This window comes from Couchioplanes azureus (assembly GCF_014648355.1).
Lineage (GTDB): Bacteria > Actinomycetota > Actinomycetes > Mycobacteriales > Micromonosporaceae > Actinoplanes > Actinoplanes azureus.
On record NZ_BMQY01000003.1, the window covers coordinates 714,670 to 828,896 of the forward strand.

General features: G+C 72.3%; 96 protein-coding genes and 3 pseudogenes (1 of these 99 running past the window's edge). 32 read left to right on the forward strand and 67 right to left on the reverse strand.

Annotated features, from left to right (window positions below):
• Both IEY99_RS14475 and leuE read left to right on the forward strand, forming a co-directional pair.
• Positions 1-495, forward strand: the 3' portion of a protein-coding gene (locus IEY99_RS14475; protein WP_189203636.1) for a bifunctional pyridoxamine 5'-phosphate oxidase family protein/GNAT family N-acetyltransferase. It extends 690 nt beyond the left edge of the window; only the last 495 of its 1,185 coding nucleotides appear in the window; its start codon lies off the left edge, out of view; the stop codon is at positions 493-495.
• An 825-nt stretch (positions 496-1,320) separates the two neighbouring features.
• Positions 1,321-2,133 carry a leucine efflux protein LeuE gene (gene leuE, locus IEY99_RS14480; protein WP_189203304.1) on the forward strand — a complete coding sequence of 271 codons (813 nt, stop codon included), beginning with the start codon at positions 1,321-1,323 and terminating at the stop codon, positions 2,131-2,133.
• Positions 2,134-2,403: 270 nt separating this feature from the next.
• Here the strand turns inward: leuE and IEY99_RS14485 are convergent, their stop codons facing one another.
• The 5 genes from IEY99_RS14485 to IEY99_RS14505 form a co-directional block, all read right to left on the reverse strand.
• Positions 2,404-3,216: a sporulation protein gene (locus IEY99_RS14485; RefSeq protein WP_189203306.1), complete on the reverse strand. Its 813-nt coding sequence runs from the start codon at positions 3,214-3,216 to the stop codon at positions 2,404-2,406.
• Positions 3,217-3,254: 38 nt separating this feature from the next.
• Complete coding sequence (locus tag IEY99_RS14490; protein WP_189203308.1) at positions 3,255-4,427, reverse strand: hemolysin family protein; 1,173 nt, start codon at positions 4,425-4,427, stop codon at positions 3,255-3,257.
• Positions 4,424-5,803: a hemolysin family protein gene (locus tag IEY99_RS14495; RefSeq protein WP_189203310.1), complete on the reverse strand. Its 1,380-nt coding sequence runs from the start codon at positions 5,801-5,803 to the stop codon at positions 4,424-4,426. Before IEY99_RS14495 ends, IEY99_RS14490 begins: the two co-directional genes overlap by 4 nt.
• Positions 5,804-5,901: 98 nt before the next feature.
• Entirely contained in the window at positions 5,902-7,413 is a 1,512-nt protein-coding gene (locus tag IEY99_RS14500; protein ID WP_373293347.1) for a M28 family peptidase, read from the reverse strand.
• Between the two features lie 109 nt (positions 7,414-7,522).
• A complete protein-coding gene (locus IEY99_RS14505; protein ID WP_189203314.1) occupies positions 7,523-9,199 on the reverse strand; it encodes a serine/threonine-protein kinase in 1,677 nt (558 codons plus the stop codon).
• 140 nt (positions 9,200-9,339) lie between these two features.
• Between IEY99_RS14505 and IEY99_RS14510 the strand changes: the two genes are divergently transcribed.
• A complete protein-coding gene (locus IEY99_RS14510; protein WP_189203316.1) occupies positions 9,340-13,890 on the forward strand; it encodes an ATP-dependent helicase in 4,551 nt (1,516 codons plus the stop codon).
• A gap of 62 nt (positions 13,891-13,952) precedes the next feature.
• Here IEY99_RS14510 and IEY99_RS14515 read toward each other — a convergent pair whose 3' ends face one another.
• The 3 genes from IEY99_RS14515 to IEY99_RS14525 form a co-directional block, all read right to left on the reverse strand.
• A complete protein-coding gene (locus IEY99_RS14515; protein ID WP_189203318.1) occupies positions 13,953-14,360 on the reverse strand; it encodes a hypothetical protein in 408 nt (135 codons plus the stop codon).
• A gap of 101 nt (positions 14,361-14,461) precedes the next feature.
• Entirely contained in the window at positions 14,462-15,025 is a 564-nt protein-coding gene (locus IEY99_RS14520; RefSeq protein ID WP_189203319.1) for a GNAT family N-acetyltransferase, read from the reverse strand.
• Positions 15,026-15,118: 93 nt separating this feature from the next.
• Positions 15,119-16,048: an LLM class F420-dependent oxidoreductase gene (locus tag IEY99_RS14525; protein WP_189203320.1), complete on the reverse strand. Its 930-nt coding sequence runs from the start codon at positions 16,046-16,048 to the stop codon at positions 15,119-15,121.
• A gap of 81 nt (positions 16,049-16,129) precedes the next feature.
• Between IEY99_RS14525 and IEY99_RS14530 the strand changes: the two genes are divergently transcribed.
• Both IEY99_RS14530 and IEY99_RS14535 read left to right on the forward strand, forming a co-directional pair.
• Entirely contained in the window at positions 16,130-16,915 is a 786-nt protein-coding gene (locus IEY99_RS14530) for an SAM hydrolase/SAM-dependent halogenase family protein (RefSeq protein WP_189203321.1), read from the forward strand.
• Between the two features lie 33 nt (positions 16,916-16,948).
• Positions 16,949-17,734: a DNA-formamidopyrimidine glycosylase family protein gene (locus IEY99_RS14535; RefSeq protein ID WP_189203322.1), complete on the forward strand. Its 786-nt coding sequence runs from the start codon at positions 16,949-16,951 to the stop codon at positions 17,732-17,734.
• 16 nt (positions 17,735-17,750) lie between these two features.
• Here the strand turns inward: IEY99_RS14535 and pspM are convergent, their stop codons facing one another.
• From pspM to IEY99_RS14575, 8 genes and pseudogenes are all read right to left on the reverse strand, one after another.
• Positions 17,751-18,512, reverse strand: a complete 762-nt coding sequence (pspM, locus tag IEY99_RS14540) for a phage shock envelope stress response protein PspM (RefSeq protein WP_189203323.1) — start codon at positions 18,510-18,512, stop codon at positions 17,751-17,753.
• Between the two features lie 159 nt (positions 18,513-18,671).
• Positions 18,672-19,526 carry a PspA/IM30 family protein gene (locus IEY99_RS14545; protein ID WP_189203324.1) on the reverse strand — a complete coding sequence of 285 codons (855 nt, stop codon included), beginning with the start codon at positions 19,524-19,526 and terminating at the stop codon, positions 18,672-18,674.
• Positions 19,527-19,832: 306 nt separating this feature from the next.
• A pseudogene (locus IEY99_RS14550) lies at positions 19,833-19,949 on the reverse strand (helix-turn-helix domain-containing protein); the annotation flags it as partial.
• A 180-nt stretch (positions 19,950-20,129) separates the two neighbouring features.
• Positions 20,130-20,585, reverse strand: a pseudogene (locus tag IEY99_RS14555) (helix-turn-helix domain-containing protein); the annotation flags it as partial.
• Positions 20,586-20,753: 168 nt separating this feature from the next.
• Positions 20,754-21,251, reverse strand: coding sequence for a CinA family protein (locus tag IEY99_RS14560; protein ID WP_189203325.1), 498 nt, complete (start codon positions 21,249-21,251; stop codon positions 20,754-20,756).
• 60 nt (positions 21,252-21,311) lie between these two features.
• Positions 21,312-21,914 carry a CDP-diacylglycerol--glycerol-3-phosphate 3-phosphatidyltransferase gene (pgsA, locus tag IEY99_RS14565; RefSeq protein WP_189203326.1) on the reverse strand — a complete coding sequence of 201 codons (603 nt, stop codon included), beginning with the start codon at positions 21,912-21,914 and terminating at the stop codon, positions 21,312-21,314.
• Positions 21,911-23,422, reverse strand: coding sequence for a 30S ribosomal protein S12 methylthiotransferase RimO (rimO, locus tag IEY99_RS14570; protein WP_189203327.1), 1,512 nt, complete (start codon positions 23,420-23,422; stop codon positions 21,911-21,913). The genes pgsA and rimO overlap by 4 nt, the downstream gene beginning before the upstream one ends.
• Before the next feature lie 26 nt (positions 23,423-23,448).
• On the reverse strand, positions 23,449-26,022 hold the full coding sequence (locus IEY99_RS14575) for an FtsK/SpoIIIE family DNA translocase (RefSeq protein WP_189203329.1): 2,574 nt from the start codon (positions 26,020-26,022) through the stop codon (positions 23,449-23,451).
• Positions 26,023-26,109: 87 nt separating this feature from the next.
• Between IEY99_RS14575 and IEY99_RS14580 the strand changes: the two genes are divergently transcribed.
• Positions 26,110-26,526, forward strand: coding sequence for a type III secretion system chaperone family protein (locus tag IEY99_RS14580; protein ID WP_189203331.1), 417 nt, complete (start codon positions 26,110-26,112; stop codon positions 26,524-26,526).
• Here IEY99_RS14580 and IEY99_RS14585 read toward each other — a convergent pair.
• The 6 genes from IEY99_RS14585 to IEY99_RS14610 all read right to left on the reverse strand — a co-directional run bounded on the left by IEY99_RS14585 (position 26,455) and on the right by IEY99_RS14610 (position 33,001).
• Positions 26,455-26,859, reverse strand: a complete 405-nt coding sequence (locus IEY99_RS14585) for a DUF2784 domain-containing protein (RefSeq protein WP_189203332.1) — start codon at positions 26,857-26,859, stop codon at positions 26,455-26,457. The genes IEY99_RS14580 and IEY99_RS14585 overlap by 72 nt on opposite strands.
• 79 nt (positions 26,860-26,938) lie before the next feature.
• Positions 26,939-28,288 carry a S1 family peptidase gene (locus IEY99_RS14590; protein ID WP_189203334.1) on the reverse strand — a complete coding sequence of 450 codons (1,350 nt, stop codon included), beginning with the start codon at positions 28,286-28,288 and terminating at the stop codon, positions 26,939-26,941.
• A gap of 87 nt (positions 28,289-28,375) precedes the next feature.
• On the reverse strand, positions 28,376-30,064 hold the full coding sequence (locus IEY99_RS14595) for a ribonuclease J (RefSeq protein ID WP_189203336.1): 1,689 nt from the start codon (positions 30,062-30,064) through the stop codon (positions 28,376-28,378).
• 17 nt (positions 30,065-30,081) lie between these two features.
• On the reverse strand, positions 30,082-30,978 hold the full coding sequence (gene dapA / locus IEY99_RS14600) for a 4-hydroxy-tetrahydrodipicolinate synthase (RefSeq protein WP_189203338.1): 897 nt from the start codon (positions 30,976-30,978) through the stop codon (positions 30,082-30,084).
• A gap of 147 nt (positions 30,979-31,125) precedes the next feature.
• Positions 31,126-31,707, reverse strand: coding sequence for a DUF2752 domain-containing protein (locus IEY99_RS14605; protein WP_189203340.1), 582 nt, complete (start codon positions 31,705-31,707; stop codon positions 31,126-31,128).
• A gap of 58 nt (positions 31,708-31,765) precedes the next feature.
• Positions 31,766-33,001, reverse strand: coding sequence for a winged helix-turn-helix domain-containing protein (locus tag IEY99_RS14610; RefSeq protein ID WP_189203342.1), 1,236 nt, complete (start codon positions 32,999-33,001; stop codon positions 31,766-31,768).
• 84 nt (positions 33,002-33,085) lie between these two features.
• On the opposite strand from IEY99_RS14610, the gene IEY99_RS14615 reads away from it, so the two are divergent.
• The gene (locus tag IEY99_RS14615) at positions 33,086-33,646 is read left to right on the forward strand and encodes a GNAT family N-acetyltransferase (RefSeq protein WP_189203344.1); all 561 of its coding nucleotides are present in this window, start codon (positions 33,086-33,088) and stop codon (positions 33,644-33,646) included.
• Positions 33,647-33,671: 25 nt separating this feature from the next.
• Here the strand turns inward: IEY99_RS14615 and dapB are convergent, their stop codons facing one another.
• The 6 genes from dapB to IEY99_RS14645 form a co-directional block, all read right to left on the reverse strand.
• Positions 33,672-34,430 carry a 4-hydroxy-tetrahydrodipicolinate reductase gene (gene dapB, locus IEY99_RS14620; protein WP_189203346.1) on the reverse strand — a complete coding sequence of 253 codons (759 nt, stop codon included), beginning with the start codon at positions 34,428-34,430 and terminating at the stop codon, positions 33,672-33,674.
• A 9-nt stretch (positions 34,431-34,439) separates the two neighbouring features.
• Entirely contained in the window at positions 34,440-35,369 is a 930-nt protein-coding gene (locus IEY99_RS14625) for a phosphatase PAP2 family protein (RefSeq protein ID WP_229798701.1), read from the reverse strand.
• 86 nt (positions 35,370-35,455) lie between these two features.
• Positions 35,456-36,790 (reverse strand): M16 family metallopeptidase, encoded by a 1,335-nt coding sequence (locus tag IEY99_RS14630; protein ID WP_189203350.1) that lies wholly within the window; start codon positions 36,788-36,790, stop codon positions 35,456-35,458.
• Positions 36,791-36,798: 8 nt separating this feature from the next.
• Positions 36,799-39,138 carry a polyribonucleotide nucleotidyltransferase gene (locus IEY99_RS14635; protein ID WP_189203352.1) on the reverse strand — a complete coding sequence of 780 codons (2,340 nt, stop codon included), beginning with the start codon at positions 39,136-39,138 and terminating at the stop codon, positions 36,799-36,801.
• A 191-nt stretch (positions 39,139-39,329) separates the two neighbouring features.
• Positions 39,330-39,599, reverse strand: coding sequence for a 30S ribosomal protein S15 (rpsO, locus tag IEY99_RS14640; protein WP_189203354.1), 270 nt, complete (start codon positions 39,597-39,599; stop codon positions 39,330-39,332).
• Positions 39,600-39,759: 160 nt separating this feature from the next.
• Positions 39,760-40,692 (reverse strand): bifunctional riboflavin kinase/FAD synthetase, encoded by a 933-nt coding sequence (locus tag IEY99_RS14645; RefSeq protein ID WP_189203356.1) that lies wholly within the window; start codon positions 40,690-40,692, stop codon positions 39,760-39,762.
• Between the two features lie 80 nt (positions 40,693-40,772).
• On the opposite strand from IEY99_RS14645, the gene IEY99_RS14650 reads away from it, so the two are divergent.
• Complete coding sequence (locus IEY99_RS14650) at positions 40,773-43,388, forward strand: response regulator (RefSeq protein WP_189203358.1); 2,616 nt, start codon at positions 40,773-40,775, stop codon at positions 43,386-43,388.
• Positions 43,385-43,798 carry a response regulator gene (locus IEY99_RS14655; RefSeq protein WP_189203360.1) on the forward strand — a complete coding sequence of 138 codons (414 nt, stop codon included), beginning with the start codon at positions 43,385-43,387 and terminating at the stop codon, positions 43,796-43,798. Before IEY99_RS14650 ends, IEY99_RS14655 begins: the two co-directional genes overlap by 4 nt.
• A gap of 11 nt (positions 43,799-43,809) precedes the next feature.
• On the opposite strand, the gene truB is transcribed toward IEY99_RS14655, so the two are convergent.
• The 10 genes from truB to rimP all read right to left on the reverse strand — a co-directional run bounded on the left by truB (position 43,810) and on the right by rimP (position 54,838).
• Positions 43,810-44,691 carry a tRNA pseudouridine(55) synthase TruB gene (gene truB, locus IEY99_RS14660; protein WP_189203362.1) on the reverse strand — a complete coding sequence of 294 codons (882 nt, stop codon included), beginning with the start codon at positions 44,689-44,691 and terminating at the stop codon, positions 43,810-43,812.
• A gap of 24 nt (positions 44,692-44,715) precedes the next feature.
• Positions 44,716-46,032: an MATE family efflux transporter gene (locus IEY99_RS14665; RefSeq protein ID WP_189203364.1), complete on the reverse strand. Its 1,317-nt coding sequence runs from the start codon at positions 46,030-46,032 to the stop codon at positions 44,716-44,718.
• Positions 46,033-46,433: 401 nt separating this feature from the next.
• The gene (locus IEY99_RS14670) at positions 46,434-47,471 is read right to left on the reverse strand and encodes a DHH family phosphoesterase (protein ID WP_189203366.1); all 1,038 of its coding nucleotides are present in this window, start codon (positions 47,469-47,471) and stop codon (positions 46,434-46,436) included.
• The gene (gene rbfA / locus IEY99_RS14675) at positions 47,468-47,941 is read right to left on the reverse strand and encodes a 30S ribosome-binding factor RbfA (protein ID WP_189203368.1); all 474 of its coding nucleotides are present in this window, start codon (positions 47,939-47,941) and stop codon (positions 47,468-47,470) included. The genes IEY99_RS14670 and rbfA overlap by 4 nt, the downstream gene beginning before the upstream one ends.
• A 282-nt stretch (positions 47,942-48,223) precedes the next feature.
• Positions 48,224-48,517 carry a DUF503 domain-containing protein gene (locus IEY99_RS14680; protein ID WP_189203370.1) on the reverse strand — a complete coding sequence of 98 codons (294 nt, stop codon included), beginning with the start codon at positions 48,515-48,517 and terminating at the stop codon, positions 48,224-48,226.
• Between the two features lie 33 nt (positions 48,518-48,550).
• Complete coding sequence (locus IEY99_RS14685; protein WP_189203372.1) at positions 48,551-49,576, reverse strand: TRM11 family SAM-dependent methyltransferase; 1,026 nt, start codon at positions 49,574-49,576, stop codon at positions 48,551-48,553.
• Positions 49,577-49,640: 64 nt separating this feature from the next.
• Positions 49,641-52,691 (reverse strand): translation initiation factor IF-2, encoded by a 3,051-nt coding sequence (infB, locus tag IEY99_RS14690; protein WP_189203374.1) that lies wholly within the window; start codon positions 52,689-52,691, stop codon positions 49,641-49,643.
• A gap of 107 nt (positions 52,692-52,798) precedes the next feature.
• Positions 52,799-53,182, reverse strand: a complete 384-nt coding sequence (locus IEY99_RS14695) for a YlxR family protein (protein WP_373293349.1) — start codon at positions 53,180-53,182, stop codon at positions 52,799-52,801.
• The gene (gene nusA, locus IEY99_RS14700; protein ID WP_189203378.1) at positions 53,160-54,176 is read right to left on the reverse strand and encodes a transcription termination factor NusA; all 1,017 of its coding nucleotides are present in this window, start codon (positions 54,174-54,176) and stop codon (positions 53,160-53,162) included. Before nusA ends, IEY99_RS14695 begins: the two co-directional genes overlap by 23 nt.
• The gene (gene rimP, locus IEY99_RS14705; protein ID WP_189203381.1) at positions 54,173-54,838 is read right to left on the reverse strand and encodes a ribosome maturation factor RimP; all 666 of its coding nucleotides are present in this window, start codon (positions 54,836-54,838) and stop codon (positions 54,173-54,175) included. Before rimP ends, nusA begins: the two co-directional genes overlap by 4 nt.
• Positions 54,839-55,077: 239 nt before the next feature.
• Between rimP and IEY99_RS14710 the strand changes: the two genes are divergently transcribed.
• From IEY99_RS14710 to IEY99_RS14720, 3 genes are all read left to right on the forward strand, one after another.
• Positions 55,078-55,524, forward strand: coding sequence for a hypothetical protein (locus IEY99_RS14710; protein ID WP_229798660.1), 447 nt, complete (start codon positions 55,078-55,080; stop codon positions 55,522-55,524).
• Entirely contained in the window at positions 55,521-55,943 is a 423-nt protein-coding gene (locus IEY99_RS14715) for a DUF4439 domain-containing protein (protein WP_189203385.1), read from the forward strand. The genes IEY99_RS14710 and IEY99_RS14715 overlap by 4 nt, the downstream gene beginning before the upstream one ends.
• A 61-nt stretch (positions 55,944-56,004) precedes the next feature.
• A complete protein-coding gene (locus IEY99_RS14720) occupies positions 56,005-56,718 on the forward strand; it encodes a nucleotidyltransferase domain-containing protein (RefSeq protein WP_189203387.1) in 714 nt (237 codons plus the stop codon).
• A 4-nt stretch (positions 56,719-56,722) separates the two neighbouring features.
• Here the strand turns inward: IEY99_RS14720 and map are convergent, their stop codons facing one another.
• The gene (map, locus tag IEY99_RS14725; protein ID WP_189203389.1) at positions 56,723-57,580 is read right to left on the reverse strand and encodes a type I methionyl aminopeptidase; all 858 of its coding nucleotides are present in this window, start codon (positions 57,578-57,580) and stop codon (positions 56,723-56,725) included.
• An 88-nt stretch (positions 57,581-57,668) separates the two neighbouring features.
• Here map and IEY99_RS14730 point away from each other — a divergent pair, with 88 nt between their 5' ends.
• Positions 57,669-57,986 carry an STAS domain-containing protein gene (locus IEY99_RS14730; protein WP_229798662.1) on the forward strand — a complete coding sequence of 106 codons (318 nt, stop codon included), beginning with the start codon at positions 57,669-57,671 and terminating at the stop codon, positions 57,984-57,986.
• Here the strand turns inward: IEY99_RS14730 and IEY99_RS14735 are convergent.
• From IEY99_RS14735 to IEY99_RS14775, 9 genes are all read right to left on the reverse strand, one after another.
• Positions 57,973-61,599: a SpoIIE family protein phosphatase gene (locus IEY99_RS14735; protein ID WP_189203393.1), complete on the reverse strand. Its 3,627-nt coding sequence runs from the start codon at positions 61,597-61,599 to the stop codon at positions 57,973-57,975. The genes IEY99_RS14730 and IEY99_RS14735 overlap by 14 nt on opposite strands.
• Positions 61,600-61,704: 105 nt before the next feature.
• Positions 61,705-62,454, reverse strand: coding sequence for a gamma-glutamyl-gamma-aminobutyrate hydrolase family protein (locus IEY99_RS14740; protein ID WP_189203395.1), 750 nt, complete (start codon positions 62,452-62,454; stop codon positions 61,705-61,707).
• Positions 62,439-62,639, reverse strand: a complete 201-nt coding sequence (locus IEY99_RS14745) for a hypothetical protein (RefSeq protein WP_189203397.1) — start codon at positions 62,637-62,639, stop codon at positions 62,439-62,441. Before IEY99_RS14745 ends, IEY99_RS14740 begins: the two co-directional genes overlap by 16 nt.
• A gap of 38 nt (positions 62,640-62,677) precedes the next feature.
• On the reverse strand, positions 62,678-63,370 hold the full coding sequence (locus IEY99_RS14750) for a gamma-glutamyl-gamma-aminobutyrate hydrolase family protein (RefSeq protein ID WP_189203399.1): 693 nt from the start codon (positions 63,368-63,370) through the stop codon (positions 62,678-62,680).
• Complete coding sequence (locus tag IEY99_RS14755; RefSeq protein ID WP_189203401.1) at positions 63,370-63,768, reverse strand: hypothetical protein; 399 nt, start codon at positions 63,766-63,768, stop codon at positions 63,370-63,372. The genes IEY99_RS14750 and IEY99_RS14755 overlap by 1 nt, the downstream gene beginning before the upstream one ends.
• 110 nt (positions 63,769-63,878) lie before the next feature.
• The gene (locus tag IEY99_RS14760; RefSeq protein WP_189203403.1) at positions 63,879-64,643 is read right to left on the reverse strand and encodes a 3-oxoacyl-ACP reductase; all 765 of its coding nucleotides are present in this window, start codon (positions 64,641-64,643) and stop codon (positions 63,879-63,881) included.
• Positions 64,644-64,653: 10 nt separating this feature from the next.
• On the reverse strand, positions 64,654-66,015 hold the full coding sequence (locus IEY99_RS14765; RefSeq protein WP_189203405.1) for an aldehyde dehydrogenase family protein: 1,362 nt from the start codon (positions 66,013-66,015) through the stop codon (positions 64,654-64,656).
• A gap of 183 nt (positions 66,016-66,198) precedes the next feature.
• Complete coding sequence (locus tag IEY99_RS14770) at positions 66,199-67,545, reverse strand: glutamine synthetase family protein (protein ID WP_189203407.1); 1,347 nt, start codon at positions 67,543-67,545, stop codon at positions 66,199-66,201.
• 72 nt (positions 67,546-67,617) lie between these two features.
• Complete coding sequence (locus IEY99_RS14775) at positions 67,618-69,147, reverse strand: amino acid permease (RefSeq protein ID WP_189203409.1); 1,530 nt, start codon at positions 69,145-69,147, stop codon at positions 67,618-67,620.
• 1,222 nt (positions 69,148-70,369) lie between these two features.
• Between IEY99_RS14775 and IEY99_RS35090 the strand changes: the two genes are divergently transcribed.
• The 7 genes from IEY99_RS35090 to IEY99_RS14810 all read left to right on the forward strand — a co-directional run bounded on the left by IEY99_RS35090 (position 70,370) and on the right by IEY99_RS14810 (position 77,456).
• Positions 70,370-70,801: a MerR family transcriptional regulator gene (locus IEY99_RS35090; RefSeq protein ID WP_189203411.1), complete on the forward strand. Its 432-nt coding sequence runs from the start codon at positions 70,370-70,372 to the stop codon at positions 70,799-70,801.
• A gap of 481 nt (positions 70,802-71,282) precedes the next feature.
• Positions 71,283-71,984: a DUF998 domain-containing protein gene (locus IEY99_RS14785; RefSeq protein ID WP_189203413.1), complete on the forward strand. Its 702-nt coding sequence runs from the start codon at positions 71,283-71,285 to the stop codon at positions 71,982-71,984.
• Complete coding sequence (locus IEY99_RS14790; RefSeq protein ID WP_189203415.1) at positions 71,918-72,442, forward strand: ArsR family transcriptional regulator; 525 nt, start codon at positions 71,918-71,920, stop codon at positions 72,440-72,442. Before IEY99_RS14785 ends, IEY99_RS14790 begins: the two co-directional genes overlap by 67 nt.
• Entirely contained in the window at positions 72,439-73,902 is a 1,464-nt protein-coding gene (locus IEY99_RS14795) for a sensor histidine kinase (protein ID WP_189203417.1), read from the forward strand. Before IEY99_RS14790 ends, IEY99_RS14795 begins: the two co-directional genes overlap by 4 nt.
• A gap of 488 nt (positions 73,903-74,390) precedes the next feature.
• Positions 74,391-75,068 (forward strand): response regulator, encoded by a 678-nt coding sequence (locus IEY99_RS14800; protein ID WP_229798664.1) that lies wholly within the window; start codon positions 74,391-74,393, stop codon positions 75,066-75,068.
• Positions 75,069-75,456: 388 nt separating this feature from the next.
• Entirely contained in the window at positions 75,457-76,350 is an 894-nt protein-coding gene (locus tag IEY99_RS14805) for an ABC transporter ATP-binding protein (RefSeq protein ID WP_189203420.1), read from the forward strand.
• A complete protein-coding gene (locus IEY99_RS14810; protein ID WP_189203422.1) occupies positions 76,347-77,456 on the forward strand; it encodes an ABC transporter permease in 1,110 nt (369 codons plus the stop codon). Before IEY99_RS14805 ends, IEY99_RS14810 begins: the two co-directional genes overlap by 4 nt.
• Positions 77,457-77,842: 386 nt before the next feature.
• Here IEY99_RS14810 and IEY99_RS14815 read toward each other — a convergent pair whose 3' ends face one another.
• Genes IEY99_RS14815 through IEY99_RS34900 form a run of 3 tightly spaced genes read right to left on the reverse strand, consistent with a single transcriptional unit; the run spans position 77,843 to position 81,991 of the window.
• Positions 77,843-78,427 carry a TetR/AcrR family transcriptional regulator gene (locus tag IEY99_RS14815; RefSeq protein ID WP_189203424.1) on the reverse strand — a complete coding sequence of 195 codons (585 nt, stop codon included), beginning with the start codon at positions 78,425-78,427 and terminating at the stop codon, positions 77,843-77,845.
• A gap of 28 nt (positions 78,428-78,455) precedes the next feature.
• Positions 78,456-80,600, reverse strand: coding sequence for a YhgE/Pip domain-containing protein (locus IEY99_RS14820; RefSeq protein ID WP_189203426.1), 2,145 nt, complete (start codon positions 80,598-80,600; stop codon positions 78,456-78,458).
• The gene (locus IEY99_RS34900) at positions 80,597-81,991 is read right to left on the reverse strand and encodes an ATP-binding cassette domain-containing protein (protein WP_268245114.1); all 1,395 of its coding nucleotides are present in this window, start codon (positions 81,989-81,991) and stop codon (positions 80,597-80,599) included. The genes IEY99_RS14820 and IEY99_RS34900 overlap by 4 nt, the downstream gene beginning before the upstream one ends.
• A 220-nt stretch (positions 81,992-82,211) precedes the next feature.
• On the opposite strand from IEY99_RS34900, the gene IEY99_RS14830 reads away from it, so the two are divergent.
• Positions 82,212-83,177, forward strand: a complete 966-nt coding sequence (locus IEY99_RS14830) for an LLM class F420-dependent oxidoreductase (protein WP_189203428.1) — start codon at positions 82,212-82,214, stop codon at positions 83,175-83,177.
• A gap of 26 nt (positions 83,178-83,203) precedes the next feature.
• On the opposite strand, the gene IEY99_RS14835 is transcribed toward IEY99_RS14830, so the two are convergent.
• Positions 83,204-84,043 carry a GNAT family N-acetyltransferase gene (locus tag IEY99_RS14835; protein ID WP_189203430.1) on the reverse strand — a complete coding sequence of 280 codons (840 nt, stop codon included), beginning with the start codon at positions 84,041-84,043 and terminating at the stop codon, positions 83,204-83,206.
• 123 nt (positions 84,044-84,166) lie between these two features.
• Between IEY99_RS14835 and IEY99_RS14840 the strand changes: the two genes are divergently transcribed.
• Positions 84,167-84,754: a PadR family transcriptional regulator gene (locus IEY99_RS14840; RefSeq protein ID WP_229798666.1), complete on the forward strand. Its 588-nt coding sequence runs from the start codon at positions 84,167-84,169 to the stop codon at positions 84,752-84,754.
• Between the two features lie 230 nt (positions 84,755-84,984).
• Here the strand turns inward: IEY99_RS14840 and ispG are convergent, their stop codons facing one another.
• Genes ispG through dxr form a run of 3 tightly spaced genes read right to left on the reverse strand, consistent with a single transcriptional unit; the run spans position 84,985 to position 88,617 of the window.
• Positions 84,985-86,157, reverse strand: coding sequence for a flavodoxin-dependent (E)-4-hydroxy-3-methylbut-2-enyl-diphosphate synthase (ispG, locus tag IEY99_RS14845; RefSeq protein WP_189203433.1), 1,173 nt, complete (start codon positions 86,155-86,157; stop codon positions 84,985-84,987).
• Between the two features lie 7 nt (positions 86,158-86,164).
• On the reverse strand, positions 86,165-87,415 hold the full coding sequence (locus tag IEY99_RS14850) for a M50 family metallopeptidase (RefSeq protein WP_189203435.1): 1,251 nt from the start codon (positions 87,413-87,415) through the stop codon (positions 86,165-86,167).
• Positions 87,415-88,617, reverse strand: coding sequence for a 1-deoxy-D-xylulose-5-phosphate reductoisomerase (dxr, locus tag IEY99_RS14855; protein WP_373293350.1), 1,203 nt, complete (start codon positions 88,615-88,617; stop codon positions 87,415-87,417). The genes IEY99_RS14850 and dxr overlap by 1 nt, the downstream gene beginning before the upstream one ends.
• A gap of 83 nt (positions 88,618-88,700) precedes the next feature.
• Here dxr and IEY99_RS14860 point away from each other — a divergent pair, with 83 nt between their 5' ends.
• Positions 88,701-89,654, forward strand: coding sequence for a YhjD/YihY/BrkB family envelope integrity protein (locus tag IEY99_RS14860; protein WP_189203439.1), 954 nt, complete (start codon positions 88,701-88,703; stop codon positions 89,652-89,654).
• Here the strand turns inward: IEY99_RS14860 and IEY99_RS14865 are convergent.
• Positions 89,596-91,644 (reverse strand): annotated as a pseudogene (locus IEY99_RS14865) (MMPL family transporter); the annotation flags it as partial. The gene IEY99_RS14860 and the pseudogene IEY99_RS14865 sit on opposite strands and share 59 nt — an antisense overlap.
• A gap of 107 nt (positions 91,645-91,751) precedes the next feature.
• Between IEY99_RS14865 and IEY99_RS14870 the strand changes: the two are divergent.
• Both IEY99_RS14870 and IEY99_RS14875 read left to right on the forward strand, forming a co-directional pair.
• Positions 91,752-92,459: a TetR/AcrR family transcriptional regulator gene (locus tag IEY99_RS14870; protein WP_189203441.1), complete on the forward strand. Its 708-nt coding sequence runs from the start codon at positions 91,752-91,754 to the stop codon at positions 92,457-92,459.
• 11 nt (positions 92,460-92,470) lie between these two features.
• The gene (locus tag IEY99_RS14875) at positions 92,471-94,105 is read left to right on the forward strand and encodes a phytoene desaturase family protein (protein ID WP_189203444.1); all 1,635 of its coding nucleotides are present in this window, start codon (positions 92,471-92,473) and stop codon (positions 94,103-94,105) included.
• 145 nt (positions 94,106-94,250) lie between these two features.
• Here IEY99_RS14875 and IEY99_RS14880 read toward each other — a convergent pair whose 3' ends face one another.
• On the reverse strand, positions 94,251-95,795 hold the full coding sequence (locus IEY99_RS14880) for a Rieske 2Fe-2S domain-containing protein (protein ID WP_189203641.1): 1,545 nt from the start codon (positions 95,793-95,795) through the stop codon (positions 94,251-94,253).
• Between the two features lie 133 nt (positions 95,796-95,928).
• On the opposite strand from IEY99_RS14880, the gene IEY99_RS14885 reads away from it, so the two are divergent.
• Entirely contained in the window at positions 95,929-96,156 is a 228-nt protein-coding gene (locus IEY99_RS14885) for a DUF2631 domain-containing protein (protein WP_189203446.1), read from the forward strand.
• 58 nt (positions 96,157-96,214) lie between these two features.
• Here the strand turns inward: IEY99_RS14885 and IEY99_RS14890 are convergent, their stop codons facing one another.
• From IEY99_RS14890 to rpsB, 7 genes are all read right to left on the reverse strand, one after another.
• Entirely contained in the window at positions 96,215-97,303 is a 1,089-nt protein-coding gene (locus IEY99_RS14890; protein WP_189203448.1) for a DivIVA domain-containing protein, read from the reverse strand.
• Between the two features lie 40 nt (positions 97,304-97,343).
• Positions 97,344-98,522, reverse strand: coding sequence for a dual-specificity RNA methyltransferase RlmN (gene rlmN / locus IEY99_RS14895; RefSeq protein ID WP_189203449.1), 1,179 nt, complete (start codon positions 98,520-98,522; stop codon positions 97,344-97,346).
• Between the two features lie 34 nt (positions 98,523-98,556).
• Entirely contained in the window at positions 98,557-99,819 is a 1,263-nt protein-coding gene (locus tag IEY99_RS14900) for a phosphatidate cytidylyltransferase (protein ID WP_189203451.1), read from the reverse strand.
• Positions 99,819-100,376 (reverse strand): ribosome recycling factor, encoded by a 558-nt coding sequence (frr, locus tag IEY99_RS14905; RefSeq protein WP_189203460.1) that lies wholly within the window; start codon positions 100,374-100,376, stop codon positions 99,819-99,821. Before frr ends, IEY99_RS14900 begins: the two co-directional genes overlap by 1 nt.
• 56 nt (positions 100,377-100,432) lie before the next feature.
• On the reverse strand, positions 100,433-101,197 hold the full coding sequence (pyrH, locus tag IEY99_RS14910) for a UMP kinase (RefSeq protein WP_071809031.1): 765 nt from the start codon (positions 101,195-101,197) through the stop codon (positions 100,433-100,435).
• 102 nt (positions 101,198-101,299) lie between these two features.
• Positions 101,300-102,130 (reverse strand): translation elongation factor Ts, encoded by an 831-nt coding sequence (tsf, locus tag IEY99_RS14915; RefSeq protein WP_189203462.1) that lies wholly within the window; start codon positions 102,128-102,130, stop codon positions 101,300-101,302.
• 77 nt (positions 102,131-102,207) lie between these two features.
• The gene (gene rpsB / locus IEY99_RS14920; protein WP_189203464.1) at positions 102,208-103,050 is read right to left on the reverse strand and encodes a 30S ribosomal protein S2; all 843 of its coding nucleotides are present in this window, start codon (positions 103,048-103,050) and stop codon (positions 102,208-102,210) included.
• Between the two features lie 365 nt (positions 103,051-103,415).
• Between rpsB and IEY99_RS14925 the strand changes: the two genes are divergently transcribed.
• The 3 genes from IEY99_RS14925 to dprA all read left to right on the forward strand — a co-directional run bounded on the left by IEY99_RS14925 (position 103,416) and on the right by dprA (position 106,758).
• Entirely contained in the window at positions 103,416-103,775 is a 360-nt protein-coding gene (locus IEY99_RS14925; RefSeq protein WP_189203466.1) for a YraN family protein, read from the forward strand.
• A complete protein-coding gene (locus IEY99_RS14930; RefSeq protein WP_189203468.1) occupies positions 103,776-105,314 on the forward strand; it encodes a YifB family Mg chelatase-like AAA ATPase in 1,539 nt (512 codons plus the stop codon).
• Between the two features lie 220 nt (positions 105,315-105,534).
• The gene (dprA, locus tag IEY99_RS14935) at positions 105,535-106,758 is read left to right on the forward strand and encodes a DNA-processing protein DprA (protein ID WP_373293351.1); all 1,224 of its coding nucleotides are present in this window, start codon (positions 105,535-105,537) and stop codon (positions 106,756-106,758) included.
• A gap of 286 nt (positions 106,759-107,044) precedes the next feature.
• On the opposite strand, the gene IEY99_RS14940 is transcribed toward dprA, so the two are convergent.
• A complete protein-coding gene (locus IEY99_RS14940; RefSeq protein ID WP_071809027.1) occupies positions 107,045-107,230 on the reverse strand; it encodes a DNA-binding protein in 186 nt (61 codons plus the stop codon).
• Between the two features lie 2,541 nt (positions 107,231-109,771).
• On the opposite strand from IEY99_RS14940, the gene IEY99_RS14945 reads away from it, so the two are divergent.
• Complete coding sequence (locus IEY99_RS14945) at positions 109,772-110,176, forward strand: winged helix-turn-helix domain-containing protein (protein WP_189203472.1); 405 nt, start codon at positions 109,772-109,774, stop codon at positions 110,174-110,176.
• Between the two features lie 392 nt (positions 110,177-110,568).
• Here IEY99_RS14945 and IEY99_RS14950 read toward each other — a convergent pair whose 3' ends face one another.
• Complete coding sequence (locus IEY99_RS14950) at positions 110,569-111,030, reverse strand: pyridoxamine 5'-phosphate oxidase family protein (protein WP_189203474.1); 462 nt, start codon at positions 111,028-111,030, stop codon at positions 110,569-110,571.
• Positions 111,031-111,214: 184 nt separating this feature from the next.
• On the opposite strand from IEY99_RS14950, the gene IEY99_RS14955 reads away from it, so the two are divergent.
• Positions 111,215-112,132 carry a tyrosine recombinase XerC gene (locus tag IEY99_RS14955; protein WP_189203476.1) on the forward strand — a complete coding sequence of 306 codons (918 nt, stop codon included), beginning with the start codon at positions 111,215-111,217 and terminating at the stop codon, positions 112,130-112,132.
• A 156-nt stretch (positions 112,133-112,288) separates the two neighbouring features.
• Entirely contained in the window at positions 112,289-113,476 is a 1,188-nt protein-coding gene (locus IEY99_RS14960) for an aminotransferase class V-fold PLP-dependent enzyme (RefSeq protein ID WP_189203478.1), read from the forward strand.
• 125 nt (positions 113,477-113,601) lie between these two features.
• Here IEY99_RS14960 and IEY99_RS14965 read toward each other — a convergent pair whose 3' ends face one another.
• On the reverse strand, positions 113,602-114,066 hold the full coding sequence (locus IEY99_RS14965) for a murein hydrolase activator EnvC family protein (RefSeq protein ID WP_373293352.1): 465 nt from the start codon (positions 114,064-114,066) through the stop codon (positions 113,602-113,604).
• Between the last annotated feature and the right edge of the window lie 161 nt (positions 114,067-114,227).

Below are 114,227 nucleotides of genomic sequence, written 5' to 3' on the forward strand. Positions count from 1 at the left end.
GACGAGGTCTGGCAGTTCCTCCCGACGCCGAGGCCGGGCACCCGCGAGGAGATGGCCGAACACGTCGCGCTCGCCACCCGCGACCAGTGGTCGGGCAAGCGCGTGACGTGGGCGCAATGCGATCCGGCCACCGGCGAGGTGATGGGCATGACGAGCTACCACGACGTGGACGAGAAGGGAGGAGCCCTGGCGATCGGCCACACCATGCTCGGCCGCCGCTGGTGGCGCACCGGCGTGAACACGGAAGCCAAACTGCTGCTGCTCGAGCGCGCGTTCGACGTGCTCGGAGCCGAGCGCGTGTTCTGGTACACCGACATCCGCAACGAACGCTCCCAGCAAGCCATCGCCCGCCTCGGAGCAAGCCGCGACGGACTGATCCGGCGGCACCGCCTGAGACCGGACGGCACCTGGCGGGACACGGTCCTGTTCGCAATGACGGTCGACGAATGGCCGGCAGCCAAGAAGCGCCTCCACGCCCGAGTGACGGCCGGTTGACCGGTGACCCGCCACGTCGAACGGGCGAGGGTCTCCCCAGCGCCCACGTCGACCCGACGAGTTGTCTTCAACGCCCACGTCCACCGGGCAAGGGTCTTCCCGGCGCCCACGTCCACCGGGCAAGGGCCTCCCCGGCGCCCACGTCCACCGGGCAAGGGCCTCCCCGGCGCCCACCTCGACCGGGCAAGGGCCTCCCCGGCGCCCACCTCGACCGGGCGAGGCTGCCCCGGCGCCCACCTCGACCGGAGGAGGTGTCGCCAACGCCCACTTCGACGGGGTGAGGTCGGCCAGGTGCCGATGCCGCCCGGGTGGAATCGGCCGAACGTCCACGTCGACCGGCGAGACCAGCCAGGCACCCACATCCACCGGGTGAGGTCCACCCGGCGTCGGCGTCGACCGGCGAGACCAGCCAGGCACCCATGTCCACCAGGTGAGCTCCACCCGGCGTCGGGCGCCAACTGGGTGAGGCCAGCTGAGCACCCGCGTAGCCCGGTGAAGTCGGTCGGGCGCGGGCATCGCTCGGATGAGGTCAGCCGGGCGTCGGCGCCACCTGAGGTGAAGTGAGCCGGGCACCCGTGACGACCAGGGCTGAGCGCCCGCGACGAGCAGGTGAGGTCGGCCGGGCACTCGCGCAAGCGGCTGAGGTCAGCCAGGCGGCCCCGGCAATCGGGGGGGAGGCCGTCTGGCGGGCCTCAGCGCACGACGGAGTCGACTGGGCAAGGTTTCGCGCACGGTGGGGGCGCCGGGGGGGGGGGTGCATACCGTCGATGGGTCCTTTGTCGGTCCCGGACGGCTCGGCGGATGAGGGGTGGTGGGCAAGGCCACATGTTCTTGTCCCTGCGGAGACTGCCGGACGGAGCTCGGCGAACCGAGGATAAGGCCGTGCTGGGGATCACCGACTTCTGGACCTACGTGCTGGGCACCGTGGCGATCATTCTGCTGCCCGGACCGAACTCGATCTTCGTGCTGTCCGTCGCCGCGCAGCGCGGGGTACGAGCGGGGTACCGTGCCGCGTTCGGGGTCTTTCTCGGTGACACGGTGCTGATGGTCCTGGCCGCCGCCGGAGTGGCTTCGCTGTTGCGGGCGTACCCGCCGATCTTCATGGTCATCAAGTATGCGGGTGGGGCCTATCTGGCGTGGGTCGGATTGGGAATCATCCGGAGTGCCTGGCGCAAGCGTCGGGAGCGCGGGGTGGCCGGCTCGCCGACCACCGGCACGGCGAGCGGGGATTCGCCGGATGCCCTTGCCGTTCGCCGGGCCGATGCGGGCGATGATCCCGCGAGCGCCGTTGCCTCGGCGGGGCGCACTCCGCAGCAGGGGACGCCGGTCGGGATGCGCCGGCCGTTCCGGCGCGCGCTCGTCGTCAGCCTGCTCAACCCCAAGGCGATCCTGTTCATCGTCTCGTTCCTCATCCAGTTCGTCGAACCGGGTTACGCGTATCCGGCCCTGTCGTTCCTCGTGCTCGGAGCGGTCCTCCAGCTCTTCAGCGTGCTGTACCTGAGCGGGTTGATCTTCGGAGGGCAGTTCCTGGCCGGGCAGTTCCGACGCCGGCGCCGGCTGTCGGCTGCCGCCTCGACCGGCGTCGGAATGTTGTTCGTCGGATTCGGCATCAAGTTGGCAACCGCCAGCGCGGGATAACCACACCCGGCTCACCAGAAGGTCCGCCGCGCAGCCACAGGGTGGCGCGGCTCGGTGCGGCCAAAGGCACGGCGCAAGCACAGGCATGCGGAAGACCGCACGGTCACCGGCCAGACGCAGCCACAGGTACGCAGCACGGCACGGCACGCGCGGCACGAGCGGCACGCGCGGCGAACAGCAAGGCAGGGCACCCGCGCCACGCGCGGGAAGAGCGGCGCGGGAAAAGCAGCACGGCGCGCCTCACGCAGAGGCAGCGGCGGGAGCTACGGCTCAGGGTGCGTGCAGGCCGCCCGCATCCGGCAGCTCCGGCGACGAGCTCTCTTCCAGCGCTTCCCGGACGACTTCTTCCACCGCCGCCGTCCAGTCCCGGGTTCCTTCCTCCGCCTCCGAGTGCGTGACCCGCAGTCGCGCGTACCTGTCCCGGGGGCGGCGCAGGAATCCTCCGTGCTTCTCCATCTCGAGGATCACCTCGACCCCCTCGGCGTCCGCCACGAAGGTGAGCTCCAGCTCGTCCATCTCCCGCGCGTAGACCACGGGCGGGATGAACTGGATCTCCTGGTAGAACGGCAGGTCCTGGGTCACCCCGTAGATCGCTCCGCGTTCGACGTCGGCGTGCCGGAACTGGAAGCCCAGCCGCTCGACCGCCTCCAGCACCGCTTCCTGCGCCGGGAGGGGGTGCACGGCGACGATGTCCACGTCGCCGTTGTCGACCGCTTCCTCCAGGGTCACCTCGGTGCGCAGGCCCAGGGACATTCCGCTGAGCTTCCTTCCGTACGCGTGGGTCAGCGGCGTCTCCCAGGGCAGCGTGATCGCGAACGGCAGGTCCTGCCGCTGCCCGGCCGCCAGCGTGAAGCCCGCCGCCACCCAGGCCCGGTGGAACTCGACCAGGGCGTCGCCGTCCTCCGCCTCGACCCGGGTCACCAGCCCCACCGCGACGGTCGCCACGTTCACGTCGTAGTCGCCGCCGGTGAGGCGGACGGCCCCGACGAGCTCGCTTCCCGGGTACGTGTCGGGGCTGGAGAGCACGGTGTCGACGGCCGGGCCTCCCACGCCGAACGCCCGCAGCACCTTCTCGAAGACCATCCCCGCACCCCTCTCGGCGCCGGGCGGGATGTAACCGCTCAGCGCATCCGGCGACCCACCGGTATGGGATCAGTCTCGTCGTCGAACTCGCCGATGACCTGCTCCAGCAGATCTTCCAACGCCACGAAGCCCACTCTTTCCCCGGCTCGGGTGACCATCGCCAGCTGGGCCCGGGCTGCGCGCATCTCGGTCACCGCGGCCGTCACCGTCACCGAGGAGTCCAGGGTGAACGGGCGGTCCATCAGGTCCTCGGCGGTCGCGGGCACCCCGGCGGTCGTCGCCCGCACCGCCTCCCGCACATGAACGACCCCCACGACCGCCCCCGCGGGAGAGTCGGGCGAAACGACCGAAGAGTCCGGCGAATCGGGCCCGGAGGCCGGCGAGACCGGCGGGGAGGCCGGTGGAAGGGAAGCGGGAGCCGACGACGAACCGGCGGCGGAAGCGGATGCCACCACCGCCAGCCGCGAGCGCCCGCTGCGCAGCGAAGCCTCCTCCACCTCCCGGGCCGACGAACCCGCCGCCACCGTGACCAGCTGGTCGTCCGGGATGAGCAGGTCGCCCACCGTCATCTCCTGCAGCTTGAGCATGCTCGTCAGCAGCTCGGTCTGCTCCGCCCCGATCAGCCCCTCCGCCCGCGACCGCTCCAGCAGGATGTGCATCTCCTCCGGCCCGTGCGCCTGGGCGAGCTGATCCTGCGCATGCACGCCGAACGGCTTCAGCGCCGCGTTGGCCAGGCCGTTGAGGCCGACCAGGGCCGGCCGGGCCAGCCGGACGAAGCCCCGGAACGGCAGCGCCAGCAGGGTTGCCGAGCGTTCCGGGTCGGTGATCGCCCAGGATTTCGGCATCATCTCGCCGATCACCAGGTGCAGGAACGTGACGACGACCAGCGCCACCAGGAGGGCGACGATCGCGCTGGGGACGTCCGGGAGTCCCGCCGCGTGCAGTAGCGGGTGGAGCAGGTGCTCGATCGCCGGTTCGGCGAGCGCGCCGAGGCCGAGCGAGCACAGGGTGATGCCGAGTTGGGCGCCCGCCAGCATCAGGGACAGCTCGCGGCTGCCCTCGAGCGCGGCGCGGGCGGCCCGGCTGCCGTCGGCGGCGGCATGCTCGAGGCGGTAGCGCTTGCTCGCCACGAGGGCGAACTCCGCCGCGACGAAGAAGCCGTTGCCGACCAGCAACAGCACCGAGACGATTCCGGCCCACATGGGACTCATCGCCCGGCCTCCGGATCCGGCGAAGAGGACGGCACCGGCGACGGCGAGAGCGAGGCCGGCGACGCCGAAAGGGAAGACGGCGAGGAAGCGGCGACGCGTACGGATTCCGGCACGTGGCGGTCCACGGAGAGCACGGCCAGCTCCGCCCCGGACTCCAGCGACACCTCGTCGCCCACCTCCGGCACCCGGCCGAGATGGGCCATCACCAGGCCGGACACCGTGTCGTAGTCCTCGCCCTCGGGCAACGGGACGCCGGTCGCGTCGGCCACCTCGTCGATGCGCCAGCGGGCCGGGACGATCCAGGAGCCGTCGGTCTGGCGGGCCGGGGCGGGCTCGGGCAGGTCGTCCTCGTCCCGGATCTGGCCCACGAGCTCCTCGGCGATGTCCTCGAGGGTGATGATGCCGGCGAAGCCGCCGTACTCGTCGGCGACGCACGCCAGCTGGCGGTGCCCGGCGCGGAGCCGGTCCAGCACGACCGGCAGGCGCAGCGAGGCCGGCACGAACAGCGGCGGCACGGCGATCTCGGAGATCCGTACGGTGGCTCGCGCGGCCGGCGGCACGGCGAGCAGGTCCGCGATGCCGACGACGCCGACGATCTCGTCCACCCCCGTACCCGAGCGGACCGGGAAGCGGGAGCGACCCGTCTCGAACAGCGCGACCACCTGCGCGACCGGGTCGGACGCCTGCACGGTGTGCACGTCCACCCGCGGGACCATGACCTCGGAGGCCGTCCGGCGGCGGAAGTCGAGGCCGCGGTCGAGCAGGGCGGAGAGCTCCGGGTCGAGGTGGCCCTCGGCGCGCGACTCCGCGATGATCTGCTCCAGGTCCTCCTCGGTGGCGCCCTCCGGCAGCTCCTCGATCGGCTCGATGCCGACGCGGCGCAGCAGCCGGGCCGCGGCCGCGTCGAAGAGCTTGACGACCGGGCCGAAGACGGCCAGGTAGATCAGCGTGGAGCGGCCCAGCGCCTTGGCGACCCGCTCGGCCCGGGCGATCGCGAGGTTCTTCGGGGCGAGCTCGCCGAGGACCATCTGCACCACGGTCGCGACGATCAGGGCCAGCACGACGGACACCGGCATGCTGACCGCGGCCGGTACGCCGGCGACCCCGAGCAGGTCCGCCAGGCCCTCGCCGAGGAACGGCTCGGCGACGTACCCGACGATCAGGGCGGTGACGGTGATGCCGAGCTGGGCGCCGGAGAGCACGAACGAGAGGCGTTCGGTGACGGCGAGGGCGCGCTCGGCGGATTTGTCGCCGCTCTCCGCCTCCTGGCGCAGGCGTTTGCGGTCGACCGCGACATAGCCGAATTCCTGGGCGACGAAGTAGCCGGTCACCGCCGTGACGACGATGACGAGCAGGAGCCCCAACAAGATCAACACAGCCGGGCCGAGCCCGGCCGGATACTGCCACTCATCTACCAAGGCTATCAGCGGGGCCGGACCCGGGCGGAGCGGATCGTCCCGCCCGGGTCACGGACTCAGGACCTGGTGACGACGACGTCGTCCACGGCCGCCTCGACCAGGCTGCCCGTGCTCGCGTCCGCCGCCTCGACCTGCAGCCGGACGGTCTGGCCGGCGTACGCGGAGAGGTTGACCGTGGCCTTCTGCCAGGAGGCCGCGCGGTTGGTGGCCGCGCCCGCCTGGTTGAACACCGTGGTGGCGGTGGTGCCGGAGATCACTCGGACCCGGAAGTAGTCCGCGCTGCTGGCGTTGTTCAGGTGGGCCAGGTACCACGAGAACGACAGGGAGAGCGTGCCACTGGGCAGCGTGATCGCGGGCGACTGGATCGTCGTGGCGCCGCCGTCGACGTCGTACGTGCCCGCGCTGGTGCCCGCTGCGGCGCCGGTGACCAGGTCGTTGCTGCCGCTGACCGTGGTGCCGAGCTGGGTCGCGACGCCCGAGGAGGTGGCGGCCGGGTCGCCGCGCTGCCACGCGCCGGTGGTCGCGGTGTCGGTCCCGGCCGCGTTCGCGGTCCAGCCCTTGGCGGTCTCGAAGTCGTCGCTGAAGACCGTCTCGCCCGGCGGCGTGCCGGTGTCGTCGGCCAGCGTCCAGACCGCGTACGCGATGGCGTCCGAGTTGCGGTCCAGCGCGGTGTCGTCGATGTTCGTGACGGTGTCGCAGGCCCGGTGGTAGCAGGGGTCGAACGCCCCCGTCGTACCGCCCCAGAGCTCCACCTGCGCGGCGGTCTTGCGGCCCTCGGCGCCGGTGAAGATGCCGCCCGCGGGGATGCCGGCGGCGATGAACGGGCCGTAGTCGCTGCGTCCGTCGAAGTCGGTGCCACGGGTGGGCACGTCGATCGACGCGAAGAAGTCCGCCAGCGTGTCCTCGATCTCGGCGGAGCCGGCCGGCCCGGGACCCGAGCCGGTGCCGTCGGAGTTGTCGCCGTCGTAGAGGAAGTAGCCGGGGTTGGGCGAGGCGACCATGTCGAAGTTCAGGTAGCCGCCGATCGCCGCCTTCTGCGACGCGCTGAGCGAGTTCACATAGAACGTGGAGCCGCGCAGCCCCAGCTCCTCGGCGCCCCACCAGCCGAACCGCAGGTGCCGGGCGGGGTGGAAGCCGGCGCGGGCCACGGCCAGCGCGACCTCCAGGCTCGCCGCCGAGCCGCTGCCGTTGTCGTTGATGCCGGGCCCCGCCGTGACGCTGTCCAGGTGCGCACCGATCATCAGGGTGTCGTTGGTGTCGCCGCCGGGCCAGTCCGCGATGAGGTTGTAACCGGTCGCTCCTGCGTACGTGAAGGACTGCTGCTGGGTCTGGAAGCCGGCGGCGTCGAGCAGGCCCTTCACATAGCTGACCGAGGCCAGGTAGCCGGGCCGGCCGTGGGCCCGGTTGCCGCCGTTGGCGTTGGCGATCGACTGCAGTTGGGAGAGGTGGTTCTTCACATTGGCGAGCGGGATGTCGGGCGGCGCCACGGCGGCAGCAACCTGCACCGGGGCCGCGGCGACGGCGCCGAGGACCAGCGCCGCCGCTCCGATCAGGGGGAATACTCTCACGGGAGTCCTCCGCAAGGCTCGGGTTCGCCGTCGCCGGGGGTATAGCGGCGGCTACGCCGAGCATTACAGAGTTAGAGGCCTGTCTATTCATACCGACTGACCTATACCGCTAACCGTCGGTATAGAAGGTGCTGACGATCATCCCCCAGGTGGCGAAGTTCGCCGGCCAGTCCAGGTCCCGGGTCGTCAGGCCGAACGCGTAGCCCTTGCCGCCGGCGGCGATCCAGCGGGTCATCGCGTGCATGCGGACGCCGGAGGGGCCGTCGTAGGCGTACTCCCAGTCCGCGGCGCGGGCCAGGGCGGGGACCCGGTTGATCGCGTACTGCTGGTAGCCCGGCAGGTCGCCCGCGGCCCGCAGCCGGGCCGCCTCGTCCCGGCAGGCCTTCACCGGGTCGCCCTTGGGGTTGCGCGCCGGGTCGATGCTGAGCACGCGCAGGTTGCCCGGGTCGCGGAAGCAGAGCGTCGTGCCGATCCTCTCGTACGTCCACCCGTCGGGCACCGCGATGTGGAAGCCGCGTTCGGTGAAGTAGGACCAGCCCTCGTAGAGCGCCCACCCGTCGCGCAGCTTCTCCGCCCCCGGCTGCGGCGTCCGGCGCTGCGCCGACGGGGCACCGCCGAGGCAGTCGACCGGGCTGAAACCGCCCGTGCCGCCGCCGGTGCCGGACGAGGAGGTGGGCTCCGGAGGCGCGGAGACGGTGCCGGACGCGCCGGACGGCACGGCGCCGTCGTTGTCGCGCAGCGCCAGCCCGGCGGCGACGCTTCCCGCACCGAGCAGCGCCACCGCGGTCACTCCCGCGACGAGCCGCCGCGACCGGGCCCGCACCGGCGTGCTCCGCGGGCTCGGGGCCGGGCGTGCCCGCGGCACCGCGGTGCCGCCGCCGCGGATCCGGCGTCTCGGCGGATGCGGCGCCGGCTCGTCGTCCAGCGACCGGCGCTGCGCCGGTACGACCGGACGGGGACCGCCGTCACCCCCGGCGAGGACGGCGCGCAGCCGGCGGGCCGCCTCCGCGCCGGTGAGGCGCTCCGCCGGCTCGCGCCGCAGCAGTCCCAGCAGCACGGGCGTCAGCGGCCCGGCCCGGGTGGGCGGGTCGGGCTCCTCCGTCGCCAGCGCCAGCAGGGTCGCCATCGCGCTCTCCCGGGCGTACGGCGAGCGGCCCTCCACGGCGGCGTACAGGGTGGCACCGAAGGACCAGAGGTCGGACTCCACGGTGGACGCACCGTCGCGGGCCCGCTCCGGTGACACGTACTGCGGGGAGCCGACGACCATCCCCGGCCCGGTCACCGAGCCGTCGTCGACGAACGTGGCGAGGCCGAAGTCGGTGAGCACCACCCGGCCGTCGGTACCGATGAGAACGTTGTGCGGCTTGACGTCGCGGTGCAGCACGCCCGCGCGATGGGCGGCGGTGATGGCCTCCAGCACGTCGAGGCCGATGCGGGCGGCGCCCCTCGGCGAGTACGGCCCGTCCTGGCGGATCACCTGGTGCAGCGAGCGCGACGGCACGTACTCCATGACGATCCACGGCTGGTCCACCGCGTGCACGACGTCGTAGATCTTGACCACGTGCGGGTGGTTGAGCCGGGCCGCGCTGCGGGCCTCGCGCAGCGTACGGTTGCGCAGCCGGGCCTTCTCGCCGTCGGTCATCCACTCCGGCAGGACGAACTCCTTGACGGCCACGTCCCGGTCGAGCATCTCGTCGCGGGCCAGCCAGACGCGCCCCATGCCGCCGACGCCGACCGGCATGCGCAGGCGATACCGACCGGCGATGAGCATGCGCCTGACCGCCATCGGCCCCCACCCGTCTCTTCCTACCAAGAGTAGTCGCGCCTGAGCCGAGCGCACATCGACGTCACCCGGCCACCGCGTAAACAACCGGGTTGTCCCGGGAAGCGGCAGGTCGCGGATTTCTGTCAGACCCCGGGGGCACCATGGTCACTGTGCCTGACGTCCTGGAGCAGTTCGGCCTCGCCACCCGTGAGTGGTTCAAGGCGGCCTTCGCCGCGCCCACGGCCGCCCAGGCCGGCGCCTGGCGCGCCATCGGCGCCGGGCGGCACGCGCTCGTGGTGGCGCCCACCGGTTCCGGCAAGACCCTGGCGGCGTTCCTGTGGTCGCTCGACCGGCTCGCGCACGAGCCCGCCCCCGAGGACCCCAAGCATCGCTGCCGGGTCCTCTACGTCAGCCCGCTGAAGGCGCTGGCGGTCGACGTCGAGCGCAACCTGCGCGCCCCGCTGACCGGCATCCGCCAGGCCTCGGGCCGCCTGGGCGTCCCTCCGCCGGACATCACGGTCGGCATGCGCACCGGCGACACCCCCGCCGACGAGCGCCGCGCCTTCGCCCGTACCCCGCCCGACATCCTGATCACCACGCCCGAGTCCCTCTTCCTCCTGCTGACCTCCGCCGCGCGCGAGTCCCTGCGCGGCGTGGAGACGGTCATCGTCGACGAGGTGCACGCCGTGGCGGCCACCAAGCGCGGCGCCCACCTGGCCCTGTCGCTGGAGCGCCTCGACGCGCTGCTCGGCCGCCCGGCCCAGCGCGTCGGCCTCTCCGCGACCGTCCGGCCGATCGAGGACACCGCCCGCTTCCTCGGCGGCGCGCAGGACGTGGAGGTCGTCCAGCCGCGCAGCGCGAAGACCATCGAGGTCGCCGTCCAGGTGCCGGTCGAGGACATGACCCGCCTCGACGAGGTGCCGGACACCGATGCGGACGACCCGGGCGCGGGCCGCCACTCCCCCTCCATCTGGCCCGCGGTCGAGGAGCGCGTCCTCGACCTCATCCAGGCGCACCGCTCCACGATCGTCTTCACCAACTCGCGGCGCGGGGCCGAGCGGCTCTGTGCGCGCATCAACGAGCTGGCCCTGGAGCGCACCGGCGGCGAGCTCACCCCGGCGCCGCGGCCACCGGCGCAGGTCATGGCGCAGTCCGGCGAGGCGGGCGGGGCGCCGCCGGTGGTCGCCCGGGCTCACCACGGCAGCGTGTCGCGGGAGGAGCGCAAGCAGATCGAGGAGGCGCTGAAGTCCGGGCAGTTGCCCGCCGTGGTCGCCACCTCCAGCCTCGAGCTCGGCATCGACATGGGCGCCGTCGACCTGGTCGTGCAGATCGAGGCGCCGCCGTCGGTCTCGGCCGGCCTGCAGCGCATCGGCCGCGCCGGTCACCAGGTCGGCGCGGTCTCCCGCGGCGTGGTCTTCCCGAAGCATCGCGGCGACCTCGTCTCCTGCGCCGTCGTCGCCGAGCGCATGGCCGAGGGCGCCATCGAGGAGCTGCGCTATCCCCGCAACCCGCTCGACGTCCTGGCCCAGCAGATCGTGGCCATGGTCTCCCTCGACCAGTGGCACGCCGACGAGCTCGCCGCGCTCGTGCGCCGGGCCGCGCCCTACGCGGAGCTGCCCGACTCGGCCCTGCACGCGGTGCTCGACATGCTCTCCGGCCGCTATCCCTCCACCGCGTTCGCCGAGCTGCGCCCGCGGCTGGTCTGGGACCGGACCACCGACCAGCTCACCGGCCGGCCCGGCGCCCAGCGGCTCGCCGTCACCAGCGGCGGCACCATTCCCGACCGGGGGATGTTCGGCGTCTTCCTGGCCGGGTCGGAGCGCGCCTCCCGGGTCGGCGAGCTCGACGAGGAGATGGTCTACGAGTCGCGGGTCGGCGACGTCTTCCTCCTCGGTTCCACCTCGTGGCGCATCGAGGACATCACGCCCGACCGCGTCCTCGTCTCGCCCGCGCCGGGCGCGCCCGCGCGCATGCCGTTCTGGAAGGGTGACACGCTGGGCCGGCCGGTCGAGCTGGGCCGGGCGATCGGCGCCCGGCTGCGCGGCCTCACCCGGGCGGACGACGAGACCGCCACCGCGTCGCTGCGCGACTCCGGACTGGACGAGTGGGCCGCCGACAACCTCGTCGCCTACCTGCGGGAGCAACGGGAGTCCACCCGCAACCTGCCCGACGACCGGACGGTGGTGGTCGAGCGGTTCCGCGACGAGCTCGGCGACTGGCGGATGACCGTCCATTGCGTCCTCGGCGCCCGGGTCAACGCGCCCTGGGCCCTGGCCATCGCCCGCCGGCTCACCGAGCGCTACGGCGTCGACGGCCAGGTCATGCCCTCCGACGACGGCATCGTGGTGCGCCTGCCGGACACCGCGGAGGAGCCGCCCGGCGCCGACCTCGTCGCGTTCGACCCCGAGGAGATCGCGCAGATCGTCGAGGAGTCGGTCGGCACGTCCGCGCTGTTCGCCGCCCGTTTCCGCGAGTGCGCCGCCCGGTCGCTGCTGCTGCCGCGCCGCGACCCGCGGCGGCGGCAGCCGCTGTGGCAGCAGCGGCAGCGCTCCGCCCAGCTCCTGGACGTGGCGCGCGAGTTCGCCGACTTCCCGGTCACGCTGGAGGCGGCCCGCGAGTGCCTGCAGGACGTGTTCGACGTGCCCGGTCTGGTCGGCCTGATGCGCGAGATCGCCGGGCGCAAGGTGCGCCTCGTCGAGGCGGAGACGCCGCGTCCCTCGCCGTTCGCCCGTTCGCTGCTCTTCGGATACGTGGGCGCGTTCCTCTACGAGGGCGACGCGCCCCTGGCCGAGCGACGCGCCGCCGCCCTGGCGCTCGATTCCACCCTCCTCGGCGAGTTGCTCGGCCGGGTCGACCTGCGCGAGCTGCTCGACCCGGCGGTCGTGGCCGAGAGCGAGAGCCAGTTGCAGTGGCTGACCGCCCAGCGCTCCCCGCGCGACGCCGAGGACGCCGCGGAGCTGCTGCGCCTGCTGGGCGACCTGTCTTCGGAGGAGCTCGCCGCACGCTCGGTCGACCCGGCGTGGGCGGAGCAGCTCGCGGCGTCCCGCCGGGCCATCCGGGTGCGCATCGCCGGCGAGGAACGCTGGATCGGCGTCGAGGACGCCGGCCGCTACCGCGACGCGCTCGGCGTCGCCCTGCCGGTCGGCGTGGCCGAGGCCTATCTGGAGCCGGTCGCCGACCCGCTCGGTGACCTCGTCGCGCGGTATGCCCGCACCCACGGCCCGTTCGCGGCCGCCACCTGCGCCGCCCGCTTCGGCCTCGGCGTCTTCGTGGTGGAGCAGGCCCTCAAGCGGCTCAGCGCGACCGGCCGGGTGGTCTCGGGCGAGTTCTCCCCCGGCGGCGCCGGCAGCGAGTGGTGCGACGCCGAGGTGCTGCGGTTGCTGCGCCGCCGGTCATTGGCCGCCCTGCGCCGCGAGATCGAGCCGGTGCCGCCCCGGGTGCTGGCCGCCTTCCTGCCCCGCTGGCACCAGATCGGCGGCAACGCCCGCGGCGTCGACGCGCTCGCCGCCGCCATCGAGCAGCTCCAGGGCGTGGCGGCTCCGGCCTCGGCGTGGGAACGTCTGATCCTGCCGGCCCGGGTCGCCGACTACGCGCCGCCGCAGCTCGACGAGCTGTGCGCCGGCGGCGAGGTGCTCTGGGCCGGCTCGGGCAGCATCGCCGGTGGCGACGGCTGGGTCACCCTCGCCTACGCCGACAGCGCCCCGCTGCTGTTGCCGCCGCCGGACGACGAGCCGGCCGCGACTCCGTTGCACCAGTCGATCCTCGACGCCCTCGCGGACGGGCAGGCGCTGTTCTTCCGCATGCTCTCCGACCGGGTGGGCGCCACCGACGACACGGCCCTGGCCGCCGCCGTCTGGGATCTCGTCTGGGCGGGTCACCTGACCAACGACACCCTGGCGCCGCTGCGGGCCCTGCTCGGGGGCAGCGGCGCCCACCGCGCCAAGGCGGCACCGGCCCGCACCCGCTACCGGCGCCCGGGACGACCGGTCATGCCCGCGCGCGGCGGCCCGCCGTCGATGGCCGGCCGCTGGTCCCGCCTGCCCGGCCGTGACCTCGACCCGACCCGCCGCGCCGCGGCCCTGGCCGACCTCCTGCTCGAACGCCACGGCGTCGTCACCCGCGGCGCGGTGATGGCCGAGGGCGTCACCGGCGGCTTCGCGGCGGTCTACCCGGTCCTCGGCGCTCTGGAGGAACGCGGGGCGGCCCGCCGCGGCTACTTCGTCGAGGGCCTCGGCGCGGCCCAGTTCGCGGTGCCGGGCGCGGTCGACCGCCTCCGCGCCCTCGCCGAACCGGCCGAGCTCACCCGGCGCGCCGGTGCCGCGGCCGTCGTCCTCGCCGCCACCGACCCGGCCAATCCGTACGGCGCGGCGCTGCCCTGGCCGGAACGGGTGGTCGACAGCGGCAACGGCGACCCGGCCCCGGCCACCGGCCACCGCGCCGGCCGCAAGGCGGGCGCCCTGGTCGTCCTCGTCGGCGGCGACCTCATCCTCTACGTCGAACGAGGCGGCCGCACCCTGCTGTCCTTCGTGGACGATCCCGAGGCGCTGCTGGCGGCCGGCCAGGCCCTGGCGGGGGCGGTGCGCTCCGGAGCCCTGGGAGCCATGTCGGTCGAACGCGCGGACGGCGAGTCGGTGCACTCCTCCCCGCTGCGAGACGCCCTGACGGCCGCGGGTTTCCGAGCCACACCGCGAGGACTCCGCCTCCGCGGCTGACTCCCGACCCGGCCTACGCCGCAGAGCCCGGACTCCTCCGGTCCGGAGACACGGTTACCGCCTCAGGGGTGGGGCTGGACGCCGGGCTCACGCCCGTCGGCGCGAGACCACGTGCCTACGTACGCGAGGTTCCGCAGGTATCGGGCCTGCGGGATCTCGTCGTCGCGGGGCGGCCAGTCGCGGTGCGGCAGATAGGCCAGGCGCCACGCGATGGTGAGGAACAGCCAGCCGCCGCCGACGCCGGTGAGCCACCAGAGCGCGTCGCGGCGGCGGTAGGACACCTTGGGCGCCAGCCATGCGGTCACGCCCATCGCCGCCGCCGTGGAGACCAGGTAGGCCAGCAGGCCGTTGCCGGTGGCGCCGTCGACGGCGACCCGGAGAGCGACGTGACCACCGATGACCGCGACGTCGAGGAGCGCGGCCAGCGAGACACGCGCCGGATGACTCCGGGGCACCGCTTCGTAAGGCACCTGAGCAGCGTAAAGACGGCGCGTGGAGCAAGCAGTCGGCCTGGCATGCGGGAGCCGCCGGCGATCGCCGGCGTGCGGTGCCGGATTACCGGACCGCCGCGTCATCCGGTTGCCCGCTGCCCGCCGATCGGATGATCGGTTCCCGGTTCGAGGGCCGGCCAGCGGATGGCGTACATCCAGTCGGGGCCGTCCTCGCCCGGCTCGTCGAGCGCGGGCGAGCGGATCAGGCCCGCCCGCTGCGCGACGCTCTGGGAGGCGACGTTGCCGGGGCGTACGCGGGCGAGGATCGGCCAGTCCGGCAGGTGCTCGCCCGCCCACCGCACGACCCCGGTCGCGGCCTCGGTGCCCATGCCGCTGCCCCAGGCCGCCGGGGCGAGGCGGTAGAAGAGGTTGAGCACCTCACGGTCGCGGAACCGTACGAACTTCAGGCCGCAGAAGCCCAGCGTCGTGCCGTCCGCGCGGGCGGTCACCACCCAGTAGCCGAAGCCGTGCCGGCGCCAGTGCTCGTCCCAGCGGGCGAACACGTCCTCGGCGCCCGTACGGGTGGCGAGCAGGTCCGACGGATTGTGGTGACACGCCTCGGGATCGCGGTGGACCTCGTAGATCGCGTCGACGTCGGCGGCGACCGGCCGGCGCAAAGCCAGCCGTGCGGTGACAATCTCCACGGTTGGCGACTTTACGATCTAGCGTCGTATCCCCGCCAACCCGACACATACCGGCCCGCGCCTCCCGTGAGAGCTCTCACTCGCGAGAGCGCGTCAGGACAGCTGCGGCGCGACCGCCGTCGCCACCAGTTCGAGGTGGTGCAGGTCGCTGAGATCCAGCATCTGCAGGTAGAGGCGCGAGGCGCCGGCCTGCGCGTACCGGCCCAGGATGTCCACCGCTTGGTCGGGCGTGCCGACGATGCCGCCGTTGCCGCGCATCTCCTCGACCTCGCGGCCGATCGCCGCCGCCCGGCGGGCCACCTCCGCGTCGTCGCGGCCGACGCAGAGCACCGCGGCCGAGGAGAACGCCGGCGGGGTGGCCCGGCCGATCTCCGCCGAGGCGGCCCGGACCCGGTCGAACATGGCGGGCAGGTCCTCGATCTTGGCGAACGGGGTGTTGAACTCGTCGGCGTACCGGGCCGCGAGCGCCGGGGTGCGCTTCTTGCCGGCGCCGCCCACGATGACCGGCGGGCGCGGGGACTGGACCGGCTTCGGCAGCGCCGGCGAGTCCAGGACCTGGTAGTGCTTGCCGTCGAAGCTGTAGCGCTGTCCCTCCGGCGTGGTCCACAGGCCGGTCACGATCTCGAGCTGCTCCTCGAGGCGGTCGAAGCGCTGGCCGAGCGGCGGGAACGGGATTCCGTACCCGGTGTGTTCGGCCTCGAACCAGCCGCCGCCGAGCCCGAGCTCGACCCGCCCGCCGCTCATCGCGTCGACCTGGGCGACGCTGATGGCCAGCGGCCCGGGCAGCCGGAACGTGGCCGAGGTGACCAGCGTGCCCAGCCGGATCCGGGAGGTCTGCACGGCGAGCCCGGCCAGCGTCACCCACGCATCGGTCGGGCCGGGCAGCCCGTCGCCGCCCATCGCGAGGTAGTGGTCGGAGCGGAAGAAGCCGTCGTATCCGGCTTCCTCGGCGAACTGGGCCACCCGGCGCAGGTCGTCGTAGGACGCGCCCTGCTGGGGCTCGGTGAAGATGACGAGACGCATGGTCCCACCCTGCCACGCGGAGCGACGCGCCCGCGGGACCTGTCGCACACAGAGCGTGCCGGGGCAGTAACGTAACTGCCCATGGGCACCTATGGATGGATCAGCCTCACCACCGACTACGGCACCTTCGACGGTTTCGCCGCCGCCTGCCACGGGGTGATCGCGCGTCTCGCTCCCGCCGTACGTGTCATCGACGTCACCCATCACGTGCCGCCGGCCGACGTGGCCCGCGGCGCCGCGGTCCTGGCGCAGACGGCGCCGCACCTGCCGCCGTCGGTCCATGTCGCCGTGGTCGACCCGGGGGTCGGCACCGAGCGGCGCGGCATCGCGGTCGGCACCCCGAACGGTCTGCTCGTCGGTCCGGACAACGGCCTGCTGGTCTGGGCCGCCGAGGCCCTGGGCGGGCTGGACACCGTGGTGGAACTGACCAATCCGGACTGGTTTCTCGGCGACGTCTCGCGCACCTTCCACGGGCGCGACATCTTCTCCCCGGTGGCCGCGCGTCTCGCCCTCGGCGCGCCGCTCACCGACGCCGGATCGCAGGTCGATCCGAAGTCGGTGGTGCGCCTGCCCGACCCCATCGTCGCCCTCGGCGACGGCTGGATCGAGGCCGAGGTCGTCACGGTCGACCGCTTCGGCAACGTGCAGCTCGCCGCCGGCGGCTCGATGCTCACCGGCCTCGGCCCCGACCTGGTCGTCTGCGGGGTCAAGGCCCGCCGGGCCCAGACCTTCGGCGACGCCGGGAAGGGCGAGCTCATCGTGTACGAGGACTCCGCCGGCCGGGTCGCGATCGCGGTCAACGGCGGACGCGCGGTCGTGGTGCTGTCGGTCCGCCCCGGCGACGTGGTCCGGATAGCGGAACGCTGATTGCCTGGCCCGCCTCGGGGCAGGATGGAGAGCATGCCCGAGGGTGACACCGTCTGGAACACCGCCCGCGTCCTGGAACGCGCGCTGACCGGCGACGTCCTGACCGGATCGGACTTCCGGGTGCCCCGGCTGGCGGCTACCGACCTGACCGGCTGGACCGTCGCGGAGTCGGCCAGTCGCGGCAAGCATCTGCTGCTGCGGCTCACCCGCGACGACCGCGCCATGACGCTGCACTCGCACCTGCGCATGGACGGCGCGTGGCGGGCGTACGCCCCGGGCGAACGCTGGACCGGCCGGCCCGCCCACCTGATCCGCGTGGTGTTGCGGACGAAGCGTTCCGTGGCGGTCGGCTACCACCTCCACGAGGTCACGCTCGTCCCGACGGCGCAGGAGGACACCCTCGTCGGTCACCTCGGCCCGGACCTGCTGGGCGCGGACTGGGACCCGGCGGAGGCGGTGCGCCGCATCGCCGAGAAGCCGCAGGCCAGCATCGCGGAGGCGCTCCTCGACCAGCGCAACCTCGCCGGGGTGGGCAACCTCTACAAGGCGGAGACGCTGTTCCTGCGCGGCCTCTGGCCGTGGACCCCGGTGGCCGACGTCCCGGACCTGACCGCGACGGTCACCCTCGCCCAGAAGCTCGTGGCGTCCAACCGCGGCCGCTGGACGCAGACGACGACGGGCTCACTGCACAAAGGCCAGACGAGCTACGTGTACGGCCGCAGAGCGCAACCCTGCCGCCGCTGCGGCACGGCGATCCGGAAGGCGGAACAGGACGACCGGGTGACCTACTGGTGCCCCCGCTGCCAGCCGGAGCCCTGACCGCGCGGCCCCGGGCTCAGACGGCGGGCGTGGAGGGACGTTTGAGCTCCGACAGGCCCTCGGCGAGTCCGCGCAGCCGGTCGGCGGCGTCGATCAGACCGGTCAGGGCCGGGTGCTGCCCGGTGACCGGGTGGCCGTCCTCGGCGACGTAGCTCGCCGCCGCCGCGACCAGCCGTTCGTAGGCGGTCACGCCCTCCGTGAACTGGTCTGCCAGGCCCTCGTGGGACCGTTCCAGGGCCGTGCGCCCGTCGGCCGAGGTCAGCGGGAAGGCTCGCTCGACGCTGGCCACGCGCTGCCCGAGGTCACGCAGCCACTGCTCGGCCACGGCCGCCTCGAGCGCCGCTTGCTCGCCCGGACCGGTCAGGCGGCCGGTCAGCCCGGCGAGCGTGGTGGACGCGCGATCCAGGCGGTCCCAGGCCTGCGCCACCGCGGAGCCGCGGACGGCGTACCGGTTGCGCTGGCGGCGTACCTGCTCGATCACCTGGCGGCCCGCCGGGAAGCGTTCCACCGCGGCGACCAGACGCTGGCCCGGCACGACCGGCGGAGGGGCGGGCGGAGCCGGGGTCGCCGCGAGCTGCCGGTGGTCACTCCACCGCCACCAGGCCAGGGCCACCGACGCCCCCGCGGATGCGGCCCAGGCCGCGTCCGCGATCCCGATTCCCGCGTACGGGGTGAGCACGGCGGTGGCGGCGCTCAGACCACCGCCGATGACGCTCCACCGCCGCGCCGCGCCGCGCAGGCGCCTGAGCCGCCGGAAGTATCTGGCCCTCTCGTCCACCGTGCGCTCCCTCTCTCGCTCCACCGGGCGGCCGCGCCGCCCGGCCCGACCGGGGCTCCACCGAGCGGCCGCGCCGCCCGGCCCGGTTAAGGCTCGGCGCCCGGGCCCGTGCCGACCGGGGACGGGCGGTGGTGCCCGGCGGCTCGGCCGGCGCTGCGGTCAGCCCGCGGCCGTCGTGTCTCCGCGCTTGTTCATGCTGGCCCGGATCTCGTCCAGGCGGGCGACGCCGGCCGGGTCCGCCGTCGGGGCGGCCGGTTCGACCGCCGGCTGGGCCGGGGTGCCGCCGAGCTTCTCGCCCGCCATGCTGGCCCGGATCTGCTCGAGACGCGAGGAGCCGGCCAGGTCGAGGCTCGACTTCTGCACCTCCAGCATGCGTCCCTCGACCGAGTTGGAGGCGAGCTCGGCGCGGCCCATGGCGTTGGCGTAGCGCTGCTCGATCTTGTCGCGGACCTCGTCCAGGGACGGGGTGTTGCCCGGCGCGGCCAGCGAGGACATCGACTCGAGCGACTTGGCGACGGTTTCCTGCATCTTGGCCTGCTCGAGCTGGCTGAGCAGGCGGGAACGCTCGGCGATGCGCTGCTGGAGCACCATCGCGTTGTTCTCGACCGCCTTGCGGGCCTGCCCGGCCGCGGCGAGCGCCTGGTCGTGCAGGGTCTTCAGGTCCTCCATCGACTGCTCGCCGGAGACGAGCTGCGTGGCCAGCGTCTGCGCCGTCGCCTCGTACTTCTGGGCCTCGGCCTCGTCGCCGCCGGCGCGGGCCCGGTCGGCCAGGACCAGCGCCTGGCGGGCCATGCCCTGCAGCTTCTCGACCTCGGACATCTGCCGCGACAGCTTCATCTCGAGCTGACGCTGGTTGCCGATCACGGCCGCGGCCTGCTGCACGAGCGCCTGGTGCTGCCGCTGGGCCTCTTCGATGGCCTGCTGGATCTGCACCTTGGGATCGGCGTACTCGTCGATCTTCGCGCCGAAGAGCGCCATCACGTAACGCCAGCCCTTGACGAACGGGTTCGCCATATCCGCGGTATCCCCTCAATGTCGCTGCATCGGACGCGCCACCGACGCAAGCCCGAGGGGTCTTCACGATGGCGCGGGATCCATCGTGTCAGCTCCTCGCCACCGGCGTCACGTGACCTCGGGGGGATCTCAGGGTGTTCCAGGGGGATCCCCCACGTCCGAGGCTACGCGCCCACGAGCGTTCCGGCGACGCCGTGGCACTCCTCGATGATCACCGTCCGGGGCAGCGCCTGATGCCCGGGAAGCCCCTGGTCACGCCGGACGATCGGCGCGAGCGGGGGCCCGGGAAGCGGGGAGGGAACGCGGTCAGGCCGCGCAGACCACGTCGCGCTCGCGCTTGCGTCGGGTGCGGAGCGTGGCCTTGAGCGGGGTGTCCTGGCGGACGGAGACCGAGACGCCGCCGTCGGTCGTCACCTGACGCACCGGCGCCGCCTCCTTGGCCTGCTGCTTGACCCTGGCACCGGCGGCGACGGCCTGCGCACCGGCGGCGGCTGCCTTGGCTGCGGCGGCGGCCTGCGCTCCCGCGGCCGCGCGCGCGGAGGAGGTGGCCCGCGCGGAAGAAGCGGCCCCCGCGGAGGAGGTGGCCCGCGCGGAAGAAGCGGCCCCCGCGGAGGAGGTGGCCCGCGCGGAAGAAGCGGCCCCCGCGGAGGAGGTGGCCCGCGCGGAAGAAGCGGCTCCCGCTGCGGAGGCGGCCTGCCCCTCGGAGGCGCCCTGAGCCGCGCCCGCGGCCCGGGCTCCGGAGGCGGCCTGGGTGTCCGCCGCGGAGGTGGAGCCGGTGGACTGGGCCGGTGTGTGCTCCACCGGCACGAACACTCCCGTCATGCCCTCCGCGAGCGCCAGCGTGCCGCTCACCTCGCCGAGCACCTCGGAGAGACGGGCGCCGAGCGCCTCACAGATGGCCGCCAGCAGCTCGCTGGAAGCTTCCTTCTGGCCGCGTTCGATCTCGGAGAGATATCCGAGGCTCACGTTGGCGGCGGTCGACACCTCACGCAGCGTGCGGTGCTGTCCCTGCCTGCGCGCCCGAAGTGCGTCACCGATTACCCGGCGTAGCAGGACCATGGCACCTCCTCCTGCGGCGGGGCCGCCGGCAGCCGCCGGAGGCTTCCCGCAACCGTACCCGGTGCGGGCGACGCCGACATCCCGCCCCGCCGAATTCCGGGACGGGCGGGACTCCCGGGACGCCCGCGGGACTCTCGATACGATCATGACGAATGCGGGACGGCACGGTCAGTCCGGGGTCGACGCCCGCGGATCCCGGAGCTCCTCGACGAGCAGCGCGAGGACGGAAGTCATCGTCTCGTGCCGGATGTCGTCCCTCGAGCCGTCGAGCTCGAGCTCCTGGACCTGCGTCCGGGTGGGCCCCGCCACCGCCACGTAGACCAGGCCCACGGGCTTGCCGTCCTGCGGCTCGGGCCCCGCCACGCCGGTCGTGGCCAGACCCCAGTCGGCGCCGCAGCGGCCGCGGACCCCCTCGGCCATGGCCCGCGCCACGTCCGGGTCCACCGGGCCGCGGTCGGCGAGCAGGTCCTCCGGTACGCCCGCCAGCGCGTGCTTGAGATCTGTCGCATACACGACCAAGCCGCCGCGGAAAACGGCGCTGACCCCGGGGATCTCGACGATCGTGGCGGCCAGCAGCCCCCCGGTCAGCGACTCCGCCACCGCCAGCGTCTGACGGCGGTCCACGAGAGCGTGTACGGCTGCCGCCGCGGCCACTCCGGTGTTCATGTCCCCCTCTAACTCGACGGGTCTGCGCCGAGATCTCGCCTATTCCCCGCCAGGCCCCGGTTAGTCCGCCGCGCGGGATACCGCTTCCCGGCGGATGCGCAGCGCCTGCAGGACGTAGTCGGCGCCGGTGACCATGGTGATCAGCAGTGCCGCCACCATCAGCCACGTGCCCACCGCGTCGAACGGCGCCGGCACGGGCCACAGCAGCCAGGCGATGGCCAGGGTCTGCAGGGCCGTCTTGAGCTTCCCGCCACGGCTGGCCGGGATGATGCCGTAGCGGATCACCCAGAACCGCAGCGCCGTGACGCCCCACTCGCGGAGCAGGATCAGCCCGGTCACCCACCAGGACAGCCGGTCGTACGCCGACAGCAGGATCAGCGCGCTGCCGGTGAGCGCCTTGTCGGCGATCGGGTCCGCCACCTTGCCGAAGGAGGTGACCAGCTGGTAACGGCGGGCGATCCAGCCGTCCGCGAAGTCCGTGGCCGACGCCACGCAGAAGGTCAGGCAGGCGGTGATGCGCCAGCCGGTGCCGGCCGTCTCGGAGATCACGGTGAAGACCACGAAGACCGGCACGAGCACGATCCGGACGGCGGTGAGCATGTTCGCCGGATTGTGGAGCGGAACACGCCTGGGAGCGGCCACCGGCACCGGCTCGTCGGTCATGGCGCGGTCGCCACCGTCGGCGACGGGGAAGCCGACCGGGATGCGGAAGCGGCCGAGGCCGGCCGCGCCGCGGAGATCATCTCGAGCGGGACGGCGATCAGGTCGACGCCCTCGGTGGCCGTGACCCGGGCGCGGACGAAGTCGCCCGGGCGCAGCGCCGCCAGGTCGACCCCGGCGTCGCCGGCGACCAGCGTGGTCGAGCCGTCCACCTCCGGGGCCTGGTGCTCGGCACGGCCCTCGATCTCGCCCGCCTCCACGGTGTCGACCATCACCTCGACGATCGAGCCGAGACGGTCCTCCGCGCGCTGGGCGCACAGCTCGTCGGCGAGGTCGCTGATCCGGGCGTACCGGCGCTTGATGGTGTCCTCGCGCACCTTGCCCGGCAGGCCCACGGCCTCCGTGCCGTCCTCGTCGCTGTAGTCGAAGACGCCGATGGCGTCGAGGCGCGCCTCGGTGAGGAAGCGGACCAGCTCGTCGACGTCCTGCCTGGTCTCGCCCGGGAAACCGACGATGAAGTTGCTGCGGGCACCGGCCTCGGGGGCCAGGGCCCGCGCGGAGGCGAGCAGGTCGAGGAAGCGCTCGGTGGACCCGAAGCGTCGCATCCGGCGCAGCACCGGCTCGCTGGAGTGCTGGAACGACAGGTCGTAGTAGGCGGCGACGCCCGGCGTGGTGGCGATGACCTCGACCAGCCCCGGCCGGGTCTCCGCGGGCTGCAGGTAGCTCGCGCGCACCCGCACGATGCCGTCGACGGCCGCGAGCTGCGGGAGCAGCTTCTCCAGGGCCCTCGGGTCGCCGAGGTCCTTGCCGTACGAGGTGCTGTTCTCGCTCACCAGCACCAGCTCGCGCACGCCCGTGCGGGCCAGCCACTCGGCCTCGGCGAGCAGCTCCTGCGGGTCGCGGGAGACGAACGCGCCCCGGAACGCCGGGATCGCGCAGAACGAGCACCGGCGGTCGCATCCGCTGGCGAGCTTCAGGCTGGCGACCGGCCCGGTGTCCAGCCGGCGGCGCAGCACCGTGCGCAGGTGCGCGGGGGTGTGCTCGTCGACGGTGGCGTGGCCGGGGACGACCACCTTCGCGGCCTGCCGGTGCACCGGGGTCAGGGGCAGCAGCTCACGCCGGTCGCGGGGGGTGTGCGCCTCGAACTTCTCCCCCGCCAGCACGCCGTCGAGCCGGGCCGCGATGTCGGTGTAGTCGTCGAAGCCCAGCACCGCCTGCGCCTCGGGCAGACTGTCGGCCAGCTCCCGGCCGTACCGTTCGGCCATGCAGCCGGCGGCGACGACCTTGGCGCCGGTGTCCGCGGCCGCGAGCAGCGTCTCGATCGAGTCCTGCTTGGCCTTCTCGACGAACCCGCAGGTGTTGACGACCACCACGTCGGCGCCCTCGGCGTCCGTGCTGACCTGCCAGCCTCCGGCGTCGAGGCGCGCGGCGAGCTCCTCGGAGTCGACTTCGTTGCGGGCGCAGCCGAGGGTGAGCAGAGCGACGCGGCGGGGCGGAGGAGTCACGGACACCCGCCAAGGTTACCGGCTGTCCCGGCTCAGTCGTCCAGGCGGAGGGTGGCGAGAGTTGCTTCCAGTTCGTCCGGTTTGACCAGCACCTCGCGCGCCTTGGAACCCTCCGAGGGACCGACGATGCCGCGGGTCTCCATCAGGTCCATCAGGCGGCCCGCCTTGGCGAAGCCGACGCGCAGCTTGCGCTGCAGCATCGAGGTCGAGCCGAACTGCGAGGTGACGACGAGCTCGATCGCCTGGAGCAGGACCTCGAGGTCCTCGCCGATCTCCTCGTCGATCTCCTTCTTCTTGTTGGCGACCGGCGCGGTGACGTCCTCGCGGAACTCCGGCTCGCGCTGGTCCTTGCAGAACTTGACGACCTGGGCGATCTCCTTCTCGTCCACCCAGGCGCCCTGGATGCGGATCGGCTTGGAAGCGCCCATCGGCAGGAAGAGGCCGTCGCCGCGGCCCAGGAGCTTCTCCGCGCCCGGCTGGTCGAGGATGACCCGGGAGTCGGCCAGCGAGCTGGTGGCGAACGCCAGCCGGGACGGGACGTTGGCCTTGATCAGGCCGGTCACCACGTCGACCGAGGGCCGCTGGGTGGCCAGGACCAGGTGGATGCCGGCGGCGCGGGCGAGCTGGGTGATGCGGACGACCGAGTCCTCCACGTCGCGCGGCGCGACCATCATCAGGTCGGCCAGCTCGTCGACGATCACCAGCAGGTACGGGTACGGCTTCATCACCCGCTCGCTGCCCGGCGGCGCGGTGATCTCGCCGTTGCGGACCTTGCGGTTGAAGTCGTCGATGTGGCGTACCCCGTTGGCGGCGAGGTCGTCGTAGCGCATGTCCATCTCGCGGACGACCCACTCGAGGGCGTCGGCCGCCTTCTTCGGGTTGGTGACGATCGGCGTGACGAGGTGCGGAATGCCCTCGTACGCGGTCATCTCCACCCGCTTCGGGTCGACCAGCAGCAGCCGCACCTCGTCCGGGGTGGCCCGGGTCAGCAGCGACACCAGCAGCGAGTTCAGGCAGGACGACTTGCCGGCGCCGGTGGCGCCCGCGATGAGGATGTGCGGCATCTTCGCCAGGTTGGCGACGACGAACCCGCCCTCGATGTCCTTGCCGAGGGCGACCAGCATCGGGTGGTGGTCGGCCGTCGCGGCGCGCGACCGCAGGACGTCGCCGAGGGCGACGTTCTCCGGGTCGGTGTTGGGGATCTCGACGCCGACCGCGCTCTTGCCCGGGATCGGCGACAGAATGCGCACGTCGGGCGACTTCACCGCGTACGCGATGTTGCGCGAGAGCTGGGTGATCCGCTCGACCTTCACCCCCGAGCCGACCTCGACCTCGTAGCGGGTGACCGTCGGGCCCCGGGTGAAGCCGGTGACCTGGGCGTCGACGTTGAACTGCTCGAAGACGCCGGTGAGCGCCGCCATGATCTCGTCGTTGGCGCGGCTGCGCGTCTTCGGGGCGGTCCCCTTGCCGAGCAGGTTCGGCGGCGGCAGGCGGTAGTCCCCCGGCACCGACGCGATCTCCAGCTGCTCGGCACGGGTGGGCAGCGGCGAGTGCTCCGGCGGCTCGGGGGCGCGGCTCGCCGGAAGCTTGGCGCCGCGCGGCAGGGCGACCGTGTCGTGCAGGATCTCGTCGCCGGCGCCGTCCTCGTCCTCCGCCGGGCCCAGGCCGATGTCGGCGAGCGAGCCCTGGCGGCGGCGCGCGGGACGGCGGGGCTTGGGTTCCTCCGCCGGTTCCTCCGGCGCGGGCTCGTCGCCGAGGTCCGGCAGCGCCGGGTCGCTCAGCGGCGCCCGGGCGGCCGACCGGCCCAACAGCACGTCGGTGAGCAGCAGCAACCGCTCGGGGATCCGGTTGATCGGCGTCGCGGTGATGACCAGCAGGCCGAAGACGAACAGCAGGATCAGCAGCGGTACGCCGACCCAGGCGGTCACCGCGCGTTCGAGCAGTGCGCCCACCCCGTACCCGAGCAGGCCTCCGGAGCTGGTGAGCTCGACGTCGTCGGCGGGGTGCCGGGCGATGTGCAGCAGGCTCGCCGACGCGATCAGCAGGGCGCTCCAGCCGACCACGGTCCGGCCCCGGTGCTCGGGGTCGGCGGGCTTGCGCATGAAGCGGACGGCGCCGTACAGCAGCAGAAGCGGGAGGAAGACGCCCAGCCCGCCGAGGAACAGCCGTACCGCGTCGGCGAGCCAGGTGCCGACCGGCCCGGCCGCGTCGGCCCAGACCGCGACCCCGACCAGGATGGCCAGGCCCAGCATGAGCAGGCCGGCGCCGTCGCGGCGGTGCTCCGGATCGATCTCCCTGGCGGTGGCCGCCTGCCGGCCGACGCCGCGGGCGACCCAGCCCACGCTGTGCGCCAGGCCCATCCAGAGGGTGCCGACGCCGCGGCCGATGCCGCCGGCGACGGCCGCGCCGACGCTGGGACGCGCCCGGGTGGCGCTGCGGGCCCGGCTGCGTGCCGAGGTCGTCTTGCGCGTGGGCGTGGACTTGCGGGCCGGGGCGGCGGCGGCCTTGCGGACGGGCTGACGCACCGGCTGACGGGCGCGCGCCGACGCGGCGCCGCCCTTGGACGCGGCACGGCCCCGGCTCGCCGGAGGAGTACGGCCCGCCATGTCCCTTACCGTAACCGCGCCGCGCCGGGAAGCCCGCGCGCCGCACCGTGACCAGATTTCGCTTTTTCCGCGGATTAAGATCAGGACATGCCCGCGCCCCTGCAGCCGTTGAGCAATGAGCTGATCATCTCGGCGTTGAACGCCCGCGAGTTCGCCCACTTCGTCGACGAGGACGGCGACGTCGGCGGCAACTGGCAGGGCTGCCTCATCTACTTCTTCCGGCTCGGCAAGAACCACGAGATCTTCCAGGTCAGGTCCATGACCCAGGTCGCGTTCAGCACCGACGACGTGCCTCAGCTGTACGCGTTCTGCAACGCCTGGAACCACGACCGGCTCTGGCCGAAGGCGTACGTGCACACCGGCGACGACGGCGTGGTGCGGGTGGTGGGCGAGGTCGGCGCCGACTTCGAGCACGGCGTGACGCCCGCGCAGCTAGACCAGGTGATGATCTGCGGCATCGCCACGGGCATCGAGCTGGCGGAGGCGGTTGCGGCGCTGAAGTAGCGCGAAACCGGCCCACGAGGTGAGCACCAGCACGGCCACCACGATCTGGGCGACCCGCTCGTAGCCGGACGGATAGAAGATCCCGGCGACGTGGTTGTCGAGGAAGCCGCCCTCGAGCGGCGGCTCGCCGAGGCGTTCCCGGGCCCGGTCCTCGACCCAGGTGAGCGGGCAGTACAGGTTCGTCAGGACGATGACGAACAGCCAGATCGCGTCGGCGGCCTGCCACCAGATCAGCCGGGGCCAGCGCCAGGCGAGGAAGCCGCCGAAGACGCCGAACGCCAGGAACGCGTAGTGCGCGCTCACGGCGGCCACGATCAGCAGGGAATATCCCACTCCTGCACGCTATAAGAACAGTGCTGCCCGCGTAGGACGGAGGATGGCCTACGCGGGCAGCACGTCTATCGGAACTGGCTCAGCCGTGCAGGCCCCCCAGCAGGCCACGGCCGCGGTTCTGCCCGTTGCCGTTGCCCCTGCCGTTGCCGTTGCCCGGCTGGTCGTCCGCCTGCTCGTCGTCACCCTGCTCGTCGTCACCCTGCTGGCCGCCGCCCTGCTGACCGCCGCCCTGCTGACCGCCACCCTGCTGGTCACCGCCGCCGGCGCCGCCGCCGGTGGTGAGCAGCGTCAGGTTGTTGCGCTCCAGGATCTCGTTCACCGGCTGGAAGAACGTCTCGCCGCCGACCGTGCAGTCGCCCGAACCGCCCGAGGTGACACCCTGCGCCTGGTCGCCCGAGAGCCACGGGCCGCCGGAGTCGCCGCCCTCGGCGCAGACGTCCGTACGGGTGAGGCCGGTGACCGCGCCCTCCGGGTAGTTGACCGTCTGGTTCTTCGCCAGGATCGTCCCGCAGAAGGTGCCGGTGGTGGAGCCGGAGCGGCAGACGGCCGCGCCGACGGGTGCCTCGGCGGAGCCGCCGACCGGCAGCGCGTTGCCGTTGAAGTCGTCCACGAACGGCTGCAGCTGCACGTCGGCGTTGGTCTGCACGAAGCCGAGGTCGGAGTTGCCCGGGAAGACCGAGTCGGCGACCTCGCCCTGCGGCTGGCCCTCGAGGTCGGTGGTCGCCGTGCCCTCGGCGCCGCAGTGCCCGGCGGTCACGAAGCCGCCCTGGACCGCGAAGCCGATCGAGCAGCGCGCCTGGCCGATGAAGTACGCCTGCGCGCCGATCACGTCGGCCAGCGGCTTCGGCGCCGACTTCACCGTGGTGACCCGCACCGCGGAGGCCGGGATGCCCGCCTCTTCGGCGAGCGCCCAGGCGCGGTCTCCGTCGCCGCGCAGCGCCTGCAGCACGACCTGGTTGGACGCCACGTCCACGTACCAGCCGGGCAGGGCGCGGTCGGACTTCGTCGCGGCCTGGTCCAGCGCCCGCTTGGCGGCGTCGAGCTGCGCCACGCTGCGCTTCACCAGCTTGGGCTGGGCGCCGGCGGCACGGACGTCGTCGGCCAGGGCCGGGTCGGTGATCGCGATGTTCAGCGTGGTGCCGTCCTTGGCCAGCCAGGCCCCGCCGTACGAGTCACCGGAGGCGCCGCGCAGCTGCGCGCTCACGCCGCTGGCCCACTTCGCCCGCTGCACCCGGGCGGTGGCCTCGTCGGCGCTGAGGCCGAGGTCGCGCTTCATCGCGGCGAGCAGTTGGGGCGCCACCTTGTCCGCGGACTGCGCGGTGGCGCGCCGCGTCGGTTCGGTACCGGCCATCGACGGCAGGGTGAACGCCACCGCCGCTCCCGCCGCCGTCACCGTCGCCGCGATTGCCACGACCGTTCTGCGCTGCATTCGGTACTCCCCTCGCATCGCGGTGCCGTGGGGGCGGCACCGTGCCCATCGATACGAAGGAGAGCCGGAAAGGGTTCAAAAAAGGTTTCAGACCTCCACGACCATGGGGACGATCATCGGCCGGCGGCGGTACGCGTCGTTGACCCAGCGGCCGACCGTCCGGCGCACGACCTGCTGCAGCTGGTGGATGTCGGTGATTCCCTCCTCCGCCGAGCGGTCCAGCGCGGCGGTGAGCAGCGGCAGCACCGGGCTGAACGCCTCCGGGTCCTCGGAGAAGCCCTTCGCCATGACGCTGGGCTCGCCGACCACCTTGCCGGTGACCGAGTCGATCACCACGGTGGCGGAGATGAAGCCGCCGTCGCCGAGGATGCGGCGCTCGGTCAGCAGGGACTCGCTCACGTCGCCCACGGCCAGGCCGTCCACGTACACGTAGCGGCTCTTGACCCGGCCGACGTGCCGGGCGTGCCCCTCGACCAGGTCGACGACGTCACCGTCCTCGCAGAGCACCACCCGGTCGGGAGCCACTCCGGACTCGATGCCGAGCTGCGCGTGGGCGCGCAGGTGCCGCCACTCGCCGTGCACCGGCATCAGGTTGCTCGGGCGTACGACGTTGAGCAGGTAGAGCAGCTCCCCCGCCGGGGCGTGGCCGGAGACGTGCACCTTGGCGGTGTCCTTGTGCACCACGGTGGCGCCGGCCCGGGCGAGCTGGTTGATGACCCGGTAGACGGAGGTCTCGTTCCCCGGGACCAGCGAGCTGGCCAGCACCACGGTGTCGCCGGGTGCGATGGTGATGTGCCGGTGGTCGCCGGTCGACATGCGGCCCAGCGCGCTCATCGGCTCGCCCTGCGAACCCGTCGACATGAACACGATCTCGTCCGGCGGCAGGTTGGTCGCCTCGTCCAGGCCGACGAGCAGGCCCTCGGGGATCCGCAGCAGGCCGAGGTCGCGCGCGATGCCCATGTTGCGGACCATCGAGCGGCCGATCAGGGCCACCTTGCGCTCGTACTCGTAGGCGGCGTCCATGACCTGCTGCACGCGGTGCACGTGCGACGCGAAGCTCGCCACGATGATCCGCCCGCGGGCCTTGCCGAAGATCGAGTTGAGCACCGGGCCGATGTCGCGCTCCGGCGTGACGAAGCCGGGGATCTCGGCGTTGGTGGAGTCGGACAGCAGCAGGTCGACCCCCTCGGCGCCGAGCCGCGCGAACCCGGCCAGGTCGGTGATCCGGCCGTCCAGCGGCACCTGGTCCATCTTGAAGTCGCCGGTGTGCAGGATCAGGCCGGCCGGCGTGCGCACGGCCACGGCCAGCGCGTCCGGGATGGAGTGGTTGACCGCGAAGAACTCGCACTCGAACGGTCCGAGCCGCTCCTTGCCACCCTCGCGGACGGTCAGCGTGTACGGGTCCAGCCGGCGCTCGGCCAGCTTCGCCTCGACGAGCGCGAGCGTGAACTCGGAGCCGACCAGCGGGATGTCCGGCTTGTGCGCCAGCAGGTACGGCACCGCGCCGATGTGGTCCTCGTGCCCGTGGGTGAGCACGATGGCCTGCACGTCCTCGAGCCGGTCCAGGATCGGCGCGAAGTCGGGCAGGATCAGGTCGACACCCGGCTGCTCCACGTCGGGGAACAGCACGCCGCAGTCGATGATCAGCAGCTTGCCGTCGTACTCGAAGACCGTCATGTTGCGGCCGATGGCGCCGAGACCGCCGAGCGGTATGACGCGCAGGGCGCCCTCCGGAAGCGGCGGCGGCGGATCCAGCTCAGCGTGCGCTTGGCTCATGGGTGTCTTTCCGGTTGTCAGAGGTCCACGCCGGCCGCCGTGGCGTCCTGGCGCAGCTGGTTCAGTTCCGCGTCGGTGGCCTCGACCAGCGGCGGTCGCACCGGGCCGGCGGGACGGCCCTGGGCCCGCAGGCCGGCCTTCACCAGGATGGTGCCCTGGGTGCGGAAGATCCCGGTGAGCATCGGCAGCAGCTGCCGGTGCAGGGCGAGGGCACCGGCGTGGTCGCCGCGCTCGAACGCCTCGATCATGTCCTTGCACCGCGCCCCGGTGAAGTGCGTGGAGGTGCCGACGACCCCGACCGCCCCGATCGCGAGCCACGGCAGCAGGCCCGCATCCTCGCCGCAGTAGTACGCGAGGTCGGTCCGGCGCAGCACGTCGGAGGTGGCGGCGACGTCGCCCTTGGCGTCCTTCACGGCGACGATGCGGGGATGCTCGGCGAGCCGGACCATCGTCTCGGTCGCGATCGGGACCCCGGTGCGGTGCGGGACATCGTAGGCCATCACGGGCAGCCCGGTGGCGTCGGCCGCGCAGAGGAAGTGCTTCAGCAGCCCGGCCTGCGGCGGCTTGTTGTAATACGGCGCCACGACCAGCAGGCCGTGCGCACCGGCCTTCTCGGCGGTGCGGGCCAGCTCGACCGTGTGGGCGGTGTTGTTGGTGCCGACGCCCGCGATGATCCGCGCCCGGTCGCCGACCGCCTCGGCGACGGCCCGGATGAGCGTCTCCTTCTCGGCGTCGGTGGTCGTGGGCGACTCGCCGGTGGTGCCGCTGAGGATGAGGGAGTCGTGACGCTGCTCGTCGACCAGGTAGGTGGCGAGAGCGGCGGCCCCTTCCGCGTCGAGCGAGCCGTCGGCGGAGAAGGGGGTCACCATGGCCGTGATCAACCGGCCGAAAGGCCGCGCGGGGTCAGGCGTCATACCGAACAACTTATCGGACGGCGCTACGCGGCGCCGTCGGGCTTCGGTTCGACGTCGCGGCCGGTGACCGGCTCCCGGTGCCCGTCACCGGCGCCGGCCCGTCGGGCTCGGCGGCGCCGGCCGGTCACCCTCGGGAGCGCCGGCCGGTCAGACGTAGAAGGCGGTGAACGGTGCCCAGGGCAGGTTGCGGGCCAGGCTCCAGACTCCCCACACCGCGATGAAGGCGCCGATGACGCCCGGCGACAGGGTGAGCTGCGGGAGCCGCCAGCCGAAGAGGCGCTTGCCGGCCCAGGCGACGTACATGTACAGCAGGAAGGGGACGACGAAGACGAAGAGCGCGTGGTGACGGGCCGCCGCCGGCAGGTCGCCGTGCATCAGGAACCAGGCCGCGCGGGTGCCGCCGCAGCCGGGGCAGATGAACCCGGTCGCGTATTTCAGCAGGCAGCTCGGCGCCGCGCCGGCGCTCGCCTCGGTGGGATGCGTGGCAAAGGTGTAGCCGACCGCGCCCGCCATGCAGACCAGCATGGCGGTGGGGGCGACCCACAGCGGCGACGTGTGCCATTTGCGCTGGATGAAGCGGGTGAGGCGATCCTGCTGCGGCTCCTGGTATGCCGGATGACCCGCCCACGGGTGCGGCCCCTCGGCCGGGGCGGGGTGCGGGCCCTGCCCGGGAACAGCGTGCGACGCGTCCGGCTGCCAGGGAGCCACCGGCTCGGTCGCGCTGCTCATGGCCGCCACGGTACACCGGCGGGGACGCCCGCCGCCGCCCCGGCGACGGCCGCCGGTCTCACCGGCCCTCCGCCTTCAGGGCCGTGGTCAGCGGCCCCGCGAAATCACCCCGCTCCGGCGCCGCGACCGCGCCCAGCCCGAGCCAGGCCGCCAGCCGGCGCAGCTCCGCCGCCAACGCCTCCGCCGTCTCGTCCGGGCCGGTGGACGGGTCGTCGGACGGCTCCAGCCAGGCCGCCGGCACCCGCAGGACCCCCGCCTTGCGGTCGGCCTTCAGGTCGACCCGGGCCGCGAACCTGTCCCCGAGCAGGAACGGCAGCACGTAGTACCCGTAGAGCCGCTGCGCCGCGGGCACGTAGATCTCGATGCGGTAGTTCATCGCGAACAGCCGCTCGGTGCGCCCGCGCTCCCAGATCAGCGGGTCGAAGGGGCTCACCAGCGTCGCCGCCCGCACGCGGCGGGGCAGCCTGGCCTCGTGGTGCAGGTAGGCCGGCTGCCGCCAGCCCTGGACCGCCACCGGTAGCAGCACCTTGTCCTCCACCAGCTCGGCGAGCGCCTGCTTGAAGCCCGCGACCGGCAGCCGGAAGTAGTCGCGCAGCTCCGGCTCGGCGGCCACGCCGAGCGACCGCGCCGACAGCTGCACGAGGGCGCGGAAGGCGTCCTGCGGCGCCGGCGTGGGGGTGTCGAGGACCTGTCGGGGCAGCACCCGCTCGGTGAGGTCGTAGCGGCGGGCGAACGAGGTCGTACGCTCCGCGGCGGTCACCTGGCCGGTGTAGAAGAGCCACTCGAGGGCCTGCTTGACCGCCGACCAGTTCCACCCCCAGTGCTCCTTGCTGCGGGGCACGTCGTGCTCGATCTGCGCGGCGGTGACCGGGCCGCGGTCGCGGACCTCGCGCAGGATCCGGTCGACGAGCTCCGGCTGCTGCCTGGCGACGCGGACCATGCCGCCCCAGGCATACTCCTCCGCCCGCTCCATGCGCCACCGGAACAGCGGCTGGAGATCGACTCTGATCAGCGACGCCTCGTGCCCCCAGAACTCGAAGAGCTCCCGCGGGTTGCGGTAGGCGGCCCGCTCCAGCAGCCCCGGATCGTACGGCCCCAGCCGGCTGTAGAGCGGCATGAAGTGCGCCCGCTGCAGCACGTTGACCGAATCCATCTGGATCAGGTGCAGCCGGCGCAGCACCCGCCGCAGGTGGCGCAGGTCGGCGCTGCCGCCGGGTGCGGGATCGGTGAAGCCCTGCGCGGCCAGCGTGATGCGCCGGGCCTGCGCGGCGGAAAGACTCTCGGGAATCGCCATCGACCGGGACGCTAGCCGAGGGGTACGACAGAAACGGCCCGCGACGCGACGGCCGCCGGTTCACCCCTCTGTAGGCTGCCGGGCATGGCACTCGGCTTCGTCCGCCCGGCCCGTCCCTCCGACGCCGGCGAGATCGCCCGCATCCAGCTCTCCACCTGGCGCACGGCGTACCGGAGGATGTTTCCGGCGCACGTGCTGGCGAACCTCGACGAGGGCTATCTCGCGCGCGGCTGGGCCGAGGCGGTCGAGGCGGCGCCGTCGCCGCGGCACCGGGTGCTGATCGCCGTGGAGCAGAGCGAGGCGGCGCAGACCGTGGTCGGCTTCGCGGCCGCCGGACCGGCCGACGAGCAGGCGCTGGCACCCGACGAGCCGCCGCTGTCGAGCGACGTCGCGGCGGTCACCGACCTGCTCGTCGAGCCGCGCTGGGGCCGGCGCGGGCACGGCAGCCGCCTGCTGGCGGCCACCGTCGACCTGTGGCGCGAGGACGGCTTCGCATCGGCGGTCGCCTGGGCCTACGACGCCGACGCGGCGATGCAGAAGTTCCTGACCTCGACCGGCTGGGAGCCCGACGGCGCGACCCGTGCCCTGGACGTCGACGACATGCTCGTCAACCAGCTTCGCCTGCACGTCTCGCTGCGGTCCTGAGCCACGCGGCCCGGCGCCGCGGCGCTCAGTCCAGGAGCGCGTCGAGGCCCAGCGTCAGACCGGGGCGGCTCTGGATGCTGCGCACGGCGAGCAGCACGCCGGGCATGAAGGAGGCGCGGTCCACGCTGTCGTGGCGGATGGTGAGCGTCTCACCCTTCGCACCGAAGAGCACTTCCTGGTGGGCGACCAGACCCGCCGCCCGGACCGAGTGGATGCGCACCCCGTCGATCTCCGTGCCGCGCGCGCCGGACATCTCCTCCTTGGTCGCGTCGGGCATCGGCGCGAGACCCGCCTCGGCGCGGGCCGCGCCGACCAGCCTGGCGGTGTGCACGGCCGTGCCGCTCGGGGCGTCCAGCTTGCGCGGGTGGTGCTGCTCGATGATCTCCACCGACTCGAAGTAGCGGGCCGCCCGCGCCGCGAACTGCATCATCAGCACCGCACCCAGGCCGAAGTTGGGGGCGATCAGCACGCCGACGCCGGGCTTGTGCGACAGCCAGGAGCGGATCCGGTCCAGCCGCTGGTTGGTGAAGCCGCTGGTACCGACGACCACGCTGATGCCCTGGTCGACGGCCCAGTGCAGGTTGTCCATCACCACGTCGGGGGTGGTGAAGTCGACGAGCACCTGGGCTCCGGCGTCGGAGGCGTTGAACAGCCAGTCGCCCTGGTCGACCATCGCCACGAGTTCGAGGTCGTCGGCGGCGTCGACCGCCTTGCAGACCTCGAGGCCCATGCGGCCACGGGCACCGAGGACGCCGACCCGGATCGGTTCACGCTCGTCAGTCACGCGGACAATTTATCCCACGTCCCGCCGCGTCCCGACGGAAGCACTCTCCCCGGCCGTGACCTTCCCGCGCCGCTGCCGCCACCATCGCTCGCCCGCGCCGACCACCAGGAACACCCCGCCGACGTACGCCCAGCCGACCAGCACGTCGATGATGTAGTGCTCGCCGGAGTAGACCAGGGTGAACGTCATCGCCAGGGGGTAGGCGAGCAGCAGCGGCCACCACCGCTTCGCCACCATCGGCAGGAAGAAGACGACGGCCATCAGCGCGTACGCGGTGTGCAGCGACGGCATGGCCGCGACCGGGTTGGACGCCTCGACCTGCAGGGCGTTGAGGGAGTTGCCCGCGCTGTGCAGTCCGATCGCGTTCCACCCGTTCGTGGAGATCCGCGCGACGTGCTCGTCGAGCTGGCCGTGCACCGACGCCCACCACGGCGGCGCGGCCGGGTAGAGGAAGTAGGTGATCAGACCGGCGATGCTGAGCGTGAACCAGCGGCGCATGAAGCGCCCCCACTGCTCCCGCCACCGCAGCCAGAGGATCACGCCGATGGTCGGTACGGCGAGGAAGTGCGAGACGTACACCAGGGAGACCGCGACCTCCCACCACTGCACCGCGCCGGGCTGGTAGAGCTGCTGCTGGAGCCAGACGGTGGGCACCTGGCCGCCGGTGGCCCAGCCGAACATCGCCTCGTCGGCGCGGATCAGCTCCGTGACGTGGGTGTCGAGCAGCCCGTCGGCGTACCCCCGGGAGATGTTGTAGATGAACAGCAGCAGGACGATCGGCAGCCAGTCGCGCAGGAACAGCAGGTGTTGCCGCCAGGGCAGGTCGCTGCGCCAGGCGATGGTCGCCAACCAGAGCCAGCCGAACGCGATCAGCGGATCGCTGGTCGGCACGCCGATGAAGTACGTGCCGACCGCGAACAGCGCGGCCCAGACGAGCATGCCGATGGTGCGGCGCTTGCGGCGGTCGGCGGGGACCGGCTCGGCGACGGGGGGCGGGGGGCTCAGGGTGGTCACGGCGTCCCAGGCTAGCGGGCGGACGGAAACGCGCCGTCGTCGAACGGGCCGACCACGGCCAGCGACATCGGCCGGGAGAGCAGCTCGGCGGCGAGCGCGTTGACCTCGTCGAGCCGGACGGCGTCGACCCGGGCCAGCAACTCGTCGACGCCCATCATGTCGCCGTAGAGCAGCTCGGACTTGGCCAGCCGGCTCATCCGCGAGCCGGTGTCCTCGAGGCCCAGCACGTAGGTGCCCTTGGCCATGCCCTTGCCCCGGGCCAGCTCGGCGGCGCTGATGCCCTCCGCGGCCACGACGGCCAGCTCGGCACGGATCAGCGCGAGGACCTCCTCGGCCTTGCCCGGGGCGCAGCCGGCGTAGACCGCGAAGACGCCCGCGTCGGCGTACTGGCTGCCGTACGAGTAGACGGAGTACGCCAGTCCGCGCTTCTCGCGGATCTCCTGGAACAGCCGGCTCGACATGCCGCCGCCCAGGACGTTGTTGAGCACGCCGAGGGCGAAGCGGCGGTCGTCGTGGCGCCCGAGCCCCGCGCAGCCCAGCACCAGGTGGGCCTGCTCGGTGTCCCGGTGGCGCACGACCGTCGCCGGCGGCCTGACCTGCTGCCTGCGGGCCACGGCACGGGCACCGGCCGGGCTGCCCGGGGTGTCGAGCGGGGTGCCGGCCAGGGCGGCGCGGACCAGGCGGACGACCCGGCCGTGGTCGAGGTTGCCGGCCGCGGTGATGATGATCTGCGGCGCCCGGTAGCGCGTCCGGTAGAAGCGGTTGATCTGCGTACGGCTCATCGGCGCGATGGTCGCCTCGGTGCCGGAGATCAGCCGGCCGAGCGGCGTGCCGGCGCCGAAGAGCGCCTCGGTGAAGACGTCGTGCACCTCGTCGCCGGGCTCGTCGTCGTGCATGGCGATCTCCTCGAGGATCACCCCGCGCTCGGTCTCCACGTCGGCCGGGTCGAGCACCGAGTTGGCGACGGCGTCACAGAGCACGTCCACGGCCAGCGGCAGGTCGGCGTCGAGCACCCGCGCGTAGTAGCAGGTGTACTCCTTCGTGGTGAAGGCGTTGGTCTCGCCGCCGACGGCCTCGATCTGCGCGGAGATGTCGAGGGCCGACCGCTTCTCGGTGCCCTTGAAGAGCAGGTGCTCGAGGAAGTGGGACGCGCCCGACAGCGCGGGCGTCTCGTCGCGGGAGCCGACCCCGACCCACACGCCGAGCGCGGCGCTGCGGGTCGTCGGGATCGCCTCGGTGAGGATGCGCAGGCCGCTGGGGAGAACCGTGCGGCGTACGCCGTCCTGAAGGGTCCGGGTGACGACGCGGGCCGGCCTTTCGGCCGGCCCGCGGTTACTTGCGGTCATCTGGTGACTTAGCCGCGGTCGCCACCGCGGTCGCCACCGCGGTCACCGCTCGGCCGCGACCGGCGCCGGCGCGGCTGGTCGCCGCCCTCGCCCCGGTCGCCGCGGGGGGCACGCTCCTCGCGAGGCTTGTCGGACGACGCGGCCGGGGCCGCGGCCGGGGCCTCCTCGCCCTCGGGGCGCACCTTGTCGAGGTAGATCTTGCCGCGGTTGTCGATGTCCGCGATCGAGACCTCGACCTTGTCGCCGACGTTGAGGAAGTCCTCGACCTTCTCGACGCGCTTGCCGTCGCCCACCTTGGAGATGTGCAGCAGGCCGTCGCGGCCGGGCAGCAGCGAGATGAACGCGCCGAACGCGGCCGTCTTCACCACCGTGCCGAGGAACTTGTCGCCGACCTTCGGCAGCGTCGGGTTGGCGATGGCGTTGATCCGCTCCACCGCCGCCTCGGCCGACGGGCCGTTGGTCGCGCCGACGTAGATCGTGCCGTCGTCCTCGATCGAGATGTCGGCGCCGGTCTCGTCCTGGATGGCGTTGATCGTCTGGCCCTTGGGGCCGATGACCATGCCGATCTTGTCGACCGGGATCTTGACGCTGGTGACCCGCGGGGCGTACTCGCTCATCTCGGCCGGGCTGTTGATGGCCTGGTCCATGACCTCGAGGATGGTGGCCCGCGCGTCGTGCGCCTGCTGCAGGGCGGACGCCAGCACGTCGGACGGGATGCCGTCGAGCTTGGTGTCGAGCTGCAGCGCGGTGACGAACTCGCTGGTGCCGGCGACCTTGAAGTCCATGTCGCCGAACGCGTCCTCGGCGCCGAGGATGTCGGTCAGCGCCACGTACTGCGTCTTGCCGTCGACCTCGTCGGAGATGAGGCCCATGGCGATGCCGGCGACCGGCGCCTTCAGCGGCACACCCGCGCTCAGCAGCGCGAGCGTCGAGGCGCAGACCGAGCCCATCGAGGTCGAGCCGTTCGAGCCCAGCGCCTCGGAGACCTGGCGGATCGCGTACGGGAACTCCTCGCGCGACGGCAGGACGGGCACCAGGGCCCGCTCGGCCAGCGCGCCGTGACCGATCTCGCGGCGCTTCGGCGAGCCCACCCGGCCGGTCTCACCGGTCGAGTACGGCGGGAAGTTGTAGTTGTGCATGTAGCGCTTGGACTTCTCCGGCGCGAGGGTGTCCAGCGCCTGCTCCATGCGCAGCATGTTCAGCGTGGTGACACCCATGATCTGGGTCTCGCCGCGCTCGAACAGCGCCGAGCCGTGCACCCGCGGGAGGATGCCGACCTCGGCGGTGAGCGGCCGGATGTCGCGCGGACCGCGGCCGTCGATGCGGATCTGCTCGCGCAGCACCCGCTGGCGGACCTCGGACTTGGTGACCGAGCGGAACGCCGCGCTGATCTCCTTCTCCCGGCCCTCGAACCGCTCGTCGAGCAGCTCGTGCGCCTTGGTCTTGACCCGGTCGAGGGCCTCCTCGCGCTCCTGCTTGGCAGCGATCTTGAGGGCCTCGGCGGTCTCCTCGCGGACGGCCTCGGCGACGGCGGCGTAGACGTCGTCGGAGTAGTCGAGGAAGACCGGGAACTCCTGGACCGGCTTCGCGGCGACCTCGGCCAGCTCGCTCTGCGCGCGGCAGAGCTCGCGGAGGGCCGGCTTGGCGGCCTCGAGCCCGCTGGCGACGACCTCCTCGGTCGGCGCGGTGGCGCCGGCCTGGATCAGCTTGATCGCCTGCGGGGTGGCCTCGGCCTCGACCATCATGATCGCGACGTCGCCGTCGGCGGTGACCCGGCCGGCCACGACCATGTCGAAGGTGGCCCGCTCGAGCTCCTCGAGGGTCGGGAAGGCGACCCACTGGCCCTCCACGTGCGCGATCCGGGTCGAACCCACCGGGCCGCTGAACGGCAGGCCGGAGAGCTTGGTGGACATCGAGGCGCCGTTCATGGCGACGACGTCGTACGGGTGCTGCGGGTCGAGCGCGAGGATGGTCTCGACGACCTGGACCTCGTTGCGCAGGCCCTTGGTGAACGACGGGCGCAGCGGCCGGTCGATCAGGCGGCAGGTGAGGACGGCCTCTTCGCTCGGCCGGCCCTCGCGGCGGAAGAACGAGCCGGGGATGCGGCCGACCGCGTACATCCGCTCCTCGACGTCGACCGTGAGCGGGAAGAAGTCGAAGTGCTCCTTGGGAGCCTTGCTGGCCGTCGTGGTCGACAGCACGGTGGTCTCGCCCAGCTGGACGATGACCGAGCCGCCGGCCTGCTTGGCGAGGCGGCCGGTGGAGAAGACGACCTCGCGGGTGCCGAACGACCCGTTGTCGATGACGGCGGTGCGAGATTCGGTGCCGAGAGCTTTCTGCTCTGTCATGTGGTGCGGTACTCCTTCGTCGAGGACCCGGCGGTCTCTACAGCGCGGTTACAGCGTGGCCGGTCTTCGATCGAAGTGCCCGGGAAATCGCCCGGGAACCACTACCGAGGACCGGTGCCGTCTGACTGTGGCCGCGCGGGTCCGTGGGTGTAACTCGGGGGAGCGGCCACCTCGGCCACTCCCCCGTCAGATCAGCGGCGCAGGCCGAGACGCTCGATCAGCGTCCGGTAGCGCGCGATGTCCTTCTTCTGCACGTAGTTGAGCAGACGGCGGCGACGACCCACCAGCAGCAGCAGACCACGACGGCTGTGGTGGTCGTGCTTGTGCACCTTCAGGTGCTCGGTGAGGTCGGCGATCCGCTTGGTGAGCATCGCGACCTGAACCTCGGGAGAGCCGGTGTCGCCCTCCGCGGTCGCGTACTCGCCCATGATCTTGTTCTTGGTCTCTTGATCGAGCGCCATGTTCTCCGTGATTCTGTGTTGCCGGTGATATCGGTATCCCCGCGGCCCGCGGCGTCGGGCAGGCAGGCGGGACCGTGGATCGGATAAGCCGATCCGGTGTCAACCCTACCAGCACCATCCGACCGCCCCGCCCGCCGCCCGAAACCGGACTGAAGGCCTTTCAACCGAGCAGCGCGCGGGTCTGTTCGACGTCCTGCCGGATCTGCGCCACCAGCGGCTCGATGCCGGTGTATACCCGCTGCTCACGCAGGTGGGCGACGAAGTCGAGGCTCACCCGCTCGCCGTACAGGTCACCGTCGAAGTCGAGGACGAACGCCTCGACCCGGCGCTCCCGGCCGGAGAAGGTGGGGTTGGTGCCGACCGACACCGCGGCGCTCAGCGGGCCGCGCTCGTCGCCGCCGCGGATCAGCCGGGCGGCGTAGACGCCGTCGGCCGGGATGGCCGCGTACCGGTGGCACATCAGGTTGGCGGTGGGAAAGCCCAGCTCACGGCCGCGCTGGTCGCCCCGGACCACCACACCGCCGAGGCGGTGCGGGCGGCCGAGCGCCTCGGCCGCGGCTCGGACGTCCCCGGCGTCGACACAGCTGCGGATGTACGTGGACGAGAACACCAGCCCGTCCTCGGTGACGAGCGGCGCTTCCTCGACGGTGAAGCCGAAGGTGCGCCCGAGCCGGGCGAGCAGGGCCATGTCGCCGGCGGCCCGGTGCCCGAAGCGGAAGTTGTCGCCCTCCACGACCACCGCGGCGTGCAGCGCGTCCACCAGCACGTCGTGCACGAACTCCTCGGGCCCCAGGTGCGAGAACGCCGGCGTGAAGGGCACCACGCAGAGCGCGTCCACGCCGAGCCGCTCGATCAGCTCGGCCTTGCGGACCGGCTCGGTGAGCACGGCCGGGTGCGAGCCCGGGCGCACGACCTCGGCCGGGTGCGGGTCGAAGGTCACCACCACCGACTGCAACCCCTGGTCACGGGCCCGCTTCACGGCGTACCCGATGATCGCCTGGTGGCCGCGGTGCACGCCGTCGAAGACGCCGATGGTCACCACCGACCGGCCGAATCCGCCGGGCACCGACTCGTACCCGCGCCACCGCTGCATCTCCCGCGCCTCCCCTGTGCGTTCCCGGCGTAAGAGTATCGGTCGCCACGAGTGCCTGAAACGGTACAGTTGGTACTGATATGCGCATCGGCTGGAGTGCCCTGATCCTGCTGACGACAGAGTTCACCTTTGTCGTCCTCTTCGTCCGCGCGCTGCGTGGTTATCTCCGCGGGCGCGACCCCCTGCAGCGCGACGTCACGCTGGTCTTCGCACCCTGCACGGTGCTGTTCTGCGTCGACGTGGCCCGCCGGCTGTTCGACGGCACGCCGCCCGTCTGGGTGAACTCCGTCTCGGTCGCCTTCCTACTGGCCCAGCCGTACCTGACGGTCCGCCTGGCCGGCCGGCTGCGGCCGGTGCCGCGGTGGCTGCACGTCGTCCTGCCGGTGTTCTTCGTCGCCACCGCCGCACCGCTCTTCTTCCTGCCCCGTCCCCTGCCGCGGGGCTGGTTGCTCGCCGCGGTGACCTACTTCCTCGTCACCGAGGTCATCGCGGCCGGCCTGCTCTACGGCAAGGCCCGGAGCCGGACCGGGGCCAACCGGGCCCGGCTCACCATCGCCGCCGCCGCGACGCTCGTCTTCGGCATCATGATCGTGCTCATCGGGCTGCAGTCGCTGCATCCCGCGTTCGGTGTCGTCAGCCGGGTGCTCGCCCTGGCCTCCGGCATCGGCTACCTCATCGCGTTCGTCCCGCCGCGCTGGATGCGCCGGGCCTTCTCGGCCACCGCCGCCCAATCGGTCACCGAACGCCTGCTGCGGGCCCACGTCAGCAGCCCGGCGGAGGTGTGGCAGACGTACGCCGAGATCATGCGGGTGCAGACCGGCGCCGACGCCGTCGCCGTCCTCATGCCGCGCAGCGACGGGCTCCTCGCGCCCACGGCGTACGCCGGGCCGCCCATCGCCACACTCGACAAGCTCAGCTGCACCGATCTGACCACGCTGATCCGCTCCGGCCAGCCCGCCCGGCTCCGCGAGGGCGACCCCGCGCTGGTCCAGCACTTCGGCGACCTCAGCGACGACTTCGTGACCGTGCTCAGCATGCCGGTGCCGCCCGAGGCCGAGGGCGCGGTGCTGCTCTTCAACCGCCATCGCGGCCTGTTCAGCGACGACGACCTGCGGCTGCTCGCGCTGCTCGGCGGGCAGGCCGGCATCCTGGCCGAACGGCAGGCGGTCCTCGACGCGCAGCGCCGGATGGCCGACGAGCTCAGCGCATCGGTGGACGCGCTGACCCGGGCCAGCCAGGCCAAGAGCGCCTTCCTGGCGAACATGAGCCACGAGTTGCGTACCCCGCTCAACGCGATCATCGGCTTCAGCGACCTCATGCGGATGGAGGAGCCGGACGGCGACCGGCGGCGGGTCCCCGCGGACTGGGTGGACCACATCCACACCAGCGGCCGGCACCTGCTGGGCCTGATCAACGACATCCTCGACCTGGCCAAGGTCGAGGCCGGGCGGCTGGAGCTGCGACTCGCGCCGCTGCGGGTGGACACCGCCGTCGAGGAGCTCCTGACCGGCCTCTCGCCGCTGATCACGAAGAAGGAGCTCACCGTCGCCACCGCGCTGGCCCCGGCGACCGCGAACGCCGACCGGGTGCGCTTCCGGCAGATCGTGGAGAACCTGCTCTCCAACGCGATCAAGTTCACCCCGGAAGGCGGCCGGATCACCGTCACGACCGCGGTCGCCGGCGACGCCGTGACGGTCACCGTGGCGGACACCGGCGTCGGCATCGCCCCCGCCGACCAGCAGAAGGTGTTCGAGGAGTTCCAGCAGGTCGGCGACCCCGACCGGCAACGCGCCGGCACCGGCCTGGGTCTCGCGCTGACCAAGCGGCTGGTCGAGGCGCACGGGGGCGAGATCTCGCTGCTGTCGGCGCCGGGCGAGGGCAGTTCGTTCACCGTACGGCTGCCGTCCGCGCCCGTGGTCAACTCGCAGACCCCGCACCGGCCCGGCGAGGGCGCGCGAGTCCTGCTGGTCGAGGACGACCCGCAGTCCGCCGAGCTGCTGCAGACCCAGCTGGAGAACGCGGGCTACCACGTCGACCTGGCCGGTACCGGCGAGGCCGCCCTCACCGCCGCGGGGGCCCAGCCGCCCGACGCGATCGTGCTGGACGTGGCGCTGCCCGGCATCGACGGCTTCGAGGTGCTCCGGCGGCTCAAGGCCGACGAGCGGCTCGCCGGCATCCCGGTCTTCTTCGCGACGATCATCGACGAGCGGCAGGCCGGCCTCGCCCTCGGCGCCGACGGCTACTTCGTCAAGCCGGTCGACCAGCCCGCCCTGCTCGGGGCGCTGGCCCGCGCGGTCGCCAACCGGCCGGCGCCCCGCGTGCTGGTGGTCGACCACGACGACTCGATCCGCCAGGCCATCGAGGACGGCCTGCGGGCCGGCGGCGCCGACGTGGTCGCCGTCGCCGACGGCCGCGACGGGCTGGCGAAGAGCCGCGAGAGCCACTTCGACCTGATCGTCTGCGACATGCAGGCACGCGAGGTCGACGGCTTCAGCATGCTGGCCGCGATCGAGCGCGACCCGGCGACCCGGCACACCCCGGTGCTCGGCCTCGCCGCGGCCGCGGGCGACGCCTCCCTGGTGGCGACGGCGATGGCGGGCGGCGTGGTGGCCACCGCGATGGCCGGCGGCGCCGGCTCGGACAAGCTCGCCCCGCTGCTGGGCGTGCGCAACGACGTGGACAAGGAGAAGCCGTGACGGCCCACAACCCGCGCATCCTGCTGGTCGAGGACGAGGAGCTGAACCGCACGCTGGTCAAGGCGGTTCTGGCCCGGGCGGACGTGGAAGCCGTACGCGATGCCGAGGTCCTGGACGCGCCGAGCCTGGCGGCCGCCCGCACGCAGCTCGGCCGCGAGGACGTCGATCTGGTGCTGCTCGACATGAACCTGCCGGACGGCAACGGGCTCACGCTCGCCGGCGAGCTGGCCGCCGGGACGGTCGCCGCGGGCCGCCCGCGCCCCTCGGTGGTCGCGGTGACCGCGAGCGTCCTGCCGCAGGACCGGGCGGCGGCGCTGGAGGCGGGCTGCGACGGCTTCCTCGACAAGCCGTACGCGGCGGCCGACCTGGTCGCCGTCGTCGCCGAGCACCTCTCCCGCCGCTCCTCCTAGCGCCGGCTTTTCTAGGCGGGTGCCAGCACGATCTCCGCGCGTGCTTTTCCGCCGCGTTCGCAGACCACGGCCAGCAGCTCGCCGGCCGGGCCGAAGACCGCGTACGGGCCCTCGATGCCCACCGGCGCGAGCGGTCCACCGTGGCTGAGCACCCGCGCCTCCTCCGCCGTGGCCTCGCGCTGCGCGAAGGCCCGCCGCGCCGCCTCGGCCATCGGCAGCGAGATCACGTCCGGCGCGCGCTCCTCCAGCTGTTCGAGCGTCACCGCCTCGTCCAGCGACAGCCCGCCGACGGCCGTACGCCGCAGCGCGGTCAGGTGGCCGCCGACACCGAGGGTGCGGCCGAGGTCGCGGGCGATGGCCCGGATGTAGGTGCCGCTGGAACACGCCACGTCGACGTCGACGTCGACGACCTCGCCGTGCCGGCGGATCTCCCCGACGTCCAGGCGGTGGACGGTGACCCGGCGGGCGGCCAGCTCGACCTGCTCGCCGTCGCGGACCCGCTTGTACGCCCGCTGCCCGTTCACCTTGATCGCGCTGACTGCGCTCGGCACCTGGTCGATCTCGCCGGTCTGCGCGGCCAGCCCGGCGCGGATGCCCTCCTCGGTGACGTCCGTGGCGGAGAAGCTGCCGGTCACCTCGCCCTCGGCGTCGTCGGTGACCGTCGTCTGCCCGAGCCGGATCGTGGCACGGTAGCTCTTACGCGCGCCGATCACGTACGTGAGCAGCCGCGTCGCCCGGTTGACGCCGATCACCAGGACCCCGGTGGCCATCGGGTCGAGGGTGCCGCCGTGCCCGACCCGCCGGGTCCTGGCGAGCCGCCGGATCCGGGCGACGACGTCATGGGAGGTCATCCCGCCCGGCTTGTCCACAACGATGAGACCGTCCGCGTTCACGGCCTCCACCCAACCAGACCGCGGTCAGCGGGTCGCGCCCAGGACCACCCAGCGCGGGCCGCGCCACCGGATCAGCAGGGCGACGAGGCGGACCAGCGTGAACAGCGCGAGGCCCGCCCAGATCCCGGGCAGGCCCCAGCCGAACGCGTACGCGAGCCAGATCAGCGGCAGGAAACCGCCCACCGCGCCGACCAGGGTCATCGAGCGCAGGTAGCCGACGTCACCGGCGCCGATCAGCACCCCGTCGAGGGCGTAGACGACGCCGGCGAACGGGAGCATGCCCACGAACCAGGGCCACACCACCGCCGCCTGGGCGTGCACCGAGCGGTCACCGGTGAAGATCCCGGGGATCACGCCCGCGCCCGCCGCGGCGAGCACCGCGAAGGCCACCCCGGCGACCCCGCCGACGATCGTGACCCGGCGGGCCACCTCGCGGGCGGCCCGCTCGTCGCCGGCGCCGAGCGCCGCGCCCACCAGCGACTGGGCGGCGATCGCCACCGCGTCCAGGGCCAGCGCGGCGAAGAACCACAGCTGCAACGCGATCTGGTGGGCGCCGAGCGCGGCCACCCCGAAGCGGGCCGCCACCGCGGTCGCCGACAACCAGCAGGCCTGGAACGCCGCGCCGCGCAGCAGCAGGTCGCGACCGAGGAGAAGCTGGTTGCCGATGATCGCCGGCACCGGGCGCAGCGGCGCGCGTTCCCGCACGATCGCCCACAGGAAGAGTCCGCCGGAGAGGGACTGGGCGGTGACGTTGGCGACGGCGGAACCGGTGAGCCCCCAGCCCGCCGGATAGACCAGCAGCGGGCAGAGCGCCGCGGACAGCACGTTCGCGCCGAGGACGAAGACGAGCGGGCGGCGGGTGTCCTGCACGCCGCGCATCCAGCCGTTGCCGGCCGCCGCGAGCAGCAGGCCCGGGGCGCCGAACACGGCGACGCGCAGCCAGTCCGCGGCGGCGCCGGCGGCCCGCGGGTCGCTCGCCAGGACCCGGGAGAGCGGGTCGGCGAAGATCTGGACGAACACGATCAGCAGGACGCCGGTCGACAGCGCCAGCCAGGAGGCCTGCACCCCCTCGGCGACGGCGGCGGTCCGGTCACCGGCGCCGAACCGGCGGGCGGCGCGTCCCGTCGTCCCGTACGCCATGAGCGTGCCGAACCAGACGGCCAGCGACATCACCGTGCCGCCGACGGCGACCGCGGCGAGCGGAACCCGGCCGAGGTGGCCCACCACGGCGGTGTCGACCAGGACGTACAGCGGTTCGGCCGCGAGCACGACCAGGGCCGGCAGGGCAAGGGCGGCGATGCGCCGGGTGAGCGTGCGGTCGACGACGGCGGGCGGGCTCATGAACAGTCATGATGCCCGCCGTGCCGTAAGGATCACAATGCGGGCACGCCAGTTACCCGCGGGATGGGTTACTGGCGCGTGTCCATCGACGTCTGCAGGGCCCGGCGGGCCTGCTCGCGGGTGTCTTCGGACGACTGGGGCTTCGGCTTGGCGGCCATGAGCGTGGACCTCCCACAGAATCGGGTCGAGCGGGGCGTCGCGGAAACCGGCCCGGGATCACCGGACGGATGGCGAGCGACGCGGCCCGGATGGGTGCACCCGGGTGGCTCGAGGTCTTCGCGACGGCTCAGGATCGTCGACCGCGCGAAAACCAAATCACCGTTAAACCAAGCTATCGTTCAGTCCCGCTCTGTGCCGCATCCTTCCCGCAGAGCGGGACAACGGCGGCGACATCCGCCCTGCTAGACGATCACGTGGGCGTCGAGCTGCTCGCGGACGGCGACCACGACGTCGCCCGGGGCGCCGTAGCCGGTAAACCCGGCGGCGAGCCGGTGGCCACCTCCGCCGAGGGCGACCGCCACGGCGCTCACGTCGACCGCGCCCTTGCTGCGCAGCGACACCGCCCACTCGCCCGCGGCGACCTCCTTGACCACCACGGACACGTCCACCTCCGCCACGCACCGGACCGGATCGATGAGGGCGTCCAGCACGTACGGGCGCTGCCCGTGGCGGGCCAGATCATCCAGGGTCGCGTACGTCCAGACCATGCCGTGCCCGGCCGCCGCGGTGGGATCCAGCTGCGCGCGGCCCAGCACGTCGGCGAAGAGCTTCATCGCCCCGAACGGCCGGCTGTCGAAGATCCGCCGGGAGATGTCCCCGGGGCGCAGCCCGGTCGCGATCAGCCGGGCCGCCATCTCGTGCACCCGCGGCGTGGTCATGTCGAAGCGGAACGACCCGGTGTCGGTCGCGAGGGCCACGTACAGGCACTCGGCGATCTCCGCGTCGAGCGGCACGTCGAGCCGGTCGAGCAGCTGCTCGGCCACCACGGCGGTCGCGGCCGCGGTGGCGTCGACCAGGTGCACGCCGCCGAAGCGGGTGTTGGAGGCGTGATGGTCCAGCACGACCGTGGCCCGGGCGGCCGCCAGCCGGTCGACCAGGCCGCCGAGCCGGGACTCGGCGGCCACGTCGAAGACCAGGACCAGGTCGGGGTCCGGGTACGCCTGCGACTCCGGCACGAGCAGATCGAGGCCGGGCAGACCGGTGAACGGCTCCGGGATGTCGAACGGGTCCGGGAAGGTGGCCTGCAGGTCCCGTACGCCCAGGCGGCGCAGGCCCAGCGCGAAGCCGAGCATGCTGCCGAGCGCGTCCCCGTCCGGGCTGACGTGGCAGATCAGCAGCACCCGCCCGGCCGGGGCGAGTTCGCGGACCGTCCGTACGGCCTCGGCCCACTCCGCCTCGGAGACGCTCACCGGCACGGTCGCGGTGACCGTCTCCGTCACCGTTTCTCCTCGGCGCCCACCCGCTCGTCGGCCGCCTCGTCGTCGTCCTCGTCCACGTCGTCGGACTTGTACGGGTCGGGATCGCCCGCGTACTGCTTGCCGGCGGCCAGCCGCTGCACCTCGGCGTCCCGGTGCCGCGCCGCGGCGAGCAGGTCGTCGATCTCCTTGGCGTGGTCCTGCACGTTGTCCAGCACGAAGGTGAGGCTCGGCGAGTGCCGCAGCCCGAGCGCGTGCCCGACCCGGCTGCGCAGCATGCCCTTGGCACTCTCCAGCGCGGCGGCGGTCGAGGCCTGCTCGGTCTGGTCACCCAGCACGGTGTAGTACACGTGCGCGTCCCGCAGGTCACCCGTGATCCGGGCGTCGGTCACGGTCACCATGCCGAGCCGGGGATCCTTGATCTCGCGCACCAGCGAAGCCACCAGCTCCCGCACCCGCTCCGCGTGCCGTCGCGTCTTGGCCGGATCCGACATATCGCCCACCTCCGACAACCGTGCCTCCGGGGTAAGACCAACCCCCGCCCAACGCTGAGAGCCTACCCATGACCGCCCCACCCCGAACGTCCCGCCGGTGCGTCGAGCGCTCCCCACCACCGTGTATGTCCCCCACGATCAGGACGCCGGCCACAGCACCCCGACCCACGGAAGATCACCCCAGCGGCGACCGCCCGCAGCAGCCCCGCCCGCAGGCCCCCGCGGCACCCTCGCCCCCGGTGGCACTCACAGAGCCCCTTACCCGCGGCGGCACGAACCGGTTCAGTCGTCCTCGCCGTAGAGGCGGCGGCGGACCGAGAGCAGCTCGATCTCGGGTCGCCCCGCCACCTGGTTCTCGCAGGTGTCGATCACGGCACGGGCCTGGGCGGGCTCGGCCGCCACCACGGCGACCCCGAGCTGGGCGCGCCCGTGCAGGTCGTGCATCCCGACCTCGGCGACGCTGACCTCGAACTTGCGCAGCATCGCGATGATCGGCCGGACGTAGGAACGCTTCTGTTTGAGCGACCGGGAGTCGCCGGGCAGGAGCAGGTCGAAGAGCGCAGTCTCGGTGTACATCAGCCAGCAGACTACGCCCACCCACCGACGTGATCATCCGAGTTTGCGGGCGACCACCACGTCGCGCTCGATGCCCTGGTCGACGCGGTGGCTCAGGTCGTCGTGGGCGACGATCTCCAGGCCGTTGGCGATGAGGATGTCCTCGGCGAGCTCGCGCCTGGCCACCTTGGTGTTCCAGGACAGCCCGATCGCGCCCCCGGTGCGCAGCAGCGTCCGCCACACCGGTACGGCGCGTTCGAGCAGGTCCAGCGGCCGCCGGGACATGCCGCCCTGGTCGTCGTGGCTGCCGTGCGCGACGCCGTACGGGAGGTCGGCGACCAGGACGTCGGCGCAACCGGCGCGCAGCAGGCCGTCGATCTGCGTGGTGTCGGCGTGCAGCACCGTCACCTTGCGCACCTCGCCCGCCTTGTGGTCCTCCTTGCTCGCCGCGAGCGTGATCTCGAGCCTGCGGGCGGCGCGGCGGCCCTGGCGGCGTACGGGAACCAGGTCCGCGGTGTGCTTGAGCCGCTTGCGCTTGAGCCAGGTCTGCAGGAAGAGCTTGTACGCCTCCACGTCCTTGCCGTCGATCTCGATGCCGAGGGCGTCGTAGCCGTACATGAGGGCCTGGTTGAGGGTGGTGCCGCGGCCCGCGAGCGGGTCGCAGACCGTGACCGGGCCGTCGAGCATCCTCGGCGCGGCCGCCGAGGCGAGCAGCGTCAGGTTGAGCAGCAGCTTGGTGAACTGCTCGTTGGTCTTGCCGGCGTACTTCGGGATGGTGATGAGGTCGCTGTCGAAGCGGGCCAGCGGGCTGAGCGTCAGCGGGCGCAGCAGGTCGTCCTCCACCCGCAGGAAGAGGGCGTGGGCCGCCGAAAGGTTCGACAGGTACGCGATGTCCCGCTCGGCGAGCTCGCCGGAGAAGGTCAGGTAGCCGACGCCGCCGATGGTGGTCTCCGCGACGTCGGCGAGCGGGCCGGAGAGCACCGGGGAGAACGCCGCCAACTCCGCCCGGGAGAGGCGGCCGGCCTGGTCGGCGTAGACGCGGTTGGCGGAGGGGGCGAGCAGCAGGGCGTAGCGGGACATCCCAGTAGTAAAGACAACGGCCCCCGGTGCTCCAGCACCGGGGGCCGTGGTCATGCCGGGGCCGTTACGACCGCGGCTTCTCACGCATCTCGAAGGTCTCGATCACGTCGCCGACCTGCGGCGTGCCGAAGCCGGAGAGGGTCAGACCACACTCGAAGCCCTCGCGGACCTCGGTGGCGTCGTCCTTGAAACGCTTCAGCGAGCTGATCGTGACGTTCTCCGCCACCACGACACCCTCGCGCAGGATGCGCGCCTTGGCGTTGCGGCGGATGAGACCGGACCGGACCATACAACCCGAGATGAGACCGATCTTCGACGAGCGGAAGACCTCGCGGATCTCCGCCGTGCCGAGCTCCACCTCTTCGTACTCGGGCTTGAGCAGGCCCTTGAGCGCCGCCTCGATCTCCTCGATGGCCTGGTAGATCACGCTGTAGTAGCGGATCTCCACGCCGGCGCGGTCGGCCATCTCCTTGACCTTGTTCGAGGCCCGGACGTTGAAGCCGATGATCGTCGCGATCTGCTCCGACGAGGCCGACGCCAGGTTGACGTCGCTCTCGGTGATCGCACCGACGCCGCGGTGGATGACCTTGAGCTGGATCTCGTCCGGAATCTCGATCTTGAACAGCGCGTCCTCGAGGGCCTCCACCGAACCGGAGGAGTCGCCCTTGATGAGCAGGGTGAGCGAGGTCTTCTCGCCCTCCTTGAGCTGCTCCATGAGCGTCTCGAGGGTGGCCCGGCCGCGCGAGTTGGCGAAGCTCGCCGCGCGGCGGCGTGCCTGCCGCTGCTCGGCGATCTGCCGCACCGTGCGGTCGTCCTCGGCGGCGAGGAACGTGTCACCCGCACCCGGCACCGAGGTCAGACCCAGCACCAGGACCGGGCGAGCCGGCTCCGCCTCGGCCACGGCCTGGCCGTTCTCGTCGAGCATGGCGCGGACGCGGCCGTGCGCGCCGCCCGCCACGATCGAGTCACCGGCACGCAGCGTGCCCTTCTGCACCAGGACGGTGGCGACCGCACCGCGGCCCTTGTCCAGGTGCGACTCGACCACGACGCCCTGGGCGGGGCCGTCGATCGGAGCGGTCAGCTCCAACGACGCGTCGGCGGTCAGCAGGACGGCCTCGAGCAGGTCGTCGATGCCGATGCCGGGCTTCGCCGCCACGTTGACGAACATCGTGTCGCCGCCGTACTCCTCGGCGAGGAGCCCGTAGTCGGCCAGCTGCTGGCGGACCTTCTCCGGGTTGGCGTCCGGCTTGTCGACCTTGTTGACCGCGACCACGATCGGCACCTCGGCGGCCTTGGCGTGGTTGAGCGCCTCCACCGTCTGCGGCATGACGCCGTCGTCGGCGGCCACCACCAGGATGACGATGTCCGTCGCCTGGGCGCCACGGGCACGCATGGCGGTGAACGCCTCGTGACCCGGGGTGTCCAGGAAGGTGATGGCGCGGTCGGTGCCGTTGTGCTGGTAGCCCACCTGGTAGGCGCCGATGTGCTGGGTGATGCCACCCGCCTCGCCGGCCACCACGTTGGTCTTGCGGATCGCGTCGAGCAGCTTCGTCTTACCGTGGTCGACGTGACCCATGACGGTCACGACCGGCGGCCGGGTGACGAGGCGGTCCTCGGCGACGTCGGCGTCGAGGTCGATGTTGAACTGCGCGAGCAGCTCGCGGTCCTCGTCCTCGGGGCTGACGATCTGCACGTCGAAGCCCAGGTGCTCGCCGAGCAGCAGCAGCGTGTCGTCGGAGCACGACTGCGTCGCCGTCACCATCTCGCCCAGGTTGAACATCTCCTGGACGAGCGAGCCCGGGTTGGCGTTGATCTTGTCAGCGAAGTCGGAGAGCGACGCGCCACGCGACAGCCGGATCTCCTGACCCTGACCGCGCGGGGCACCCGAGCTCATCTGCGGAGCCGACAGGTTGTCGAACTCTTGACGCCGCTGCTTCTTCGACTTGCGACCGCGGGTCGGCCGGCCACCCGGACGCCCGAAGGCACCCGCGGCACCGCCGCCGCGGCCACGGCCGCCACCGCCGGGACGACCCGGGGCACCGGCACCGACCGGTCCGCCGCCGCCACCGCCGGGGCCGCCACGGTAGCCACCGCCACCGCCGCCACCACCGGGGCCACCACGGTAGCCACCGCCACCGCCGCCACCACCGGGGCCGCCACGGAAGCCGCCACCGGCGCCGCCGCCACCGCCGGGACGGAAGCCGCCACCGGCGCCGCCACGGCCGCCGCCACCGCCCGGACCACCGGGACGGCCCGCACCGGGACCGCCCGGACGACCGGGACGCTGCGCGGGCATGGAGGCCGGGCTGGGCCGCGGCGGCATCGAGGCGGGGCTCGGCCGCGGCGGCATGCCCGGCTGGTTGGGACGCGGCATCGCCGAGGGGGTCGGCCGCGGTGCGCCGCCGCCGGAGACGCCGAACGGGTTGTTGCCGGGACCGCGCGCCGGCGGACGCGGCGAGCCACCCGGGCCGGGACGACCCGGCGTGGGCGTGCCCGGCGCGCCGGGACGGGCGGCAGCGGGCGAGCCGGGACGCGGCGGAACCGTGCCCGGGCCCGGGGGACGCGGGCGCGAGGTGCCGTCGGCCGGGGGCTGCTGCGCCCGGCGCTCGGCGTCACGGGTGCGGGCGGCCTGGGCCGCCTTCACCGCGGCCTCCTGCTCGGCCTTGAGTGCCGAGGCGCGCGCCTCGGCGGCCGCGACCTCGATGTCGTGGGCACTCGCCGGCTTGGCGACCGGGCCGGGCGTGGGGCCCAGACGGCCGGGGACCGGCGGCTTGGGCCGGGCCATCGCGCCGGGGCTCGGCGCCGGGGACGAAGGCGCACTGGGTGCGCCCGCGGCCGGGGCGGCGGGCCGGCGGGGCGGCTGCGGCCGGGCGGTCGTGGGGGTGGGACGGGGCGCGCTGGGCGCGGGGGCGCTCGACGCGGGCGCGGCGGGCGCCGCCGGGGCGGCACCGCCCTGGGCGTCGAGGGCACCACGCAGCCGCCGGGCCACCGGGGCCTCGACCGTGCTCGATGCGGACTTGACGAACTCGCCCATCTCCTTGAGCTTGGCGAGAACGGTCTTGCTGTCGACCCCGAGCTCCTTCGCGAGCTCGTGTACGCGGGCCTTACCTGGCACTGCACTCCTCACTTCGAGGTCGTGCGAGCCGAACCCGCAGCGACCTCACTCCTGCACTTGAAGCCTGGTCATTTCAGGGACTTCATCGTGTGCTCATGTCGGTCGTCCTACCTTGCTGGGTCGTGACGGGACTCTGACGCCTCGTCATCGGTCGTTCCGGGCGGCGAGGCCGCGCGGATGTGCTCGGCAAGCAAGCCGGTGTCAGCAACACCGGTGAGACGCAACGCCCGCCCGAAGGCACGGCGCCGCTCCGCCTGCGCGAAGCAGGCCGGATCAGGATGCAGATGCGCTCCCCGACCCGGCAGTCGACGGCCCGGATCGGGCTGCAGCCGGATGTCAACCCCGGCCTTCACCGCGACGAACCGCAGTAACTCGGAAGTCGGCACGCGTGAGCGACAACCGATGCAGGTTCGCATCGGACCGACCTCCGAAAAGTCTACCCCTCGCACGCGGGATCCGCGTATCCGGTCAGCTTCCGGTCTCGGCGGCATCCCGCTCCGCGGCGGACGCCGGCTCGTTGTCGGGACGGATGTCGATGCGCCACCCGGTGAGCCGCGCCGCCAGGCGGGCGTTCTGCCCCTCGCGGCCGATCGCCAGCGAGAGCTGGAAGTCCGGCACGATCACCCGAGCGGTCCGCGCACCGGCGTCCACGACCTCCACACGCAGGGCTTTCGCCGGCGAGAGCGCGTTGCCGACGAACTGCGCGGGATCCTCCGACCAGTCGATGATGTCGATCTTCTCGCCGTGCAGCTCGCTCATCACGGCGCGCACGCGCTGGCCCATCGGCCCGATGCAGGCGCCCTTCGCGTTGACTCCGGGGACCGTCGAACGGACCGCGATCTTCGTACGGTGACCTGCCTCACGCGCAATGGCGGCGATCTCCACCGTACCGTCGGCGATCTCCGGCACCTCGAGCGCGAAAAGCTTCTTGACCAGGGCCGGATGCGAGCGCGACAGGGTGATCTGCGGCCCGCGGAAGCCCTTGGCCACGTGCACGACGATCGCGCGGATCCGCGACCCGTGCTCGTACGTCTCCCCCGGTACCTGCTCGGCCTGCGGCAGCACCGCCTCGAGCTTGCCGAGGTCGACGATGACGATGCCCTTCTCGGCCCGGGCCGCGTCGGCCTGGACGATGCCGGTCACCAGGTCACCGTCGCGGCCGGCGTACTCGCCGAAGTGCGCCTCGTCGGTGGCCTCGCGCAGGCGCTGCAGGATGACCTGCTTGGCCGTCATGGCCGCGATGCGGCCGAAGTCGTGCGGGGTGTCGTCCCATTCCCGGACGACCGTCCCGTCGGGGTCGAGCTCCTGGGCGAACACCAGCGCCGCGCCCGTCTTGCGGTCGATCTCCACCCGGGCGTGGCTCTCCGCCCCGTCCGTGTGCCGGTACGCCGTCAGCAGCGCCGTCTCGATCGCCGCGAGGATCGTCTCGAACGGGATCTCCCGCTCGCGCTCCAGGGCGCGCAGCGCCGCGAGGTCGATGTTCACCTGTCCTCGCCCTCCCCATCCTCGTCGTCTACATCCACGTCGTCATCGTCCTGCTCGTCGTCCTCGTCCTCGTCGGCGAAGACGGCCTCGTCGAGCCGCTTGAACTCGATCTGCACCCGGCCGGGCCCCAGCTCGGCATAGGCGAGTTCGCTGGTCGTCCCGTCGACGTCCAGCACGATGCCGGCGTCGTCGGCCGCCACGACCCGGCCGGTCACCGACCGTCCCGCCACGGTGACCGCCACCAGCCGGCCGGCGTTGCGCCGCCAGTGCCGCGGCAGCGTCAGCGGCCGGTCCACACCGGGCGAGCCGACCTCCAGCTGGTACTCGCCGGCGAGCAGCTCGCCCTCGGCCTCCTCCGCCGCGTCCAGCGTGGCCGAGATCTCCCGGGACACCACGGCGACGTCGTCCAGGCTGATCCCGCCGTCGGCGTCCACCAGCACCCGGACCAGGTGGCGCCGGCCCGCGCGGGACAGGTTCACCTCTTCGAGGTCGTACCCGGCCGCCGCGACGACCGGCTCGATCACCGCGCGGACCCGGGCGCGGGCCGCCACCAGGTCGATCCGGGGAACAGCCGGCGAGCGGTGCTCGTCGGAGGCGTCCCGGCCGCGACCGGAGGAGCGGCGGTTCGCCGGCCGGGCGCCGGCGCGACCACGCTGCGTCATCGGGCCCAACCCTTCTGCTCGCGAACGGCGGCGGTACGCCGTCCGCCGTCCGATCGCCGGAAACACCGGCATGCCACCGGGGCCATGTCCCCGGAGGCTGACGCAGAGCGTAACGCGCCGGGCCCGCGACCCGGCCGCCGCCGCACCGATTCGGCGCCATGCGCAGGTCAGCGGCACACCCGCCCGGAGCGCTCCACCGGCCGAGGGGCGCGGGAGCGCCCATGGTGTTGACTGGCGGCGTGAAAAGACGTCAGCTCCTGGGCGCGGCCGCGGGGGCGGCCGTGGGTGTCTCCGGGGTCGCGGGATGCGGGCTGTTCGACGGCGATCCGGAGCCGGCCCCGCAGCCGGACCCGCTGCAACCCCTGCTGGACGAGGCGGTGCGGCTGGCCGCCTCGTACGACCGCACCATCGCCGCGGAGCCGGGCCTGCGGGAGAGGCTGAGCCCGCTCGCCGGCGACCACCGGGCCCACGCCGCCGAGCTCGCCGCGGTCATCGGCGTCACCGCGCCGTCGGTCGCCCCGTCCGCGGCCGCCGGCGACACCCCGACCCTGGCGTCGCTGCGCAGGTCCGAGCAGGCGGCGCAGAAGACGGCGGCCGCCGCGTGCCGCACGGCCCCGGCCGACCGCGCGGCGCTGACCGGCTCGATCGCCGCCGCGCGGGCCGCCCACGCCGAGGCGCTGCGATGAGCGCCCAGCTGGCGGCCGCCCTGGCGGCTGAGGAGGCGGCGATCTACGCGTACGGGGTGCTCGGCGTCCGGCTCACCCGCGACGGCGACCTGGCGGAGGCCCGCGCGGCGGAGGCGGTGCACCGCAACCGCCGGGACCTGCTGGTCAGCGAGCTCGCGGCGGCGCAGGCCAGCGCGGCACCGGCCCCGGCCGGATACGAGCTGCCGTTCCCGGTGACCGACCGGGAGAGCGCGCTGAGGCTGGCGATCCGGGTGGAGGACGGCGTGGCCCAGGCCTGGCGGGCGGTGCTGCCGGTCACCGAGGGCGGCGACCGGTCGGCCGCGCTGGGCGCCCTGACCGACGCCGCCGTCCGCGCGGCCCGCTGGCGGCGGCTCGGCTCGGTCACCCCGGCGACGCTGGCCTGGCCCGGACGTCCCTGAGGGCGGTACGGAGCGCATCGAGGATCTTCCACTCGGCGGGTCCGTACCCGAGAATCGAGCGGTGGCGCTGGACGAGATCGACCTGGCCGACCCGCGGTGGTATCTGGCCACCCGGCTGCGCGACGTGATCCTGCGGCGGTGGCCGGCGGAGGTGCGGGCCATCGCCGTGCACGGCTCCCTGGCGCACGGCGACGACACCGGCAGCAGCGACGTCAACCTGGTCGTGGTCACGTACCGGACGGGGGCCGGGCCCCGCGCGGCCCTGCGCCGCGTCGACGGCATCCTGGTCGATCTGAGCGTGACGACCGGCGAGGAGGGGCTGCGCCGCTGCCGGGAGCTGACGGCGCGATGGCCGCTGGAGGCGGACCGCTTCCTCACCGCCCGTGACCTGTTCGACCCGGGCGGATGGTTCGCCACGCAGCGCGACGCTCACCTGACGCGGCTGGCCGAGGCGCGGCCGGCGGAGTTCAGCGGGCTCGCCCGGCACAACTGGTGCCTCGCCTCGGCCGCACACGACCGCGCCGTCCGCCTCGCCGAGTGGTACGAGACCGACGCCGCGCTCGTGCTCATGGCGGAGGCCCGCCTGCACGCCGCGCTGGTCACCGGGCTGCTCACCCGCACGTACTTCCGCAACCGGGCCGACGCGGTCAAGCGCACCGGGCTGGCCGGCGCCGACATGACCGAGCTGGGCGCGGTGCTCGAGAAGCAGGCGGAGGAGCTCACGGCACGCGGCCGGCCGGTCGACGGCCCGCTGGGCGCGCTGTTCGAGGGCTAGCGGGTCAGGGCAGCGTCAGGATCTCGTAGCCGTCCTCGGTGACCACGAGGGTGTGCTCGAACTGCGCCGTCCACTTGCGGTCCTTGGTGACGACCGTCCACCCGTCGCTCCACATCTCGTACTCGTGGGTGCCGAGGGTGATCATCGGCTCGATGGTGAACGTCATGCCCGGCTCCATCACCGTGTCGAGCCGCGGGTTGTCGTAGTGCGGGATGTAGAGCCCGCTGTGGAAGGTCTCGCCGATGCCGTGGCCGGTGAAGTCGCGCACCACGCCGTAGCCGAAGCGGCGCGCGTACGCCTCGATGACCCGGCCGATGGCGTTGATCCGGCGCCCCGGCGCCACCGCGCGGATGCCGCGCATCATCGCCTCGTGGGTGCGCTCGACCAGCAGCCGGGCCTCCTCGCTGACGTCGCCGACGCAGAATGTCGCGTCCGTGTCGCCGTGCACACCGCCGATGTACGCGGTGACGTCGACGTTGACGATGTCGCCGTCCTGGAGCACCGTGCTGTCCGGGATGCCGTGGCAGATCACCTCGTTGAGCGAGGTGCAGCACGACTTGGGGAAGCCCTTGTAGCCCAGCGTCGACGGGTACGCCCCGTGATCGGTGAGGAACTCGTGCACCACGCGGTCGATCTCGTCCGTGGTGACGCCCGGCTTGCAGTGCTCACCGGCCAGCTGCGTCGCCTGCGCGGCGAGCCGGCCCGCGATCCGCATCTTCTCGATCGTCTCCGGCGTCTGCACGTGCGAACCGCGCCACTCTTTCGGGCGCTTCTTGCCGACGTACTCGGGACGGACGATCTGCGGTGGCACCGCCCGCCAGGGCGTGAGCTTTCCCGGGGTGAGCGGGGCACGAACGGTCATGGCCCCAGCCTATCGCCGCCCGGATGACCGGCCCCCGGTGCGTACACGGGTTGTTGCCGCTCCTGGGCCCCTGTGTAATCGTGTCAGCGTGGATCAAGACGGGCCCGAGGACATCTTCTCGGCCACCACGTCGGTGGCCGGCGACCGGATCACCGTGGTGGTGACCGGAGAGGTCGACATGTCGACGGCGGACGGGATGTTCCAGGCGGCGACCGGCGACGACGCCCGCGCGCTCACGCTCGACCTGCGCGCGGTCACCTTCTTCGACTCGGCGGCCATCCACACCCTGATCCGCCTCGCCGAGCGCTTCCCCGCCGCCCTCGAGGTCCTGCCCTCCCCGCAGGTGCTGCGGGTGCTCGACATCTCCGGGCTGAGCGACCAGCCCTGGCTGGTCAAGAGCGGCTGAGCGGCCGGCGCAGGGTCACCGCGGTGCCCTCCTGCGAGCGGGTCACCGACAGCTCCGCCAGGGCGCCGATCAGGGCCAGCCCACGGCCGCGGAAGCTGGGACCCGTGGCGGGCCGCCAGCTGCCGGTGTCGCGCACGGTCGCGGTCACCGCGTCCTCGTCGAGCGAGACCCGGACCATGATCACCGGCTCGGCCGGGGCGATCGGGTGCTCGATCGCGTTCGCGGCCGCCTCCGAGACCGCCACCATCAGGTCGAAGATGTCCTTCTCCGGGACCTCGTTGCCGGTGAGGAAGTCCTCCAGCCGCCGGCGCAGCACGCTGAGCCGGGTCGGCTCGGCCGGGAGCCGCAGCTCGAACTCGCGCGGCTCGGTGGCCTGCAGGGCGAGCAGCGCGATGTCGTCGCGACGGGTCTGCCGGGCCGCCTTGGCGAGCAGGTTGTCGAGCAGGTCCTCGACGTGGTCGGCCGGGTTGGCGAGGTCGGCGCGTACCTCGGTGAGCCCGGCGTCGATGCCCTGCCGCCGGTCCTCCACCAGGCCGTCGGTGTAGAGCAGCAGCCGGTCGCCGGGCGCCAGCTCGGTCCGCAGCGTCGGATAGGCCGAGCCCGCCAGGGCACCGATCGGCGGCCCGAGCGCGGTGGTGTAGAGGAACTCGCCCTCCTGCCCGGGCGCGGCCCGCACCGGCGAGGGGTGTCCCGCGGCGGAGTAGTGCAGCTCCCGCGTACGCGGATCGAAGCGCACGCACACCACCGTGGCGAACTGCCGCCGGCCCAGGTTGTCCACCAGCCGGTTGAGGCGGGTCAGGGCCTCACCGCAGTCGAAACCCTCCAAAATGTACGCCCGCAGCGCGTTGCGCAGCTGCCCCATGCCCGCCGCGGCCTGCACCCCCTTGCCGACCACGTCGCCGATGACGAGGAACAGCCGGTCGCCGGGGGCGGCGATGACGTCGTACCAGTCGCCGCCGACCTCGGCCTCGCTGCTGCCGGGCAGGTAGCGGCTCGCCACGATCGCGCCCGGCACCCGGGGCAGCGACTGCGGCAGCAGGCTGTGCTGCAGCGTGCTGGCGATGCGGTGCTCGGCCTCGTAGAGGCGGGCGTTCTCCAGGCGCAGACCGACGAGGCGGGCCAGCTGGGTCAGCAGCACCGGTTCCGGCGGGCCGTCGGCGCCCGACCAGACCTTCAGCTCGCCGAGCGTCGCACCCGTGGTGTCCGGCAACGTCAGGGTCGCGTCGGGTTCCGCGGGGCCGGTGAGGTCGCCGACCACCTCCGCGCGGGCTCCGGTCGCGGTGAGCACGACCCGGCGGGCCGAGGTCATCGCCGCGACGTGCCGCGCGGCCACCTCCAGCACCTCGGCGGTGGTCCGTACGGTGTTGACCGCCGCCGCCGCGTCGACCAGGCCGCGCAGCCGGCTGATGATCTGCCGGCGCAGCTGCCCGAGCTCCAGGTTGGCCCGTACGCGAGCGGTCAGGTCCCGAGCCGAGAAGGGTTTGACCAGGTAGTCGTCGGCGCCGGCGGAGAGACCCTCGACAGAGGACTCCTCGCCGGCCCGGGCGGAGAGCACGACGATCGGGACGTCACGGGTACGCTCGTCGGCCCGCAACGCCTTGATCAGGCCGAACCCGTCCAGCCGCGGCATCATCACGTCGGTGAGGATCAGGTCGAACGGATCCCGGCGGGCGTGATCGAGGGCCTCCAGGCCGTCGACGGCGGTCGTGACCTCCCAGTACGGCCGCAGCAGCCGCGCCACGTGGTCCCGCAGGTCGGCGTTGTCGTCGGCGAGCAGCACCCGGCCCCGCCGCGCGGCCTCGACCTCGCCGGGCACCGACGCGGCGCCCGGCTCCGACCCGGTGTCGCCCAGCCACCAGTGCGCCTCCTCGACGTAGAGGCGGGCCTCGTCGTCGGGCACGGCGACGGCTCCCTCGTCGAGGATGCGGTCGGCGGGCAGGTGGGCCGTGCCCAGCGGGACGGTGACCGTGAACGTGCTCCCGACGCCGAGCTGGCTGCGCGCGCTCGTCGTGCCACCGTGCATCTCGGCCAGCTCGCGGACCAGGGCCAGGCCGATGCCCGTACCCTCGTGGCTGCGCGACCAGGACCCGGTGACCCGGTGAAAGCGGTCGAACAGCAGCTTCTGGTCCTCGGCGGCCACGCCGACCCCGGTGTCCTCGACCTCCAGCACCGCGGAGCCGAGCCGCTCGCAGAGGCGGACCGAGATGCCGCCGGAGCGGGTGAACTTGACGGCGTTGGAGAGCAGGTTGAAGACGATCTTCTCCCACATCTCGCGGTCGACGTGGACCGGACCGCTCAGCGGCCGGCAGTCGACCCGCAGCTCCAGCCCGGCCCGCTCGGCGGCCGACCGGAACGTGCTGGCGAGCCGCGCGGTGTAGTCGGCGAGATCGGTGGGCCGGTACGCCGCGCGCAACCGCCCGGACTCCAGCCGGGAGAAGTCGAGCACGGTGTTGACCAGCTTCAGCAGGCGCAGGCCGTTGCGCTGCATCGGCAGCAGGCGCTCGCGCAGCTCGTCGCCGAGGTCCCGGCTCGCGAGCAGATCCTCCAGCGGCCCGAGGATCAGGGTCAACGGGGTGCGGAACTCGTGGCTGACGTTCGAGAAGAAGTTGGTCTTCGCCGCGTCCAGCGCGGCGAGCTCGGCGGCCCGCCGGCGTTCCTGCTCGTACGTCCGCAGGTTCGTCACGGCCCGGGAGATCTGCGCGGTGACCAGGTCCAGGAAGTCCCGGTAGCCGTCGTCCATGGCCAGGTAGCGGCTGACCCCGACGACCAGCGCGCCGACGTCGCCGCTGCCCATGTCCATCGGCAGCACCAGGGCCCGGTCCGCGGCCGACGGCGGGGCCGCGGCCGTCACCGCCGCGACCGGCACCGCGGCGGGCCGGTTGGTGCGCATGACCTCCGCGACGACCTGCCGGGCCTCGTCGCCCAGCGGCCCGGACGCCGCCTCCGGGACGCCGCAGGCCCCGGTGGCGGCCTCGCCGGAACCGCCCAGGTACAGCAGGGCGAACGGCACGTCGCCGGGATTGTCGCCGAGGACCCGCGCGGCCTGCGCGCCGAGCGCCGCCTCGTCCGGCGAGTCGGCCAGCAGGGAGCCGAGCCGGCTGAGCGTACGGACCCGGCGGTCGGCCAGCACCCGGCCGGTGGTGTCGCTGACGATGCAGAACACGCCGCCCACGGTGCCGTCCTCGAGCCGGATCGGGTCGTAGGAGATGTCGAAGTACGTCTCCTCGAGGAAGCCGTACCGTTCGAGCATGAACGGATGGTCGGCGGCGTAGTACGCCTCGTCGGCCGCGGTCACCCCGTCGAACAGGTCCTGCAGCAGCGACCAGGTCTCGGCCCACATCTCCCGGCCGGGGCGGCCCAGGTGGCCGGGATGCTTGCTGCCCATCGTGGTGATGTACGCGTCGTTGTAGAGCGCGCAGTAGTCCGGCCCCCAGAAGAGCACGATCTGCGCCTTCGAGGCGAGCATCGTGGCGACGGCGTCGGCGAGCTCCGCGGGCCACGAGGCGGGCGCCCCGAGCGGGGTGTCCGTCCAGTCCAGGGCGCGCATCCGGTGGCCCATCTCGCCGCCGCGCCCGAACGCCGTCCGGAGTCGCTCCGGCAGCTCGGCGCCCATGCATTCCTCCAGGACTGGTCCTTCTGAAAATTGCACGGTAACGGTATCCAGACTCCTGCGCCTGCCGACTTCGGCCCCGGACCCCGCGCCGGGCGATGCGCCGGATCAGGCGGCCAGGCTCGGGCGACCCAGGCCCGAGCGGCGGGCGGCGGCCTCCACCAGCGCGGCGAAGACCCGCAGATCGCCGGTGCGTTCCGGATGCCACTGCACGCCCAGGGCGAACGTCCGGTCGCGGCTCTCGATGATCTCGGCGATCCGGTCGTCCGGGCACCAGCCGCTCACGGTGAAGGTGCCGGGGTCGTCGACGGCCTGGTGGTGGAAGGAGTTGACGGTGAGGTGCGACCCGAGCAGGGCCATGGCCCGCGACCCGCGCTGCAGCACGACCTCGTGCCGGCCGAACGACGAGGAGTCCGCGGCGAGCGGGTCGGTTCCCGGCGCGGCGCGGTGACGATCATGGCCGACCAGATCGGGAAGGTGCTGGTGCAGCGAGCCCCCGGTGGCCACCGCCATGAGCTGCATGCCCCGGCACACCCCGAGAACCGGCAGGTCCGCGTCGAGGGCGGCGCGCATCAGCATCAGCTCGGAGCGGTCGCGGACGGGATCGGCGCCGGTCGCCGGATGCGGTTCGGCACCCCAGTGCGCGGGGTCCACGTCGCCGCCTCCCGCGAAGACGATGCCGTCCAGCGACTCGATCACGTCGGTGCCGGGATCATCGGGGGTGATGAGCACCGCGCGCCCGCCCGTGGCGTGCACAGCCTTGACGTAGGACAAAGGGAGCATCCCGGCCAGGACGTCGTTGCCGTTGTACTGCACGTGCTCGGCGTACGAGGTCAGCCCGATCAAAGGCCTGCGCATGCGGTGCGAACCTCCTCCGTCTCCAGATCTTCGATATCGGCCGTCGGCTGCAAGGCCTTGAGGGGAATTCCGGAACGGCGCCGACCTGCCTTCCATAACCCGGGGCCGCACGCGGCAATCTGTTGATCAATGACGTTTTCTTCACGAACGTCGAAATCGTTCGAGCAGGTGACAGCGACACGCACGGTCGGATTCCCACCAATCACCCCGCGGGGCGCGCAAATCACCCGCGCCGGGATGCGGCGGCCACGAGCGCGCCGAACAGCCGCTTGTCCCGCATCACTTCCGGATGCCATTGCACGCCGACCACGAAGGACCGCGCCGGATCCTCGACCGCTTCCACGCTGCCGTCCTCCGTACGCCCGGTGACCAGCAGCGAGCCCGGGTCGGCGACGCCCTGATGGTGGTAGCAGCGCACTTCCCGGTCGTCACCCATCAGCGCGGCGACGCGGCTGCCCGCGGTGAAGAGCACCTCCTGCCGCCCGTAGACGGCGGGAGCGGGCCGGTGCCGGTCGTGTCCCAGCACGTCGGGCAGATGCTGGTGCAGCGCACCGCCGGCCGCGGCGACCAGGAGCTGCATCCCGCGGCAGATGCCGAGCACCGGCAGGTCGAGCGCGAGGGCGGCCCGCGCCAGCAGCAGCTCCGCCGCGTCCCGGTCGGGCCGGGTGACGGTCAGCGGCCCGGGGTCCGCGCCGTACAGGCCGGGATCGATGTCGGCGCCGCCGCTGAGGACCAGGCCGTCGAGGACCCGCAGCACGTCGGCGTCCAGGTCGTCGGGCGGCAGCAGCACCGCCCGGCCGCCCGCGGCGGTCACCGCGGCGACGTAGTCGTGCGGGACCAGCACGGTGGGCAGGTCGTGCCAGACCGCCCAGCTGGCCGGCTCCACGTAGGTGGTTATCCCGATGACCGGACGCATCACGCCCACCCAGCCGTCGCGCCGCCACCCCCGGCCCGCCGAACACCCGGCCACGGCGCTTCGCCGACGCCTCCGGCGCCGCCGGGCCGCCGCGCGGCCGGCAACGGCGTTCCGTCGACGCTGATGCCCCGCCGCGCGGCCGGCAACGGCGTTCCGTCGACGCTGATGCCCCGCCGCGCGCCCGGCAACGGCGTTCCGTCGACGCTGATGCCCCGCCGCGCGGCCGGCAACGGCGTTCCGTCGACGCTGATGCCCCGCCGCGCGCCCGGCAACGGCGTTCCGTCGACGCCGTGGGGCCGACGAAGGCCGGGCAGCACGAGCGCGCGGCGCCGGTCCCTGAGGGCTGGCGCCGCGCTCGGGCCCGTGCCACCCACCGGCGCAGCGATCGAAGCGTCCACCGGCGGGGATGTGACCCCTGCGCCCTGCCGAAGCAGCGCGTGAACGAACCGTGCCCGCGCTCCCCTCGCCTTAAACGATCCCTCGCGAATTCGTCGTGCCAGGTCGGAGCTCACAGCGGCGTCACGTAGGCCCCGGTGATGCCGCCGTCGACGACGAACTGCGCGGCGGTCATGAACGACGCGTCGTCGCTGGCCAGGAAGGCGACCGCCGCCGCGATCTCCTCCGGCTCGGCGAAGCGGCCCATCGGCACGTGCACCAGCCGCCGTGCCGCGCGCTCGGGGTCCTTGGCGAACAGCTCCATGAGCAGCGGCGTCGCCACCGGCCCCGGGCACAGCGCGTTGATCCGGATGCCCTCGCGGGCGAACTGCACCCCGAGCTCACGGGTCATCGCGAGCACGCCACCCTTGCTCGCCGTGTACGCGATCTGCGACGTGGCCGCGCCGAGGAGTGCGACGAACGACGCCGTGTTGATGATCGAGCCCTTGCCCTGCCGCTGCATGTGCGGGATGGCGTACTTGCAGCAGAAGAAGACGCTCGTGGTGTTCACCCTGAGCACCCGCTCCCAGGCCTCGATCCCGGTGACCAGGATGGAGTCGTCGTCGGGCGGGGAGATGCCCGCGTTGTTGAAGGCGATGTCCACCCGGCCGTGCCGCTCGGCCACCCCGTCGAAGAGCGCCCGCACCGACTCCTCGTCGCTGACGTCGCACGCGACGAACTCGCCGCCCACCTCGTCGGCGGCGGCCTTGCCCGCCTCCGGCGAGACGTCGGCGCAGACCACCCTGGCACCCTCGGCGGCGAACCGCCGGGCCGTCGCGAGGCCGATGCCGCTGCCGGCCCCGGTGATGACGGCGACCCGATCCTGCAAACGTTGCATGCCGACCCTCTCAGCTGTCCGTCGAGATGAACACGTTCTTGACGTCGGTGAAGCTCAGCGGCGCGTCGGGACCCAGCTCGCGGCCGAGCCCGGACTGCTTCATCCCGCCGAACGGCGTCCAGTAGCGCACCGACGAGTGCGAGTTGACGCTGAGGTTGCCGGTCTCCACGGCCCGCGACATGCGCAGCGCGCGGCCGAGGTCGCGCGTCCAGATGGAGCCGGAGAGGCCGTACTCGGTGTCGTTGGCCAGCTCGATCGCCTCGGCCTCGTCCCGGAACGGCATGACCGACAGCACCGGCCCGAAGACCTCCTCGCGCCAGTGCGGGTCGCTGGAGGAGCGGGCGAGCAGGACGGTCGGCGGGAACCACCAGCCGTCGCCGGTCGGCGCCTCACCCGTGAAGGCCACCTCGGCCGTCGCGGTGTAGGAGGCGACCTTGTCGCGGTGGGCGGCCGAGATCAGCGGACCCATCTCGGCGGTCGCAAGGCTCGGATCCTGCACCCGGAACGCCTTGACGGCCGGCTCCAGCAGGGACAGGAAGCGCTCGTACACCGACTCCTGCACGAGCAGCCGCGACCGCGCGCAGCAGTCCTGACCGGCGTTGTCGAAGACGCCGCCCGGCGCGGCGGCCGCAGCGCGCTCGAGGTCGGCGTCGGCGAAGACGATGTTGGCGCTCTTGCCGCCCAGCTCGAGGGTCACCCGCTTCACCTGGTCGGCGCAGCCCGCCATGATCGACTTTCCGACCTCGGTGGACCCGGTGAAGCACACCTTGCGCACGGCCGGATGCGTGACGAACCGCTGCCCCACGACGCTGCCCTTGCCCGGCAGCACCGTGAACACGCCCTCGGGCAGCCCCGCCTCCAGCGCCAGCTCCCCCAGACGGATCGCGGTCAGCGGGGTCAGCTCGGCCGGCTTCAGCACCACGGTGTTACCGGCGGCCAGCGCCGGCGCGAACCCCCACCCGGCGATCGGCATGGGAAAGTTCCACGGGACGATGACGCCGACGACGCCCAGCGGCTCGTGGAACGTCACGTCGATGCCGCCGGGCACGGGAATCTGCCGCCCGGACAGCCGCTCCGGCGTGGCGGCGTAGTAGTCCAGCACGTCACGGACGTTGCCCGCCTCCCAGCGCGCGTTGCCGATCGTGTGCCCGGCGTTGCGTACCTCGAGCCCGGCGAGCTCCTCGACATGCTCGTCCACGACGGCGGCGAACCGCCGCAGCAACCGCGCCCGATCCCCCGGCGCCACCTGCCGCCACGCCGCGAACGCCCGCTGCGCCCGCCCGATCGCCGCATCGGTCTCGCCGACCCCGTTGGCCGGCACCGAACTCAGCACCGCCCCGGTCGCCGGATCGATCACATCAGTGCTGTCCACCACACACCCCACCAGTCCTCACAGCCGCCCCGTCAACCCACCCACCGTCGCACTGCGCCCGCCGCGGTGACGAGGGCGCCGAAACGGACAGGGCGCTCTTTGCCGTGGTGCGTTTCGGTGTCCTCGTCACCGGCTCTCAGGGGCGCAGTGCCCGCCGAGCGAAGCGAGGCCATGTCACAGCCCTTACATTCTTTCGAAGCCACGGCGCAGCTCCCAGTCGGTGACCGCCGCGTCGAACGCCCTCAGCTCCACCCGGGCCATGTTCGCGTAGTGCGCGACCACCTCGCCGCCGAAAGCCGCCGACGCCACCGGTCCACGCTCCCACAGCTCCAGCGCCTCGCGCAGCGTCGTCGGCACCCGGGGCGCGGCGTCGTCGCCGTACGCGTTGCCGTGGAACTCCTCCTCGAGCGACAGCTCCTGCTCGATCCCGTGCAAGGCCCCGGCGACCAGCGCGGCGATGGCCAGGTAGGGGTTGACGTCGCCGCCGGGGACCCGGTTCTCCACCCGCATGCCCTGGCCGTGCCCGGCGATGCGCAGGGCGCAGGTCCGGTTGTCGACCCCCCAGCGCAGCGCCGTCGGGGCGAAGGACCCGGGCTGATAGCGCTTGTACGAGTTGATGTTGGGCGCGAAGAGCAGGCTGAACTCCCGCATAGTGGCGAGCAGCCCGGCGAGCACCCGCTGCCCGGTCACCGACAGGTGCGCGGGACCGTCGCCGAGCATCGCCGAGCGCCCGTCCTCTCCCCGCAGCGAGAAGTGGATGTGGCAGGAGTTGCCCTCACGCTCGTTGGGCTTGGCCATGAAGGTCAGCGCCATCCCCTCCTGGGCGGCGATCTCCTTGGCCCCGTTCTTGTAGATCACGTGGTGGTCGGCGCAGGTCAGCGCGTCGGCGTAGCGGAAGGCGATCTCGTGCTGGCCGAAGTTGCACTCGCCCTTGGCGCTCTCGGGAACCAGCCCGGCGCCGGCCATGTCGTTGCGGATGCGGCGCAGCAACGGCTCGACACGGGCGGTGCCGAGCAGCGAATAGTCCACGTTGTATTGGTTAGCGGGCACGAGGTCGCGGTAGTTCTTCGCGAACGCCCGCTCGTAGGTGTCCCGGTAGAGGACGAACTCCAGCTCCGTGCCCGCGTACGCGGTGAGGCCGTGCGCCGCGAGCCGGTCGAGCTGATGGCGCAGGATCTGCCGCGGGGAGGCGTAGACCGGCCGGCCGTCGGTGGTCTCGAGGTCGGCGAGGACCAGGGCGGTGCCGGGTTGCCACGGCACCGGCCGCAGCGTGGCGAAGTCGGGGCGCAGCACGAAGTCGCCGTAGCCGCTGTCCCACGACGACATCGCGTAGCCACCCACGGTGTTCATGTCGACGTCCACCGCCAGCAGGTAGTTGCAGCCCTCGCTGCCGCCGGTGGCGACCTCGTCCATGAAGTAGCGGCCGTGCAGCCGTTTGCCCTGCAGGCGGCCCTGCATGTCGGTGAGCGCGAGCAGCACGGTGTCGATGCTGCCGTTGTCGACGCCGACGGCGAGGTCCTCGAGATCCATGGGTGCAGTCCTATCGCATGGGGCCGACATTTTCCGCGGGCCGGGCCGGGAGTCCGGCCCGGCCTCGGATGATCACTCCGGCGGGGCCGGCATGGTCTGCTCTCCGTGTGCGGCCTTCTCGATGAGGTTCTGCCTGGGCCCGGTGAACCACTTCCGCGCGCTCGCGAACCACCAGACGCCGGCGGCGCCGACCACGACGAGTACGGCGACGATCGTGTAGTTGAAGGTCTTGGCCGTGATCGGGCTGGCCGTGGGCAGCACGAACAGGACGCAGATGATCCCGACCCAGACGATGGCGACCCAGCCGATCGGCGCGCTCCACCTGCCGAGGTGCCACGGCCCCGGCCGGAAGTCCGGGCTGAGCCGGCGCAGCAGCACCGGTCCCACGTAGGCGATGTAGAGGCCGATGACGGCGATGGACGTGGCCGCGAGGTAGGCGGTCGTGTTCCACAACGACGGCAGCACCAGGATGGTGCTCATCGCCACGCAGAGCCAGATGGAGTTGGTCGGCGTACCGGTGCGGGGGTTGACCTGCTTCCACAGCCGCGATCCGGGCAGCGCGCCGTCGCGGGCGAAGGCGAAGGCCATGCGCGAGTTCGCCGTGACCGAAGCCATGCCGCAGAACCACTGCGCCACCATGCAGATGAAGAGCAGGAAGGTCCCCAGATCGTGGCCGACGGCGTCGATGAAGATCTGGGCCGGCGGCAACCCCAGTGCGGTCGTACGCTCCGCCTCGTAGTCCTGGATGGACCAGGTGATGGCGACCAGAAGGACGAAACCGGCGATCACCGAGACGACCACCGACATCACGATGCCTCGCGGCGCTGCGCGCGCCGCGTCGTGGGTCTCCTCCGCCACGTGCGCCGAGGCGTCATATCCGGTGTACGTGTACTGCGCCATCAGCAGCCCCACGAGTACGGCGTAGGCGCCCGCCCCGGCGAACGTGAAGCCGGTCGCGTTCTGGACCTCGAAGAACACCTCGGAGATCGGCTTGTGGTTGTCGGGCACGACGGCGAGCACGACGACGATCACGGCGACGCCGGCGAGATGCCACCACGCGCTCACGTCGGACAGCAACCGGACCAGGTTCACGCCGAACGTGTTGAGCAGGCCGTGCACCACGATGACGACGAGAAAGATCAGGAAGGTCCGCCCCGCGGTGACCTCCATGTCGAAGGCCAGGCCGAGGAAGGCGGAGGTGGTGATCGCCGCCCCGAAGTCGATCGCGGCGGTGACCGCGACCTCGCCGAGGAAGTTGAACCACCCGACGAACCAGGCCCACGCGGCCTTGTTGCGCTTGGCGAGCGCGGCGGCCCACCAGTAGAGGGCGCCGGCGGTCGGATAGGCGGAGCAGACCTCCGCCATCGCCAGCGCCACGAAGGTGACCATGACCCCGACGAAGAGCCAGCCGAGGGTGATGGCGAGCGGCCCGCCGGCGGTCATGGCGATCCCGTACGAGGTGATCGCGCCGGCAAGGATCGAGATGATCGAGAAGGAGACCGCGAAGTTCGAGAAGCCGGACAGTCGGCGGTGCAGTTCCTGCTGGTAGCCGAGCTGGGCGAGCCGTTCTTCGTCGGTGCTGGGGACAGGGTCAGCGCTCATGCAGGCTCCCTAGACCGAGGGTCGGCTGTGACCTGGGCCACCGCCGTTGGGTGATGATCCACCCGAGGCGCGACGGCCGTCAATGAGCGGGGCTAATTGCGTTGCCCGGCGCGAATCGCGGAAGGCACACTCGTACGCATGTCAGGGCTCAGGAAAGCGCGGCACGGCCTCATCCGCCGCACCCGCGCAGCCCTGCCGGTGTTCTGACGCCGCAAACGCGGCGCGCGAGCCCTCGGCAGGCATCGCGAACACCAGAGGAGCAGCCGTCCCCGGCGCTCCCACCCGCGACGACGCGGGGCGCGGTCACCTCTCTCTCGCCACAGCGATGCGCTGTGCCACGCGCCCGCCCCGCGTCGTCGCCCTCTCCCCTTCCCCCCACCTCGCCCCGCTTCCTGGGTTCCCGATCGCCAGCCCGGCCCGGTACGGCCAGACGGTGCGGCCCGGCGCAGCGGCGCAGCAGGGTGCAGTGCGGCCCGACGCGGCCCGGCGCGGTGCGGTGCAGCGCGGCCCGACGCGGCCCGGCGCGGTGCGGTGCAGCGCGGCCCGACGCGGCCCGGCGCGGTGCGGTGCAGCGCAGCCGGCGCAGAACAGGTCAGCGCAGTGCGGTGCGGCCCGGCGGCGCAGCGCGGTGCGGCGGCGGACGCGCACCGGCGAGATCAATGCGCGGTGCCGTCCGGCCCGGTGCGGCCCGGCCCGGTGCGGCCCAGCCCGATGCGGCCCAGCCCGATGCGGCCCAGCCCGATGCGGCCCAGCCCGATGCGGCCCAGCCCGATGCGGCCCAGCCCGATGCGGCCCAGCCCGATGCGGCGCGCACGGCGGCGCGGCCGCGCCGCGGCGAAAAATCTACAGCGGCGAGTCTAGAAATTGACACCTGGCGGGCCTAACATCGTGGTGGTCGGCCACGCACAGCCGACACGCAACTGGCATTGACCCTGAGTTGGTTAAGGAGGACGAGATACCGCAGCAACGCGTAATCGCCACGTCCCCGAATCGACAAGAGGTGATCGCAGCCGATGCCCATCACTCCGGCCATCCGCTAGCGGCACGCAGGCGGAACGGCCTTGCCGGCGACGGTCGGCAGCAGAATTGAAAAGCCAAGGCCCCGGTAACCCGCCGGGGCCTTGGACTATGTCACCCAACAGTCACCCGATCTCCACCGACGACCTCCTGTCGTCCCGACCACCTGCACTACCGAACACGTGTCACTTTTCCGGAAGGCTCGATGACCGCCACGCTCGACGACGCCGACTTCCCGGCGTACACCATGGGCCGCGCCGCCGACATCCTCGGCGTGACGCCCGCGTTCCTGCGCAGCCTCGGCACGGCCGGGCTGATCGAGCCGGAACGCTCACTAGGCGGTCACAGGCGGTACTCGCGGCATCAGCTCCAGCTGGCCGGTCGCGTACGCCAGCTCCTCGACGAGGGAATCCTCCTGACGGCCGCCTGCCGCATCGTCACCCTGGAAGACCGGCTCACGGCGGCCCACCGCCGAATCATCGAACTGGGCGGCACCCTCACCCCCGACGACGACGCCGACCTGCCCACCCCGACACACCCGGACATCGTCACCACGAACTACTACCCGACACCCCGCGCCGACCGCTCCACCTCACCCCCACGAGCCCGTGAGCACCGCCAACCCCCGACGTCCTGAGGACCACCGCCCGCCCGCAGCACCAAGCACGACCCGCAGCACCTGCCCGCAACACCACCCGCCACAGCACCTGCCCGCGACACCACCCGCCACAGCACCTGCCCGCAACACCACCCGCCACAGCACCAAGCACCACCACGGCCCACCAGCCGCGAGGCGGCAATCCGACGGAATCCCGCTCCGACCCTGAGCGGCCAGCACGGCGAGGCCGGCGCGACCCCTGAGCCGCCAGCACGGCCAAGCCCCGCCCGACCCCTGAGCCGCCAGCACGGCCAAGCGCCGCCCGACCCCTCAGCGGCCAGCACGCCGAACACGGCGCACGGCGCGCTGCAATGCTCCCGCGGCCCGTCCGGGCAGGACGAACTTGTCGCTGCCGCGGAGAATCTCGACCGCCGCGGCGACACCGATGCCCGAGCTTGCCCCTGTGATCACCACCATCCCGGCGCACACGGCCATTGGTTCACTTCACTAGCGTGGACCCATGCTGCGGATCATGGAGGGCCAGGCCGTCCGCGTGTGGGGTGCGACCGCTGGGCTGGCGATCCTCGCGGGAGCGGCCGTCATGCTTGGTGCGCTGATCGCCGCGCCGGGCTCCTGGCTGCTGGGGTACGTGAGCGAGGCGGGCACCGCGGCGGCGCCGTGGGCTACCGCGTACCGATGGGGTCTGATCGTTCTCAGTGGCGGTGTGGCGCTGCTCGCGCTGGCGCTGCGGCCGCAGTCCCGACCGGTCGCCGCCCTGCTGGGCGGCACCGCCGTCTTCGCCGCGACCTCGGGCTCGGTGCCCTGCACCGACCGGTGCCCTCTGCCACCTTTCGAACCGACCACCCCGAGCGACGTGATCCATTCCGCCGCCAGCATCGTCGGCATGGTGCTGTTGGCCGGCGCCATGCTTCTCGTCGCCGTATCGGCCGCCTTCCGCCCGGCCGCACGCCGCCTGGCGGGCGTTCATGCCGCCCTCACCATTCCCCTGGGCGGCGCGCTCGGCCTGATCATGCTCTTCGTAGGTCGCGGCCAAGCCGGGGCGATCCTGGAACGGATCATGCTCGCCGTCGCCGCCAGCTGGCTCATCGGCACCTCCATCTTGACGATATTACGTAGTTCCGTAAGACTACCACCATGGATGCCTCAGCCGAACCCCTCGAGCACCGGGTCTCGGAGCTCGAACGCCGCCTCGCGGAGCTGACCAGCACGGTCCACGGCCGCACGCCGCGCTCCGGCGACCGGCATCCGCCGGATGTCTTCTGGGCACTGGAAGGCCTCCGCGAGAGGGTCGGCGACGACAACGGTGGCGCCGTGCTCTTCACCGGCACGGTCAACCTGCCCACGGGCGAGCACTACGACTGGCAGTTCGGCACGGCAGTGGACGACATCTTCGAGTCCGACTGGTCCGACTGGGCCAGCACGCTGGGGGCCCTGGGCCATCCGGTTCGGCTGCTGCTGTTGCGCCGAGTCCTGGCCGGCACACGGAAGGCCACGGAGCTCGCCGACGACGACGCGCTCGGGACCACCGGCCAGATCTACCACCACCTGCGCCAGCTCGTCAGCGCCGGCTGGCTGCACACGGCGGCCCGCGGGCAATATGCCGTGCCCGGCGAGAGAGTCGTGCCGCTGCTCGTCGTCCTCTCAGGAGCGCAGCGATGAGCGCGGTCTCCGCCGGCGGCGCGCTCGCGCTTCCGCAACCCCGCGAACGAGGCACCCCCGCAGCGGCCTCCGACCACTGGCGGCGGCCCGGTCCGACGGCCTCCCAGCGAAGGGCGGACCTGGCGATCGGCCTCGGCGTCGCGGCGCTCGCCGTGCTGAACGTCGTCCTGGCCCGCAGCGCCGGCATCTTCGCCAGTGCAAACCCGCCGTCTCTCGCCGAGCAGATCTGCTGGTCCCTGGCGGGCACCGTTCCGCTGATCTGGCGTCGCGCCCACCCTGAGATCGTCGCGGTGGTTGTCGCCGTCGCCTTCATCTCGGGGCAGTACCGGGGCGTGCAGGAGCAGCAGGTGGCCTCGGGGGCGATCTTCGCCGCGGTCTACGCACTGGGTGCCTGGGGACGAGACCGGCCACGCGCCCGCTGGCTACGGCTGGTCATCATCGCCGCGATGTTCGTGTGGCTCGCCGTGGCCTGGCTGATGGCTCACGACGACCTGCCGGCCGACGGCCTGCCCGGAGCCTCGGGCGAACTGCCGCCGCTGCTGGCCTCGATCATCAACGGCGTACTGATCAACGCGCTCTTCTTCGGGTTCGCCTTCCTGTTCGGCGAGACGGCCTGGCAGGCGGCGCGCCGAAGGCATCAGCTCGAGGAGCAGGCCGCCGAGCTGCGCGCGGCCCAGGCCTTGATCAGCGAGCAGGCCGTGCTGGGCGAGCGGGTACGCATCGCCCGCGAGCTGCACGACGTCGTGGCACACCACGTCTCGGTCATGGGCATCCAAGCGTCGGCGAGCCGGCGGGCGATGGACCGGAACCCGGAGCTTGCCCGCACCGCCCTCTCCGCCATCGAGCAGTGCTCGCGCACCGCAGTGGACGAGCTGCGCCGCATGCTGGGCGCCCTGCGCGCCGCGGATCGCCCGGGTGACGGTAAGGCGCTTCCGCACCAGCGGTCGGTCGACCGTCCGGCCGGGATAGAGCAGGTGGAAGAGCTGGTCGATCGGGCACGCGCGGCCGGCCTGGAGGGGCGGCTCGGCGTGCACGGCACGCCGCGGACGGTGCCGGAGTCCGTCTCGCAGGCGGCGTACCGGATCGTGCAGGAGGCGGTCACCAACACGCTCAAGCATGCGAACGCGACGACGATCGACGTCCGGATCCGCTACCTCGCCCACGAACTGGAGCTGGACATCGCCGACGACGGGCGCGGCGACACATCCGGCACGGCGAGCGGCCTCGGCCTCATCGGCATGCGCGAGCGGGTGGCCGTGCACGACGGCCACCTCGAAACCGGCGCCCGCGCCGGCGGCGGCTTCCGCGTGCGCGCCCGACTGCCGATCGCGCCGGATACCGACACCTCGGCGGCGCCGGATACCGACGCCTCGGCAGTGCCGGACACCGACGCCTCGGCAGTGCCGGATACCGACGCCTCAGCAGTGCCGGGCACCGACACGACAGGAGATCCATCTTGACCAGCCCTCGACGCGCCGTCCCTGCCGGTGCCGTCCCGACCGCCACCAAGCCGACACCCTCACCCGCATCACTCAGCCGGACCACCGAATTCGCAACGCTCAGCCGGACCACCCAAGCCGCGCCACTCAACCGGACCAGCGAACCCGCAACGCTCAGCCGGATCACCCAAGTTGCGCCACTCAGCCGGACCACCGAACCCGCGCCACACAACCGGACCACCCAAGCCATGACACACAACCGGACCACCCAAGCCATGACACACAACCGGACCACCCAAGTCGCGCCACTCAGCCGGACCACCGAAGGTGCACCGATTTCTCAACCCGTCGTGCCCTCGCTCGCCGTCCATCCAGGTGGAGCCGCGCCCGTTGCTCGGCCGCCTGGAGCGGCGCCCGCCACGCAAGCACCCAGGGCTACGGCAGCTTCCCAAGGCGCAGGGTTCGAGGGGGCCCCACACGGGGCGGGACCCGCAGTGGCCGCTCATCCGGTGGAGACTGCAACGGCGGCGAAGATCCGGCTGTTGCTCGCGGACGACCACGACCTGGTGCGGTCCGGACTGCGCGCCATCCTCGAGTGCGAGGACGATCTGGAGGTCGTCGCCGAGGCGTCGGATGGGTTGCGGGCGGTGGAGCTCGCGCGGCTCACCAGCCCCGACGTGGTGCTCATGGACGTGGAGATGCCTGGTCTTGACGGGCTCGCGGCCACCCGGCGGATCACCGCCACGGACGGGCCCTCGGTGCTCATCTTGACCACATTCGACCGTGACGACTACCTCTTCGCCGCTCTCCAGGCCGGCGCCTGCGGGTTCCTGCTGAAGAACAGCACCCCCGAGACACTCGTTGACGCGGTCCGGGTCATCGCCCGCGGTGACGGCCTCCTCGCTCCCGCGGTCACCCGCCGGGTCATCGCCACCTTCGCCAGTCCGGCGGCGGTGCGCTCGCGAGAGGCGACCACCAAGCTGGCCGAGCTCACACCCCGCGAACACGAGGTCTTCGTGCACCTCGCCGGCGGCGCGACGAACGCTGAGATCGCGAGCGCTCTGCACCTCGGCGAGACGACGGTGAAGACGCACGTCAGCCGGGTGCTGATGAAGATCGGCGCGCGAGACCGCACGCAAGCCGTCGTCCTGGCATACGAGCTCGGCGTCGTGCGGCCCGGCGGCTGAGGTCGGGCTTGGTCCCCGTCCGCCGGACCCGTCGGTCGGCCAGGCCCGTCCGTCGGCCGGGCCGCACGGCGGGGCAGGCCGCACGCCCGGGCAAGCTCCACGCCCGAGCAGGCCTCACGCCGGGGCAAGCCCCACGCCCGAGCAAGCCCCACGCCCGAGCAAGCCCCACGCCCGAGCAAGCCCCACGCCCGAGCAAGCCCCACGCCCGACCTGGCCTGCACGCCATCTGCACCGATTGTTCCGCACGCACCAAGCCGCCCGTTCGTCGTCGTGGTTGCGTGGTCGGCCGGGGGACGGGTCGGGCGCGGCCGGGTCCTCCGCGAGGAGGACATCGGTGGTCGTTCGCGGGCCGGACGCCCTCGGGCGCCGCTCCGCCTAGCGTGAAGGAATGACCAAGGTGCTGACCGTTGACGCCGTGAGCCGTAGTTTCGGGGAACGGCAGGTGCTCAAAGATGTCTCGTTCACCGTGGAGCCCGGGCGGATGACCGGATTCGTCGGCGCCAATGGGGCCGGTAAGACGACGACTATGCGGATCATGCTCGGGGTGCTCGCCGCCGACAGTGGTGAAGTCAGGTGGCGTGGTGCGCCGGTTACCCGGCAGGCGCGGCAGCGGTTCGGCTACATGCCCGAGGAGCGTGGGCTCTATCCGAAGATGACCGTGACCGACCAGATCGTCTATCTGGGTCGCCTGCACGGCATGTCCAATGCGGACGCCCGTCGGAGCACGGCCGGCCTGCTGGAGCGCCTGGGGCTCACGGAACGCGCCGGTGACCAGGTCGAGAAGCTTTCGCTCGGAAACCAGCAGCGGGTGCAGATCGCCGCGGCGCTCGTACACGATCCGGAGATGCTCGTGCTCGACGAGCCGTTCTCCGGCCTCGACCCGCTCGCCGTGGACGTGGTCGTCGGCGTGCTCCGGGAGCGTGCTTCCGCCGGTACGCCGGTGCTGTTCTCCAGCCATCAGCTGGATGTCGTCGAGCGTCTCTGCGATGACCTGGTGATCATCGCGGACGGGTCCATCCGCGCCGCCGGGTCGCGGCAGGAGCTTCGGGCCGCCTACGCGCTTCCCCGCTTCCAGATCGAGGTCGGCGCGGACGCCGGGTGGCTGCGCGACCACCCGGGGCTGACCCTTGTCGACCTGGACGGCGCCCGGGCGGTGTTCGACCTCGCGCCCGGGGTCGACGACCAGGCGATTCTGCACGCGGCCCTCGCCCGGGGCCCGGTTCGTTCCTTCGGCGCGGTCGCCCCGTCGCTCACCGAGATCTTCCGAGAGGTGACCCAGTGACCACCTTCCAGGCCGTCCAGCTGGTCGCGGCCCGCGAGCTGCGGGTCAAGCTACGCGACAAGACCTTCATCTTCAGTACGGTGTTCTTCCTTTTCATCGCGGTCGCGAGCACCGTGCTCCCGGCCCTGTTCGACGGCGGTCCCACCAAGGTCGCCGTCTCCACCGGTACGGCCGGCACCGCTCCGCAACGCGCGGGACTCGGCGCGGGCACGGTCGGCGCCGCCCTGCAAGGCGCGGGACTCGACGTACGCACGGTCGCCGACGACGCGGCCGCCGAGCGGGCCCTGCGCGACGGCGATGTCGAGGCCGCGGTGGTCGCCGGTCCGACGGTGCTCGCCATGGAGGAGGCGCCGTCCGAAGTAGTGGGTGCCTTGAGCGCGGCTCCGTCGGTGCGCCTGCTCGAGGGGGACGAGTCTGACCCGTTCCTGAAGTTCATCGTGCCGTTCGCGCTCGCGTTCCTCTTCTTCATCACGTCGTTCACCTTCGGCTTGCAGATCGCCCAGAGCGTCACCGAGGAGAAGCAGACCCGCATCGTGGAGATCCTCGTGGCCAGCGTGCCGGTACGGGCGCTGCTCGCCGGCAAGGTCGCCGCGCTGACCCTGCTCGCCTTCGGGCAGATCGCCCTGATCGCGCTCGTGGCGACCATCGGTATGCGGATCGCCGACCTGGACGCGCAGATGGTGAGCCAGGTCGGACCGGCGATCGGGTGGTTCCTGCCCTACTTCGTGCTCGGCTTCGTCATGTTGGCCACGCTGTGGGCGGGAGTCGGCGCGCTGGTCGCACGCCAGGAGGACATCGCGGGCGCCTCGACCCCGCTTCAGATGGCGGTCATGCTGCCGTTCTTCGCCGCCCTCTTCCTGACGGACAACGAGGTCGCCATGCGGATCCTGTCCTACATTCCGCTGTCGTCACCGATCGCGATGCCGATCCGCCTCTTCAACGACGAGGCGGCCGGGTGGGAACCGATCGTGTCGCTGGGTCTGCTGGCGGTAGCGGCGGTGATATTCCTCGGGATCGGCGCCCGCATCTACGAGGGGTCTCTGCTGCGGACCAACGGCCGCACCTCCCTGGCCGCCGCGTGGCGAAGCCGGTCGGCGGTGGGCTGACCAGACGGGAGACGGGTTCCGTCCGCTTCCGGACGGAACCCCGCCCGAGGGTTGGGCCGGGCGGGGGCCAGGCATGACCGGGTAGGCCGGCCTGGGCTAGGCATGACTCGGTTGGACCGGCCGGGGCCCCCACGCACGACCAGGTAGGACCACCCGGGGCCACGCACGAGCAGGTTGGACCGGCCGGGGCCCCGACGCACGACCAGGTAGGACCGGCCGGGGCCCCACGCACGACCGGGCAGGACCGGCCGGCGCCCACGCACGACCAGGCAGGACCAGCCCGGGGCGACGCACCACCAGGTAGCACCAGCCGACGCCCACGCACCACCGGCACGGCCGGCCTGACCGGGCGGAACAGGCAACCCGGCCGGGCCGGAATGGCGTGGTCAGACGACGCGGCGGACGACGTTGAGGAGGGACTGCTCCACTTCCTCGATGCTGCGGTCCGGTTGGAAGACCAGCCAGTCGACCGCCACGACGAGGCCCACTCCGAAGAGCCCCGACGCGGCCACCCGGACGTCCAGGTCGGCCGGGAGGTCGCCCGCTTTCACGCCCGCCTTCAGCGTTTCCGCGATCACGCTGATCGCCTGTTCGCGGAGCAGCACGAGGGTCTGCTGCCACTCGCGGTTCGTGCGCCACATCTCCGAGAGCAGGAGCTGCGCGAACGCTTGGTAGCGCCGGATGTACTCGAGCTGGGCGCGTACCAGGGCGGCCACCGCCTCGCGGGGTGGCAGGCCTTCCACCGCCGCTCGGAACTCGTCGGTGAGCAGGCCGATGCCGTGTGTCAGCAGCTCCTCGAAGAGCGCCGTCTTCGAGGCGAAGTTGTAGTAGACCGTGCCCTTGGCGACCTTCGCCCGCAGTGCGATGTCGTCGACCGTCGTCGCCGAGAAGCCTTGCTCGGCGATCAGTTCCACCGCTGCCTCGAACAGGCGTTGGCGGGTGTCATTCCGCCTGCGGGTTCTTCCATCCACGGTTGTCAGATCACCAGTTCCACAGTTGTCAAATCACAAGCTCCGGATGCAGGTCGGACGGGGTGAGCCGACGCTTACGGAGAGCTACGGCCACCGTCAGCGCCAGGGCGGCCGAGCCGTAGCCGAGGAGCGCGAGAGCGCCCGTCACCACCGTACCGGTCGATCCTCCGTCGATGGCGTGGCGCAACGCCGCGACGACGTACGTCATCGGCAGGAAGGGGTGGATCGCCTGGAAGAAGCCCGGCGTGGTCTGCACCGGGTAGGTGCCGCCGGACGAGGTGAGCTGCAGCATCAGCAGGGCCAGCGCGATGATGCGGCCCGCGGGGCCGAGCGCCGCGCCGACCAGTTGCATGATCGCGGCGAAGGCGGTCGCCGTGAGCATCAGCAGACCGAGGGTCACCGTCGGGTTGTGCGGGCCGAGGCCCAACCCGAACACCACCACGACGAAGAGCAGCAGTGCCTGCGCGCAGCCGATCGCCACGGCGGGCAGGAGCCCGGCCAGCACCACGCGGTGCGGTGGCGCGCCGGAGACGACGTAGCGCCTGTTCAGCGGCCGGAGAACCATGAAGGTGATCATCGCACCGACCCACAGCGCCAGCGCCAGGAAGTACGGGGCGAAGCCCACGCCGTAGGTGGCCGCCGGGTTGCGCACGGTCCGGTCCACGCGTACGGGGTCGGCGAGCAGGTCCGCGCGGTCCGACGGGTCGTCGCCGTACCCGGGGACCTTGTCGGCGCCGTCGCTCAGGCCGGACGCCAGCTTGTCCGTGCCCTTCCGCAAGTCGCCGAGGCCCTTGGCCAGCTGGCGGCCGCCGTCCGAGAGGGTCATCAGGCCGTCATCGAGGCGGCGGGCGCCGGAGGCCAGCTCGAAGACTCCGCCACGCAGGGCCGCCGCGCCCGCCGCGGCGCCCGCGTTGCCGTCGCTGACCTGCTTCGCACCGGCCGCGAGCTTGTCGAGCGCGGTGGCGAACTTGTGCGCGTCGCTGCGCTTCTTGGCGATGTCGTCCGCGACGTGCGGTGCGGCCTTCGCGATGTCCCGCGCGATGCGGGCCACCTCGCGCAGGCGCTCGCCCCACCGCTTGAGGTCGGCGTCGTCGATGTTGGACCGGATCCGCTGCGCCACCGTGACAAGCTGCTGCGCGGCCGCACGCTGTTCCGCGATGCCCTCCGTGGTGTCCGGCAACCCGTCGAGGTACTGCTGGAGCCGCTGCGCCTTGCCGACGATTTCGTCGGCGGCGGTGTCGAGCCGGTGCACGTTCTCGGCGAGCAGCTCTGCACCGCGCGCCACCAGGTTCGCCCCGGTCTCGAGCTCCTGGGCGTGTTCGCGCAGGAACGGTTCGAACTTCGCGGCCTCGCTGTCGAGGGTGTTCGCGACCTCCCGGACACGGTTCGCGGCGTCGCGCGTGCCCGCGGCGACCTTCGCCGAACCGTACTTCAGGCTGACCAGCACGGAGGAGAGCTTGTCCAGGCCCTGCGCCGCCTCGCCGAGGCCGCCTGCGATCTTGCCGGCGCCCTTCTCCGAGGCGTCGATGCCGCCTTCGACCTTTTTGGCACCGCCGTGAAGGTCGGTGGCACCGTTGTCGATCTCGTGTGCGCCGTCGGCGGCCTTCTGCGTCTCGTGCTTGAGGTCCGTGAAACCGATGAGCATCTTGTCGAAGTAGCCGGACTGGGCGCTTCGCGCGGCTGCCGCCCGGACCTCGTCGAACACGGTGCGGGAGAAGACGCCGGACAGGTAGTTGGTCGCGTCGTCGTTGATGACGATGAGCTGCGCGGGCTTGGGCGTGGCGTCGGCGTCGGGGCCGGTGGTGAGGTTCGTGGAGAAGTCCCGGGGGATCCGCAGGGACAGCTGGTAGCGGCCGTCGGCGAGGCCTTCCTCGGCCTCCTGCTCGTCGGTGACGTGCCAGTCGAAGATCTCGCGCTCGATGAGCTCGTCGGCGAGGTCCTTGCCGGCGTGCACCTTGGTGCCGTCGGTGGCGGTCGCCTGGACGTCCTCGACGACGAGAGCGACGGGTACGTGGTTGAGGCGCCCGTAGGGATCCCAGAAGGCGTAGAGGTAGAGCGCTCCGTAGAGCAGCGGAATGACGCAGATGACGACGAGCGCGGCGGTGGGGAGTCGGCCGCGGAGGAACCGCCGCAGCTCGAAGCCCGCCAGGCGCAGGCTGGAGGTTCCGGTCACTTCTTCGCTCCGGGGTGGTCGGTGTCGTGGTCTTGGTCGTCGGATGCGGATGCCGAACCGGCCTCGACCGGCTCCTCGGCCCGCTGGGCGATCGGCTCGTCGATCGACTCCGCGTCGGCGTCGGCGGTGACATTCGCGTCGGCGGTGACAGCGGCGTCGGCGGTGACGTCGGAGTCCGCCGTGACGTCGGAGTCCGCCGTGACGTCGGAGTCGGCCGTGACGTCGGAGTCGGCCGTGACGTCGGAGTCGGCCGTGACGTCGGAGTCGGCCGTGACGTCGGAGTCGGCCGTGACGTCGGAGTCGGCCGTGACGTCGGAGTCGGCGGTGACGTCGGCGGCCATGGCAGCGTCCGCATCGGCGCTCACATCGGCGGCCGTGGCAGCGTCGGCGTCGGTGCCGGCGCTGGAGTCGATGACACCGTCCGCGTCAGCGGCGGAGTGAAAGGGGTCGGCGGAGTCGGTGGCGGCCCCCGCATCCCCGGCGGCGGAGGCGCTGTCGGCCGTGGCGGCGTCCGCATCGACGGTGACGGAAATGCCGTCGGCGATGGCGGCGTCGGAGTCGGTGACGGCGTCGGAGGCGGTGACGGCGTCGGAGGCGGTGGTGTCATCCGCGGGCTCGGCCGACCCGGCGGCTGGCGCGGGGTCCGACGAGGAAGCCGGTGCAGAGGCCTCGAAGGACCCGGGCGCCGCAGCCCGCTCAGGAGCCGCGGAGGAAGCCGAATCCGGGACCCCCGCCGCGAAAGCACCCGCGGGAACCGCGATCGGCACCGTCGCGATCGTTTCCGCCTCGTCGGCCGGACGGCCGCCACCAACCGTCCCGCCGACCGCGCCCCCCAGCCGCACCACTGTGGACACCAGCGCCTCCTCGACCTCCCGGGCCGCGACCAGCACCGTGACCCCCTCGGCCGCCAGGTCGGCGATCAGGCGCCACAGCGCCTCCCGCTCCCCCGCGTCGAGCCCCTCGTCGACCGCGTCGAGCGCGACGACCTGCGGCTTCCCGATCCGGGCCAGGACCAGGCCCAGAACCCGCCTTTCGTACGGACTGAGCGTGAACCCCCGCGCCGACGGGTCGAGCCCGTGCAGCGGCATCTCCGCGTCCGGCTTCTGTCCGATGAGGAGAGCCCGCTCCCGGACATGCTCGGTGACGGTCAGGACGGACTCCGGCTCGCAGACGCCGGGCACGTACCCGAGGGCGGACGCGCCGGCGAGTTCGACCCGGCCGGCGGTCAGCTTGAAACGCTGGGACAGGGCCAGCAGGACCGTGGTTCGTCCGCTGCCGGGCGGCCCGACGATCGCGACGATGTCGCCCGCCGAGGCCGAGACGTCCAGGTCGCGGAAGAGCCACTGGCGGTTGCGGCGTACACCGGCGCCGCGCGCGCTGAGGACCGACATGATGAGCACCCACTTTGCACTGACTGGTCAGTGCAAAAACATACCGGCGACGGCCGTCGATGGCCCCGGCCCGTGGTCGACCTCACTCACGGACGCCGATACGTTCGGTGACCCCTCTGTGCCGGACCAACAGGGCAGACCTCGACAAAGTCACGTCGCGGTCCGGTAGACCGTGGCCCGCCCCACAGGGCAGGATCACACCATGGCGCAGCGATGGGGCATGACGATTCCACTGGGCGGGGTTCCGCTCGCCGACCACGCCGCGGTGTTCGCGGCGCTGACCGACGCGGGGTTCACGGACCTGTGGTCGAGCGAGGTGAACGGCGCCGACGCCTTCACACCGCTCACGCTCGCCGCGGCGTGGCAGCCCCGCGCCCGGCTCGGCACCGCCATCGCGCCCGTCTTCACCCGCGGCCCGGGGCTGCTCGCGATGACCGCGGCCGCCCTGGCCGAGGCCGCACCCGGGCGTTTCCAACTGGGCGTCGGCGCCTCGTCACCCGTGGTCGTCGGCGACTGGAACGCCGCCGACTTCACCCGGCCGTACGCACGCAGCCGCGACATGCTCCGCTTCCTGCGCGCCGCGCTGGCGGGCGAGACGGTCGACCGGTCCTACGACACGTTCGAGGTCCGGCGCTTCCGCCTCGAGCGCCCACCGGCGGTCCCGCCGAAGGTCCTGCTGGCCGCCCTGCGTCCGGCCATGCTGCGCCTGGCCGCGAGCGAGGCCGACGGCGTGATCCTCAACTGGCTCGCCGCCACCGACGTCCCGCGCGTGCTGGCCGAGGCCAAGTCCGACGACCCCGATTTCGACGTGGTCGCCCGCATCTTCGTGTGCCCCACCGCGGACGCCGCCTACGCCCGCACCGTCGGTCGCCGGCTGATCGCCGCCTACCTGACCGTCCCGGCGTACCTGGAGTTCCATCGCTGGCTGGGGCGCGAGCCGGCACTCGCTCCGATGTGGAAGGCATGGGCCGCGGGCGACCGCAAGGCGGCGCTGGCCGCGATCCCCGACGAGGTGGTCGACGAGCTCGTCGTGCACGGCGCCGCCGAGGAGTGCCGCGAGAAGGTCGCCCGCTACGCCGAGGCGGGCGTGCGGGTGCCGGTGATGGCGCTGCTGCCCACCCCGGAGCTCGAAAAGCAGGGACCCGTGGCGCTGGCCGCGCTCGTCAAGGCGCTGGGCCCCGCATAGAGAAGGCCCCGCAAAGCCGGAGAGACCTAGAACAGGATGGTCGCGAAGCTGCCCTGCTGCACGAAACCGCACCGCGCATAGACCCGCCGCGCGGCGGTGTTGTAGTCGTTCACATACAGACTCACCGTGGGCGCCACCCGCCGCAGCGCGTCGTGCACCACCGTCGCCATCGCCGCGGCCGCCAGCCCGCGGCCGCGGTATTCCGGGTCCACCCAGACGCCCTGCACCTGGGTCGTGCGCCGGGTCACGATCGCCAGCTCGGCCTTGAAGATCACCCGGTCGCCGACGAACCGGGCGTACGCCCGCCTGCCCCGCACCAACTCGGCGATGCGCCGCCGGTAGCCCCGGCCGCCGTCGTCGAGCAGGGGTGACACTCCGACCTCCTCGGTGTACATCGCCACCGCGGCCGGGAAGAGCTGGTCGACCTCCTTGAGCGTGACCAGCCGCACGGCCGGGTCCGGCGCGATCGGCGCGTCCCGGTCGGCGATGAGCAGCGGCTGGTGCGGCCGCACGTCGCGGGCCGGCCCCCAGTGCCCGCCGAGGCGGTCCCACAGCTCCAGCACCGAGTCGGCCCGGCCGATGATCGAGGAGCAGACGCGGGAGTCCGCGCCGAGCAGGTCCGCGAACGCGGCGACCGCCGGAGACGTCGCGCAGACCGGCACCAGATGCGCCCCGGACCAGCACAGGGACTCGACGCTGCGGCCCGGGCCGTATCCGTAGATCCGCCCGTCGGACCGCCACCAGTTGAGCCCGTGCGCCGCCACGCGCTCGGCGATCTGGGCGCCGGCGTACGGGTCTTGGTCGAGGATCCGCTCGACCGTCGCGCGCTCGGGCTCCCCGAGTTGGCGAATGGGCACCGTCAGCACAGGTATCAGATTGCCAGATGCCACGCCTCGCGCACCCCGGGCTACCCGCGTGGATTCAGAAACCTTGCCGCCGACACGTTGGCGATATATCGTCTAACTATCGCCAACAGATCGGAGATAGTCATGAGGCACGAACACATGCGCCGTCTGCACGAGGCCCGGATGCGGGGCTTCGGCTTCCCGCCCGGCTTCCCGTTCGGCCAGGGCGGCCCCGGCTTCGGCGGCCCGGGATGGGGCCATGAGGGCCCCGGCGGTCGTGGCCATCGCCGCGGCGGGCGCGGCAGCCGGCCGAACGTGCGGCCGGCTCTGCTCGCACTCCTGCTGGAGCGCCCGATGCACGGCTACGAGATGATCCAGGAGCTGGAGAGCCGCACCGGCGGCATCTGGCGGCCGAGCCCGGGCTCGGTCTATCCGACCCTGCAGCTGCTGGAGGACGAGGGCCTGATCGAGGCCGAGGCCACCGGGGGCCGCAAGCGCTTCTCGCTCACCGAGGCGGGGCGCGCCGAGGCCGAGGCCGCCGCGGAGAACCCGCCGTGGGCCCGGTTCAGCGACGACACCATGTCGCAGGTCCAGGACTTCCGCGACGCGGCGGTCGGCATCATGAGCGCCCTGCGCCAGGTCGGCTTCAGCGGCACCCCGGAGCAGCGCCAGCAGGCCCTCGAAGTCCTCAACGACACCAAACGCAAGCTCTACGCGATCCTCGCCGAATAGCTTCGAGTACGGCGCGACGACCAGGCCAACCGCACCACCGGGCCGAACCCGCACACGGCTCGCGAGCCGCCGGGAATGATCCGCGCCGGGAAGCGACTCCCGCGCCGGGCGAGGCCACCCACACAACAGCGACCCGCCGCACGGACATCGTGCGGCGGGTCGCCGGCGTTGCTGTGTGCGGGGTCGGCGCGGTGGTGCGGTTGGCCGGCCGCCGCGCCGTACCGGAAAGATCAGTGCACCGTCACCTGGGGGCCGGGGACCAGGTCGCGGAGTTCTTCCGGCAGCTCCGCGCCCATCTCGTCGGCCAGCCGCAGCGCCTCCTCGACCAGCGTCTCCACGATGATCGACTCGGGGACCGTCTTGATGACCTTGCCCTTGACGAAGATCTGGCCCCTGCCGTTGCCGGAGGCCACGCCGAGGTCGGCCTCGCGGGCCTCGCCCGGGCCGTTCACGACGCAGCCCATGACGGCCACGCGCAGCGGGACCGGGAAGCCTTCGAGCGCCGCGGTGACCTGCTCGGCGAGGGTGTAGACGTCGACCTGGGCGCGGCCGCAGGACGGGCAGGAGACGATCTCGAGGCCGCGCTCGCGCAGGCCGAGCGACTCCAGGATGGCCTGGCCCACCTTGATCTCCTCGACCGGCGGGGCGGACAGGGAGACCCGGATGGTGTCGCCGATGCCCTCGGCGAGCAGGGCGCCGAAGGCCACGGCGCTCTTGACGGTGCCCTGGAAGGCCGGGCCCGCCTCGGTGACGCCGAGGTGCAGCGGGTAGTCGCAGCGCTCGGCGAGCTGGCGGTAGGCGCGGATCATCACGACCGGGTCGTTGTGCTTGACCGAGATCTTGATGTCGCGGAAACCGTGCTCCTCGAACAGCGAGCACTCCCAGAGCGCCGACTCGACCAGCGCCTCGGCGGTGGCCTTGCCGTACTTCTCCAGCAGGCGCTTGTCGAGCGAGCCCGCGTTGACGCCGATGCGGATGGGCACGCCCGCGTCGGAGGCCGCCTTGGCGATCTCCTTGACCTTGTCGTCGAACTGGCGGATGTTGCCGGGGTTGACCCGGACCGCCGCGCAGCCCGCGTCGATGGCCGCGAAGACGTACCGGGGCTGGAAGTGGATGTCGGCGATCACCGGGATCTGCGACTTCTTCGCGATCGCGGGGAGCGCCTCGACGTCGTCCTGGGACGGGACCGCGACCCGGACGATCTGGCAGCCCGCGGCGGTCAGCTCGGCGATCTGCTGAAGCGTCGCGTTCACGTCCGCGGTGAGGGTGGTGGTCATGGACTGCACGCTGACCGGTGCCCCGCCGCCGACGAGGACGCCGCCGACGTTGATCTGGCGGCTCTGCCGGCGGGTGGCCAGCGGCGGCGGGGGTACGGCGGGCATACCGAGGCTGATCGCGGTCATTTCACCTTCACCTGGAGAAGATCGAGATCGGGTTGACGACGTCGGCGGTGATCGTCAGCAGCGTGAACGCGCCACCGATCAGGATGACCGCGTACGTCAACGGCATGAGCTTGTAGTAGTCGACGCGGCCGGGATCGGGCTTCTTGAGGCGCGCGTACACCCACGACCGGACCCGTTCGTACCAGGCGATCGCGATGTGGCCGCCGTCCACCGGGAGCAGCGGCAGCAGGTTGAAGAGGCCGATGAAGACGTTCAGCGAGATGAAGATCATGAGGAAGATCTCCGGTACGCCCTTCTCGATCGCCTCGCCGCCCAGCCGGCTGGCGCCGACCACGCTGATCGGGGTGTCCGGGTCCCGCTCGTCGCCGGTGATCGAGTTCCACAGCGCCGGGATCTTCTCCGGGATGCGCTTCATCGCCGCGAACGACGCCTTCACCATCGACCAGCCGTAGTCGAAGGTCACCCCGATGCCGTCGACCGGCCCGTACGTGACCAGGGCGGGCATGTCGAGCCGGGGACCGACCCCGGCGACGGCCACCTCCTTGACCGGGCCCGCGGGATCGTCGAGCGGCGGCCGCTGGGCGGCGATGAGCGTGACCTTGGCGGTCCCTGCCACGCCGTCGCGGGTGTAGCCGAAGTCGACGGCGCCGGCGGGCAGCGACCGGATGGTGTCGGTGAGCTCGCCGTAGTTCTGGATCGGCTTGCCGCCGACGCTGGTGATCAGGTCACCGCTGCGCAGCCCGGCCGCGGCCGCGGGCGCCCGCGGGTCGGTGGGCGCGCAGCCCCGCTGGTCGGTGATGACGACCTGGACGCACTCGCCGACCGAGATCTTCGCCGGGATCGCGCGCTCCTCGGCGGGGGTCTTCGGCAGGTCGGGATTGGGCAGCCCGACGAAGACGGCGGCGAACCAGGTCGCGATGATCGCCAGGGCGAAGTGGGTGATCGATCCGGCGGACATGACCACCGTGCGCTTCCACACCGGGAAGCGCCACATGGCCCGGTGCTGGTCCTGCTCGGCGACGTCGTCGTCCTGCGGCGTCATCCCGACGATCTTGCAGAAGCCGCCGAGGGGGATCGCCTTGAGGCCGTACTCGGTCTCGCCGCGGTGGAAGGAGAAGATCGTCGGGCCGAAGCCGACGAAATACTTGGTGACCTTCATGCCGAACCGCTTGGCCGTGATCATGTGGCCCAGCTCGTGCAGGCTCACCGAGATCAGGATCGCGAGCGCGAAGGCCGCCGTCCCCACCCAGTACAGCATCAGGCTCCTTCAGCCGCAGTCGCGATGATCCGCTGTGCCTGGGCCCGCGCCCAGGTCTCCGCGGCAAGCACCTCCTCGACGGTACCCGGTTCGCCGAACTCGGGGGCCGCCGCGAGCACCGCCGCCAGGGTGTCGACGATGCCCAGAAAAGGTAGCCGACCGGCGGCGAAGGCGGCCACACACTCCTCGTTCGCCGCGTTGTAGATCGCCGGACGGCACCGGCCCGCCCGGCCCGCCGCCTTGGCGAGCTCCACGGCCGGGAACGCCTCGTCGTCCAGCGGCCGCAGCTCCCAGTTGTGCGCCATGGTCCAGTCGACCGCGGCGGCGGCGTGCGGCACCCGGTCGGGCCAGGCCAGCGCCAGCGCAATCGGCAGCCGCATGTCGGGCGGGCTCGCCTGGGCGAGCGTCGAGCCGTCGGTGAACTCGACCAGCGAGTGCAGCACCGACTGCGGGTGCACCATCACCTCGATGTCGTCGTACGCCACATCGAACAACTCGTGCGCCTCGATCACCTCCAGGCCCTTGTTCACCATGGTCGCCGAATTGATCGTGACCACGGGTCCCATGTCCCAGGTGGGGTGCTTGAGCGCCTCCTCGGGCGTGACGTCGGTCAGCTCGCTGCGCCGGCGGTCGCGGAAGGCACCGCCGCTTGCCGTGAGCACCAGCCGCCGCACCTCCCACTCCGCTCCGCCGCGCAGGCACTGGGCGAGCGCGGAATGCTCGGAGTCCACCGGCACGATCTGCCCCGGCCGCGTCACCGCGGCCTTGACCAGCGGGCCGCCGGCCACGAGCGACTCCTTGTTGGCGAGCGCGAGGGTACGCCCGCAGCGCAGCGCCGCCAGCGTCGGAGCGAGCCCGAGGCTGCCGACGACGCCGTTGAGCACCACGTCGCCGGGCCACTGGGCGAGCTCGGTCATCGCCTCCGGCCCGGCCACGATCTTGGGCAGCTTGAAGTCGCCGCTGGCCCAGCCGCGCCGCTGCGCCTCGGCGTAGAACGCGAGCTGAAGATCCTGCACCACGCTCGAGCGGGCCACCCCGACGGCGTCGACGCCCAGTTCGAGCGCCTGCTCCGCGAGCAGCCCGACGTTGCCGCCGCCGGCACCGATCGCGACGACCCGGAAGGCGTCCGGGTTGCGCCGGACGATGTCGATGGCCTGGGTACCGATGGACCCGGTGGAACCGAGCAGCACGACCTCACGCATGACACCCATCTTCCCGGACCCCCGCACCCCGCCTTCCTAGCCCAGGCAGTCGTGACAACCGGCCGGTGGGGTAAGTGGGGTGCATGCGAGAACTGCGCCGCGGGTTGTCGGCCGCGTTCCGGCCGCTGCGAGGACGGGATCTGGCGCTGCATGCCGCCGCGGTGACGTTCTATGCAGGGATCGCCGTGGTGCCGGTGGCCCTGCTCGCCGTGTGGATCACCGGGCTGGTCGCCGGGCCGCCGCGGATCCGCCGCCTCACCGGCCGGACGATCGACGCGCTGCCGGACGCCATCGGGGCGCCGCCCGCCCTGGAGCGGCTGATCGACGCCGGGCTGCAGCTGACACCCTTGCTGGCGCTGGCGAGCCTGCTGCCCGCCACGCTCTACGGCGAGGGCCTGCGCCGCGCCTTCGTGAGCCTGAGCGAACCCGGCGAGTCGCTCGTCGGCTGGCGGGGACGGCTGGCCTGGCTGCCGCTGCTCGCCGCCTCCCCCGCCCTGCTGCTCGCCCTCTTCCTCGCGCTCCCGGTGACCAGCGGGCTCTGGGTACGCGGCGGCTGGTACGCCGTCGCCGGCGTGGTCCTGTCGTTCCTCGCCGCCTGGCTGGTGCTGACCCCGGTGGTGATCTGGGTCTACCGCGGCGTGGCGCCGGGGCGGCCGGACTGGCCGGCGACCGCCCTGGTCGGCTCCTTCACGGCCGCGAACCTCTCCGGCTTCCTGCACGGTTTCGTGCTGTTCTGCGCGCTGCCGCTGGACCTGGGCGCGCCCTTCGGCGGGTTCACCGAGGTCGGCGGCATGGTCGCCGTGGGGTTGTGGCTCTACCTGTTCCACGTCATCGTGCTCGCCGGGTTCGCCGCGACGGGGAGCGCGAGCGCGTACCGGCGGCTCAGACGCTCACCGAGTCCCGGTGCGGGGCCGGTGCCTGCGGGGCCGGCGCCTCGTGGATCCCGTACCGGGAGTAGAAGCGGCCCAGCACACCCGGCGCCCACCAGTTCCAGCGGCCCAGCAGGCGCATCGTCGCCGGGACCAGCAGGGCTCTGACCAGGGTGGCGTCCACGACGATGGCCACGATCATGCCGACGCCGATGGTCTTGATGACGCTCATGCCGCCGGTGGCGAAGCCCGCGACCACGGTGATCAGCAGGACGGCCGCGGCGGTGATGATGCCCCCGGTGTGCTGCAGGCCGGCGGCCACCGCGGCGGTGTTGTCGCCGCCGGCGTCCCACTCCTCGCGGACGCGGGACAGCAGGAAGACCTCGTAGTCGGTGGCGAGGCCGAACAGCACGGCGAGGACCAGGATCATGTTGCTGGGTTCGATGAAGCCGGTCGACTCGAAGCGCAGCAGGTCCTCGAAGTGCCCGTCCTGGAAGATGTAGACGACCACGCCGAAGGACGCGCCGATCGAGACGAGGTTCATCAGGACCGCCTTGATCGGCAGCAGGATCGAGCCGAACGCCAGGAAGAGCAGGATCATCGTGGCGACCGCCATGATGAGCGCCATCCACGGCAGCCGGTCGGCGAGGCTCTCCAGCAGGTCGAGGTCGATCGCCGGGAGGCCGCCCACCAGTACCTCGGCGCCGGCCGGCGGCGTCAGGTCGCGGATGCCGGAGACGATGTCGCGGGCGTCGGCGCCGGAGAGCGCGGGCGGGTACGTCACCGTGAGCAGCGTGGCGTCGCCCTGCTGGGCGGTGACCGTGGCGCCGGTGACGTCCGGCAGCGCGGAGATCCGCTCGGCGAGGCCGGTGGCCGGCCCCTGCACGAAGACGGAGATCGGGTCCTCGCCGCCGCCGGGGAACTCCGCGTCCAGCCGCTCGCCGACCACGCGCGGCTCCGAGCCGGGCGGCAGCACGCGCTCGTCGAAGCCGCCGAACTCCACCCGCAGGAACGGCGCGGCGAAGGCCAGGAGGACGACGAGCACGCCGACGGCGTACAGGACGGGACGCTTCATGACGCTGTGCGCGACCTTCGCCCATCCACCGCCCGCGCCCGGCCGGCGGCGCGACAGCAGGGGGATCCGCAGCTTGTCGATGCGGTGCCCGAGCAGGGACAGCACGGCCGGCAGCACGGTGAGCGACGCGAGCATCGCGACCAGGACGGCGGCCATGCCGCCGATGGCGATGCCGCCGAGGAACGGCTGCGGGAAGATCATCAAGCTGGAGAGCGCGAGGACGATGGTCAGCCCCGAGACCACGACGGTACGCCCGGCGGTGGCGACCGTGGTCCGGACGGCGGCCGGCACGTCGTGACCGTGGGCCAGCTCCTCGCGGAATCGGCTGACGACGAAGAGCGAGTAGTCGACCGCCATGCCGAGCCCGAGCAGGGTGATGACGTTGATCGCGAAGACCGAGATGTCGGTGACGTAGGTCAGCGCCCGCACGGCGACGAACGCGCCCATGATGGCGATGCCGCCGATGAGCAGCGGGGACAGCGCGGCGATCAGCCCACGGAAGATCAGCACGAGCAGGACGAAGAGCACCGGCAGGGACAGGATCTCGGCGCGGGTGATGTCCTTCTCGGTCTGGGTGTTGGCCTCGTCGGCGAAGGCGGTGAGGCCGCCGACCTGCGTCCGCAGCCCGGGCGCGGCGAAGTCGGGCTCGATGCGGTGGTACGCCGCCCGCTTGCCGTCCTCGTCCTCCGCCTGGAGGTGGACGACGGCGTAGGTGGCACGCTTGTCGGTGCTGACCAGCGTCGGCGGGGCCTTGGGATCGGTGTACGCGACCACCTGCCGCACCTCGGGCCGCGCGCGCAGCCGGGTCACCGCGCCGGTGACCGCCTGCCGGACGGCATCGTCGTCGACCGTGGCGGATCCGGTGGACCAGAGCACGACGAGGTCGGGGTCGCGGGTGCCGAGCTGCTGCGCGATGGCCGCCGCCGCGCGGTTGGACTCGCTGTCCGGGTCGTCGTACCCGCCGCCGGTCAGCGCGCCGAAGACGCCGGTCCCCCAGGTGGCCCCGCCGACGATCAGCGCGAGCGCGGCCGCGACGACCCACCAGCGCAGCCTGACGACCGCACCGCCCCACCAGCCGAACATTCGTCCGCCTCCTGCCGAGCCGTTACAGTCGCCACAGATTGTCGACTATTGAGTGAACACCGTTTACGGTTGCAAACACCGTTCGCTACGTCAATGGAGCGCTTGCTATGACGGCCACCACACCCAGCCGGCGGGAGCGGCTGCGCGCGGAGACCGTCACCGAGATCAAGGACGCCGCGCGGCGCCTGCTCGTCGCCGGCGGCCCGACGGCGATCTCCCTGCGCGCCACCGCCCGCGACGTAGGCCTGACCGCACCGGCGCTGTACCGCTACTTCGCCAACCTCGACGCCCTGGTCACGGCGATCGTCACCGACCTCTTCGAGGAGCTCCGGGCCGCCGTGGCCGACGTCGCGGCGGCACACGCCGCCGAGGATCCCCTTACCCGCATCGGGCACATGGCACGCGGTTTCCGGCGCTGGTCGTTGGCGCACCCGGCCGAGTTCGCCCTGATGTTCGGCAGCCCGCTGCCCGGCGTCACCCCGCTCGCGCAGCGCGAACCGCCGCTGCACGAGGCCGGGGCCCGGTTCGGCGAGACGTTCTTCGCCGTCATGGGCGAGCACTACGCGCGCCACCCCTTCGAGGACGAGCCGCACGACCTGCCCGACTCCGCGCTGCGCGAGCTCTTCAGGCCGTACCTGGAGACGTTCGGCGACCGGTTCCCACTGCCGGTCATCTATATGTTCGTGACCTCGTGGACCCGCCTGTACGGCATCGTGGCCATGGAGGTCTTCGGCCACCTGGCCTGGGCCCTCACGGACGTGGACACCCTTTTCGACGTCGAATTGACCCGCGCTCTGCGCCAGCTGGCACGCTAAGCTTCGCGGCCATGAGTGCTCTGCCGGAACGCGCCGATGTCGTGATCATCGGGTCGGGCCACAACGGCCTGGTCTCCGCCGTCCTGCTGGCCCGCGCGGGGCTGGACGTCGTCGTCCTCGAGGCCGCCGACGTGCTCGGCGGCGCCACCCGCACCGAGCATCCGTTCGCCAAGGTCCCCGGCCTGGGCCAGTCCACCGGCTCATACCTGCTGGGCCTCATGCCGCCGGAGCTGCTCGCGACCCTCGACGTCGACATTCCCGTGCTGCGCCGCGACCCGCACTACTTCCTGCCGACGCCGGGCGGGCCCGGCTCGCCCTACCTGCTCTTCGGCACCGACCGCGAGGCCACCCGGGCCCAGATGGCGCAGTTCTTCTCCCCGCGCGACATCGCCGCGGACGAGGCGATGCAGGTCGAGATCGCCGCGCTGCGCGCCGACCTCGCCCCGGCCTGGCTGCAGGAGCCCGGGTCCGTCGAGGAGATCGCCGACCGCCACATCCGGCCGCAGCTCCAGAGCACCTTCATCGATCTGGTACGCGGCTCGGTCGCCGACTACCTCGAGCGCTTCGGCTTCAAGAGCGAGCTGCTGACCAGCATGTACGCGGTGACCGACGGTCTGTCCGGGCTGAACGCGGGCCCCGACGACCCCGGCACCGGCCACAACTTCCTCGTGCACAACATGTGCCGTCTGCCGGGCGCGGACGGCACGTGGATGATCGCCGCCGGCGGCATGGGCACGGTCTCGCGCACCTTCGCGGCGGCGGCCCGCTCCGCCGGGGCCCAGATCTTCACCGATACGCCGGTGAGCGCGGTGACCGTCTCCCAGGGGTCGGCGACCGGCGTGGCCCTCGCCGACGGCCGGACCGTCGAGGCCCGGGTCGTGCTGGGCGCCTGCGACCCGTACCGGCTGATGTCGCTGGTGCCCGAGGGCGCGCTGCCCGCCACGCTCACCGAGCGGATGGCGAAGGTGAGGAAGACCGGCACCACGATGAAGGTCAACCTGGCACTGTCCGGGCTGCCGCGCTTCGCCTGCCTGCCGAAGGGCACCCCCTCGCCGTTCGGCTCGACGATCCACCTGCTGCCGGGCTCCGCAGGCCTGAGTCTGACCGCGGCGGAAAACCGAGGAGAAACCGTCGTGGGGGGCCTCCCCGACCACGACTCGCCGATGGCCGCGCTGCGCGCGATGTGGGCGGACGTCCAGGCCGGGCGCCTGCCCGCGGAACCGACCATCGAGTGGTATCTGCACACCACGGTCGACCCGTCGCTGCAGGACGAGGCGGGACACCACTCGTCGGCGCTGTTCGTGCAGTCCGTGCCCTTCGAGCTCGCCGGCACCACCTGGGACGAGGCCCTGCCCGGCTACGTCACCAGGCTGCTGGAGATCTGCGACCGCTACGCGCCCGGCACATCGTCGCTGGTGGCGGACATGATGCCGCTGACCCCGGCCGGCATCGAGGAGCACTTCGGCATCACCGGCGGCCACATCCACCACGTCGACAACACGGTGGCCTTCGACGAGCGCATGCCCTACTTCACCGGCCTGGACGGCCTCTATGCCGGCTCGGCGGGCGCCCACCCGGCCGGCAGCGTCATCGGCGCCGCCGGCCACAACGCCGCCAAGCGCATCCTGAAGGACCTGGGCCGCTGACGGGGTTTGCCTTTCGGGCGCCACCACTCACGCACGTAGCCGGGGTGGGTCGAGCGTTCTGGGCGCCCCGCGCCCTGCTCGGCCCGCCCCGGCCCTCGGCGGGAGCAGCGGTCTGTACCCACCACCCCGCTACGACATCCCGCTCTCAAGAACCTGTCTTCTCCGCCCGGATCTTGTGTCCCACGCTGGTCAGACACTTCCCGCTGGGCAGGTCGAACTTCCAGCCGTGCAGCTGGCAGGTCAGCACGTTGCCCTCGACGATCCCGAACCGGCTCAGGTCCGCCTTCAGATGCGGGCAGCGCCGCTGGACCGTCCAGTCGCCGAGGTGGATGTCCTCCGCCTCGACGGCCTTCTCGTGCTCGTCGTACCAGCCCTCGGCATACTGCAGGCGCTCCTCGCTGAGGCACTTGAAGAACGCGTAGACGAACTCGTTGTACTGGCCGATGCGGGCGGCGGAGAAGCGGCAGCTCAGGAACAGCGAGTTCACCCAGTCGCCCTCGTCGATGAAGATCAGGTGCTCGATGAGCTCGCGCTGGGTGCGGAAGCGGTAGCGGACCTTCTCGTCGGCGTACGCGCGGACCTGCTTGCCGGGGAAGTCCACGACGATCGACTCGACCGCGTCGCCGTCGTAGCTGACCAGGTCGAAGCGGACCGGTCCGCCGACGCCCTTGGCCAGGTAGATGGACTCCTCGAGCAGCGGCTCGATGCGCTTCTTCAGCTCGCCCAGCACGTCGATCTCGGGGTGCCGCCAGGACGCCTTCTCGGCGGCGATGACCGGCGCCTTGCGCTCGCGCATCTCCTCGAGGTGCGCCTTCTTGTTCGCGAAGAACTCGTCGACGTCGGTGGGGTGGGTGGTCGTGATGTCACCCGTGGCGGTGACCTCCGACACGCTGCCCGGGAGCAGGACGACACCGTTGGTGCCGCCGACCTTCGCGTACTCGCTCATGAACACCGACTGGTCGGGGAAGATGTTCCCCTCGTCGCCGAAGATGTCGTTGAACTGCCACAGCTCGTCGTCGAGGAAGCACGGCGGGCCGGCGATCGGGAAGACGTGGTCGGCCTTCAGGTCGTCGATGTAACGCCAGGTGCGGTCGAACTGCCGGTCGCGCTTCTGCTTGCCGAACGCCGTCTTGGCGGCGGTGGGCAGCTCGTAGACCATCGGGTACCAGATGGCGCCGGAGAACTGCAGCATGTGCGCGTGCACGTGGCCCAGCTCGGCGAACCGCGAGAGGTCGGACGGGCGCGCGTCGTTCTGGTTGAGCAGGCGGACACCGTCGTACTCCACCCAGAGGGAGGAGTCGCCGATGGGACCGTCGGTGGGGCTGATCAGCGCCTGGATCATCACCTTGAGGCCGCCGTCGAGCTCGTGGACCTCGTCGCTCTTCGTCCGCAGGAAGCTGGTGAAGCCCAGGTCCCGCAGCTCGTCCTCGAGCTGGCTGGTCGGATACTCCGGCAGGAGCACGGTGGCCTTCTTGGATACGAACCGCTTGAGGTGCTCGGCGTCGAAGTGGTCCCGGTGCAGGTGGGAGACGTAGAGGTAGTCGACGTCGCCCAGCGCCTCCCAGTCCAGCAGCGAGTTGTCCGGGAAGGGGAACCACGACGCGAAGTACGCCGGGTTGACCCACGGGTCGCACAGGATGCTGCCCGCGCCCGTGTCGATCCGCATGCTGGCATGCCCAGTGCCCGTGATCCGCACTCTCGCTCCCTCGGCTCGGCAAAATCCGACGGCATCGAAGGTACCGGGTACGGGTTGGTGAGCCGCGCGCGGAGGCGGCGTGCGACACTGTGTGCCACCAGGGAAGCGTTCGTTTCGGGAGGACCTCGTGGCAGAAGAGCCGGTTTACGCGCCTGACCAGCTCAAGCCGGGCAACCGCAAGTCGGCCCGGATCGGGGCGCTGGGGTCGGCGGCGATCATGCTGCTCTACTTGTGGGGCAACCACGAGGGAAACACCGAGAACGTCTGGCTCATCGCCATCGCGGCGCTCCTGGTCCTCATCGTGCTGGGTGACGTGGTCCTGCGCCGCAACGGCCTGAAGCCGAACGACCAGTAGTCCCCGCGACCCGCGAAGGCCCGCTCTCCCTGCCGGGAGGCGGGCCTTTCTCGCGGGCTCACCGCATGTGCAGCAGGATGTCCTTCACCTCGCGCAGGGCGGCGTCGACCTCCGCCTCGAAGTAGCCACCGGGAACCAGCCCGAACTGCAGCGTGTCGAGCTCGTTCTCGGGCACCGGCATCGGGCCCCGGCCGGTCATGGCCTGCATGATGCTCTCGAAGAGGCGGTCGACCTGGGCCGGGTCGTACCCGCTGCCGAAGCGGCGGGGCTGGAACGTGCGGCGCAGCTGGTCGACGCGGTAGAGCTCGGGGCTGCCGCCCGGCGCGCCGCCCGGTCCCCCGGGTCCGCCGCCCATCGGCGGGCCGCTCATCGGCGGGCCGCCGATCGGCGGAGCGCCCATCGGGGGGCCGCTCATCGGCGGGCCGCTCATCGGCGGGCCGCTCATCGGGGCCGGGCCGCCGAAGCCGCCACGCTCGCGCTCCGGCATGCGGATCTCCGCGGTCATGTCGGGCTTGCCGTGCCGGCCCGGCTCGAACTGCTCGTAGCCGCCCGTGTCGTAGCCCTGCGGTCCCGCCGGCCGCTGCGGCATCTGCTGGCCGTAGCCGGGCTCCTCGTAGCGCCCGTACGGGTCCGGCGCCGGCATCTGCTGCCGCTGGGGCATCTGCTGCGGCGCCATGCGGTCGTCCTGCGCGTACGGGTCGCGGGCGTACTGGTCGTCGCGGGCGTACTGGTCCTCCCGGGCGTACTGGTCCTCCCGGGGGAACTGGCGGTCGTCGCGGACCGGGGCCGAGAGCCGCTCGGTCGGCGGGGAGGAGCGGCCCAGCGACTGACTCATCCGGTCGGCGGGCATGCCGCCGCCGCGCATCGGTTCGGGCTGCATGCGGGCCTCCGGGCCACGGCCGCCCCGGTCCTCGAACTCGGCGAGCTGCCGCTCCACCCGGTCCAGGTGCAGGTCGACCTGCCACTCGTCGTAGCCGCCGAAACGCACGCGGAAGACGACGTCGTGCACCTCCTGGGCGCCGACGGGCGCGCCGACCTGCTCGCCGGCGAGGGTCGCCTCGACCCGGTCGAGGAAGGCGTCCACCTCGTCCACCTTGTAGCCGCGGCGCAGTGCGCGACGGCGGAAACGCTGCCCCTGACTCGTCACAACGTCTCCCAAATTCGCGTCCGCTGGGAACCGGCCCCAGTCATCGTGCCACCTCCGCGTCGGCGGCGGCGCCCCCTGCGTCCACCACCGTCAGCTCACTTGCGGCCAGTTGGCCGCACGCACCGTCGATCTCCCGCCCCCGGGTGTCGCGGACCGTCGTCGCGACGCCGGCCTCGCGCAGCCGGCGGACGAACTCGCGCTCGACAGGCTTCGGGCTGGCGTCCCACCGGCTGCCCGGCGTCGGGTTGAGCGGGATCAGGTTCACATGCGCCAGCTTGCCGTGCAGCAGCCTGCCGAGCAGGTCGGCACGCCAGGGCTGATCGTTTACGTCCCTGATCAGGGCGTATTCGATGGAAATCCGACGACCGGTCTGCGCCGCGTAGCCGAACGCGGCATCGAGCACCTCGGCCACCTTCCAGCGCTGGTTGACGGGCACAAGCTCATCGCGCAGATCATCATCGGGGGCGTGCAGGGACAACGCAAGGGTCACAGACAGCCCTTCGGCGATCAACCGGCGCATTGCGGGCACGAGACCCACGGTCGAGACGGTGATGTGCCGTTGTGAGAGCCCGAGGCCCTCCGGCGCCGGCGCGGTGAGGCGGCGTACGGCCTCGATCACCCGCGGGTAGTTGGCGAGTGGCTCGCCCATGCCCATGAAGACGACCCGGGACAGCCGCGGCGGCGAGCCGGTGACCGCGCCGGAGGCGGCCACGCCGGCGAGATACACCACCTGGTCGACGATCTCGGCGACGGAGAGGTTGCGGGTGAGCCCGGCCTGCCCGGTGGCGCAGAACGGGCACGCCATGCCGCAGCCCGCCTGGCTCGACACGCAGGCGGTGACCCGGTCGGGGTAGCCCATCAGCACGCTCTCGACCATGGCGCCGTCGTGCAGCTTCCACAGCGTCTTGCGGGTGGCGCCGTCGTCACAGGCCAGCTCCCGCTGCGGGGTCAGCAGGGTGGGCAGCAACACCTCGGTGAGCCGGTCGCGGGCGGCGGCCGGCAGGTCGGTCATGGCCGCGGGGTCGCGCACGAGCCGGCCGAAGTAGTGGGTGGAGAGCTGCTTGGCCCGGAAGGCGGGCTCACCGAGGTCGGCGACGGCGGCCTGGCGGCCGGCCAGGTCGAGGTCGGCGAGGTGGCGTGGGGGCATGGCGGGACGACGGCGCGTGGTCACCGCGTCGGGCTGGTCGGGGCTGGTCGGGATGACCGGAAGAATCGTCATGACGGATCCAGTCTCCCACGTCGAGTACACATGCCTACCCCGGCGGCGCGATGAGGGAGAGCAGCAGATACGCCGCGGGGACCGCGAACAGGATCGAGTCGAGCCGGTCCATCAGCCCGCCGTGGCCCGGAAGCAGGTTGCTCATGTCCTTGACCCCGATGTCGCGCTTGAGCATCGACTCGGCGAGATCGCCCGTGACGGCCGCGACGGAGATCACGGCGCCGAAGAGCAGGCCCCACCCGAACGAGACGTCGAGCAGGAAGTACAGCAGGAGGCCGCTGCCCACGGCCGCGGCGGTCACCGAGCCGGCGAAGCCCTCCCAGGACTTCTTGGGGCTGATGGTGGGCGCCATCGGGTGCTTGCCGAAGAACACGCCGGCCGCATACCCGCCGGTGTCGGAGAGAATCACGGCGATCAGTGCGGTCAGCACGCGGGAGGGGCCGTCCTCGGGCTGGGCGAGCAGAGCACCGAAGCCCAGCAGGAAGGGTACGTAGACGGCCACCAGGGCGGCCGCGGCCAGATCTCGCCGGAAGCCGGCCTGGTGCTCGCTGAAGCGCCAGACCAGGGCGGCGAGCAGCGTGGCCAGCAGGCCGAGCTGCAACGCGTCGGGTCCGTAGAACCACGCCAGGCCGATCATCAGCACGCCGCCGGCCAGGAGCGGGACCAGCGGGGGCCGCGCCCCGGTGACCTTGAGCGCCCGGACCGTCTCCCAGATGCCCACGCCGGCGACGACCACGAGGACGCCGAGGAAGGCTTCCTTCCAGATGATCAGGGAGAGCAGGATGGCCAGGCCGAGGCCCAGGCCGACGCCGATCGCCGCGGGCAGGTTGCGGCCCGCCCTGCCCTTCTGCTTCGCCGGCACCGGCTTCCCGTCCCGTCCCGCGCGGCGCTTGCCCGGTCCGCGACGGCCGGCTTCCGCGGTGGTCAACTCCCACTCCGCCTGTGATGTGGAGGTCGCGGCCGTAGGTGCCGCCCATTCCGGCTCGGCGGCGCTGGGCGCCGCCCAATCCGGCCCGGCGGCGCTCGGTGCCGCCGGATCCCGCCCGGCGGCGGTGGAGGCCGCCCAATCCGGCCCGGCGGCGGTGGGTGCCGCCCAGTCGGGGCCGGCGGCGCTCGGTGCCGCCCAGTCGGGGCCGGCGGACCACGGTGCGCCGGACGGCTGGGCCGGAGCGCCGGGCCGCCGGTCCTGCCCGAGCCGCTCGGCGGGCGCCTTCCCGGCGTACGGAACCGGGGCGTCGGAGGGTCCTGACGCCCGGCTGCCGGAGGGGTGCCCGCCGCGGGGCTCGGGGTACGTCATCAGACCTCGAGCAGCTCGGCTTCCTTGTGCTTGACCAGCTCGTCGACCACCGCGACATAGCGGTGGGTGACGTCGTCCAGCTCCTTCTCGGCGCGGCGGCCGTCGTCCTCGCCGGCCTCGCCGTCCTTGACCAGGCGGTCGAGCTGCTCCTTGGCCTTGCGGCGCACGTTGCGGATCGCCACGCGCCCCTCCTCGGCCTTGTGCCGCGCGACCTTGATCATCTCGCGGCGCCGCTCCTCGGTCATCTGCGGCAGGTGGATGCGCAGCTGGGTACCCTCGTTGTTGGGGTTCACCCCGAGGTCGGAGTCGCGGATCGCGCGCTCGATCGGCCCGAGCTGGGACTGGTCGTAGGGCTTCACGATCACCATGCGCGGCTCGGGCACCCCGACGGACGCCATCTGGGTCACCGGGGTGGGCGCGCCGTAGTAGTCGACAACGATCTTGGAGAACATCGCCGGCGTGGCACGGCCCGTACGGATCGCGGCGAACTCCTCCTTGGCGTGCTCGACCGCGCTCTCCATCTTTTCTTCGGCCTCGAAGAGGATCTCGTCGATCACCGCTCCGTCGCCTCCTTGCTTCTGCTGAGAAATCCGCTGGTGGGGGTTGCGCGGGATCAGGTGGTGATCAAGGTACCGATCTTCTCGCCGCTGACCGCGCGGACGATGGTCTCGTCACCCTGGGCACCGAAGACGAGCATGGGCAGGCCGTTCTCCTCGCAGAGGCTGAAGGCGGCCTGGTCGGCCACCCGCAGGCCCTGCTGGAGGACGCCGGCGAAGGTGATGTGGTCGATCTTGCGGGCCGCCGGGTCCGTCCGGGGGTCGGCGGTGTAGACGCCGTCGACGCCGTTCTTGCTCATCAGCACCAGATCGGCGTGGATCTCCAGGGCGCGCTGCGCCGTGACGGTGTCCGTGGAGAAGTACGGCATGCCCGCGCCGGCGCCGAAGATGACGACCCGGCCCTTCTCCAGGTGGCGGATGGCCCGCAGCGGAATGTACGGCTCGGCGACCTGGGCCATCGTGATCGCGGTCTGCACCCGCGTCTCGATGCCCTCCTTCTCGAGGAAGTCCTGCAGGGCGAGGCAGTTCATGACCGTGCCGAGCATGCCCATGTAGTCGGCGCGGTTGCGGTCCATGCCGCGCTTCTGCAGCTCGGCGCCGCGGAAGAAGTTGCCGCCGCCGACGACGACGGCGATCTGCACGCCACGCCGCGTCACCGTGGCGATCTGCCGGGCGATGCCCTGCACGACGTCGGGGTCGACGCCGACCGCACCACCGCCGAAGACCTCGCCGGAGAGCTTGAGGACGACCCGCCGGGGCCGTTCGGGCCGCGGCGCCGGGATCTCACTCACCGCAACAGTCTGCTCGGTCACCATCGTCATGCCGACCCCGCCCTTCCTTCGCTAACCCGAGACCTTATGTGACGGGGAGGCCGGGCGCTTGTCCAGCGTCCCGACCTCCCGCGCAGTGCGCCGGCGGCTGGATTACTCCTGGCCGACCTCGAACCGGACGAAGCGGGTGACCTCGATGCCGGCGTCGGCGGCGACCTGCTTCACGGTCTTCTTGTTGTCGGTGACCGACGCCTGCTCGAGCAGGACGAAGTCCTTGAAGAAGGAGTTCACCCGACCCTCGACGATCTTGGGCAGCGCCTGCTCGGGCTTGCCCTCCTCGCGCGCGGTCTCCTCGGCGATGCGGCGCTCGTTCTCGACCGTCTCGGCCGGCACCTCGTCGCGGGTGAGGAACTTGGGCCGCATCGCGGCGATCTGCATGCCGACGGCGCGGGCGTCGTCGGCACCGGCCTCGTCGTCCTTGCCGGTGTACTGCACCAGGACACCGACCTGCGGCGGCAGGTCCTGGGCCTTGCGGTGCAGGTAGACCGCGACGTTGCCGTCGAGCTCGGCGAAGCGGTTGACGACGATCTTCTCGCCGATCTTGGCGGAGAAGTCCTGGACCAGGTCGGCGACGGCGCGCCCGTCCTCCAGCGAGGAGCCGAGCAGCGCGGCGGCGTCCGCGGCCTTGATCTTGGCACCGTGCTCGACCAGCTGCTGACCCAGCGCGACGAAGTCGGCGTTCTTGGCGACGAAGTCCGTCTCGCAGTTCAGCTCGAGCAGCGCCGTGCCGGAGTGGGCGACGATGCCGTTGGCGGCGGTGCGACCCGCGCGCTTGCCGACGTCCTTGGCACCCTTGATGCGCAGGAACTCGACGGCCTTGTCGAAGTCACCGTCCGACTCCTCGAGCGCCTTCTTGCAGTCCATCATGCCGGCGCCGGTGAGGTCGCGGAGCTTCTTGACGTCCGCGGCGGTGTAGTTGGCCATGGCTCTCTCTTCGATCCTCTGAGTATCGGGTCTGCGGGCGCCGGCCGCCGTGCGGCGGCCGGCGGCCCCCTGAGGAATTACTCCGCGGCGGTCGCGACCGGCTGCTCGGCCTCGTCGGCCTTCTTCTCGGCGCCCTCGTAGAGGTCGCGCTCCCACTCGGGCAGCGGCTCGCCGGCGGCGACGGTGGTGGCCTCGGGCTTGGCGTCGGCGTCGCCGCCACGGCCCCGGCCGGAACGGGCGATCAGGCCGTCGGCGACCGCGGTGGCGACGACCTTGGTCAGCAGCTCGGCGGAGCGGATCGCGTCGTCGTTACCCGGGATCGGGAAGTCGACCTCGTCCGGGTCGCAGTTGGTGTCGAGCACCGCGATGACCGGAATGCCCAGCTTGCGGGCCTCGTCGACGGCGATGTGCTCCTTCTTGGTGTCGACGACCCAGATCGCCGACGGCACCTTCGTCATGTCCCGCAGGCCACCGAGGGTCTTGGTGAGCTTGGTCTTCTCGCGGAAGAGCTGCAGGGTCTCCTTCTTGGTGTAACCCGCGGCGGTGCCGGTCAGGTCACCCAGGGCCTCGAGCTCCTTCATGCGCTGCAGACGCTTGTACACCGTCTGGAAGTTGGTGAGCATGCCACCCAGCCAGCGGTGGTTGACGTACGGCTGGCCGACGCGGGTCGCCTGCTCGGCGATCGCCTCCTGGGCCTGCTTCTTGGTGCCGACGAAGAGGATGTGGCCACCCTCGGCGACGGTGTCCCGCACGAAGCTGTACGCCTTCTCGATGTAGTCGAGGGTCTGGCGCAGGTCGATGATGTAGATACCGTTGCGCTCGGTGAAGATGAAGCGCTTCATCTTCGGGTTCCAGCGCCGGGTCTGGTGCCCGAAGTGGACACCGCTCTCCAGCAGCTGGCGCATGGTCACGACGGCCATGGTGAATTGCTCCCTGTGATCCCTGGTTGTCACGCTCACCGGCGGTGGGCGTCCTGGCGCCCGGTCGCCGGCCCGGAGTGGGCCCGAGGCAATCGGGACCAGGGAGGGCCGTCGCTGACGGCTCATGATCGAACATGGCACTGATCGATACACAGCAGCGGCAGAGGGCGCGCGAGGTCGACCGCGCAGGGCGGTCGCCGCCGACAAGCATACGCCGTGCGCCGGGATGCTCGCTCCCGGGCTGGTCCGGGCGGTGTTTGCCGACCCTCTAGCACGGCTGCGCCGCCACCGGGCGTTATCCACATTTGTGTCCCGTCCACAGCCCCGGTGGGCGACTCCGGCCCTCCGCCGCCAGGCTGACGGGCATGACGAAGCAGAGACAGGCGGTCGGCGCGTACGGCGAACGCCTCGCGGAACGCCACCTGAGCGCCCAGGGGCTGGTCGTCCTCGCCCGCAACTGGCGCTGCCGCGACGGCGAGGTCGACCTGATCCTCCGCGACGGCGAGGACGTCGTGTTCTGCGAGGTGAAGACCCGGCGCGGCGAGGCGTACGGAAGCCCCGCCGAGGCCGTCGACCGCGCCAAGGTCCAGCGGCTGAGGAAGCTGGCCTCCCGCTGGCTGGCACAGAGCACCCTGCGGCCCCGCGAGGTCCGCTTCGACGTGGTGGCGGTCACACCACAGCCCAAGGGGGCAACCCGGGTCGAGCACCTGCGCGCGGCGTTCTGAATGAGCTACGCGAAAGTGCTGTGCGTCGGCCTCGTCGGCGTGCGCGGCCACCTCGTCGAGGTCGAGGCCGACCTCTCCCCCGGCCTGCCCGCCGTGGTGCTGACCGGGCTGCCGGACACGGCGCTGAGCGAGGCGCGCGACCGGGTCCGTGCCGCCCTGGTCAACTCGGGTCAGGCCTGGCCCAACCGGCGGATCACCGTGAACCTCCTGCCCGCCGCGTTGCCCAAGCACGGCAGCGCCTTCGACCTGGCGATCGCGTGCGCGCTCCTGGCGAGCGCCGGGGAGCTGCCGCTCGCGCCGCTGGAAGGCGTCGTCGTGCTGGGCGAGCTCGGCCTCGACGGCACCGTGCGCCGCGTCCGCGGGGTGCTCCCCATGGTCACGGCGGCCGTCGAGGCGGGCGCCACCCGCGTGGTCGTACCGGTGGGCAACGCCCGGGAGGCCGCCGTCGTGCCCGGGATAACCGTCGGCCCGGTGGATTCGCTGCACCGGCTCGTCGCCTTCGTCAAGGGCGGCACGCCACTGCCGGACCTCCCTCCCCGCCGGTGCGCACCCGTTGCCGCCGGCCCCGACCTTGCGGACGTGGCCGGCCAGGAGCTGGGCCGCTATGCGATCGAGGTAGCCGCCGCCGGCGGGCACCACGTGGCCATGGTCGGGCCACCGGGCGCCGGGAAGACGATGCTGGCCGAGCGCCTGCCCTCGATCCTGCCCGAGCTGGACGACGCGTCGGCGCTCGAGGTGACCGCCCTGCAGAGCATCGCCGGCGTCCTGCCACCGGGCGGCACGCTGGTCAGGCGGCCCCCGTTCCAGGCGCCCCACCACAGCGCGAGCCTGGCGGCCCTGGTCGGCGGCGGCGCGGGCCTGGCGCGGCCCGGCGCGATCTCCCTCGCCCACCGCGGCGTCCTGTTCCTCGACGAGGCGCCCGAGTTCGCGCAGCCCACCCTGCAAGCCCTGCGCCAGCCTCTGGAGAGCGGCCGCGTCGTCCTGGCCCGCTCACGCGGCACGACGGAGTATCCGGCCCAGGTCCAGATCGTCCTGGCCGCGAACCCCTGCCCCTGCGCGAACCCGGCCGGAGATCAGCATTGCCAGTGCTCGGCGATCGCCCGCCGCCGTTACCTGGGCAGGCTCTCGGGTCCGCTCATGGACCGCATCGACATCCACATCAAGCTCGCACCGCTGGGCGTCGCCCAGCTCCTGACGCCGGACACGCCGGCCGAGTCGTCCGCCCAGGTGGCGGTCCGGGTCGCGAGGGCCCGCGGCGCCGCGGCGGCGCGCTGGTCCGGCCGGGGCTGGAGGGTCAATGCCGAGGTGCCGGGGCCGCAGCTCCGCCGGCCACCCTGGCGCCTGCCGCCGCAGGACACCCGGGCGCTGCGCAACGGGTTGGAAAGGGGCTCGCTGTCGGCCCGCGGCTTCGACCGCACGCTGCGGCTGGCGTGGTCGATCGCGGACCTCGACGGACGGGACCGACCGAACGGGTCCGACGTGGACGAGGCCGCTCAGTTGAGGATGGGAGAAGCGCATGACCGTCACGCCAGGCGTTGAGCGGCAGCCGAACAAGGACCAGCCGCACGGCGATCACCATGGTCCCTCCAACCGCCGCCAACCGCCCGCCGACCCTCGATCGGTCGCCGGCCCTCAACCGTCCGCCAGCCCTCAACCGTCCGCCGACCCTCAACCGTCCGCCGACCCTCAACCGTCCGCCGACCATCGGCGGTCCGGCGGCGACCAGCCACGCGGTCAGGCCGCCCCGACTCGGCGGCATGTGGGTGGCGTGCCGCAAGATTCCGATCGGCTGGCGCGGGTCGCGCTCACGTGGCTGGCCGAGCCCGGCAACCGGATCGTCTGGCAACTCGTGCAGGCCCACGGCGCCGAGGAGACCCTCCAGCGGCTGATCGGCGGCGACATACCCGAGGCCGCCCTGCGTACGGCTGTGGCCACCCGCTCGACGTCAGCAGACCCGTGGCGGGTCGCCGAGGTCGCCCTGCGCCGCGCGCAACGGCTGGGCGCCCGGGTGGTCGTGCCGTCCGACGACGAATGGCCCGCCGGTGTGCAGTCGCTGGCGACGCTCGAGCTGGACGCCGGCGGCCGGATCAACCGCGACGTCAAGCCCCCGTTGTGTCTCTGGGTGCGCGGTGCACGGCCGCTGAGCGACGCCCTCGAGCGATCGGTGGCGGTCGTCGGGGCGCGGGCCGCCACGCCGTACGGCCTGCGCGTGACGGCGGATCTCGCGTACGGGCTCGCCGAGCAGGGGTGGACGGTGGTCTCCGGCGGGGCGTTCGGGATCGACGCCGCCGCGCACCGGGCGACGCTGGCGGCGGGCGGGTTCACGGTCGCGGTGCTGGCGTGCGGCGTCGACCGGCCGTACCCGGTGGGCAACACGGCCTTGTTCGAGCAGGTCGCCGAGAGCGGGTTGGTGATGAGCGAGTGGCCTCCGGGCGCGGAACCGCTGCGGCACCGGTTCCTGATCCGCAACCGCGTCATCGCCGCGGCGACGACCGGCACGGTGGTGGTCGAGGCGGCGGCCCGCAGCGGCGCCGTGCAGACGATGAGCCGTGTGGTGGCCTTGAACCGGCGCGCCATGGTCGTACCCGGCCCCGTCACCTCGGCGATGTCGGTCGGCTGTCACGAGCTGCTGCGCCGATATCCGCAGGCGCGGGTCGTGACGGGTGTCGCGCACGTACTCGACGAGGTCGGCCGGATCGGTGAGTATCTGGCGGAGCCTGCGCGGGGCGGTGACCATGCCCGGGACGGCCTCGACGAGGAATCGGCCCTGGTGCTGGAGGCGGTGCCGCGCCGCGGGATCGCCGGCCCCGAGGAACTGGCGGCGAGGGCCGGCCTGGGTCTGCGCACGGTGCTGCGGCGACTGTCGCTCTTGGAGATCAAGGGCCTGGTGGTACGCCGGGAGGGCGGAATCGCACTGGCGGCGTTGGCGAGGACACCGGTCGCCCGCACCGACACGCCATCGCGGACCCGGTCCCCGGCATGACGAGGCCCGCCACCGGACCGATTCCGTACGCAGGCCCGGGCATGACAGGTCTGCTGTCCCGTGCACCTCCTGGAGGCGGTGTCACAGAGCCCTGTGGTCTTCTGCCTCCCACGGGCGCAGATATCACCACGCCGGGCGCTATCACCACGCCGGGCGTTGAGGAGCCTCTGTGCCCGACCTCGCCGCTCCGATCGCAGGCGGTTCGGTAGCCGCGTGGCATCGGCCGCGCTCCGCGCGGGGCAGCGAGGCCGGAATCCGCGGCGCCCCGCGAGGGAGCGGAGCCGACTCAGCCTTCGGTGTCGTCCAGGTCTCGACGATGGACCTTCATCCACGCCTCCACATCTTCGGTCAGCCAAACCTTGCCCTGCGCCAGATCCGCGATCGGCGCGGGGAAGTCGGCCCTGCTGGTGATCTGGTACGCCCGCTGCCGGCTCACCCCGCCCAGACGGACGCGGATCTCGTGCGCACCCATGAGTCGGATCGACTTAGCCACATGATCGACCGTAGGCGCATGACTATTAGCCATGGGTCAACTTGTTGAGAGACAGCTAGTTATGGAGCAACTACAGTGGCTCCATGACTACCCCCCGTGGGAGGAGCCCAGATCCGGCTCCGCACCCCACCACCCACAGACGCCACTGGCGCAGCCTGTGGCGCCGTTGCGTATGCGGCCACCAGGCCTCCTGCCCCTTCCGCGCGGCACGAGATTCCCCCTTCGGCCCGGCCCGAGACTCCGGCGTGCAGTGGACCCGCGAGGGTCTTCGAACCGGCGCAGACGTCGGCGGTCCCGAAGATTCTGCGACTCCCGCGAACGACACGGCAACTCGGGATGCCGGATGGTTCGGGATTCTCCCACCAACCCGCGAGGCTTGGAGACGGCCGCCTGAGGTCGCTCCGCCCGCGGCGGCATCCGCCTATCCGCCGACGTCGGCCGGCCACCCACCAACAGATCACCGGTCCGCCGGCGAACGCCGCCCGCGTTGGGCCTCCACAAGCAGAGCCTCGCCGCCCGACGTTCCTTCTCGGCGAGCCCCCATCCCCCTCGTCCCGCAGCCGCGGAAAGCACGAGGCCAGCACCAGGCGCGGGAACCGGCGCGAGCCGGGCATTCAGCGAACCACATCCGGGTCGGCGGAAGCGAGACAGCCCGAGCGGACGGCTACCCCACAGCGGCGCAGAACCCTCGGAGCGAAGACACACGCCACGCTCGTTACATCCCCCACAACGGAGTCGTGCCAGTACGCGACAGGATTGACGCAGAAGCACGGCCAGCCGCTAACGCGCTCGGCGAAGCAACACAACGAACCCGCGACGCCCCACCACTCGAAACACCACCACCCAGGAACACGCACGGCCAAGTAGAACCGCGAGCCCGCAACCCTCCGCCGGTTGAAACACCACTGGCCAGAAACGCGCTCCGCGAAGCAACACAGCGAGCGCCCAACCCCGCGCGCACCGAAGCACAGTGGACGCGCCGCGCGCCGCTCGAAGGTTTGTCCCAGACTCGGCAACTCTTGCACGAGGAGGCACGTCCACCGAGCAGGGCCTGTCCGACGACGGCAAACGATGCAGGCAGAGCGCGAGACGGGACTCTCGCCAGTACAGGCGTCGGATGGTGGCATACCGGCTCATCCTCTTCAGCTGACACAGCGGCGCGCCGGCTGAAGCTTCTCGTCGATTCCACGGAGGATCGCGGCCCGTCCGAGGCCGGAATTTTCTCGCCTTCCGCTCATGGGCCTCCTGCGGGCCCGGCCTTCCCGGCGCACCCACCGCGGCGGGAAGGCGGCGTACCGGACTGGGCGGCGCCCACCGTGGCCTTCGACCAGATCGGCAGAGCCGGCGCGCTCACACCGGCGCAGGCTTTCCGTGCGAATCGGGGCCGCACGTGACCTTCACCGGCACGCATCGTGCCGCAGATGCAGAGAGCGAAGACAGTGACCATTTCCCAGTACGACTCGAGCGCCTCGGCTCGACGTCGCCTGAACCCACCCGGTTACTCGCCGCACCTCGTCGGCGAGCGTCCGTGCGCGCCGAGCGGGCGACCTCTCGGGGCCGCGCATGGTGAACTTCCCGCACCCGGCATGGCCACCGATCGAGCATCTGGGCAGGCCGCCCGGATGGGACTGTGCGGCATGCGCACAGCCGTGGCCCTGCACCCAGGCGAAGTCGGAACTCCTCGTCGAGTTCGCGGGCCGTCCCACGTTGTTGACGTTGTACTTGTCCTCCTACATGTCCGCCGCGGCCAAGGATCTGACGGCTCACGACGGGCGCCCACCGGCCGATCTCTGGCAGCGGTTTCTGGGGTGGATTCCGCAAACTGGGCCCGGCACACCGCCGGGACCAATTCCCAGCACACCGCCCGAAGAAACTCCCGCACCGACGGAGGAAACTCCCAACACACCGCCCCGAGAGACTCCCAGCGCACCGCCGGAGCAAGCCCCCGGCACACCGCCCGGAGAAACTCCCGGCACGCCCCCGGAAGAGACACCCGGCACACCACCGGGCGGAACGCCCGGCACACCGCCGGGATCTGCGCCGGAGAGCGACGCAACGGGCGATCAGTAGTAAGTGCCGGCGTTTCGCTGGCGGAGCGTGGTCCGCGATGCGTGTATGTGCGGATGCTTCGCGGGAACGCCTCGCCGGAGGGCCGCGGTCAGGCCGTGACAGGCGAGAGCGTGCGGGTCGCAGGGCCAGAAGGCGCGGCATGTGGTGCAGAAACCGTCGTCGCGGGGCCAGTGATCCCGATACAGGCCATAGGCCAGGCGCCAGATCAAGGGATCTGCTCCGGTAGGTGGATCGGCGGGCGGATGCTCCGGATCTCCGTCGAAGGTCGACACGGCCACCCCCGGATGACGCAACAGTGAAGGGCAGACGGCGGCCGGGACCTTGGGGGACCGCCGACCGCCGCTGGCCACGCGATCAAGCTCGGCCTTCTCAGCGTGGCGGGACGATCATACCTACGTTCTTTCGTACGTACAATATTATGGAGCATCGTGACCACGTACGGTGTCAGTCATGATCGATCCCTCGGCCGACCGCGCGGTGTTCCGCCAGCTCGCCGACCTGCTGCGCGGCCAGATCGAGTCCGGCGACCTCGCACCTGGCGAGCCGTTGCCGAGCGAACTGCGCCTCGCCCAGGAGTACGGCATCAGCCGCACGACGGTCCGGCAGGCGATCGGCCAGCTCCGCACCGAGGGCCTGGTCACGGTCGACCGTCCTCGGGGGACGTTCGTGCGCGTGCCTGAGCCGATGGAGACGGTGACCCTGGGCCGCGGCGAGAAGGCCGGAGCGCGCATGCCCACCGACGCCGAGCGCCGCACCTACCGCCTCGGCGAGGGCGTGCCCGTCCTGGTCGTCACGGCAACGGACGGCACGGTCACGGTGTACCCCGCCGACCGCGTCCAGCTGACCCGCCCCTGACAGCAGGCCCCCCGCTGCCGCCTCAAGGGCATTCGCGCCTCTGCGGCCCGTAGACACCGGCTCCCCCCGTTTCCAGGGGCCGGCCTAAGACTTCAAATGGCACACCCCGCTCCGGAAAAGCACATGCGCTGATCGGCTGGGACGAGATTGGCGACGGCGCGCGCTCCAAGGGGGCAAACGCTCCTCTGCCCCACGCCGCGACTCGGCGGGAGGAACGGCGGACTGGCGGCCCAAACGCCGAAGAGATCGCCGCATCGCCGACGATGCCCGGCCCAGCAGAAGGCCGCCCTTGCAGGCGAGGGACAGTCCGGGACGGCAGCCCACTTACGAGGAACCTTCCGGGACAGCAGCGCAGCCCACCTACGAAGAACCGTCCGGGACGGCAGCGCAGGTCACTTGCGGGTGCGACGCCGGTAGCCGTGGCGCGTGTCCCAGGACTCGATCACCAGATGGTCGGCCGGTTCGCCGACGTAGGTCAGGGAGACCTCGCGCACGTCCACCCGGAAGTAGCCCGAGTCCGGGAACGGGCTGTCCCCCGGCACCGGCATCTCCACCGCGGTGCCGGCGAGCTTGGCGTCGCCCGGCCACCGCTCCGGGTGGTCCGGCGGCGGCTCGATCGTGGGGCTGTGGATCGCGATGCGGGGATCACGGCGGACGTCGAGGAGCTTCATCGAGCCGCCCATCGAGCCGAAGGTGATCTCGCCGGCGTCGAAGGCGAGCTCGGTGCCGCTGATGCGGGGAGAACCGTCGCGGCGCAGGGTCGCGATGGTCTTGTTGGTGCCCGCCTCGAAGCGGGCCTTGACCTTGGCGGCGAACGCCGGACTGTCCTGCTCTATCTCCTGCCAACTCGCCATGCTTCGACCCTAGAGCGAGGGTCCGACAAGAACAGCCCGCGAGCGCGGCCGTTGGCACAGTTCTGGAAGCTGGCGCTGAGTCACGAGGACGAGCCCGCCTCGCAACGATCGAACACCAGGTGCGATGGAAACTCCGGCGCGGTACGGAGAGCGGTTCATCCCCCGGACGCGGAATGATGGGGCGATGAACACCCGCGATGTCCACGAGGCGCTGCCGCCGGCGCTGCGCCAGGCCGTGGACGACTTCGGCCTGCATCTGGCGCGGGTCGACAACCGCTCGGCCCACACCGTACGGGCATATGTCGGTGACGTCGTCTCCCTGCTCGACCATGCCGCGCAGCAAGGTTGCGCCTCCCCCGGCGACCTGGACATCGGAATTCTGCGCGGGTGGCTCGCGCGGCGGATGTCCGGCGGCGCGGCGCGGACCTCGCAGGCGCGGCGGGCGGCCGCGGCACGGACGTTCACCGCGTGGGCGCATCGGTCCGCGCTCTGCGCGGCCGATGTGGGCGCGCAGCTCGCCAGCCCGCGGGCGCATCGCGATCTTCCGTCGGTGTTGCGCGCCGATCAGGCGGCGGACCTGGTCGTGACCACGGCCGACCCCCATGGCGTACGGGACAGAGCGGTCCTCGAACTGCTCTATGCCACCGGCGTACGGGTGAGCGAACTCTGCGGCCTGGACCGGTCGGACGTGGACGAGGCGCGCCGGGTGGTCCGCGTCCTCGGCAAGGGCGCCAAGGAGCGGGCGGTTCCCTACGGCGTGCCGGCGCAGCGGGCCCTCGACGACTGGCTGCGGCACGGACGCCCGAAGCTGGCCCACCCGGGCAGCGGCGACGCACTGTTCCTAGGCGCGCGCGGCGGCCGGTTGCAGCCGACCGTGGTACGCCGGATCGTCGACGCCGCGGCCCGGGCGGCCGGCCTGCCCCACACCAGCCCCCACGACCTGCGCCACTCGGCGGCGACCCACCTGCTGGACGGCGGCGCCGACCTGCGCGCGGTCCAGGATCTGCTGGGGCACGCGTCCCTGTCGAGCACCCAGATCTACACCCACGTGTCGACGGAACGCCTCCGCGCCGCCTTCGACCAGGCCCACCCCCGCGCCTGAGGCACCCGCCTCCCAGAAGACCCCCACACAAGACAAACCGGAACACTGAAGGGCCGGCCCCGGTGTCCAGCGCAGAACAGCGCGGGTGAGCGCCCGCCCGTCCGCGGCGTCTTTGATCACCGCACCCGGCAACCCTCGGTGACGTACGATCGCAGCGTGAGCGCCGGAGATCCGCCCCCGCCCATTCCGGGAGCGCGACTCCTCTTCTCCCTCGACGCCGCCACCGCCTACCTGAACCACGGCTCGTTCGGTGCCGTGCCGATCAGCGTGCAACGGGCCCAGCAGCGGCTGCGGGACGAGACCGAGCGCAACCCGATGTCGTTCTTCGCGCCACCCGGGCTCACCGACCGCATCGTCCATACCCGACGCCACGTGGCCCAGTTCCTCGGCGCCGATCCCGAGGGCAGCGCCCTGGTGCCCAACACCACCTCGGGCGTCTCCCTGGTGCTGCAGTCGGTGCGGTTGCAGCCCGGCGACGAGGTGCTGCTGACCGATCACGGCTACGGCGCGAACGCCCTGGCCACCCGGCGGCAGTGCCGGCGGGACGGCGCCACCGCGCGGACCGTGGCGCTCCCGGTCGACGCCGGGGATGCGGAGGTCGTGTCGCGGATCCGCAACGCGCTGCGGCCGGGGCGGACGAAGCTGCTGATCGTCGACCAGCTGACCTCGCCCACGGCCAAGGTGCTGCCCGTACGCGACGTCGTGGCCGCCGCCCGGGAGCACGACATCCCCGTGCTGGTCGACGCCGCGCACGTGCCGGGCATGCTTCCGGTCGAGGTGGACAAGATCGGCGCCGACTTCTGGGTCGGAAACCTGCACAAGTGGGCCTACGCGCCCCGGGGCACCGCCCTGCTCGTCGTGGCCCAGCCCTGGCGGCGCCGGATGGAGCCGCTGGTCGTCTCGTGGGAGCAGGACGCCGGCTTCCCCCTGGCGGTGGAGTTCCACGGCACGGTGGACTACACCTCGTGGCTCGCCGCCCCCACCGGGCTCTTCACGTTGCGCACTCTCGGCGTGGACACCGTGCGGAGTCACAATGCGGCACTGGCGGCGTACGGTCAGCGGGTGGTGGGTGCCGCCCTCGGCCTCGCGCCCACCGACCTGCCCGACCCCGGCGCTGCCGAGGCCTCGATGCGCGTCCTCCCGCTCCCGCCGGGCATCGCCACGACCTATCCCGAGGCGCACGCCCTGCGCCAGCACATCGCGGAGAAGCTGGCGACCGAGGTGGCGGTGAACGCGTGGGGCGGGCGCGGATGGCTGCGGCTGAGTGCCCAGGTCTACAACCGCGCAGAGGAATACGACCGCCTGGCCCAGCACCTCCCCGAACTGATCAGCGGCCTGCGCTGAGAGGAGCGGGCGACAGCGGCCAGCGAAGAGAGCGGGCGACAGCGGCCAGCGAAGAGCGCAGGCGACAGCGGCCAGCGAAGAGCGCAGGCGACAGCGGACAGCGAAGAGAAGCGCCGCGCTCCCCATCACAGCGGCAGCAGGCGGACCCGGCCGAGCCCCAGCAGCACCAGCGGGTCCAGATAGTCGGCACCATGGCGCAGGCCCCAGTGCAGGCATGCCGGTGCCGGGCAGCCCGGGTGGCCCCGCGCCAGCGTCCCGATCACCTGCCCGGCGGTGACCGGGTCACCCGCCCGCGACGACGTCGCCGTCAGCGGTTCGTAGGTCGTGCGCAAGCCGCCCGGATGAGCGATGCTCACGACCCCGCGCCCGGCGACCGAGCCGGCGAAGACCACGGTGCCGGCCCCGGCGGACCGGACGGGCGCGGAGGGCTCGGCGGCGAGATCCACACCGCGGTGCCCGGCCAGCCACGGCTGCGGTGGCGGGTCGAAGCGGCGGACGATCTCCGCGCCCGGGACCGGCCACCGAAAGTCCGTCCAGGAGAGCAAGGGCAGGAAGAGCACAAGCGCAAGCAGCGAAGTCATGCCCGGCATGGTGCCGGTTTCCGGCCGACCGCCGCAGACCTGCCTGTGGACAACGGTCAGCCGTAAACCCGCCTGTGGAAAAGACAGGCGTGAACCTGCCTGCCAAACAAGCTGACGTAAACCCGCCTGCCAAACAAGCCGACGTGGAACCTGCCTGCCAAACAAGCAGG

What these genes read in the sequence shown, in the direction of transcription:
- IEY99_RS14860 (WP_189203439.1), top strand. Translation starts at nt 88,701, where the DNA reads ATGCGAGAACTGCGCCGCGGGTTGTCGGCCGCGTTCCGGCCGCTGCGA.
- ispG (WP_189203433.1), bottom strand. Translation starts at nt 86,157, where the DNA reads ATGACCGCGATCAGCCTCGGTATGCCCGCCGTACCCCCGCCGCCGCTG.
- IEY99_RS14795 (WP_189203417.1), top strand. Translation starts at nt 72,439, where the DNA reads ATGAGCGCGGTCTCCGCCGGCGGCGCGCTCGCGCTTCCGCAACCCCGC.
- IEY99_RS14775 (WP_189203409.1), bottom strand. Translation starts at nt 69,147, where the DNA reads ATGAGCGCTGACCCTGTCCCCAGCACCGACGAAGAACGGCTCGCCCAG.
- map (WP_189203389.1), bottom strand. Translation starts at nt 57,580, where the DNA reads ATGACCGTTCGTGCCCCGCTCACCCCGGGAAAGCTCACGCCCTGGCGG.
- IEY99_RS14505 (WP_189203314.1), bottom strand. Translation starts at nt 9,199, where the DNA reads ATGGCGGTCAGGCGCATGCTCATCGCCGGTCGGTATCGCCTGCGCATG.
- rimP (WP_189203381.1), bottom strand. Translation starts at nt 54,838, where the DNA reads ATGACGCAGCGTGGTCGCGCCGGCGCCCGGCCGGCGAACCGCCGCTCC.
- IEY99_RS14950 (WP_189203474.1), bottom strand. Translation starts at nt 111,030, where the DNA reads ATGGCGAGTTGGCAGGAGATAGAGCAGGACAGTCCGGCGTTCGCCGCC.
- IEY99_RS14525 (WP_189203320.1), bottom strand. Translation starts at nt 16,048, where the DNA reads ATGCGTCTCGTCATCTTCACCGAGCCCCAGCAGGGCGCGTCCTACGAC.
- IEY99_RS14945 (WP_189203472.1), top strand. Translation starts at nt 109,772, where the DNA reads ATGATCGATCCCTCGGCCGACCGCGCGGTGTTCCGCCAGCTCGCCGAC.
- IEY99_RS14545 (WP_189203324.1), bottom strand. Translation starts at nt 19,526, where the DNA reads ATGGCGAACCCGTTCGTCAAGGGCTGGCGTTACGTGATGGCGCTCTTC.
- rlmN (WP_189203449.1), bottom strand. Translation starts at nt 98,522, where the DNA reads ATGACGATTCTTCCGGTCATCCCGACCAGCCCCGACCAGCCCGACGCG.
- IEY99_RS14595 (WP_189203336.1), bottom strand. Translation starts at nt 30,064, where the DNA reads ATGAGCCAAGCGCACGCTGAGCTGGATCCGCCGCCGCCGCTTCCGGAG.
- IEY99_RS34900 (WP_268245114.1), bottom strand. Translation starts at nt 81,991, where the DNA reads ATGTCGGTCCTCAGCGCGCGCGGCGCCGGTGTACGCCGCAACCGCCAG.
- IEY99_RS14635 (WP_189203352.1), bottom strand. Translation starts at nt 39,138, where the DNA reads ATGACAGAGCAGAAAGCTCTCGGCACCGAATCTCGCACCGCCGTCATC.
- IEY99_RS14770 (WP_189203407.1), bottom strand. Translation starts at nt 67,545, where the DNA reads ATGGATCTCGAGGACCTCGCCGTCGGCGTCGACAACGGCAGCATCGAC.
- IEY99_RS14715 (WP_189203385.1), top strand. Translation starts at nt 55,521, where the DNA reads ATGAGCGCCCAGCTGGCGGCCGCCCTGGCGGCTGAGGAGGCGGCGATC.
- IEY99_RS14580 (WP_189203331.1), top strand. Translation starts at nt 26,110, where the DNA reads ATGCCCGCGCCCCTGCAGCCGTTGAGCAATGAGCTGATCATCTCGGCG.
- IEY99_RS14900 (WP_189203451.1), bottom strand. Translation starts at nt 99,819, where the DNA reads ATGACGTACCCCGAGCCCCGCGGCGGGCACCCCTCCGGCAGCCGGGCG.
- IEY99_RS35090 (WP_189203411.1), top strand. Translation starts at nt 70,370, where the DNA reads ATGACCGCCACGCTCGACGACGCCGACTTCCCGGCGTACACCATGGGC.
- IEY99_RS14965 (WP_373293352.1), bottom strand. Translation starts at nt 114,066, where the DNA reads ATGCCGGGCATGACTTCGCTGCTTGCGCTTGTGCTCTTCCTGCCCTTG.
- IEY99_RS14645 (WP_189203356.1), bottom strand. Translation starts at nt 40,692, where the DNA reads ATGCAGCGGTGGCGCGGGTACGAGTCGGTGCCCGGCGGATTCGGCCGG.
- dapA (WP_189203338.1), bottom strand. Translation starts at nt 30,978, where the DNA reads ATGACGCCTGACCCCGCGCGGCCTTTCGGCCGGTTGATCACGGCCATG.
- IEY99_RS14535 (WP_189203322.1), top strand. Translation starts at nt 16,949, where the DNA reads ATGCCCGAGGGTGACACCGTCTGGAACACCGCCCGCGTCCTGGAACGC.
- IEY99_RS14925 (WP_189203466.1), top strand. Translation starts at nt 103,416, where the DNA reads ATGACGAAGCAGAGACAGGCGGTCGGCGCGTACGGCGAACGCCTCGCG.
- pyrH (WP_071809031.1), bottom strand. Translation starts at nt 101,197, where the DNA reads ATGACGATGGTGACCGAGCAGACTGTTGCGGTGAGTGAGATCCCGGCG.
- IEY99_RS14840 (WP_229798666.1), top strand. Translation starts at nt 84,167, where the DNA reads ATGAGGCACGAACACATGCGCCGTCTGCACGAGGCCCGGATGCGGGGC.
- IEY99_RS14740 (WP_189203395.1), bottom strand. Translation starts at nt 62,454, where the DNA reads ATGCGCAGGCCTTTGATCGGGCTGACCTCGTACGCCGAGCACGTGCAG.
- IEY99_RS14665 (WP_189203364.1), bottom strand. Translation starts at nt 46,032, where the DNA reads ATGAGCCCGCCCGCCGTCGTCGACCGCACGCTCACCCGGCGCATCGCC.
- IEY99_RS14610 (WP_189203342.1), bottom strand. Translation starts at nt 33,001, where the DNA reads ATGGCGATTCCCGAGAGTCTTTCCGCCGCGCAGGCCCGGCGCATCACG.
- dxr (WP_373293350.1), bottom strand. Translation starts at nt 88,617, where the DNA reads ATGCGTGAGGTCGTGCTGCTCGGTTCCACCGGGTCCATCGGTACCCAG.
- IEY99_RS14650 (WP_189203358.1), top strand. Translation starts at nt 40,773, where the DNA reads ATGCGCATCGGCTGGAGTGCCCTGATCCTGCTGACGACAGAGTTCACC.
- rpsB (WP_189203464.1), bottom strand. Translation starts at nt 103,050, where the DNA reads ATGGCCGTCGTGACCATGCGCCAGCTGCTGGAGAGCGGTGTCCACTTC.
- IEY99_RS14940 (WP_071809027.1), bottom strand. Translation starts at nt 107,230, where the DNA reads ATGGGTGCGCACGAGATCCGCGTCCGTCTGGGCGGGGTGAGCCGGCAG.
- IEY99_RS14510 (WP_189203316.1), top strand. Translation starts at nt 9,340, where the DNA reads ATGGTCACTGTGCCTGACGTCCTGGAGCAGTTCGGCCTCGCCACCCGT.
- IEY99_RS14575 (WP_189203329.1), bottom strand. Translation starts at nt 26,022, where the DNA reads ATGGCGGGCCGTACTCCTCCGGCGAGCCGGGGCCGTGCCGCGTCCAAG.
- IEY99_RS14830 (WP_189203428.1), top strand. Translation starts at nt 82,212, where the DNA reads ATGACGATTCCACTGGGCGGGGTTCCGCTCGCCGACCACGCCGCGGTG.
- IEY99_RS14605 (WP_189203340.1), bottom strand. Translation starts at nt 31,707, where the DNA reads ATGAGCAGCGCGACCGAGCCGGTGGCTCCCTGGCAGCCGGACGCGTCG.
- IEY99_RS14850 (WP_189203435.1), bottom strand. Translation starts at nt 87,415, where the DNA reads ATGCTGTACTGGGTGGGGACGGCGGCCTTCGCGCTCGCGATCCTGATC.
- IEY99_RS14805 (WP_189203420.1), top strand. Translation starts at nt 75,457, where the DNA reads ATGACCAAGGTGCTGACCGTTGACGCCGTGAGCCGTAGTTTCGGGGAA.
- IEY99_RS14485 (WP_189203306.1), bottom strand. Translation starts at nt 3,216, where the DNA reads ATGGTCTTCGAGAAGGTGCTGCGGGCGTTCGGCGTGGGAGGCCCGGCC.
- IEY99_RS14790 (WP_189203415.1), top strand. Translation starts at nt 71,918, where the DNA reads ATGGATGCCTCAGCCGAACCCCTCGAGCACCGGGTCTCGGAGCTCGAA.
- IEY99_RS14750 (WP_189203399.1), bottom strand. Translation starts at nt 63,370, where the DNA reads ATGCGTCCGGTCATCGGGATAACCACCTACGTGGAGCCGGCCAGCTGG.
- IEY99_RS14560 (WP_189203325.1), bottom strand. Translation starts at nt 21,251, where the DNA reads ATGAACACCGGAGTGGCCGCGGCGGCAGCCGTACACGCTCTCGTGGAC.
- IEY99_RS14490 (WP_189203308.1), bottom strand. Translation starts at nt 4,427, where the DNA reads ATGAGTCCCATGTGGGCCGGAATCGTCTCGGTGCTGTTGCTGGTCGGC.
- IEY99_RS14955 (WP_189203476.1), top strand. Translation starts at nt 111,215, where the DNA reads ATGAACACCCGCGATGTCCACGAGGCGCTGCCGCCGGCGCTGCGCCAG.
- IEY99_RS14870 (WP_189203441.1), top strand. Translation starts at nt 91,752, where the DNA reads ATGACGGCCACCACACCCAGCCGGCGGGAGCGGCTGCGCGCGGAGACC.
- IEY99_RS14680 (WP_189203370.1), bottom strand. Translation starts at nt 48,517, where the DNA reads ATGTACACCGAGACTGCGCTCTTCGACCTGCTCCTGCCCGGCGACTCC.
- IEY99_RS14590 (WP_189203334.1), bottom strand. Translation starts at nt 28,288, where the DNA reads ATGCAGCGCAGAACGGTCGTGGCAATCGCGGCGACGGTGACGGCGGCG.
- IEY99_RS14760 (WP_189203403.1), bottom strand. Translation starts at nt 64,643, where the DNA reads ATGCAACGTTTGCAGGATCGGGTCGCCGTCATCACCGGGGCCGGCAGC.
- rbfA (WP_189203368.1), bottom strand. Translation starts at nt 47,941, where the DNA reads ATGTCGGATCCGGCCAAGACGCGACGGCACGCGGAGCGGGTGCGGGAG.
- IEY99_RS14930 (WP_189203468.1), top strand. Translation starts at nt 103,776, where the DNA reads ATGAGCTACGCGAAAGTGCTGTGCGTCGGCCTCGTCGGCGTGCGCGGC.
- IEY99_RS14875 (WP_189203444.1), top strand. Translation starts at nt 92,471, where the DNA reads ATGAGTGCTCTGCCGGAACGCGCCGATGTCGTGATCATCGGGTCGGGC.
- IEY99_RS14785 (WP_189203413.1), top strand. Translation starts at nt 71,283, where the DNA reads ATGCTGCGGATCATGGAGGGCCAGGCCGTCCGCGTGTGGGGTGCGACC.
- IEY99_RS14630 (WP_189203350.1), bottom strand. Translation starts at nt 36,790, where the DNA reads ATGACCGCAAGTAACCGCGGGCCGGCCGAAAGGCCGGCCCGCGTCGTC.
- IEY99_RS14685 (WP_189203372.1), bottom strand. Translation starts at nt 49,576, where the DNA reads ATGTCCCGCTACGCCCTGCTGCTCGCCCCCTCCGCCAACCGCGTCTAC.
- leuE (WP_189203304.1), top strand. Translation starts at nt 1,321, where the DNA reads ATGTTCTTGTCCCTGCGGAGACTGCCGGACGGAGCTCGGCGAACCGAG.
- tsf (WP_189203462.1), bottom strand. Translation starts at nt 102,130, where the DNA reads ATGGCCAACTACACCGCCGCGGACGTCAAGAAGCTCCGCGACCTCACC.
- IEY99_RS14695 (WP_373293349.1), bottom strand. Translation starts at nt 53,182, where the DNA reads ATGCCGCCGAGACCGGAAGCTGACCGGATACGCGGATCCCGCGTGCGA.
- IEY99_RS14530 (WP_189203321.1), top strand. Translation starts at nt 16,130, where the DNA reads ATGGGCACCTATGGATGGATCAGCCTCACCACCGACTACGGCACCTTC.
- IEY99_RS14615 (WP_189203344.1), top strand. Translation starts at nt 33,086, where the DNA reads ATGGCACTCGGCTTCGTCCGCCCGGCCCGTCCCTCCGACGCCGGCGAG.
- pgsA (WP_189203326.1), bottom strand. Translation starts at nt 21,914, where the DNA reads ATGACCGACGAGCCGGTGCCGGTGGCCGCTCCCAGGCGTGTTCCGCTC.
- IEY99_RS14625 (WP_229798701.1), bottom strand. Translation starts at nt 35,369, where the DNA reads ATGCTCGTCTGGGCCGCGCTGTTCGCGGTCGGCACGTACTTCATCGGC.
- IEY99_RS14735 (WP_189203393.1), bottom strand. Translation starts at nt 61,599, where the DNA reads ATGGGCGCCGAGCTGCCGGAGCGACTCCGGACGGCGTTCGGGCGCGGC.
- rpsO (WP_189203354.1), bottom strand. Translation starts at nt 39,599, where the DNA reads ATGGCGCTCGATCAAGAGACCAAGAACAAGATCATGGGCGAGTACGCG.